Below are 114,184 nucleotides of genomic sequence, written 5' to 3'. Positions count from 1 at the left end.
TTACCGGAACGCCGAACTGACGCGCGGCGCCGTCAGCGAAGACGGCTGGCTCAAGACCGGCGATCTCGCCCGGCAAGATGCGGACGGCGCGCTGCATATCGTCGGGCGCAGCAAGGAACTGATTATCCGCTCGGGCTTCAACGTGTATCCGTCGGAAGTCGAGCATGCGCTGAACGCGCATCCGCAAGTCGTGCAGTCCGCCGTGATCGGGCGCGCGGTCGAAGGCAACGAAGAAGTGGTCGCCTTCGTCGAACTTGCAAGCGGCGCCACGGTAACGCCCGTCGAACTGATTGCCTGGTGCAGCGAGCGCCTTGCGCCCTACAAGCGCCCCGCCGAAGTGAAAGTGCTCGCGGCGCTGCCGGCGGCTTCAACCGGCAAGATTCTCAAACACCGCTTGCGAGAGTTTCTTTAACGCCCGCCGTTGCGCGCGTTCAACCTCGCGGATGATGCTGCGCGTGCAGCGACTTCAAGCGCTCGCGCGCCACGTGCGTATAGATTTGCGTGGTCGAGATATCGGTGTGGCCGAGCAGCAATTGCACCACGCGCAAATCGGCACCGTGGTTCAGCAGATGCGTGGCGAACGCATGCCGCAGCGTGTGCGGCGAAAGCGGCGCATGCACGCCGGCCGCCAGCGCGTGCCGCTTGATGATGTTCCAGAACTGCTGACGCGTCATGCCCTCGGCGCGCGAGGTCACGAACAGCGCGTCGCTCGCGCGTGCGCCGAGCAGCGCCGGGCGCGCCTCACGCAGATAACGCTCGATCCAGCCATGGGCTTCCTCGCCGAACGGAATCAGGCGCTCTTTCGAGCCCTTGCCCATGACGCGCACCACGCCTTCGTTCAAGCCCACTTCCACGGTTTTCAGCGTCACGAGTTCGGTCACACGAAGGCCGCTTGCGTACATCAACTCCAGCATCGTGCGGTCGCGCAGACCGAGCGGGGTGGCAACGTCCGGCGCGCCGAGCAGCGCTTCGACCTGCGCTTCGCTGAGCGTGGACGGAAAGCGCGGCGGCTGTTTGGCCGAGCGGATACGCACGGTCGGATCGACCTGCGCGCGATGCTCGCGCACGGCCCAGCCGTAGTAGCGGCGAAACACCGAAAGACGCCGGTTCGCCGACGTGGATTTGTCTTTCTGACGCGCCGCGCTGTAGGCGTTGAGATCGGCCTCCGAAGCGGTGTCGAGCGACACGTTGCGTAGCGCGAGCCACTCGCAGAACAATCGCAGATCGCGCCGGTAGGCGTCGAGTGTATTGCGCGACAAACCGTGTTCGAGCCAGAGCGCGTCGCAGAATGCGTCGATCGAGGCGGAGCTTGCCAGAAACAGGGGTGACGCGACGGGCGCGTCGTCAGCGAGGGTGTCGCTCATGCGTACGGAATGCCTTCATGCGCCAGCAGCCAGCGCTTCACGTTGAGAAAGAAACCATCTTCGGCGTGATGCGCGAAGCCGCCGAGCCCGCTCGAACTCACCACGCGATGACACGGAATCACGATCGGAAAATAATTCGAGCCGCACGCCTGGCCCACCGCACGCGGCACACTGCCGATCTGTTTTGCCAACTGCCCATAAGTGAGGACGGTGCCGGCCGGAATGTCGCTGATGGCCTGCCAGACGCGCCGCTGGAATGCAGTGCCGACCGGCGCCAGCGGCAACTCGAAATGCGCCGACGCATGCTCGAAATAACGTTCGATCTGTTCGACGGCTTGCCGCGCGAGCGGCGTATCGGGCTCGATGTTGCGCGTCGACGCCGGCAAATAGACGATCTCGCGCACGGCTTCGCCATCGAGTCGAATGCCGACCTTGCCGAAAGGCGCATCGATCACTGCGTTGAACATCCTTGCATGCTCCGTGACTGGCGGCGTGGCGTCGCGTAAAGAAGCGCGTGCCGCCGACCGCAATGCCACTACTTTACGCTGCTTCCAATGCCCATTCCACATGCTCGCGCACCACGTCGGACGGGTCCTCAGCGCGTTGCCGCAGCGCCTCGACGATCGCCTCGCGCGCTTCTGCACCGAGACTTTCCGGCGCGACTCGCAGCGCGTTGCCCATGCCCACGGCGAGATTGCGCAGCCAGCTTTCGTAACCGATGCGACGAATCGCGCTGCCCTGCATGCGCGTGTCGAAGTCGTCGGCGCTCCACGCGAACAGCTCCACCAGCGACGCACGATCGAGTCCGTGCCGCACGTCGAAATCGGCGACCGGCGCGGCCTGCGCGAACTTGTTCCATGGACACACCAGCTGGCAGTCGTCGCAGCCATACACGCGATTGCCGATCAACGGCCGCAACTCCAGCGGAATGCTGCCCTTCAGTTCGATCGTCAGATAGGAGATGCACAGCCGCGCGTCGACCTTGTAAGGCGCGACGATCGCGCCGGTCGGACACGCGCCGATGCAGCGCGTGCAACTGCCGCAATGCGAGCCCGGCGTTTCGGGCGCGAGTTCGGGCGACGTCTCCGCATCGGTCGGCAGCGGCACGTCCACGTAGATTTCGCCGAGAAAGAACAGCGAGCCGGCGTCGCGCTGCAACAGCAACGTGTGCTTGCCGCGCCAGCCGATCCCCGACTTCTGCGCAAGTTCTACCTCGAGCACGGGCGCCGAATCGGTAAATACACGGAAACCGAATGCGCCGATCTCGGCTTCGATCTTTTCGGCGAGATGCTGCAGACGGTTGCGCATCACCTTGTGATAGTCGCGGCCACGCGCATAAACCGACACCACCGCCGCCGCCGGATCACGCAGACGCGCCTGTTCGAGCGCGCGCCAGTCACGCGTCACGCCCATTGCAGCGGACGCATCGGACGCCAACGGCGGCTCCTGCAAGCTGCTGCCGGCCGCCTCGCCATGCAGGGTTTGCGCCGGCAAGTAAGCGATGCGCGCGGTAATCACACGTCGCGTGCCGGCCACAAGCTCGGCAGGCCGCGCGCGTTTCATACCGTGTTTCGCCATATAATCCATCTCGCCGTGGCACCCCGCTTCCAGCCAGGCTGCAAGCGGCGCTTCGGCCGCGGAGAGATCGGTGTCGCTAATGCCGACTGCTCCGAAACCCAGTTCACGGCCCCACGTTTTGATGTTCAGCGCGAGCGTCTTCAACGCCGCTTCATCGAAACGACGCTCTCCGCGCGCATCGTCGTCGAATGCGGGCGCGTGGGGTACAGGGGACTCCGGACTTCGGTTCATCACGCCATTTTACGAGAATGCCCGTCAATCCCGATCACGCGATCCCACCTCTCGCACCTGTCCTGCTCGAACGCACTGTCGCGCTCGCGGACGAAGCCGCGACGAATGCCTTCGGCGAACGCTTCGCGCAGGCAATCGAAAGCGTGCGCGAAGCGCAACTGAAAGCGCAGCAGGGTTCGCAGAACGGCGCGGCATTCCACGGCTTGCAGGTGCAGCTCGTCGGCGATCTCGGCGCCGGCAAAACCACGCTCGTGCGCGCTACGTTGCGCGGCCTCGGTCACACAGGCCGGGTGCGCAGTCCCACTTACACGCTCGTCGAACCGTACGTGCTCGAATTGCGCAACGGAGAACGCGGGGAACTCGCGCTCTATCACTTCGATCTGTACAGATTCACCGATCCGGCCGAATGGGCCGACGCAGGCTTTCGCGAGTACTTCGACAGCGGCGCGGTCTGCCTCGTCGAATGGCCGCAACGCGCCGGGCGTCTGTTAGGCGTGCCGGATCTCGTTTTCTCGCTCGAACTGGATAGCCGGAACGAGGGAGACGGCCGGGTGCTCGTCGCGCGGGCATACAGCGAATCAGGAAAGGCATGTCTCGAAAGATGTTGATCAAACCGTTCCGCTCGATCGAATCGGCGGCTACCGCAACGCATAACTGGCGGCGCCGGCAGATTCTGCGCGCGGGCGCGTCGACGCTGGTGCTCGGCCTCGTGGCACCGCGTCTGGCGATGGCCAGTTCGGTGCTCGGCGTGCGGGTCTGGCCAGCGCGCGACTACACCCGCGTCACGATCGAATCCGATCAACCTCTGCAAAACGCGCAGCAGTTGCTGCAAGGTCCCGACCGGCTGGTGGTGGACCTGAGCGGTCTCGATCTCGATCAGGCGCTCAAGGACCTCGTCTCGAAGATCACGCCGAACGATCCGCAGATCCAGTCGGTGCGTGTCGGGCAATATCAGCCGCACGTGGTGCGCATGGTGTTCGACCTGAAGGGATCGGTGAAGCCGCAGGTGTTCACGTTGCCGCCGGTCGGCGCGTACAAATACCGGCTGGTGTTCGACCTTTACCCGGCCGTCGCGCCCGACCCGCTGATGGATCTGCTCGCGCAGACCGAACGCAAGCAGCAGAGTCTCGACGAAAACAGCGCGCCGCCCGCGACGCTGAGCGGCCCCGGCACCACGCCGCCCACCGCCGACAACAGCGAAGCCTTCTTCGAACGTTACGCACAGAACGGCGGCGCCGGCAGCGGTTCGTCGACCGTGCCGCATCCGCCGAGCCACGTCGTACCCACGCCGGCGCCGCCGATTCTCGGCAGGCCCACGGCACCCGTCGCGCCACCCGTCATCGCGCGTAATAACGGCGCGAACGGCAACGCCAAGGGCAGCGCGAACAGCAGCACGCTCGGCGACAGCGACGACAGCACTGACAACTACGCCTTCACCAATCCGAAGACCGGCAAGAGCAACACGGTGCGTCTGTTGACCGTCGCGATCGATCCGGGTCACGGCGGCGAAGACCCTGGCGCGATCGGCGGCTCGGGGACCTACGAGAAACACGTCGCGCTCGACATCGCCAAGAAGCTGCGCGCGAAGATCGACGGCCAGCCGAACATGCGCGCCATGATGACCCGCGACGCCGACTTCTTCGTGCCGCTGAACGTGCGCGTGCAGAAGGCGCGGCGCGTCGGCGCGGATCTGTTCGTGTCGATCCACGCCGACGCGTTCACCACGCCGGACGCCAAGGGCTCGTCGGTTTTCGCGTTGTCCGAGCATGGCGCTTCGAGCGCGGCCGCGCGCTGGATGGCGAACAAGGAAAACTCGTCGGATCAGATCGGCGGCATCAACATCAAGTCCGCGGACGCCACCGTCAACCGCGCGTTGTTCGATATGTCGACCACGGCGCAGATCCGCGACTCGATGCGCTACGGCAACTTCGTGCTGAAGGAAATCGGCGGCATCAACAAGCTGCACAAGGGCTCGGTCGAGCAGGCCGGCTTCGCCGTGCTGAAGGCGCCGGATATTCCGTCGATCCTCGTCGAGACGGCCTTCATCAGCAACCCGGACGAAGAGCGCCGCCTGAACGACGACGCTTATCGCGAGAAGATGGCCGACGCGATCATGACCGGCATCAAGCGCTATTTCGCGGCGAATCCGCCGCTGGCGAAAAACCGCATGACGTGACGCGTGGATCGAGCGCTCAACTGAGCGCCCGACTGGGCAAACAAAAACGGCCGCCTGCTGACGCAGCGGCCGTTTTTTATATCGCACGGTTTTTTGCGCCGTGCGTGACGTTCAGCAACGCCGGTTCAACGCGCCGGCGACAGGCGCTGCATGACCCAGCCGCCGAACACGTTCACCGCCAGTCCCGCCATCACGAGCAACGCGCCCACCACCTGCGGCATGGTCAACTGCTCGTCGAGGAACAGCGAAGCGGACGCCAGCCCGACGATCGGCACCAGCAGCGAGAACGGCGCAACCTGGCTCGCCGGATAGCGCGACAACAAGCGGCTCCACAAACCGTAACCGATCAGCGTGGCAATGAACGCCAGATACACGATGGCGAAGATCGACGTCGCGCTGATGCCCGCAAGCGCGGCGCCGATCCGCTGCGGCCCTTCGAACACGTAAGACAACGCGAAGAACGGCAGCGGCGGAATCAGACTGCCCCACACCACCAGTCCCACCAGATCGACCTGACCCACCCGCTTCGTGACGATGTTGCCGAGCGCCCACGAGCAGGCCGCGCACAAGGTCAGCACGAAACCGGCGAGCGTCATGGCATGACCGCCTTGCAGACCGATCACGGCGAGGCCGCCCGCGGCGATCAGCAAACCGACCACGTTAGGCAGGCGAAACCGCTCGTGCAGGAAGAGTGCCGCGAAAATCAGCGTGAAAAACGCCTGCGCCTGCAAGACCAGCGAAGCGAGTCCGGCCGGCATGCCGACATACATGGCGGAGAACAGGAAGGCGAACTGGCCGAACGAAATGGTCAGGCCGTAGGCGAAAAGCCAGCGCACGGGCATCTTCGGACGCTTGACGAAAAACACCGCCGGCACCGCGGCCAGCGTGAAGCGCAGCGCGCCGAGCAGCATCGGCGGCACACCATGCAAGCCCACTTTGATGACGACGAAGTTGACGCCCCACGCGACCACGACGATTAGCGCGAGCAACAAATCCCTGGGCGACATCCGGCTCTCCATTCGATGGTTCGATCCGCCAGTTTAGCGGAGCCGGCAGCGCCCGGCGACGCCGTCCGCTACGGATTCCCGGACGGCCGCGATGGCGGCGCGACGTCGATATTCCGGCCGCCGCAGTAGAATCGACAATCGAGCAAAAAATCCAACCCCAACTCAAGCCGAGCCGCCCATGTCTTCCTCGATCAAAGCCGTCCTCAAACCGCACCTGCGCGACGTCGGCAGTCTCACCGTGCGGCGCGTGCTGCCTGCCATGGCCGCCCGGCTGGTCGGCCCGTTCATCTTCTTCGACCACATGGGACCGGCCACGCTCGAACCGGGCGTCGGGCTCGACGTGCGTCCGCATCCGCATATCGGCCTCGCCACCGTCACGTATCTGTTCGAAGGCTCGATCATGCATCGCGACAGCCTCGGCTCCGAGCAGAAAATCGTCCCCGGCGACGTCAACTGGATGACGGCCGGGCGCGGCATCGTGCATTCGGAGCGCACTCCGGCCGAAGACCGCGCGAGCGGGCTGACCATGCACGGCATCCAGACGTGGGTTGCCCTGCCGCTCGACGACGAAGAAGTCGAACCGTCGTTCGCGCATCACGCTGCGGACACGTTGCCGGTGGTCGAACGTAACGGCGTGCGCCTGCACGTTATCGCGGGCACCGCGTTCGGCGCGACCTCGCCGGTCACGACCTTTTCCGGCACGCTCTACGTCTGCGCGCATTTCGCGGCAGGCGGCGCTTTCGCGCTGGAACCGGAGCACGAGGAACGCGGCGTCTATTTGGTGGACGGCGATCTGGAAATCGACGGCACGCCGCTCGAAGTCGGGCAAATGGCGGTACTGGCGCTCGACGAAACCGTGACGCTCGCCAGCACGAACGGCGCGCGCGTGATGCTGCTGGGCGGCGAGAAGCTGGACGGCGAGCGCTTCATCGAATGGAATTTCGTGGCCAGTTCGCGCGAGAAAATCGAGGCCGCCAAGCTGGCATGGACGCAACAGGAAATGGGCAAGGTGCCGGGCGAAACCGAATGGATTCCCCTGCCCGAGCGCAAGGCGCATTGACATTCGCGCATTCGGCCCCAACTAGGACAACATCCGCTTTATCGACGAGGACGCAATGGACACCACTCTGGCCACTTTCGAACAGGACGTCATCACCGCGTCGACACTGGCTCCCGTGCTGGTCGACTTCTGGGCGCCATGGTGCGGCCCGTGCAAAACGCTCGGCCCGATGCTCGAGAAGCTCGAAGCCGAAGCAGCCGGCAAGTGGAAGCTGGTGAAGGTGAATGTCGACGAGAATCAGGAACTGGCCGCGCACTTTCAGGTGCGCAGCATTCCGCACGTCATGGCTTTCGCAGACGGCCGCCCGGTCGATCAGTTCGTCGGCGTGCTGCCGGAAGGCCAGTTGCGCGAGTTTCTCGACCGCCTCGTGCCGCAAGGCGCGGACGCAGCGCGTCTCGAAGCGCACACCGCCCTCGCCGAAGGTCGTCGTGAAGATGCGTACGACGCGCTGCAAGCCGCGCTCGCCTACGACCCCGGCTTCGACGACGCCCGCATGGACCGCATCGAACTGCTGCTCGAAGACAATCGTATCGACGAAGCGCGCAATGAAGTCGATCTGCTGTCGCCGAAAACCACGCAAGGCATCGACGCGCGCTTCAACGCCATCAAGACGCGTCTGGACGCCGTGGACGCCGCCGCCGATCTGCCGCCCACCGACGCGCTCGAAGCCAAAGTCGCCGCCGACCCGGCCGATCTCGAAGCCCGTTTCGACCTGGCCAGCGCGCTGATTGCGCGCCGCAAATACGAAGGCGCGCTGGAACATCTGCTCGCCATCGTGCAGCGCGACCGCACCTTCCGCGACGACATCGGCCGCAAGACGATGCTCTCGGTGTTCGATCTCGCCGCGCATCAGCCGGAGCTGGTCTCGCAATGGCGCCGCAAGCTGAGCGCGCTGCTGTACTAAACGCGCGTTAGAGGTCTCTCAACCCGCCGCCTGTTTCGCCAAGGCCCGCAGCACATGCGCGGCCGCGGCGAAACCGAAACTCGCGGTCACGCACACACTCGATCCAAACCCCGCGCAGTTCAAACCCACCGGTCCCGTTTGACTGGGCAAGCTGTCCGCTTGTCCGGTTTCCTCGTCGATATCGCCAACGGCGGCTTCCGGGTAGATCAGCGGTTCGTCCGAATACACCGCGCTCACCTTGAATTTTGCCTTCGGGCCGCGCGGGAAACCGTGCAGCTTGCGCAACTGTCCGCGCACCTTCGAGAGCAGCGGGTCCTGAATGGTCAGCGCGAGATCGTCGATGCGGATACGCGTGGGGTCCAGTTGGCCGCCCGCGCCGCCCACCGTGATGAGCGGCTGCTTGCGCTCCACGCACCAGGCGATCAATGCCGTCTTGGTGCGAACGCTGTCGATCGCGTCGATCACGTAATCGAAGCCGCCGCCGAGCGTGGCGTCGAAATTATCCGGCTCTACGAAGTCTTCGATCAGCCGCACGTCGCACGCCGGGTTGATCGCCGCGATGCGCTCGGCCATCGCCTCGACCTTCGGCTTGCCGTAGTTGCCGTCCAGCGCGTGAATCTGCCGGTTGGTGTTGCTCTCGGCCACGTTGTCCAGATCGATCAGGGTAAGCGTGCCGACCGCGCTGCGCGCCAACGCTTCGGCCACCCACGACCCCACCCCGCCGATGCCGATCACCGCGACGTGCGCACCTTCGAATGCGGCAAGCGCGGGCGCACCATACAGCCGGGCGATGCCGCCGAAGCGCCGGGCATGATCGGCTGTATGACTCCCGTCGATGCTGGTAGTAAGATCGGATTGCGCGGCAATGCTGGACATGATGGCGGACTCGGTGGAAAACAAACAAACTACGGAGAAGCGTCTGGCAGACTAAAAAACGGCAGGCAAGGCGACAGGACGTAGCACGTCAAAATGCCTGCAGACCGTATTTTGCCTGATCGAATTCATTTGCATGGTCGCACGCCTTGCATCACGCGTCGGTCTGGAACGCGCAAGCTTGGACACGTAGAAGGCCTGGGTGCAGGCCTGTTGTTGATCTGGTTGCGGGCAAAAAATTTGCTCCTTGGATATACTGGACTGACTGTAAGCGTTCGCATAAGAACATGACCTCACTCGCCGAACTTCGGAAAAACTATTCGCTGGGTTCTCTGGACGTCGCCGACATCGACCGCGATCCGTTCTGTCAGTTCGACAAATGGTTTGAGCAGGCCGTCGCAGCGCAATTGCCCGAGCCGAATACGATGACGCTCGCCACTGTCGATTCTCGCGGCAGGCCATCGGCGCGCATCGTTCTGATCAAGGGCGTGGACGAACGGGGCTTCGTGTTCTTCACCAATTACGAAAGCCGCAAAGGCTGCGAGCTCGCTGCCAATCCCTTTGCGAGCCTGCTGTTTTACTGGATCGAACTCGAACGCCAGGTGCGTATCGAGGGCCGCGTCGTCAAGACGAGCGCGGAAGAAAGCGATACCTACTTCGCCTCGCGTCCGCTCGGGTCGCGCATCGGCGCATGGGCATCCAATCAGAGTCAGGTAATTGAAAGCCGTTCGCAGCTCGAAACACGCGAACGCGAAATCAGTCTGCAGTACGGCGACCAACCACCGCGCCCGCCACATTGGGGCGGCTTTCGTTTGGTGCCCGAAGCAATCGAATTCTGGCAGGGCCGACCGTCGCGTCTGCACGACCGTCTGCTCTATACGCGTTCAGGCGAAACCAGCGACTGGCAAATCTCCCGCCTCTCGCCCTGAAACCGAATTGATCGCCGTACGCGCGCAGCCGATGCAGCAGCGCGCGCCGGCCGGATTGCGCCCATGGCATGGGAGTTGGGCCGTGGCGTGCGCGATCCACACAGGCTTTGCTTTAGTTCAACGGACACGGAGAAATCACATGTTCTGGGAGAAGAAGCTGGCGCAGTGGGTGGAAGACGTAAAAACCAGGGCTAACCTGCCAGCACGGCTCGTGCTGTGGGATGGCCAGCAACATGACTTCGGGCAGTTTGCCGCGCCCCAGGTCACGCTACACGTGAAGAGCGCCACGGCGCTGCCTTATCTGCTCGAACCGAGCCTCGACAATCTCGGCGAGGCGTACGTGAAGGGCAAGATCGACATCGAAGGCAAGCTGTCGGACATCATCAATATCGGCTACTCGCTCGCCCGCAGCACGGTCACGAGTGCGAGCAAGCTGGCGCGCGTGCGACGCTACTTCAATCACTCGAAGTCGTCGGACAAAAAGGCCATCCAGTATCACTACGACGTCTCGAACGAGTTCTACAAGCTCTGGCTCGACGAGAACATGGTGTACTCGTGCGCCTACTTCGAGAACGGCGACGAAGATCTCGCCACCGCGCAGATCAAGAAGATCGACCACATCCTGACCAAGATCCAGTTGCAACCCGGTCAGCGTCTGCTCGACATCGGCTGCGGCTGGGGCGCACTGGTCTTGCGCGCGGCGCAGAAATTCGGCGCGCAATGCGTGGGCGTGACGCTCTCGCAAAACCAGTTCGATCTCGCCACCGCGCGCGTCAAAGCCGCGGGCCTCGAAGACAGGATCGAAATTCGTCTGCAGGATTACCGCGACGTGGACGGCCAGTTCGACCGGATCACTAGTGTGGGGATGTTCGAACACGTCGGCCGCAAAAACCTGCCGGGCTATTTCCAGAAGATCCACGATCTGCTGGCGGACGACGGCGTCGCGATGAACCACGGCATTACATCGAGCGACTCGGACAGCGGCGAGACCGCGCTGGGCGGCGGCGAATTCATCGACCGTTACGTGTTCCCCGACGGCGAACTGCCGCACATCAGCCTCGCGCTCGAATCGATGCAGCGCGGCGGGCTGGAAGCGGTTGACGTCGAAAGCCTGCGCCGTCACTATGCGCACACGCTGGACATCTGGGCGGAAAACTTCGAGGCTCATGCCGACGAAGCCCGCAAGCTGGTCGACGACGAAAAATTCCGTATCTGGCGCGTGTATCTCGCCGGTTGCGCGTACGCGTTCGAAAACGACGACGTCTCGATCTACCAGGTGGTGTGCCGCAAAGCCGGCCGCAGCGCGAAAACCCTGCCGTGGTCGCGCCGCTATATGTACGACAAAAAGCCGTGATGTGTCATGCCGCGGCGGCGTGCTGAAGCGGTTGCCGCGGCGTGAACCTCGATGAGCGAGTCGGATAGAGATGGGCCAGAGCGGTACAAACGAAGTGGCAGATGCGGCGAGCGGCGAACACGACGCGCAGCCCGACGCGGTGCAGTTCGACCTGTTCGGTATGCCGGTAAAAGCCGCGCCGGCGGTTTCCAAAGCTTCCGCCCAACCCGGCGTGAGCGGTGGTGAGAGCACCGAAAGCGCGACGTGCGTCGACGAAGCCGCAGCGCCGCCCGCCGACTCGCCCAAAAAACGCCGCGCCCGCGACGTCGTTGCCGCCCCGCCCTCGCCCGATCTGCTCGCGCTTGCCGCCGGACTGCCGCCGCAGATTCATCTCGGCACCTCCACGTGGTCGTTTCCCGGCTGGAACGGCATCGTCTACGGCGACGAATACAGCAACACCAAGCTCTCGCGCGAAGGTCTCGGCGCGTACAGCGCGCATCCGTTGCTGAAGACTGTCAGCATCGACCGGTCGTTCTACCAGGCACTCACCGTCACGGAATACCTGCGCTACGCCCAGCAGGTACCGGAGCATTTCCGCTTCATCGTCAAGGCGCCGATGACAATCACCGACGCCACCGTGCGCGCCGAACGAGGCGAGCCGGTGTCGATGAATCCGTGTTTTCTGAATGCGCAGATGGCGATCGACGACTTCGTCACGCCCTGCCTCGAAGGTCTCGGCGCCAAGGCCGGCGCGCTGGTGTTCCAGCTTTCGCCGTTGCCCGATCAGATGCTGGCGCAACCGGCGGCGTTCATCGAACGGCTAGGCGAGTTTCTGCATGCGCTGCCGGCGTTGCCCGACGGCACCCACTACGCGATCGAAATCCGCGACGGCAGTCTGCTGACGCCGCGCTTCATCCGCACGCTCAAAGCGGCCGGCGTGCGCTATTGCGTGGGGATTCATGCGCGGATGCCCGATCCGCTGCGTCAGGCCGCGGCGCTGGCGCTACTCGACGGCGACGCGCCCACGGGTCCGCTGATCGTGCGCTGGAGTCTGCATGGCGGCTTCAAGTACGAGCAGGCGAAGGCGAAGTACGAGCCGTTCAACCAGCTGATCGACCCGGACCCGTCCACGCGCGCCGCGCTCGCCGAACTGGCCGCGCGCTATGCGCTGGCCGGCCAACCGGTCGTGATCGCGATCAACAACAAGGCGGAAGGGTCGGCGCCGCTCAGTTGCCTGGAACTGGCGCGCGCGATCATCGAGGCGTACACGCGCCAGGCTCATGAGCATGAAGATGCCCATGAGCCGCCCGCCGCCGACCCGGATTGACGCCGCTCAGCCTGCCTTGATGCGGTGCGCGAACTTCTGACGAAACTTCGCGACCTTCGGCGCCACCACGAACGAGCAGTACCCTTGATCCGGATGCTGTGCGAAGTAGTTCTGGTGATACGCCTCGGCCGGCCAGTAGTTGCCGTCGAGCGGCAGCACCTGAGTGACGATCTGGCCGTCGTAAATCTTCTGCTCCGTGATCTCGCGGATCGCCTGCAGCGCCGTTTCGCGCTGCGCGTCGGAGTGCGTGAAGATCACCGAACGATACTGCGTGCCGACGTCGTTGCCCTGACGGTTCAACTGGGTCGGATCGTGAATCGCGAAGAAGATGTCCAGAATCTCGCGATAGCTGATTCTGGCCGGATCGAAGTCGACGTTCACGACTTCCGCATGGCCGGTCGCGCCGTCGCAGACCTGTTCGTAGGTCGGCTGCCGGGTCTGGCCGCCCGCATAGCCCGACTGCACGGAGTTGACGCCATCGACGGCCAGATAGACCGCTTCGAGACACCAGAAACACCCGCCACCCAGCGTGGCGATTTCACCTGTCTGACTCATGCTGCTCGCTCCTTGAAACTCGAAATTGGCCAATGCCTCGTCACGTAAAGGCAGCGCCGATCGCACATCCTGGACTTTCCAGCTTAGCGGGTTTTACGCCAGCCGGCAGACTCGCGGCCTCGTCGCCGCGATTGCAGTTAAAATTGGGACAAATCGACGATTTTCACTATGACTTTCGAATCATTTGTTTCCAGCCGTACGCGCAAAGACTCCAGGCCGGCACCTAGCCGGTTTGCGGCGAAGGCTCACGCCCGATGAAGCGCGCCAGTCCGCCCAACTTCGACCAGCCCGCTTTCAAGCAGGCGCTCGCGCAATTCGCCACCGGCGTGACCGTCATCACCACGCGCGCCGAGTCGGGCCAGTTGATTGGCATCACGGCCAGTTCGTTCAATTCGGTGTCGCTCAATCCGCCGCTCGTGTTGTGGAGTCTCGCCACGCGCTCGGCGTCGATGCCCGTGTTCCGGGCGAATAGTCATTACGTGGTGAACGTGCTGGCCGCGTCGCAACTCGATTTGTGCAAACGCTTTGCCACTGTGAAGGGCGACCGCTTCGAAGGCGTCTCGCATGCGGAAGGCGATACCGGCATGCCGGTGCTCGACGGCGCGCTCGCGTGGTTCGAGTGCCATAACCGCAGCCGTTACGAGGAAGGCGACCACGTGATCTTCGTGGGTGAAGTGGAGCGTTGCGGCGTGCATCCGGACGCCGCGAGCATCGCGCCGCTGGTGTTCCAGAACGGTCTGTTCCACGGACTCGCGCCGCTGTGAGCGGTGCGCCGCCGCGTCATGGGCGCGGCGGCTCGTGCGTTTGGCGATCCGTCAGCGGTCGTTATGCGTGGCGCTGTGTCCACCGGTCTTCGTCACCAGAGAGACCGGCACACCCGAATCTTCCTTCAACGTCTGCAGCACGATATTCGAACGGATATCCATCACGCCCGGTGCCTTGTACAGACGTTGCAGCACGAAATCCGAATAGTGTTTGAGATTGTGCGCGAGTACCCGCAGCAGGTAATGGGTCTCGCCGGTCACGACGAACGCGCCGACCACTTCCGGCCAGTCGCGCACGGCCTCCGCGAAGCGCTCATGCCAGTTTTCCTGGTCGTTGCGCATCGACACCTGCACGAACGCCTCCAGTTCAAAACCGAGCACCTCGCGATTCAGACACGCGCGGTAATGCTCGATCACACCCTGCTCTTCCAGCAGACGCAGCCGTCGTAGACAGGCCGAGGGCGAGAGCGAGATTCGCTCCGCGAGGTCGAGATTGCTGATCCGTCCTTCTTGCTGAAGCACCGTCAAGATACGGCAATCGGTGGCGTCGAGCGAGATCGCGTTCATATTCGGTCTCCCTTTCCCATTTGAATCAAATTATGTTCCAAGACCAGCGGTAGAAGGAGATTTTTTCGCAATCACATTTCGTGGCAGGCCACCTATCATTCACCGATAGACCTAATCCACTGACCGCAGACATGGACACACTCTGGGACATCACGCCCGCCGTCGACACGGCGACCCCCGTCTGGCCGGGCGATACGCCAGTCGGGATCGAGCGCGTATGGCGCATGGAGGCGGGCTCGCCGGTCAACGTGGCGCGGCTCACGCTCTCGCCGCACACCGGCGCGCACACCGATGCCCCGCTCCATTACGACGCCGAAGGCGCCGCCATCGGCCAGGTTGCGCTGGATGCCTACCTCGGTTTATGCCGGGTGATTCATTGCATCGGCGCCTCACCTGTTGTCACGCCACAACACCTCGCCGGCTCGCTCGACGACCTGCCGCCGCGAGTCTTACTGCGCACTTACAAAACCGCCCCAACGACGGCCTGGGATAGCGCGTTCTGCGCGGTCGCACCAGAGACCATCGACCTGCTCGCGAGCAGAGGCGTCAAGCTGATCGGCATCGACACGCCTTCGCTCGATCCGCAGGAATCGAAGACGATGGACGCCCATCACCGCATCCGCGAGCACCGCATGGCGATTCTCGAAGGCATCGTGCTGGACGCCGTCGTGCCCGGCGACTACGAGCTGATCGCGTTGCCGTTGAAACTCACCACGCTCGACGCGAGTCCCGTGCGCGCCGTGCTGCGCGCCCTCGGCTCACGGCGAACCTGACGCGCCGCGTTGCGCGGCTCGGGCCTTTTCCGAACCGCGCCGTCGCCTGCACCCATACCTCGATCTGACTGACTGGACCACCATGAACCACCGTGACGAAGCATTGGCGCTCGACAGCGCCGACCCGCTGGCAACGCTGCGCGACCAGTTCGCGTTGTCGCCAACCCTCATCTACCTCGACGGCAATTCGCTGGGCGTGCCGCCCGCCGCCGCCGCGCAACGCGCGCAAACCGTGATCGGTGCGGAATGGGGCGAAGGCCTGATCCGCAGCTGGAATAGCGCGGGCTGGTTCGAGCTGCCGCGCCGCCTCGGCAACAAGCTCGCGCCGCTGATCGGCGCGGCCGACAACGAAGTGGTCGTCACCGATACGATTTCGATCAATCTGTTCAAGCTGCTTTCCGCCGCCGTGCGACTCGCGAATGCACGCGACCCGAAGCGTCGCGTGATCGTGTCCGAGCGCTCGAATTTCCCGAGCGATCTGTACATCGCGCAAGGCCTCATCGAACAGCTCGACCGCGGCTATGAACTGCGTCTCGTCGATGATCCGTCCGAGCTGCCGGCCGCCATCGGCGACGACACCGCGATCGCGATGATCACGCACGTGAACTACCGCACCGGCTACATGCACGACATGGCCGCGCTGACGCAGATGATCCACGACAAAGGCGCGCTCGCGCTGTGGGATCTCGCGCATTCGGCGGGCGCCGTGCCGGTGGATCTGAACGGCGTCGGTGCCGACTATGCCGTGGGCTGCACGTACAAGTATCTGAACGGCGGCCCCGGTTCGCCGGCTTTCGTGTGGGTGCCGAAGCGCCATCAGAACGACTTCTCGCAGCCGCTCTCCGGCTGGTGGGGTCACCGCGCGCCGTTCAAAATGGAGCCCGCGTACCAGCCGGACGACGGCATCGGCCGGTTTTTGTGCGGCACGCAGCCGATGGTGTCGATGGCGCTGGTGGAATGCGGCCTCGACGTTTTCCTGCAAACCGATATGCAGACGATCCGCACGAAGTCGCTCGCGTTGACCGATCTGTTCATCGAACTCGTCGAAGCGCGTTGCGGCGAATTCCCGCTTAAGCTCGTGACGCCGCGCGACCACGCGCAACGCGGCTCGCACGCGAGCTTCGAGCATCCGCACGGTTACGAGGTGATGCAAGCGCTGATCGCGCGCGGCGTGATCGGAGATTATCGCGAGCCGCATGTGTTGCGCTTCGGCTTCACGCCGCTATACACGCGCTTCGTCGATGTATGGGACGCGGTCGAAACGCTCCGCGAAGTGCTGGTCAACGAGACCTGGCGAGCACCCGAATTCGCCGCCCGCGGCGCGGTGACCTGAGGAGCGCACGATGAACGACCACATGCAAACGCCGGGCTTGCCCGAAGAAAAGCCCGCGCAGGGTTGCCCGTTCGGACACGGCAGCGTTGCCGCGCCAACCGGTACACCGGCCGACGCCTCGGCGTCCGGCACGGCCGATGGCTGGCACGACGCGCAACTCGATTTTTCGGAGTCGATGAGTTACGGAGATTATCTGTCGCTCGGCACCGTGCTCGATGCGCAGCATCCGCTCTCGCCGGATCACAACGAGATGCTGTTCATCATTCAGCATCAGACCAGCGAGTTATGGATGAAGCTCGCGCTGTACGAATTGCAGGCGGCCTTGAAAGCGGTGCATCGCGACGAGTTGCCGCCCGCGTTCAAGATGCTCGCGCGCGTCTCGCGGATCATGGAGCAACTCGTGCAGGCATGGAGCGTTCTCGCCACCATGACACCTTCCGAATACACCGCGATGCGGCCGTATCTCGGCAGTTCCTCCGGCTTCCAGTCGTATCAGTACCGGCAGATCGAGTTTTTGCTGGGCAACAAGAACGAGCAGATGCTGAAGCCGCACGCGCATCGCGCCGATGTGCTGGCGCAGGTCACGGCTTCATTGAACGCGCCGTCTTTCTACGACGAAGTGGTGCGTCTGCTGTCGCGTCGCGGGTTTGCGATTTCACCGTCGCGGCTCGAGCGGGACTGGACTCAGCCTACCGTGCATGACACGTCGGTCGAGGCCGCCTGGCTTGAGGTCTATCGGAATCCTTCGCAACACTGGGAGTTGTACGAGATGGCCGAAGAACTCGTCGATCTCGAAGATGCCTTCCGGCAGTGGCGGTTCCGGCATGTGACCACCGTTGAGCGGATTATCGGTTTCAAACAGGGGACTGGGGGGACGAGTGGCGCGACTTATTTGCGGAAGATGCTGGATGTGGTTTTGTTTCCTGAGCTTTGGCATGTGAGGACTATGTTGTAGTTGGGGTTTGGCTTTGGCGGGTTTTTTTTGTTTGCCTTGCGGTGGCGGTGTTTTTGTTCTTAGTGGTTTATTAGTGTTGCCCCTGTGCGGGGCGGCACTTACTTTCTTTGCCGCGGCAAAGAAAGCTAAGCAAAGAAAGCCGCTCAAACCGCTAACCCTAAGCGGGCATCTCTCATAACCACACGGAGTGGCAGCCGATAGGGCCGACCGTGGATCGTCATTGCCAGTGGTACAGCAGTCATCCGTTCCGGCGGCGCTGCGCGCGCCGGAGCGGTACTTCATTCAACCAATCACTTCGTTTTTTGCTTTACCAGCCGTCGGCTTCGCCTCGGCGAAACGCTCAACGGAAACCTTCGGTTTCCCTTAATGTGCCGCTCGGCGCGCGAAGCGCCGCCGGAACTGATGACGGCCTTGTCACTCACGCGGAGTGCGCGACGCGCCGGACGCTCCGGGGCCACTGCGGTAGAGAAGTGCCACTGATAACGAATAGCATTGGCGGTTCAAAGCGGCTTTCTTTGCTTAGCTTTCTTTGCCGCGGCAAAGAAAGTAAGTGCCGCCCCGCACAGGGGCAACACTAATAAACCACAAAGAAAAATAAGCACCCACCGCCGCAGGCAAAAAACATCACCTCGCCGTATACCCCCCATCAATCGGCAAACAAACCCCACTAATCATAGAAGCCGCATCACTCAGCAAAAACAGAATCGGCGCCGCCACTTCCATCGGTTCAGCGAATCGCCTGAGCGGAATCCCCTGCAAGGCGGGATCTCGCTTGACCGGATCGCTCCAGGCCATGACGGCCATCGGCGTCAGCGTGACGGTGGGGTTCACGCTATTCACCCGAATGCCGGAAGGACCGAGTTCGAGGCACAACGCGCGCGTCACGGCATCCATCGCGGCTTTCGAGGCGGAATAACTCAGGTGGTCGTCGAGCGCCACGAGGCCGGCCTGACTCGATACGTTGACGATACTGCCCGCGCGATTCGTCGCGATCATCGCGCGTGCGACGTGCTTGGCGACCAGCACCGCGCCGCGCGTATTCACCGCCATCACGCGATCGAAGCTCGCGGCGGTCGTGTCCACCGCGCGTTCGAGCAAGGCAATGCCCGCGCAATTCACCAGTCCGTCGAAGGCGTCGAGCGATGCAAGCGCCTCGTCGATCGCAGCTTCGTCGCTGACGTCGAGCACCAGCGGCTCGCAGCCCGTCTCTTCGGCGAGCCGCGCAAGTTCGGCGACGTTGCGCGCGGCAGCGACCACGTTCGCACCGGACGCGCGCAACGCTTCGACCGTCGCCCATCCAATGCCGCTCGACGCACCCGTGACCAGAATGGATTTGCCAGAAAAATCAAAAGTAGCATTCATGATGATTGCAACCGGTGCATGACCGGCTTCAAGGCCGGATACAAGTCTCTATAGACGCCGAAACGTTGCTCGTACAACGCCATGCGCACAGCATCCGGCTGCGCGCGCTCGATCAACGTCACCCAACCGCCCTGTGCTTCCTCACGCGAAACGAGTCCGACACCGACACCCGCGAGCAGAGCGGCGCCCATCGCCGCTTCGACATCCTGCTCGATCGTGTAGACCGGATAGCCGGTGATGTCCGCGATGATCTGCATCCACAAGTCGGAATGCGCGGCGCCACCGACGACGATCAGCTTGTCGTCGAGCGCCTGCGCGCCCTTTCGTCCCGCTTCGATGTTGTGCTGGAGCGCAAAGGACACGCCTTCCAGCACGGCCCGATACAGATGCGCGCGAGTATGGAACAGGTTCAGGCCGACGAACGCGCCGCTCGCCTTCGCGTCCCACACGGGGCTGCGCTCGCCCATCAGATACGGCAAAAACATCACGCCATCGGAACCGGCCGGGATCTGCGAAGCGCGTTCTTCCAGCAGACGATGCGGGTCGCCATGCGAGGTGGCGCGCGCCGCCTCGATCTCGGCCTGACAGAACTGCTCGCGATACCAGGTGACCGACGCGCCGGCCGTAATCGCGCCGCCGAACACGTAGATGTCGTGCTGACCGTTGAACACGTGCGGCATGCTGATCAACCCGTGCCGCGCGTCGACGGTCTGGTTGATGTAGCCCCAGCACATGCTGGTGCCGATCATCGCGACGTGTTGCCCGGCGCGCGTCACGCCGGCAGCGAATGTCGCCATGGCTGCGTCCACGCCGCCCGCGACGATCGCGGTGCCGGCTTCCAGGCCGAGTTGTCCGGTCCATTGCGAAAGCAGCGCACCCACCACGTCCGACGATTCCACGAGACGCTCGGGCATCATGGTGGCGGGAATGCCGAGCATGTCGAGCGCTTCGTCGGACCAGTCGCGCCGCGCAATATCGTAGACGCCGCCGATATTGCCCGCCGAACTGTGATCCACCGCGATCTCGCCGGTCAGCATGTAGATGACGTAGGCATTCGGCGGCAAAAAGTAGCGCGTGCGAGCCCACACGTCCGGCTCGTTCTCGCGTAGCCAGAGCATCTTGGTGTAGCCGTAGTAGCTGTCCACGCCGTTGCCGGTGATCGCGTAAAGCCGGTCGAGATCGACGTTTTCGCGCACCCAGTCCACCTGTTTCGTGGCGCGGCGGTCCATCCAGATCAGGCACGGATAGAGCGGCTTGATCTCGCTGTCGACGGGAATACCCGAGCCGCCGTACAGGCTGCTCACGCACACCGCCTTGATCGATTTCGCCGCGACGCCGGCCTCCTTGCCTTTGGCGACGCATGCCGCGATGCACTCCACCACCGCCTTGAACCACACGGCCGGCCACTGTTCGGCCCACAGCGGCCTGGGCGTGTCCGGCTGATAACTCGACGCATGCTGCGCGACGATCGCGCCGTGCCGGTCGACCAGCAGCGCCTTCGTGCTCTGCGTGCCGATATCGACGCCGATGACGTAATCCATACTGTCTCCGTTTATATGCCGCCCATTCGCGGCCGACGTTGCGTCGGCTCAGGCACGCGGTTTCAGCAGTACCTTGATCGAATCGAGCGAGTTCGCGATCCTGATTGCTTCGTCCCATTCTTCGAGCGAGAAGCCGTGCGTGACGATGCCTTTCGACGTCACGAGACCTCGCGCCAGCAGGTCGATCGCAATCGGATAACAGTATGGGCCGAGATGGGCGCCGCGTACATCCAGTTCCTTGCGGTCGCCGATCACGGACCAGTCGAGCGTCGTATCCGCGCCGAACACGGAGAATTCGACGAAGCGTCCCAGCTTGCGGATCAGGTCCATGCCCTGATTGACGCCGATCGGCGCGCCGGTCGTTTCGATGTAGACGTCGCAACCGTAGTTGTCCGTGAGAGAACGAACGATAGCCAGGGCGTCGTCCGTTTTCGGATTGATGGTGACGTCCGCGCCGTATTCGCGGGCGAGCGCGAGACGCTCTTCCACCAGATCGATCACGACGAGTTTCTTCGGTGTCTTGAGATGCGCGACCTGCGTCATCATCAGACCGAGCGGACCCGCGCCCGCAATCACCACGACGTCGTCGAGTTGCAGGTCGCCACGATTGACGGTGTGAATCGCGCAGGCCAGCGGCTCGATGATCGCGGCGTCTTCGAGCGAAATGCCGTCGGGAATCTTGTGGACGATCGCGGTGGGCGGAATGCGCATGTATTCGGCCATGCCGCCGTCCGCGACTTCACGCTGGAAGCCGAAGATGTTGTGCACTTCGCACATCCAGTACTGGCCGGATTTGCAATAGCGGCACTTGCCGCACGGCACGATCTGTTCGGCGATCACGCGGTCGCCCATCTTCACGCCGAAATGTTCCGCCGCGCCCTCGCCGATTTCCTCGACGAAGCCGAAGAATTCGTGGCCCGGAATGACGGGCGCCTTCACCCAAGGGCTCGGTCCGCCCCAGAACATTTTCGCGCCCGAATGGCATTTGCAGTCGCTCGCGCAGATGCCGCACGCGGCGATGCGAATCACCAGTTCGTGCGCGCCGGCCTTCGGCTTCGAGACCTTCTCCACGCGATAATCTTTCGGTGCGTGGCAGACGATCGCCGTCATGTCCTGCCCGTCCGTTCTCGCCGTTTGAGTAACCTGAGTCGTCTGAGTAGATTGAGTCATTGCACGGTCCTACTGAAAAGGGGAAGTCGGTGGAAAATTATTTTCTGCGGTCACGGCTGATATAAATCGCGAGCAGGATGATTCCGCCCTTGATGACGTTCTGCACGTAGGGATTCACGCCGACCATGTTCAGCCCGTTGTTCAGCACGCCGAGAAGCAGCGCGCCGATCAATGTGCCGATGATCGAACCACGGCCGCCCGAGATCGACGTGCCACCCATCACCACGGCGGCGATCGCATCGAGTTCGAAGCCGACGCCCGCGTTCGGCTGGCCGCTCATCAGGCGTGCGGTGAGCACGATGGCGGCGAACGCGGACGTCATCCCGGCGATCGTGTAGACGATCAGCTTCACGCGCGCCACGCGCACGCCGGACAATCGCGTGGCCTGCTCGTTGCCGCCAATCGCATAGACGTAACGGCCGAACGGCATGCGTTCGAGCAGCACCCAGGCAATCACGTAGATCACCGCCATGATCACGACCGGTGCCTGAATGCCGAGAATCTTGCCGCTGCCGAAGAAGCTCACCCAGTCGGGCAGGCCGTCGATCGGATAACCGCCGGTGTAGATCAGCGCAAGACCGCGCGCGATGCCCATGGTGGCAAGCGTGACGATGATCGGCGGCATGCCCGCGAAGGCGACGAAGAATCCGTTGGCCGCGCCGAAGCCGAGACCAACCGCGATACCGACCGCCAATGCGGCCACCGCGTTCATGCCGGCCACCATCAGGCCGGCGGCGAGCGTGCCCGCCAAGGCCATCACGGAACCCACCGAGAGGTCGATGCCGCCGGTCAGAATCACGCAGGTCATGCCCACCGCAATGATCGCGTTGATCGATACCTGGCGCAGCACGTTCTCGATGTTCGCGCCCGACAGAAAGCTGTCGCTCGCGAAGACCATCACGATGCACACCACCAGCAATCCGATGAACGGATAGAACAGCGTGGAGCGCTTCAAGGCGGCCCACGTGAAGCGAACCGGCGCGCCCGGCGTGTCGGAACTGACCGTCGAGGTTTTCGGCGACGGCGATGAAGAAGGGTTAGGCGTGTTCATGGCTTGCTCCACGGGTGCCGGCAGTTGCATAGGTCATCACGGCGTTCGAGTCGATCCCGTCGCCTTCGAGCATCGCTTCGATGCGTCCTTGCCGGAACACGGCAACGCGGTCGCACATGCCGACGATCTCCGGCAATTCGGACGAGATCATGATGATCGAGTAGCCGCGCGCGGTGAGTTCGCGCATCAGCAGATAGATTTCCGCCTTGGCGCCGACGTCGATGCCGCGCGTCGGTTCGTCGAAGATGAGGATGTTGGTGTGGTGATTCAGCCAGCGCGCAATCACCACCTTCTGCTGATTGCCACCTGAAAGCGTGGCGACCTCGGTGTGCATGGTGGGCGCTTTCACGCCCACACGCTTCATGATGTCGGCGGTGGCGCGCGCTTCGCTGCGCTGGTCGATGAAGAAACGCAGCGACCGGTATTTGCCGAGGTTGTTGATCGAGATGTTCTGCTTGATCGAGAAGTCGGTAATCAGACCCTCGGTCTTGCGGCTTTCCGGCAGGATGCCGACACCGGCGCGCAACGCGTCGGCGGGATCGGAAAGTTTCGCGGCCTCGCCGTTGATGCGAATCTCCTTGACGTAAGCCGGGTCTGCGCCGATCACGGCGAGCGCCGTTTCCGTACGGCCCGAACCGACCAGTCCCGCAAAGCCGAGAATTTCGCCTTCGCGCAGATTGAAGCTCAGCACGGGGCTGTCCTTGAGCAATTGCAGTTTCGCGACTTCGAGCACGTTCTTCGCGTCGGCGCGAAACGGCGGCTTCGGCGGGAAGCTGTTTTCGATGCGACGTCCCACCATCATCTCCACGAGACGGCTTACGTCCGATTGCGCAACCTCGGTCATGCCGACGTACTGGCCGTCGCGCAACACGGTGATGCGGTCGCACACCTCGAAAATTTCTTCCAGGTGATGCGAGATGAAAATCATCGCGACACCTTGCTGCTTCAGATCGCGCATGATGGCGAACAGATGCTCGGCCTCGGCAGGCGTGAGCGTTGCCGTGGGCTCGTCGAGAATCAGAATGCGTGCCTCCAGCGACAACGCCTTGCCGATCTCGACGAACTGCTGCTGCGCCACCGACAGTTCGCGAATCGGCACGGCGAGGTCGATCGCCACACCGAGCCGCTGAAAAATAGCGGCCGCCGCGCGGCGCATCTTGCCGCGTTCGAGCAGGCCCAACCCGTTCTTCATCTCGCGGCCGAGAAACATGTTCTCCACGGCATTCAGATACGGAATCAGGCTGAATTCCTGAAACACGATGCCGACGCCCGCCGTCACCGCGTCGTGATAGTTCGCGAAGTGGCGCGCTTCGCCGGCAATCGTGATGGTGCCCTTGTCCGGCTGATAAATGCCGCACAGGATTTTCATCAGCGTGGATTTGCCCGCGCCGTTTTCGCCGAGCAGCGCATGAATCTCACCGCGCGCGATTTCCAGATGAATGCCTTGCAGGGCCTTCACGCCGGGAAAACTTTTGGTGATGTTGTCGAGCTTGAGTATCGTGTCCATCGGGTCCTCCTCTGCTGCCCGCTGCCGCACATCGACGACGTGCGGCAGCGGCCATTCGGCTTACCAGCTGAAACCCTTGGCGTTGCTCTTGTCGATCATCTTCACGTCGACGGGAATCGCCTTCGGCACATTGGCGCCCCACTTCTTCGCCAGTGCGATACCGAGCGCGATACGCACCTGGTCGGCCGGGAATTGCGCGGACGTCTCGACGAATTTCGAATTCGGCTTCTGGATCGCGGCGATCGCTTCCGGCGCGCCGTCCACGCTGGTCAGCTTGATGTCCTTGCCCGACGATTCGATTGCCGAGAGCGCGCCCATCGAGCCGCCGTCGTTCACGCTGAACAGGCCCTTGAGGTTCGGATGCGCCTGAATCATGTTCTCGGTGACGGAGAGCGCGGTGGCGCGTTCCTGCTTGCCGTTCTGCGTGTCCACGAGTTTGATGCCGGGCACTTTCGCGAGCGCCGCCTTGCAACCGCGCACGCGTTCGAGAATCGGCACGACCGGAATGCCGTCGAGAATCGCCACTTCACCGCTGCCGCCAATCGATTTCGCCAGGTATTCGCACGCCATCTCGCCCGCGTCGTAGTTCTTCGAGCCGACGAACGAATCGACCGGACCGTTCGCGTTCGCGTCCACTGCCACGACCACCACGCCCGCCTTTTTCGCCGACGTCACCGCCGACTGGATGCCGGTCGAATCGGTCGGATTCACGAGCAGGATGTCGATCTTCTTCTGCAGCATGTCTTCGACGTCGCTCACCTGTTTGCTCACGTCGTGATGCGCGTCGGTGACGACCACGGTCGCGCCGATCGAAGCCGCCGCATCGTTCAGCGCCTTTTGCATCGTCACGAAATACGGGTTGTTCAGTTCCTGGAAGGTCATGCCGATCTTCAGCGGCGCGGCCTGCGCGGCCGGCGCGGCGATGAACGACAGGCCGAAGGCGAGCGTCGCGAACGTCGCGGCACTGCGCGCAATGGTTTTCAACGAGCCCTGCTTCGAATGGGATTGCGTCATGGTTTGTCTCCGTTATTGAAACCGTTCGATGAGATGAGCACGTCCCTCACGCTGCTGGTCGCAGCGCGATACGTGTAAAACCGCGGGTGAAAAAGTGCTTCGGTGTGAAGCGGCCTGGTCGCCTAAGCCGGCATCAGGTTGGCGGATAGGCCGCCGCGACGTTGCGCGGCAAACCCGGCGCGAGCACGATCGCGGGCGCATCGACGATGCCCGCGCCGCGCGCGGCCGCTTCTTCCGAAGCGTCGCGGCTCGCGTCGTTCAACTGCTGGTAGCGGCGAAACCGCGAGGGCGCCATGCCCTTCACCGCGAGAAACTGACGGTTGAAATTCGACAGGTTGTTGAAGCCCGCCTTGAAACAGATATCGGTGACGCTGAGGTCTTCGTCCATCAGCAACTGGCACGCGAGATTGATCCGCATGCGGTTCACGTACTGCACGAACGGCAACCCGGTGTGACGGCGGAAGTAACGTGAAAAAGCACTCACGCTCTGGCCGGCCAGTTGCGCGAGGTCCGACTCGCGCAATTCGTTCGCGAGGTTCTTGCCGATATACGACAGCACGTGATTGATGCGGGTTGCGGCGAAGCCGGTCGGGTCGGCTTGATACGCGGGACTCGCGAGCGTTTCGCGCTCGTCGGTGGCCATCAGGATTTCGAGCATCGACATGAACAGCACGAGCCGGCGCAGTCCGCGCGCCGCCAGCAGTTCCATGAAGAGCGGCTGGATCGCGGCGCTGGTCTGCGGGCCGAACGCAATGCCGCGGCGCGAATCGGCCAGCAAGGCCTCCACCTGACGCCACTCCGGAAAACTCTCGAAACAGCTGGACACGAACTCCTGACCGAACTGCACGACCAGGTTGCGCTGCGCGATCGTTTCGCCTTCCGGCACGTCGCTCACCCAGTTGTGCGGCAGGTTCGGTCCCATCAGCACGAGATTGCCGGGTACGAAGTTGCTGATGTGATCGCCGACGAACATCTTGCCGCTGGTCGCCACGATCAGGTGGATTTCGTATTCCGGATGAAAGTGCCAGCGCACCGTGCGATACGGATAGCCGTGCGACCACACTTTGAACGATTCGTCACGGCGTACGGCCACGAGTTCGAGATCGGGTTGCACTGTTCGTCTCCATGAAGCGGCTCGCACTCCGGCGTCCGCTGACCTTTATCTTGTATAGCGAAAAGTAGCGCTCATCCGCCCGCGCCACCACTAAAAATGAGACCGCGGACCGATACTTTTTTGCATTCGGGTTAGTCCTGGCGCATTCGAAGTCAAATTTGATGCAATGCAATAGACGCGCGAAGACGCGTCCGACAGTGCTCCGCGCGTTGGCGTGCGCCGCTGCAAGGCCCGCCACGCCGCGCTGCGCCACGAAAAGCCGCGCGCGTCGCCTTGACTTTCGTTTCGCCGGGTACGATCATTCGCTCACAGACAGAGCAAATGCTCCATCCAAGAAAAAACGCCCGCTCCGAGCGGTGCGAGCAAGGACATTCAGGAGACGCACATGAATAGCGGGCAAGGCGGCGGCGCGGCCGCACACGTGATCCTCCACATCGGCGCGGGATCGTTTCACCGCGCGCACCAGGCGTGGTATCTGCACCGGTTGAACGAGGCCAAAGTACCCGGCGAGCCGCACTGGTCGCTCACGGTCGGCAATATCCGCAGCGACATGAACGCCGTGCTCGACGCACTCGCCGCGCAGAACGGCGTCTACACGCTGGAAACTGTTACGCCGCAAGGCGAGCGCGCGTACGAGACGATCCGCTCGATCGAACGCGTCGTGCCGTGGACCGAAAGCCTCGACGCGCTGATCGAAGCGGGCGCCGATCCGGCGTGCAAGATCATCTCGTTCACCGTCACGGAAGGCGGCTACTACCTCGACGAAGAAGACGAACTCGACACGGCGAACCCCGACCTCGCCGCCGATCTGGCCGGCGCTCACACCACGATTTACGGCGCGCTCGCGGCCATTCTCGACGCGCGCATGAAGCGCGGCGCGGGTCCCGTCACGCTGCAAACCTGCGACAACCTGCGCAGCAACGGCGAGCGTTTTCACGCCGGCATGAGCGAGTTTCTGGAGCGGCGCGGCGCCAACGATCTGGCGCAGTGGTTCGACGACAACACGGCGTGCCCGAGTTCGATGGTCGATCGCATTACGCCGCGTCCTACGCCCGATGTGCGTGAACGCGTGAAGGCCGAAACCGGCGTCGACGATGCCTGTCCGGTGATGGGCGAGGCTTTCATCCAGTGGGTGATCGAAGACCGTTTCATCGCGGGACGCCCGGCGTGGGAGAAGGTCGGCGCGGAACTGGTCGATTCGGTGATGCCGTACGAGGAAGCGAAAATCCGCATTCTCAACGCCACGCATAGCTGCATTGCCTGGGCCGGCACGCTGGTCGGGCTGAACTACATCCACGAAGGCACGCTCGATCGCGACATCAACAAATTCGCTTTCGACTACGTGACCGAAGACGTGATTCCCTGCCTCACGCCGAGCCCGCTCGATCTCGAACGTTATCGCGACGTGGTGCTGGAACGCTTCAGCAATCCCTACATCCAGGACACCAATCAGCGCGTAGCCGCCGACGGTTTTTCGAAGCTGCCCGGCTTCATCGCGCCGACGCTCTCCGAATGCTTCGAGCGCGGCGTCACGCCGAACGCCACGGCGATGCTGCCCGCGCTGTTCTTCCGTTTTCTCGAACGCTGGCACACCGGCAAGCTGCCGTACGCCTATCAGGACGGCGTGATGGACGAGCGCGTGGCGCACGGTTTCTTCGAAGCCGCCGAACCCTTGCAGGCCTTCACCGCCGACCGTCTTCTGTGGGGCAGCATGGCGCAGACGCCGGAGCTGGAATCGGCGCTGGCGGGCGCGCTCGCGCGCGTCGACGTGTGGCTCGCCAAACGCGGTGCGGCCTGAATCCGCGTGGCGCGCGACGAGCGTCGTCGCGCGCCATTGCGTCTGAACTCGCCGCGGTGCCAGGCTTAATGCGCATGGCACCGCGCCTCATGTGCGGCTAAAGTAGCGCATCCCTAACGACGAAGGTTTCGCGCCCATGTATCTCGGCATCGACCTCGGCACGTCCGAAGTGAAAGTCCTGCTGCTCGCCTCCGATGGACGCGTGATCGGCACTGCAGGCTCACCCTTTACCGTTTCGCGCCCGCATCAACGCTGGGCCGAACAGAATCCCGAAGACTGGTGGGCCGGCACGCGCACGGCGCTCGCCGCGTTGCGCGCCAAGCATCCCGACGAGTTCGCGCAGATTCGCGGCATCGGCCTGTCGGGCCAGATGCACGGCGCAGTGCTGCTCGACGCGCAGGATCGCGTGCTGCGGCCCGCGATCCTGTGGAACGACATGCGCAGCGACAAGGAATGCGCCGAGCTGACCGAACGCGCGCCCGACCTGCACACGGTCGCGGGCAATCTGGCCATGCCGGGTTTCACCGCGCCGAAGCTGCTGTGGGTCGCGCGCCACGAGCCTGAAATTTTTGCGCAAACGGCCTGCGTGCTGCTGCCGAAAGATTATCTGCGTCTGCAACTGACCGGCGGCAAGGTCTCCGATCCGTCGGACGCGGCCGGCACGCTCTGGCTCGACGTCGCCAAACGCGACTGGTCCGATTCGCTGCTGGCCGCCTGCAACATGACGCGCGCGCAGATGCCTTCGCTGTGCGAAGGCAGCGAGCCGTCCGGCACGCTGCTGCCGGCCGTGGCGCGCGAGTTCGGTCTGAGCGACGGTGTGATCGTCGCGGCCGGCGGCGGCGACAACGCCACCAGCGCGATCGGCATCGGCGCGGTGCAGCCGGGCGACGGCTTCGTTTCGCTCGGCACGTCGGGCGTACTGTGCGTGATCGGCGACAGCTTCCGGCCCAATCCGGCTTCCGCTGTGCACGCGTTCTGCCACGCCATTCCGGACCGCTGGCATCAGATGAGCGTGGTGTTGTCGGCGGCAAGCTGCCTGCGCTGGGTGTGCAAGCTCACCTCCACCGACGAACCGACCTTGCTGGCGGAAGTCGAGGCGCTCGAACCCGAAGCGCTGACCACCGCGCCGCTGTTCCTGCCGTATCTGTCCGGCGAACGCACGCCGCACAACGACCCGTACGCACAGGGCGTGTTCTTCGGCATGAATCACGCCACCGACCGCGCCCTGCTCGGCTACGCCGTGCTCGAAGGCGTGACGCTCGCCCTCACCGACGGCCTCGACGCCCTGCGCGCGGCCGGCACGGAAGCGAAGGCGCTGTCGCTGCTGGGCGGCGGCGCACGCAGCGACTACTGGGGCCAGCTGCTCGCCGACGCGCTCGACACCACCACCTGCAAGCACGGCGGCGGCGAAACCGGCGCGGCACTGGGCGCGGCCCGCCTCGGCTGGCTGGCGGCGGGCGGCGACCCCGCCACGGTGCTCGCCAAGGCGCCGGTCGTCAAAGCCTTTACGCCGAACCCGCAACGGCATGCCGAGCTGCGCAAACGTCTCGAAGCGTATCGCGCACTCTATCGCCACGTGCGGCCGCTGTTCGACCCCGCGCGCGCGCCGCTCGCCTGAGCGGCAACGCGCAGCCGGCCGCGTCGAGACGCGCGGGCCGGCTGCTATCATCGGCGCCTCTTCAGCGAACCGTCACCGTGCCCAAGTCCACAGAAAAATTAGACCTCGCTACGCGCGCCGCGTGGCTCTACTACGTTGCCGGCAATACCCAGAACGAGATCGCCGAAAAGCTGCAGGTGTCGCGTCCCGTCGCCCAACGACTGGTGGCGTTCGCTGTCGAAAAAAATCTGATCCGCGTGCGGGTCGATCACAAACTGGCCGACTGTCTCGCGCTGGCAGATCGTCTCTCGAAACGCTACGGCCTCGCGATGTGCGAAGTGGTGCCGATCGACGGCGACAGCGCCGACGAAGTGGATCGCAAGCTGGCGGTCGCGGGCGCGCAAGTGATGGAGCGCTATCTCGGCGAAGAAAAGCCGATGGTGGTCGCGGTCAGCAGCGGCCGCACGCTGAAGGCGGCGGTCGATCAGATCGCGCAGCTGGAGCGTCCGCAACACCGGTTGGTGTCGATGGTCGGGGCGATCGCTCAGGACGGCTCCTCGAACCGCTACGACGTCGCGCTGCACATTTCCGAAAAGACCGGCGGCAAGTATTTTCTGCTGCCCGCGCCCCTGCTCGCCGATAACGAGGCGGAACGCGCACAGTGGTGCAATCACCGTCTCTACCGGATCGTCGAATCGCTCTCCGCGCAAGCGGACGTGGCGTTCGTCGGCATCGGCAATATCGGACCGAAATGTCCGTTGCACGAAGACGGCTTCATTACGTCGGGCGAAGTGAAGGAATTGATGCACAACGGCGCGGTGGCCGAAATGCTCGGCTTGCCGATCGACGCCGCCGGCGCGCATGTCGAATCGCCGACAGGACGCCGCGTCACGAGCATTGCGCTCGACTCTCCGCCGCGCCGCCCGACCATCGGCTTTGCCGGCGGCGAGCGCAAACGCGAAGCGCTGATCGCCGTGCTCAAAGGCGGCTGGCTGTCCGGACTCGTCACCGACGAACTGTGCGCGCGCGCGGCGCTGGACGCCTGACGGCGCGGTAAAACGCCGGGTGCGCCGCGAAGCGCCTCACATCACCGGCAAACCTTCCGTGATGATGATGCGATATTCGCCGCCCTGCAGCCGCGTCTCGCTCAGCGCCTGATACGCCGGGCTGCGATACCACGTGATGGCTTCGTCGTAGCCGGGAAATTCGAGGATCAGGATTTCGTCGATCGGCGGGCCTTCCACCACTTCCTTCTGCCCGTGACTCGCCAGCACCATCACGGCATGCTTTTCGAAGACGGCGGGCGCGCTCTGTTTGTATTCGTCGAGCTTGGCGGGGTCGAGTGTTTTCTCGCGCGTGATGACGACATAGGCGGGCATGGCATTTCCTGGAGCGTGAACCAGCGTGACGGATGCGGAAAGCGGCGCGTGCGCCGCCTTCCCGATCACCTGCTCACGCGGCCAGCACTTCGACGATCTTACGCTGGAATGCCTTGCCTTCGCTGTCGAATAAATGACAGTGCTCGGGCGTCGCGCCCAGCTTCTGCGTGTCGCCCTTGGCGTGGCGTTCGAGCGGCGGAATGCGGGCGATCAGACCATCCGGCGCGACGGACGATTCCGCGTACAGATACGCGGCGTCGCCGAGCGATTCGACCGCCATGGTGCGCGCCGACACACCGTCGTCCGTGGTGCCGACGTGCAGATGCTCCGGACGAATCCCAACCGTCACCTTGTCGCCCTGCTTCACCGCGCCGGGCTCCACTGCCACGCGCTGCGTCTCGCCGGTTTCGTAGCGCACCGTCACGCCGTCGTGCGTGACCGACTGCACCACGCCTTCCATGAAATTCATTTTCGGCGAGCCGATGAAGCCCGCGACGAAGCGGTTGGCCGGCGCGTGATAAAGCATGGTCGGGCTGCCCACCTGTTCGACGTTGCCCGCCGACAGCACCACGATCTTGTCCGCGAGCGTCATGGCTTCGACCTGATCGTGCGTCACGTAGATCATCGTGGTCTTGAGTTCGTCGTGCAGACGCGCGAATTCGAGGCGCATCTTCACGCGCAGCGCAGCGTCGAGGTTCGACAGCGGTTCGTCGAACAGGAACACCTTCGGCTTGCGCGTGATGGCGCGGCCGATCGCCACGCGTTGACGCTGACCGCCCGACAGTTGCTTGGGCTTGCGATCCAGCAGATGGTCGATGTGCAGGATCTTCGCCGCGTTGCGCACGGCGGCGTCGATTTCCGGCTTCTTGGTGCCGGCGAGTTTCAGGCCGAACGCCATGTTGTCGTACAGGGTCATGTGCGGATACAGCGCGTACGACTGGAACACCATCGCGATGCCGCGCCTGGCGGGCGGCACGTCGTTCACGCGCGTGCCGTCGATGGTCAGATCGCCGCCGCTGATGTCTTCGAGGCCGGCAATCATCCGCATGAGGGTCGATTTACCGCAACCGCTGGGGCCCACGAACACCACGAACTCGCCATCCAGGATGTCGAGGTTGATGTCGCGCATCACTTCGTTGTCGTCGTAGGCCTTTCGGATGTTGCGCAAAGTTACGCTTGCCATGATGTGTCTCCGTGTAATGCTATGTGTCGCTGTACGTTGTTCCAGCTTGCTCTGGTTTGCCGCGTGCCGCCGGGCGGCTTCAGGGTGCGGCCGCCGTCGCGCTGAGCGTCCATTGCGCGACGAGTTCGGGCAACTGCTCCATGTCGTCGAATACGTGGCGCGCGCCGACTGCGTGCAATTTGTCGATCTGCGCGTCGCTCGCATGACCGCCGCCGATGAAACCGAGCACCGTCATGCCGGCAGCGGTCGCGGCTGTGACACCGGTCACGCTGTCTTCCACCACGAGGCAGGCCGACGGCGCGAGTCCGAGGCCTTTCGCCGCGGCCAGATAAACATCGGGCGCGGGCTTCGGGTTCGCCACCGAGTCGGCGCAAAAAAGGCGGTCGCCGAAAAACCTGACCAGCCCCGTGCGCGCGAGCACCGTTTCCACGTAAGGGCGGAAACTGTTGCTCGCACAAGCCTTGACCAGCGGCACCTGCGCGAGCGCGATCTCGATACCCTGAACCGCGGGCGCCTGCATGGCCGCCGCTTCCACCGCGTGACGGATCGCTTCGATGTCTTCGGTGGACAGACTCTTGCCGAGGCGCGACGCCGTGCCCTGCAACACCATCTCGATGCGCAGGCCGAGCAGCGGCAGCACCACCGGCTCGACATCGGTGCCGGGCCAGCGCGCTTCGAGTTCGTGCACCAGCATGCGGGCCGCCACGGCTTCGCTGTCGATCAGCACGCCGTCGCAGTCGCAGATCAGCGCGAAATTGCCGACGCTCGTCCCTGCTGTCTGACTTGCCGTCATTTGACCGCCCCGAACGTAAGGCCGCGCACCAGTTGCTTCTGCGACAGCCAGCCGACGATGAGAATCGGCGCGACCGCGAGCAGCGAGGCCGCGGAGAGCTTCGCCCAGAACAGCCCTTCCGGACTCGAATACGACGCGATGAACACCGTGAGCGGCGCCGCGTTCGAACTCGACAGGTTGATGCTCCAGAACGCCTCGTTCCACGACAGAATCACCAGCAGCAACGCCGTGGACGCGAGACCCGGCAAGGACATCGGCATCAGCAGATAGACGATTTCCTGCCACGTCACGGCGCCGTCGATGCGCCCGGCTTCGAGAATGTCGCGCGGAATTTCGGCGAAGTACGTGAACGACATCCACACTGCAATGGGCAGATTGATGAGCGTGTAGACGATCACCAGACCCGACACCGAGTCGAGCAGACCCGAGTTCTTCCACAGCAGATAGATCGGCACCAGCACGCCGACCGACGGCATCATCTTGGTGGACAGCATCCACAGCAGCACTTTCTGCGTGCGGCGAGTCGGGAAGAACGCCATCGCATAGGCAGCCGGCACGGCGAGCAGCAGACACAGAATCGTGACGCCCGCTGAGATCAGCACCGAGTTCCACGCGAACGAAAAGTAGTTACTGCGCGCAAACACCTCGCGGAAACTGTCGAGCGTCGGCACGAAGAACAGCGATGACGAATAGGCCTGCTGCTCGGTCTTGAATGCGGTGATCGTCATCCAGAAGATCGGGAAAAACAGCAGCAGGGCGACCAGCCAGGCGATCACGCCGGGAATGCCGCGGCGAATCGCGGCGAACGGCGACTTGGCCGGCACGGTCATCGGCGTGCTGGACGCCGGGGTAGAGGCAACATGGCTCATTTTTCGTACTCCCCTTTCAGGTTCTTCGCGAGCATCCGCACGAGGAAGAACGACACGACGTTGGCCAGCACGACAGCGAGAATGCCGCCGGCGGACGCCAGACCCACGTCGAACTGTTGCAGACCCAGCGAGTAGATCAGGTACGACAGGTTGGTGGTCGCGGTGCCCGGACCGCCGCCCGTGGTCGTATAGATTTCGGCGAAGATCGACAGCAGGAAAATCGTCTCCATCATCACCACCACGGCGATGGCCCGCTTCAGGTGAGGCAGCGTGATGTAGAAGAACATCGAGAACGGACCCGCGCCGTCGATACGCGCCGCTTCCTTCTGCTCCTGATCGAGCGACTGGATCGCGGTGAACAGGATCAGGAACGCGAACGGCAGCCATTGCCACGAGACGATCATGATCACCGCAGTGAGCGGATAGTCGGCGAACCAGTCGATCGGCTGCATGCCGAGCGAGCGCATGCCCTGCGCGATCAGGCCATACACCGGATGCAGGATCATGTTCTTCCAGATCAGCGCGCTCACCGTCGGCATCACGAAGAACGGCGCGATGGCGAGCAGCCGCGCGACGCCTTGTCCGTAAAATTTTCGGTCGAACAGAATCGACATCAGCACACCGCCGACCACCGTGATCACGAGCACCGAAATGATCAGTTCGAGCGTGTGTCCGATGGAGGGGCCGAACGACGGATCGCTGGCAAGGTACTTGTAGTTGTCTAATCCGGCGAAACCTTTGAGGTCCGGATTCAGCAGGTTGTAGCGCGAGAACGAAAACCAGATCGTCATCGCGAGCGGAATCGCCATCCACAGCACCAGCACGGCGACCGACGGCGTGACTAGCCAGCGGGCCGAATTGGCTTTGCGGATTTCGCGTTCTTTCTCTGTCTGGGGATGGGCATGCATGAGGGGCAGGCGTAGAGGACGCATGATTGACCACCTGTTCGTAATGCGCGGGCCGGGGCGCGGACGGCTGTCGCCGCCCCCGCCGCATGAGCGCTTGCGCGGCTCACGCTGGAACGGCCCGCTGTGCTGCGTGAGCCGGTCGACGGGCGTCGGCCGGCGCGTTTCACGTTACGTCACAGAACTTGCAGTACGGCTGATCTGCCTGGCCGATGGACCAGGCAGACGCCCAAGGCTTACTTCTGATAGCCGGCCTGTTGCACGGCGCGGTTCGCCGTTGCCTGACCTGCCGCCAGTGCCTGGTCGACCGTCATCTGGCCGGCGATCGCGCCGGAGATGCTCTGACCGACCACCGTTCCGAACGACTGGAACTCGGGAATGCCGACGAACTGCACACCGGTGTACGGCACCGGCTTGAGCGTCGGGTGATCCGGGTCCGCCGTTTCGATCGCCTTCAGCACGAAGTCGCCGAACGGTGCGGCCTGCTTGTATTCAGGACGTGCGTACGTCGACTGACGGGTTCCCGGCGGCACCGAGGCCCAACCTTCGTCCTTCGCCACGAGTTCGATGTACTGCTTCGACGTCGCCCACGTGATGAACTTCTTGGCCGAGTCAGTCTGCCTGGACGACTTCGGAATGGCCAGCGCCCATGCCCACAGCCAGTGCGAACCCTTCGGCGTGACCGCCACCGGCGCGGCCGCGAAGCCGACCTTGTCCGCGATCTGCGATTGCTGCTTGTTGTAGAGCATGCCGGCCGCAACCGTCGCGTCGATCCACATCGCGCATTTGCCCGACGACATCAGCGTGAGGTTTTCGTTGAAGCCGTTCGAGCTCGCTCCCGGAGGGCCGTCTTTCTTCAGCAGATCGACGTAGAACGAGATCGCCTTTTTCCATTCCGGCGAGGTGAGTTGCGCCTGCCACTTTTCGTCGAACCAGCGGCCGCCGAAGGTGTTCACCACCGTCGTGCCGTAAGCCATGTTCTCGCCCCAGCCCGCCTTGCCGCGCAGACAGATGCCGTAGATGCCGTTGGCCTTGTCGGTGAGTTTGTCGGCGAATTGCGCGATCTGGTCGTAGGTCGGCTGATCGGGCATTTTCAGGCCCTTCGCCGCGAACAGATCCTTGCGGTAATACGTCATCGAGCTTTCGACGTAGAACGGCAGCGCGTACAACTGGCCGCCGCTGGAGAGGCCGTCGCGGGCCGTCTTCACCACGTCGTTCAGGTCGTAATCGGCGGGCAGATTGGTCAGCGGCGTGAGCCAGCCGCGCTTGCCCCATTGCGGCGTTTCGTACGCGCCGATCGTCATCACGTCGAACTGGCCGCTACCCGTCGTGATGTCGGTCGTGGCGCGCTGACGCAGCACGTTTTCTTCGAGAATCACCCAGTTCAGCTTGATGTCCGGATTCGCTTTTTCGAACTCGGGCGACAGCTTCTTCAGCTCGATCATGTCCGGGTTGTTCAACGTCGCGATCGTCACCGTGGCTGCCGACGCGTGCAACGCGAAGCAGGCGACTGCGCCGGCGCTGACCGCCTTCAACGCGGATTTGAGGACTGGTTTCATGTGTGCGTCTCCTTTCTCGTACGTTATGTAGTACTGCGTTTGTTCTACCGTTGGTCCAGGTTGAATCGATGACATGGGCTCAGTGAGTCCACTCAGCTCATCCAGTTGCCGCCGTCCACGTTCAGGGTTTGCGCGGTGATGTAGTCGGCATCCGCCGACGCGAGAAACAGCGCGGCGCCGGTCAGGTCGTCCGGCACGCCCATGCGGCCGAGCGGCACGGCCTCGCCCACCAGACGCTTCTTCTCGCCGAGCGGGCGGTTTTCGTAGCGCGCGAACAGCGCGTCGACCTCTTTCCACATCGGCGTATCGACGACACCCGGCGCGATGCCGTTCACGTTGATTCTGTTCGGCGCGAGCGCCAGTGCCGCCGACTGCGTATAGCTCAGCACGGCGGCCTTGGTCGCGCAATAGTGCGACACCAGCGCCTCGCCGCGCCGTCCGGCTTGCGACGACATATTGATGATCTTGCCGCCGTGACCCTGCTCGACCATCTGTCGCGCCACGGCTTGCATCAGGAAGAACATGCCCTTCACGTTGACGGCGAAGAGACGGTCGAACACGTCCCAGGATTCGTCGAGGATCGGGCGCATATCGAACAGCGCGGCGTTGTTGAACAGGATGTCGATGCGGCCGAAGCGCTCCACCGTAACGGCGACGATGCGTTCGATGTCGTCGCGGCGCGTGACGTCGGCGCTGATGGTCAGCACGCGATCGCTGTATTCCGCGAGCAGGGCGGCACCGAAACTGTCGGCCGGTTTCACGTCGACCAGTGCCACGCGCGCACCTTCTTGCAGATAGCGCAGCGCCACGGCTTCACCGATACCGCTTGCCGCGCCGGTGAGAATCGCCACCTTGTCTTGCAATCGTCCCGCCACTGCTGTCTCCGGTTCGTTTCGCTTCTTGTGGCGCAGTGAGCGAACGCCCATCGCGCGAACAATTGCTCTGTTGGTGATCGAATGATCGGATACGCACCGGGCCATGTCAAGGCGCACGACCAGATTTCGATGGTGCAGCGCGGCAGGAGCCAGGCTGGGCGTGGCGGGCTCCGGGTCAACACTAATACAGGATACGAGTGTCGGTCGATCGGCTTTTCACACGGGGTGGCGGCAAAAATTTGAGATACGTTATATCATTGCGACCGCGTCGAGACCGGACACCCGACCGACGACCCTGCGCCGTCGCGCCGGTCCGTCTCGCCCCCGTTCAGGACGGCTGCGCGCCGATGCGTTGGCGCGCAGCAAATCTTTATCCGCCGTTCCGTCATCGCTCCGGAGAACCGCCCATGGCCGTTTCGCACGCAGATCACCAAGCCACGCGCCTCGCGCGTGCCGAGGCGCATGCCGCGCTGCACGGGCTTGCGCTGACGCCGCTGCGCCGTCAGGTGTACGCCGCGATTCTCGCCAGCGAGCGCGCGGTCGGCGCTTACGAACTGCTGGATGCGCTCGAACCGCAGCGCGGCCGCGTGCCGCCCACCACGGTTTATCGCACGCTGGATTTTCTGCTCGCGAATGGCTTCGTGCATCGGATCGAGTCGAAGAATGCGTTCGTGGCCTGCTGCGAGATCGGCGTGCCGCATCGCGGCCAGTTTCTGATCTGCGACCGTTGCAGCACGACCGTCGAAATTCCCGGCGACGAACTCGCCGACCAGCTTTCGCACACCGCGCCGGCACAAGGCTTCGTGGTGCATCGTCAGGTGGTCGAACTCAGCGGACTGTGCGCGCCGTGTGCGCACGCCGCGCGGCTCGACACCGCCCTTCCCTAACGTTTGTGGTTCTTTCAACTTTCACGCAGCAGGAAAAAAGATGAAGAAAATCGGCTCGATGTTGAACGGGGCGCGCCTCGCGCAGAGACTCTCGAAGTACGCCGCAGCGGGCGCGACGGTATTCGCCTTCGCGCACGGCGCGTTTGCCGCGGACACAAAAATTCCCGTCGTGGCAGCGGAAAACTTCTACGGCGACGTGGTGCAGCAACTCGGCGGCGACCGTGTCGACGTGACCAGCATTCTCAGCAATCCCGACCAGGACCCGCATCTGTTCGAAGCCAGCCCGAAGACGGCGCGCGCCTTGCAGCACGCGAGCCTTGTCGTCTATAACGGGGCCGACTACGATCCGTGGATGAGCAAACTGCTCGCCGCTTCGAAGGGCTCGAATCGCGCTATCGTCGTGGCGGCCGAGCTGACCGGCAAGAAAAGCGGCGACAATCCGCATCTCTGGTACGACCCGGCCACCATGCCGAAAGTGGCACGCGCCGTGAGCGCCGCACTCGTGGCGGCTGACCCGGCGCACAAGTCGGCGTACGATGCGAACCTCGCGAAGTTTCTCGACTCGCTCAAGCCGATCGACGCCCGCGTCGCCGCCTTGCATGGCCGCTACGCCGGCGCGCCGGTCACGGCGACCGAGCCGGTGTTCGGCTATATGTCGGATGCAGTGGGCCTCTCGATGCGCAATCTGCGCTTCCAGATGGCGACCATGAACGATACGGAAGCGAGCCCGGCGGATATCGCCGCGTTCGAACGCGATCTGCGCGACCGGCAGGTGCGCGTTCTGATCTATAACAGCCAGGCAACCGAGGCCCTGACCAAACGCATGTTGAAGCTCGCGCAGCAATCGAAGGTGCCGACCATGAGCGTCACCGAAACCGAACCGGCCGGCAAGACCTATCAGACGTGGATGCTGACGCAGCTCGACGCGCTGGATAAGGCGCTGGCAGCAAGCGACGCGGCCGTCAAAGGAAAAACCCCATGAATGAGACTGGCCGCGGCACGCCAGCCAATCCGCCCGCCAACGGGCGCAACAACACGCCCGTGCTCGAACTCGAGCGCGTGACGCTCGAACTCGGCGGTCGCGCGATTCTGCGCGACGCCGGCTTCGTCGTGAATCAGGGCGAATTCATCGGCGTGCTCGGACCGAACGGCGCGGGCAAGACCACCTTGATGCGCGCCGTGCTCGGCCTCGTGCCGGCGACGAGCGGCGCGATCCGCGTACTCGGACAACCGGTGGAACGCGGTCACGCGTCGATCGGCTATATGCCGCAGACGCGCAGCGCGCTCGCGGGACGTCGTGTGCGTGGCCGCGATTTCGTCGCGATGGCCGCCGACGGTCATCGCTGGGGCCTGCCGCACGCCGACCGCGAAACGCGCGCCGATGTCGAGCGCGTGCTGGATCTGGTCGGCGGACGCAAACTCGCGGAACGGCCCTTGTCGGAACTGTCGGGCGGCGAGCGTCAGCGCCTGCTGCTCGCGCAATGTCTGCTCGGCAATCCCAAACTGCTGCTGCTCGACGAACCGCTGATCAGCCTCGATCCGCATCATCAGAAAAGCGTGGTGGAGCTGGTGCGGCGCGTGCAGCAGGAACTCGGCATCGCCGTGCTGTTCTCGGCGCACGAATTGAATCCGCTGCTGAACTCGCTCGATCGCGTGCTCTATCTGGGCAGCGGCGTGGCCGCGCTCGGCACCGTCGACGAAGTCATCACGCGGCCGGTCCTCTCGCGCCTCTATGGCTCGCCGATCGACGTGATGCGCGTGAACGGCCGCATCTTCGTGATGTCGGGTGACGTGGAAGTGGAAAAGCACGACCACGAGCACGAACACGACGAAGGCGGCGGTCACTCGCATTCGCATGGTCACTCGCACGGCCATTCGCACTCGCACGATCACGGCCACGCGCCGTCTCACACTCACGACTCACGCGACGGACACAGTCACGATGTTTGAATACGATTTCATGGTGAATGCGTTCGCGGCGTCGGGGATCGTCGCGGTGCTGGCAGGCGTGGTGGGTTACTTCCTGGTGATGCGCGGACAAACCTTCGCCGGCCACGCGCTCTCGCACGTCGGCTTCACCGGCGCGACCGGCGCGGTGCTGATCGGCATCTCGCCGATCTGGGGGATGATCGGCTTCACGCTCGCGGCGGGTGTCGGGATGGGCGCGCTCGGCGAGCGGCTCGCCGGACGCGACGTGGCGATCGGCGTGATCCTGTCGCTCTCGCTCGGCTTCGGCCTGCTGTTCCTGCACTTCTTCACGGCCTACGCCACCCAGGTCACCGCGCTGCTGTTCGGCAACGTGCTGGGCGTGAACGCCTCGACGCTCGGCGTGCTGGCGGTGCTGGGTATCGTGAGTCTCGGGGCGCTGGCGGCGATCATGCGGCCGCTGCTGTTCGCGTCGCTGCAACCGGAACTCGCGGAAGCCAAAGGCGTGTCGCTGCGGCTGGTGTCGGTGCTGTTTCTGGCGATTGCCGCGCTGGCGGTGGCGGCCTGCACGCAGATCGTCGGCGTGCTGCTGGTGTTCACGCTGATGGTCGGACCGGCCGCGGCCGCGCAGAACGTCACCACGCGTTTATCCACCGGACTCGTGCTGGCCGCGGTATTTGCACTGGCCCAGGCATGGCTCGGACTGACGCTCGCCTTCTACACCGACTGGCCGACGAGTTTCTGGATTACCATCCTGTCGGCGCTGGTGTATGGCGGGAGTTTGCTGAAACGGCGGTAGATTGGCAGTGAAGCGGCGGCAACGAAGCGGCAGCAACGGAATGACCCGCGCTGCCGGTTTCGCCACCGCCGTTCGCTTCAGCCGAGCAGCACCTTCGCGTGATGTGCGAGGTGGTCTTCGATGAAGGTCGAGATGAAGTAATAGCCGTGATCGTAGCCATCATGACGGCGCAAGGTGAGCGGCTGGCCCGCCGCCTTGCACGCGGCTTCGAACACGTCGGGATTCAACTGCTCGGCGAGGAACTGGTCTGCCAGACCCTGATCGACCAGAATGCCTTCGGCGAACCGGCGCGACGCAATGGCCACCAGTTCGCTCGCGTCGTACTGCTTCCACGCTTCGCGGTCTTCGCCAAGATAGCCGCTGAACGCTTTCACGCCCCACGGGCATTGCGACGGCGCGGCGATCGGCGCGAACGCCGACACCGAGCGGTAAATCTCCGGATTGCGCAGCGCCAGCATCAACGCGCCATGTCCACCCATCGAATGCCCAAAAATGCCGAGACGCGCGCCGTCCACGGGCAAATGCGCCAGCACCGTTTCGCGTAGCTCGTCGCGCACGTACGAATACATGCGATAGTGCTGCGCCCACGGCTGCTGCGTGGCGTCGACGTAAAAGCCCGCGCCCACGCCGAAGTCCCACGCCGCGCTTTCGCCCGGCACGCCCGCGCCACGCGGACTGGTGTCCGGCGACACCAGCGCGATGCCGTGCTGCGCGGCGAAGCGCTGCGTGCCCGCCTTGATCGGAAACGTTTCTTCCGTGCAGGTCAGGCCCGCGAGATAGAACAGCGCGGGCACGTTCGCGTTCGCCTCGAGCGCCTGCGGCGGCAGGTACACCGAGAAGCGCATCGACAGACCGATGGTTTGCGAATCGTGCCGGTAGATGCGCTGCTCGCCGCCATGGCAGGCATGCGACGACAGAAGTTCGAGCATCGCGACGCTCCCTTAGTACAGCACGACGGAGCGGATCGACTCGCCCTTCTTCATCAGATCGAAGCCTTCGTTGATGCGTTCGAGCGGCAGACGGTGCGTGATGAGATCGTCGATATTGATCTTGCCTTCCATGTACCAGTCGACGATCTTCGGCACGTCGGTACGGCCGCGCGCGCCACCGAACGCCGAGCCCTTCCACTCGCGGCCGGTCACCAGCTGGAACGGACGCGTGCTGATTTCCTCGCCCGCCGCCGCCACGCCGATGATGAACGACTGGCCCCAGCCCTTGTGCGTGCACTCCAGCGCCTGACGCATCACCTTGGTATTGCCGATGCATTCGAACGAGTAGTCGGCACCGCCGTCGGTGAGCTGAACGATGTGATCGACCACGTTCTCGACTTCGTTCGGGTTGATGAAGTGCGTCATGCCGAACTTCTTCGCGAGTTCGACGCGGCCCGGATTGATGTCCACGCCGATGATCTTGTCCGCGCCGACCATCTTTGCGCCCTGGATCACGTTCAGGCCGATGCCGCCCAGACCGAACACCACCACGTTCGCGCCCGCCTCGACCTTCGCCGAGTACACGACCGCGCCAACACCCGTCGTCACGCCGCAGCCGATGTAGCAGATCTTGTCGAACGGCGCATCTTCACGCACCTTCGCCACCGCGATTTCCGGCACGACGATGTAGTTTGAAAACGTGGACGTGCCCATGTAGTGAAACAGCGGCTTGCCGTCGAGCGAAAATCGCGACGTCGCGTCGGGCATCAGACCCTTGCCTTGCGTCGAACGGATGGCCTGGCAAAGATTCGTTTTGCGCGACAGGCAGAACTTGCACTGACGGCACTCCGGCGTGTAAAGCGGAATGACGTGATCGCCCTTCTTCAGGGTGCCGACGCCCGGGCCGGTATCCACGATCACGCCCGCGCCTTCGTGGCCGAGAATCGCCGGGAAGATGCCTTCCGGGTCCGCGCCCGAGAGCGTGTAGTAGTCGGTGTGGCAAATACCGGTTGCCTTCACTTCGATCAGGACTTCACCGGCGCGCGGGCCTTCGAGATCCACTTCCTCGATCGTCAACGGGGCGCCGGCTTTCCAGGCGATAGCTGCTTTGGTTTTCATCGTGAATGCTCCTGTGTGTCTGTGAATGCGAAGCGCGAGGCAGGCCATGCATGCGCCGCCGTCGCGTGCCGGCATCTAACTTAGCGCGCAAAAAACGTAATGGTATTGCAAAGAGCGTCGCGGCATTGTCCGAAGCGGACATGACAGGCGTTATCGAGCCGAGGCATCGTCGAACCAGCTCTCGACGCGGCCATACAGATCGAGAAAACGCGCATAGCGCGCGGCGAGCGCGGTGTCGCCTCGCGGACCCGCCACCCGCGTCGTGCCGGGCGCGAGTCGGGCGAGGTCGCCTGCGTGCCAGTGGCCGCTCGCCAGTCCGCCGAGGATGGCGGCGCCGCGCGGCGCCGCGTTCGGACAATCCACCGCATGCAACTCGACGTCGAGCGCATCGGCAAGCAATTGCCGCCAGCGCGCATCGACGGAACCGCCGCCCGCCAGCTTCAGCGCGCTCACGCTCGCGCCGCTTGCACGAATCGCGTCGAGCCCGGCGCGCAGCGAAAACGCGACGCCTTCGAAAGCGGCCCGCATGATCGCGCCGCGCGAGTGATCGAGCGCCAGCCCGAGCCAGCCGCCACGCGCGGACGGATTGAGCCAGGGCGTGCGCTCGCCGGTGAGATAAGGCAAAAACGTCAGGCCTGGCGCTGCGCTCGAAGCGGTGGAAGTGCTGGCGGCGGCCGTGTCGCCGAACGCGTCGTGATAGGCATCGGCCCATTCGTAGCCGAGCCAGCCGCGCACGCGCTCCAGTGCGACGCCCACGTTCTGCATGGCGGCCATGCGATACCAATGATCGCTCGCCGCGCGATAGCGATGCAGCCCGCGCGCCGCTGCCGGCGTCTGTTCGGCGAGCACGACGATCTGTCCGCCGGTGCCGGTGGTGAGCAGCGCGTCACCGTCATGCGCGAGGCCGCTGCCGAGCGCGGCGCAAGGTGTGTCGGCGGCACCCGTGGCGAGCACGATGCCGGCGCGCAGACCCAGCGCCTGCGCAGCTTTCGTCGACAGCGTGCCGCCCGCCGCATACGACGGCGCCAGCGGCGCGAACCAGTCGCGCGGCAATTGCAGACGCTCGAGCAGCGCGGCGTCCCACGCGCCCGCGGGATCGGCAAGCGCGGTCGCGCAGGCGTCGGACGGATCGGTTGCGATTGCGCCGCCGAGCGCCATGCGCAGCCAGTCTTTCGGTTGCAACGCCCAGCGCGTCCGGCTCGCCGAGGCGGGCTCGTTGCGCACGATCCAGCTCAGCAGCGGACCGGCCATGCCGGGCGCAACCGGATTCGGCTGCGGCTCGGGCCACTCGCCGAGCAGAAGTTGCGCGCGCGTGTCGGGCCATAGCATGGCCGGCCGCACGGCTTCGCCGGCGGCGTCGACCAGCACGACGCCGTGCATCTGTCCGGAGAAGCCGATGGCCTGCACGTCGCGCCTGAGTTCCGCGGGCAAACGAACGGCTGCGTCGAGCAAGGCCTGCCACCAGGTTTGCACCGATGTTTCCGCCCAGCCTGGATGCGGCGTGTCGAGCGCATAGGCGACGCTCGCCGCCGCCAGTTCGCGCCCGTTTTCGTCGACGATGACAGCTTTGAGGGAACCTGTGCCGAGGTCGATGCCGAGAAAACTCATGAGCAATTCAAAGGAAAAAGAAGCCTGAAAAGTGACCCCGAAGCGGGCCCATGACAACCCACGCAAACGCGCGGGAAAAATGCCGGATTGCGGGTTAACCCACCCGCGCGGCGGAGCGCCTGAAAACAGCACTATGCGCTCAGCGAGATACACCTCATCGATTCTCACACATATCGGCCCGGCCGACGGCCGCCGTCGCGCAATCGCGCTTCGCCGCTGCAAAGGGCTTTGCGGCCTTTTATGCAACAGACTGATTTCTTTTGGCTTTCAAATCGCCCTCATGCATATCGTGAGCGGGAATGCGGGAATAGGCCCCAGTGGTCTTGTTGCACTTTTTCGTCCCCGATACCTTGGAGTCATCCCAAAACTAGATGGTGGAGACAGACGATATGCAATCGAACACGGTTCATCCGTGCGACGAGCGACTGCCCGCAGGCCAGTTGCTCACGCTAGGCATTCAGCACGTTCTGGTGATGTACGCAGGCGCGGTCGCGGTACCGCTCATCATCGGCGCGGCGCTGAAACTGCCGAAAGACCAGATCGCGTTTCTCATCAGCGCCGACCTGTTTTCGTGCGGCATCGCCACGCTGATTCAGACGCTCGGTCTGTGGATCTTCGGCATTCGTCTGCCGGTCATCATGGGTTGCACGTTCGCGGCGGTCGGTCCGATGGTGGCGATCGGCACCAACCCGTCGCTCGGCATTCTCGACATCTTCGGCTCGACCATCGCGGCCGGCGTGATCGGCATCCTGCTCGCGCCCGCCGTCGGCAAACTGCTGCGCTTTTTCCCGCCGGTGGTGATCGGCGTGGTGATCTCGGTGATCGGCCTTTCGCTGATGGAAGTCGGCATCAACTGGGCGGCCGGCGGCGTGGGCAATCCCGATTACGGCAATCCGATCTATCTTGGGCTGTCGCTGGTCGTGCTGATGCTGATCCTGCTGATCAACAAGTTCGCCAAAGGCTTTCTCGCCAACATCTCTGTGTTGCTCGGCATCGTCGCCGGCTTCGTGGTCGCGCTGGCGCTCGGCCGCGTGAACATGGACGGCGTGACGCACGCACCGTGGGTCGGTTTCGTGATGCCGTTCCACTTCGGCCTGCCGCACTTCGATCCGCTGTCGATCGCGACGATGGTCACGGTCATGTTCGTCACCTTCATCGAATCGACCGGCATGTTCCTCGCGGTCGGCGACATGGTGGATCGTCCGGTCGATCAGAAAGCGCTGGTGCGCGGACTGCGCGTGGACGGACTCGGCACGCTCGTCGGCGGCATCTTCAATTCGTTCCCGCATACCTCGTTTTCGCAGAACGTCGGTCTGATCGGCGTGACGGGTGTGAAAAGCCGCTTCGTCTGCGCGATGGGCGGCGTGATCCTGGTGCTGCTCGGCCTCTTCCCGAAGATGGCGCAAGTGGTGGCGTCGGTGCCCGCCTTCGTGCTCGGCGGCGCCGGCATCGTGATGTTCGGCATGGTCGCGGCGAACGGCATCAAGGTGCTCTCGAAAGTGGACTTCGTGAAGAACCATCACAACCTGTTCATCGTCGCAGTGAGTATCGGCCTCGGCCTCGTACCGGTGGTCTCGCCGCACTTCTTCTCGAAGCTGCCGCCCGCGTTGTCGCCGCTGCTGCATAGCGGGATTCTGCTGGCGTCGGTGTCGGCCGTCGTACTGAATCTGATCTTCAACGGCGTGAAGAGCGAGAAGAAGGCGCAGTGCGAAATTCGCCGCACCGGTCATGATTTCGACGGACGCGGCGGCAACGAATCGCAAGGCGACGAGATGCTGCGCGCCGCCGACCTGCATTGAATTGAACTGAACTGAGCGGCGCGACGGAACACGATGCGCCGCTGACAACCGCGCGACGCGACCGAGGCCAACGGGCTTCACGCGAAGCGCGGTGAATAAAAAAAGCCACGGCATGCCGTGGCTTTTTGCTTTGCGGTGAGGTGACTCAGCCGGCGGTGGCCGCCGAAGCCGCAGCCGGGGCGCTGGCCGCGCCGTAGTCGACCGGTGCGTCCGCCGGACGCGGCTGGTCGCCGTTGTGCTCGATCCAGCCGCCGCCGAGTGCCTGGTACAAGGTGACCAGGTTTTGCAGACGCTCCATGCGCGCCGTGATCAGCGATTGCTGCGACGAGTACAGATCGGTCTGCGCGGTCAGCACCGAGAGGTAGCTGTCCACGCCGTTCGTGTAACGCAGATTCGACAGATCGAGGCGACGCTGTTCCGCAAACGTATTGCGCTCCAGCGACTGGATCTGCTGATCGTACGTACCACGCGCGGCGAGTCCGTCCGCCACTTCGCGGAAGGCCGTCTGGATCGCTTTTTCGTACGTGGCGATCTGGACTTTCTTCTGGATGTTCGCGAGGTCGAGGTTAGCCAGATTCTGGCCGCCTTCGAAGATCGGCAGCGTGATCGACGGCGCAAAACTCCACGCCGCCGAACCCGGCTTGAACAGACCGCCGAGCGACGGGCTGAGCGTGCCGAAACTGCCGGTCAGCGAAACCTTCGGGAAGAACGCTGCGCGCGCCGCGCCGATATTCGCGTTGGCCGCGAGCAGATTCTGCTCGGCTTCCATGATGTCGGGACGACGCGTGAGCAGATCGGACGGCAGACCAGCCGGAATATCCGTGAGGAGATTCTGGTCGTTCAGCGTCAGACCCGGCGGCAGGTCGGCCGGCAAAGGCTCGCCCACCAGCAGCACCAGCGCGTTTTCAGCCTGCGCCCGCAGACGCGCCTGCGCCTGCAGATTCGCGCCGGCCTGTTCCACCACCGTTTGCGACTGGCGAAGATCGAGCTCGGAGCCGGTGCCGTTGTCGAACTGCAGCTTGGCGATGCGGTACGACTCCTGCGAGGTCTTCAGCGTGTTCTGCGTGACCGTGAGCAGGTCGTCGAGTTCGAGCACCGTCAGATACTGGTTCGCGACCTGCGAGACCAGCGAGATTTCCGCTGCCTTGCGCGCCTGGGTCGTGGCGAGATACTGCGCCAACGCCTGGTCCTTCAGGCTCTGGATACGGCCGAAGAAGTCGATTTCCCACGAGGCGTTCAGGCCCACCGAATAGGTGTTCGAGATCGTCTGGTTGAAGAACGACAGGTCTTTCGGCGTGCGCTGTTTGGTCTGCGACGCGGCGGCGTCGAGCGTCGGCAACAGCCCGGCGCGAACGATACGGAACTGCGCCGCCGACGCCTGCATGTTCAGCACCGACACACGCAGGTCGCGGTTGTTTTTCAGCGCGATTTCGATGACCCGCTGCATGCGTGGATCGACGAAGAAATCACGCCAGCCGATGTCGGCCGCAGCCTGACCATTCGCGCTGCGCGCCGCGCCCTTCGCCTGACCCTGCCCCTGGTCCGGCTGGGTCGCGCCCGGCTGCGTTTCGTACACGCCGCCGGTCGGGAAGGTGTCCGTCACGGGCGGCGTCGGACGCTCGTACTTCGGCGCCATCGTGCAACCCGCGGCGAACAGCGCGACCGCCACTGCTATCAGAGAGTGTTTTTGCATCTCAATGTCCGTCCTTGCCCGAGCCGTTATCGCCCGATGCACCACCTTGCGGATCGTGCGGATGAAGCTTGTTGGAGAGTTCGAACGCCGCATCCGGGTCTTCCTTCTCGCCGCCGAACTTCGCGCGAATCACCACGAAGAACATCGGGATCATGAAAATCGCGAGGAAGGTCGCCGTCAGCATCCCGCCGATCACGCCCGTACCGATGGCGTGCTGGCTCGCCGAACCCGCGCCGTTACTGATCGCGAGCGGCATCACGCCGAGAATGAACGCGAGCGAGGTCATCAGAATCGGACGCAACCGCAGACGTGCCGCTTCCAGCGCCGCCTCGACCGGTCCCATGCCTTCACCCTGCTGCAGTTCGCGGGCGAATTCCACGATCAGAATCGCGTTCTTCGCCGACAACCCCACCGTGGTCAGCAGACCCACCTGGAAGAACACGTCGTTCTCGAGTCCGCGCAGCGTAGCGGCCAGCAGTGCGCCGATCACGCCGAGCGGCACCACCATGATCACCGAGAACGGGATCGACCAGCTTTCATACAGCGCCGCGAGACACAGGAACACGACGAGGATCGAGATGCCGTACAGAATCGGCGCCTGCGAACCCGACTGACGTTCCTGCAGCGACAGACCCGTCCATTCGTAGCCGACACCCGCCGGCAACTTCGTCACGAGCGCTTCCATGGCCGTCATGGCCTGACCGGTCGACTTGCCCGGTGCCGCCGCGCCCTGGATTTCCACCGCGGAAATACCGTTGTAGCGCTCCAGCTTCGGCGAACCGTAGGTCCACGAGCCGCTGGCGAACGCCGAGAACGGCACCATGCCACCCGCGGTGTTGCGCACGTACCAGTCGTTCAGATCTTCAGGCTTCATGCGGAACGGTGCATCGCCCTGCACGTAGACCTTCTTGATCCGGCCGTCGGTATCGAGGAAGTTGTTCACGTACTGCGACGCCCATGCGATCGAGAACGTCTGGTCGATCGCCGACAGCGACACGCCGAGCGCGGATGCCTTCTCGTGGTCGATATCCACCTTGAACTGCGGCGTATCGTTCAGGCCGTTCGGACGCACCTGCGCGAGAGTCGGGTCTTTCGCAGCCATGCCCAACAGCATGTTGCGCGCTTCCATCAGCTTCTCGTGACCCACGCCCGCACGATCCTGCAATTCGAAGTCGAAGCCCGCGGCCGTACCGAGTTCGGGAATCGACGGCGGATTGACCGGATACACCAGCGCGTTCTTGTAGCTGCCGAAGTGCATGAACAGACGGCCCACCAGCGCCTGAACCTTTTGGTCCGAATGCTGACGCACCGAGTAGTCTTTCATGCGCACGAACACGAGACCCGCGTTCTGACCGCGACCGGCAAAGCTGAAGCCGTTCACGGTGAAGGTCGATTCGACGATGCTCTTTTCCGAATTGAGCAGGTAGTCGGACACGTCCTTCAGCGCGCGCGCCGTGGTTTCCTGGGTCGAGCCGGACGGTGTCTGCACCAGCACGAACATCGTGCCCTGGTCTTCGTCAGGCAGGAACGACTTCGGCAACTTCACGAACAGCAGACCCACCGCGAAGATCACCACCATATAGATGATGAGCCAGCGGCCCGAGCGCTTGATCACGTGGTGAACGCCCGAGTGATACTTGTCGCGGCTCTTGTTGAAGGTGCGGTTGAACCAGCCGAAGAAACCGGTGGTTTTCTCTTCGTGACCTTTCTCGACCGGCTTGAGAATGGTCGCGCACAGTGCCGGCGTCAGAATCAACGCGACCAGCACGGAGAGCACCATGGCCGCGACGATCGTGAGCGAGAACTGCCGGTAAATTGCGCCGACCGAACCGCCGGAGAAGGCCACCGGCACGAACACCGCCGACAGCACCAGCGCCACGCCGACCAGCGCGCCCGTAATCTGGTCCATTGCCTTGCGGGTGGCGTCTCGAGGCGATAAGCCCTCCTCCTGCATCACCCGCTCGACGTTTTCCACCACCACGATCGCATCGTCCACCAGCAGGCCGATTGCCAGCACGAGCCCGAACATGGAGAGCGTGTTGATCGAGAAGCCCACCAGACCCATGATCGCGAACGTGCCCAACAGCACCACCGGCACCGCGATCGTCGGGATCAGGGTAGCCCGCAGGTTCTGCAGGAACAGGTACATGACCAGGAACACCAGCACGATACCTTCGAGCAGTGTCTTGACCACTTCTTCGATCGACAGACGCACGAACGGCGTGGTGTCGTACGGATACTGGACGACGAGGCCGTGCGGGAAGTACTTGGACAGTTCCGCGACCTTGGCGCGCACGGCCTTCGCCGTTGCCAGCGCGTTGGCGCCGGTTGCGAGCTGAATACCGAAGCCGGCCGTAGGCTGACCGTTGTACTTGGTGTCGAAGTTGTAGTTTTCGCCACCGAGCTCGATGCGGCCGACGTCCTTGATGCGCACGCGCGAACCGTCCTGATTCACCTTCAGCAGAACGTTGCCGAACTGCTCGGGCGTATTGAGCAGCGTGGCTTCCGTGATCGTGGCCTGCAGCACCTGACCCGGCACGGAAGGCGTACCGCCGAGCGAACCGCCCGCAACCTGAACGTTCTGCGCCTGCAACGCGGTCTGCACGTCGACCGGTGTCAGACCGAAGTTGGTCAGCTTGTTGGCGTCGAGCCAGATCCGCATGGCGTACTGCGAGCCGAACAGCGTGACCGTGCCCACACCGTCGATACGGCTGACCGGATCCTGAATGTTCGACGCGACGTAGTTCGCCAGGTCGTACTTGTTCATGCTGCCGTCTTCGGACACGAACGCCATGACCAGCAGGAAGCTGCTGCTCGACTTCGTGACCTTGGTACCCAGCTGCTGCACGGCTTGCGGCAGCAGCGGCGTGGCGAGCTGCAGCTTGTTCTGCACCTGAACCTGCGCGATGTCAGGGTTGGTGCCGGCCGCGAACGTCAGCGTGATGGTTGCCGTACCCGAGTCGTCCGACGTGGACGACAGGTACAGCAAGTGGTCGAGACCACTCATCTGCTGCTCGATCACCTGCGTGACGGTGTTTTCCACCGTCTTCGCCGATGCGCCCGGGTACGTTGCGCTGATCTGCACGGCCGGCGGTGCGATCGTCGGGTATTGCGCGATCGGCAGCGTGAAGACCGACGCGATACCCGCGAGCATCAGAATAATGGCGATCACCCACGCAAAAATCGGGCGATCAATGAAGAACTTTGCCATGAGGCGGGCTCCCAGTTATTACGCGCCCGATGCAGCGGAGGCAGGTTGTGCCGTCTGCGCAGCACCGCTGGCGGCCGGCGCACCCTGAGCGGCTGCGTCGGAAGCGGGTGTGGCGGGAAGTTGCGCGGCGACTGCCTTGACCTGCATGCCGGGTTTCGCCTTGTCGGTGCCCTGCACGATCACGCGGTCGCCGGCCTTCAGGCCGCTCTCGACCACCCAGTACGAACCGTACGTACCGGACGTGACCAGCTGATGCAGCGTGACCTTGTCGTCGCTGCCGACGACCAGCGCCGTAGGCTGACCCTTCTGGTCATGCGTAATGCCGATCTGCGGCACCACCAGCGCGTTCTCGTTCACGCCTTCTTCGATGCGCGCGCGCACGAACATGCCCGGCAGCAGCACCTTGTCGGCGTTCTTGAAGACCGCGCGAACCGTGACCGAACCCGTGCCCTGGTCGACCGTGACGTCGGTGAACTGCAGCTTGCCCTTCTCCGAATAGGTACGGCCGTCTTCGAGGATCAGCGACACCTTGGCGGCGTCCGGACCGCTCGTCTTCAGACGCCCTTCCTGCATGTCGCGGCGCAGCTTCAGGCCGTCGAGGCTCGATTGCGTCAGGTCGACGTAGACCGGGTCGAGTTGCTGGACCGTCGCCATCAGCGTGGCGGCGCTAGCCTGCACGTAGGCACCCGGCGTGACCTGCGAAATACCGATCTGGCCGGTGACCGGCGAGACGACATCCGTATAGCCCAGGTTGATCTGCGCGGTATCGACCGCTGCCTTGCCGGCGGCGACGTCGGCCACGGCCTGACCTTGCGAGGCCACTGCGTTGTCGTAGTCCTGCTTGCTGACTGCGTTCGCCGCGACCAGCACCTTGTAGCGGTTCGCTTGCGCGGTGACCGACGCGAGGTTGGCCTGCGCCTTCGCAAGCGTCGCCTTCGCGTTGTTCAAGGTGGCGATGTACGGCGCCGGATCGATCTTGTACAGACGCTGACCGGCCTTGACCTGACCGCCTTCAGTGAATTCGCGGCGCAGCACGATGCCGTCGACCCGCGCGCGTACTTGCGCGACGAGGAAGGCACTGGTGCGGCCCGGCAATTCGGTGACAACGGGAACAGCCTGCGGCTGGAGAGTGACGACGCCGACTTCGGGCGTCTGTTGCGGCGGGGCCGATTGTTTTGGTCCGCATGCTGCCAGCAAAATGGCAGCCGTCGCGGCACTGATTAAGCGGAATGGAACCCGTTCGACGCGCATGGAGCGACCTCTGTCAAAGACTGAGAATGAAAAAGTGCGCGCATCCCTACCCCGGGGACGACAGCGCACACATGCGTCTTGCGACGCCAGACCGGAAGCCCGGATGCAAACCGCACCTGCAGGGGCATCCTGAGCGAAATGCGCCATACCGGGGAAATGCCGCACGGCGCCGCCATCGTGGCACGGCGCAAGAGCGTTTTGAAAGGCAACAGTGACGGATATTAACCGGTCGTCACGGCTTGGGCTATCCGATCGTGGGATGCTATTATATATACATCCACGAATGCATGTAAAAGTGCGTTTACTTCTCTTGCAGGCTGGGGGGCCGCAAGATTGGTTCGTAAATTGCTTAACAGTAGACAGATTGTCATCGGGCTTACTTAAAAGTGCCCGGGAAAACCCCCACAATCCAAGCAGGTCACATCCGCATGGTCAGAAGAACGAAAGAAGAAGCGCAGGAGACGCGCAACAGCATTCTCGACGCGGCCGAACGGGTTTTCTACGAGAAGGGGGTGTCACGCACCTCGCTCGCCGACATCGCGCAGGCCGCCGGCGTCACGCGCGGCGCGATTTACTGGCACTTCGCGCACAAGAGCGACCTGTTCACCGAGATGTTCGATCGCGTGCTGTTGCCGCTCGACGAACTCAAAGCCGCTTCACAAGACCCCAACGAACCCGACCCACTCGGACGTCTGCGCGAAATCTGCATCGTTTGCCTGCGCGACACCGCCAACGACCCGCGTCGCCGGCGCGTCTTCGACATCCTGTTCCTGAAGTGCGAGCTGGTCGAAGAGATGGGGCCGGTCATGGTCCGCTATCAAACTAACATGCGCGAAGGTCTCGCCAAAATCGAAGGCGGCCTGCGCAATGCCATTTCCAAAGGGCAATTGCCCGCCGATCTCGACACGAAGATGGCCGCGGCGATGGTGCACGCCTTCGTCAGCGGATCGCTGCGCGACATGCTGTTCCTGCCCGACGCAACCGACTTCGGCGCGCACGCCGAACAGATGGTGGCCGGCATGTTCGACGCCCTGCTGCTGAGTCCGGCGCTGCGCACCACGCACCGGCCAGCGGGATAACGGTTCGCCGCGCAGAAAAAAACGGGCGGGTTGCACAGTTGCGCAACCCGCCCGTTTTCGCTTCTTCAGCCACGCCGCCCGCCGTGGCGGCGCCGCTCGTTTCATGGCAAGGCTCTCAGCCGCCGGCTCAACCCGTCGTGCGCGCCGCCCGCGCCTGCTGGTTCGACACATAAATATTGCTGCGTTCGAGCGGCGCACCGCCCTTTAGCGCTTCGATCCACTGCCCGGTGCTCGCCACCGCCGCGAAGCGCGACTGCAGGACCACACTGAAAACGCGATGGATCTCTTCCGCGCTCGCCGCGCCCGCGCTGTTGGTGTAGGGCACCGAGCCGGTTGCGTCGTCGAGGAATTCGACCGCGAGCCCGTCGTGGACCGCGTGGAAGATGGTCGACGCGTCGCAGTTGTGCGTCATGTAGCCGATCACCGTCAGCGTATCGATCTCGCGGGCGGCCAGCCATGCGCCGAGATCCGTGTTGGCGTAAGCGCTCGGCAGCGACTTCTCGACGTGGTGATCGTAGGCACGCGAACTCACGACCGGATGCAACTCCGCCATCGCCCCGCCGCGCGCGAACAACGGCGACGTAGACGGCGCGATGTTCTGCACCACCACGATCGGCACGCCCGCTTCGCGCGCCGCATCCATGGCGCGTCCGATGTTGGCCAGCGAGGTTTCGACCGGCGGATACTCGATCGGCAGATCGCCGGTCACGTATTCGTTCTGCACGTCAATGACGATGAGCGCGCGGCGCGGTGTGGTCATGGCAAGGCTCCTTATCGAATAGGGTTCGCGCTGTACGGCCCGGTTGGGCCTCGAACACAGCGGCGAGGAATGCATTGTTGCTGCACGCAGCTCCGACCGACAGCGGCCCGAACGACAAGATTCGCTAGAATCGGGCCATCGTCGATTCCAGGACACGCCCATGGCAACACCCGCGTCTTCACCCGCCGTCAACGCGACCGGCCGTCACGTGGTTGCGGTCGTCGCCTTCGACCAGATCAGCCCGTTCCATCTGGCCGTGCCCTGCGCCGTCTTCGGCGAAGACCGCCGCGCCGACGGCCTGCCCGACTTCGACTTCCGCGTGTGCGCTGCCCAACCCGGCGCGCTGGCCACGACCGCCGGCTTTTCCATCGGCGTCACGCACGGCTTCGAAGCGCTCGCCGACGCCCACACCATCATCGTGCCGAGCTGGCGCGATCCGGACGAAACCCCGCCCGCCGCGCTGCTCGACGCGTTGCGCGCGGCTCACGCGCGCGGCGCGCAGCTGGTCGGTCTATGCCTCGGCGCGTTTGTGCTCGCGGCCGCCGGCATTCTCGACGGACGCCCCGCCTCGACGCACTGGGCGTGGGCCAGTGAATTCGTGCGCCGTTACCCGCTCGTCCGGCTCGACCCCGACGTGCTCTACGTGGACGACGGTAACGTAATGACGTCGGCCGGCACCGCCGCCGGTCTCGACTGCTGCCTGCACGTGCTGCGCAAGATGTGCGGCGCGCGCGCCGCCAACCATCTGGCGCGCAGGCTGGTCGTGCCGCCGCACCGGCAAGGCGGACAAGCGCAGTTCATCGAGCAGCCGGTCGCGCCGAACGTGCGCGGCGACCGTCTGTCGTGCCTGCTCGAATGGGTGGGCGGCAATCTCGACGCGCCGCATACGCTCGACACCCTCGCCGAACGCGCCCTGATGAGCCGCCGCACTTTCACGCGACGCTTCCGGCTCGCCACGGGCACCACCGTCGGCGCATGGCTGCTGACACAGCGGCTCGCTCGCGCTCAACAATTGCTCGAAACCACCGACGACTCGGTCGAATCGATCGCCGGCATGGCGGGCTTCGGCTCGACGGCTTCGTTGCGGCAGCATTTCACGGAGGCGTTCCGCACCTCGCCGTCCGCATGGCGACGCGAGTTCCGCGGCGTGTGACGGCAGGTGACGCGACCACCGCCCTTTCGTAGTGAATCGACGTGATTTCGTAGTCGCGTGAATGCGACGCCCCGCAGCGTGCAGTCAGTGTTCGCTGATCCAGCGCGCCACGTAGAGCAGCAGCGCGACCACGAAGATCATCGCGGCCCAGCCCCAATACGGCACCGCATGCTGACTCGACTCGCGATGCGATACGCCGTGCGACGCACTCGCGGTGCGTGCGCCCAGTGCGCTGCCCTGATCCGGGCGCGTGCGCCGGGCAATGCCGCCGAGCGTGATCGGCCGCAGAAACACGTGCTGACGACGCGCCCCGCCGCTATGCGCGCGATTCGGCCCCTGACCGTGCTTGGCACGCACCACGGCGTCGAACTCGTTGAAGAAGTCGTCGGCGATCTGGCGCAACGCGTTTTCCAGCTGACGCGTCGGCAACTCCGCGAGCGGACCGGACGATGTCGCCCAGATGGTGTATTCGATGCGAGTGCCGCGCGCCTTGCCGGCGGCGTGAGCGTGCGTGTCGTGATCGGCGCGCAGCTTGATTTCGATCTGGCCGCGCAAAGCGCCGATGCCTTCGGCGCGCGCCTTGAAGTTGATAGTGCGGCGCTCGGCGTCCGCCGGACCGGAATCCTGACCGGCCACATGCGCGCGCGCTTCGTAGCGTGCGCGCAATGGCCCGAGCGGCACGGTCATGGTCAACGCGTATTCGCCGTGCGCAAGACGCGTGAACGACTCGCAGTTGTCGAGGCTGGCGCGCAACAGGGCGAGGTCCTGCAGCGCGTCCCAAACGTCGGACGGCGCGAGCGGAATCCGTAACGCGTCGTTCAGTTCCATGCAGCCTCTCCCTTAGACTCGCGAGCGCGGATCAGGACGTCTGATCGATGCGGTCGACGCGCGATGGGTAAAACGCGAGATACCCCGCTATCTGTTTAGCCTGATCGAGCGGCGTCTCGTAACTCCACACCGCGTTCTCGATCAGACCGTCTTCGGTGCGCAGGTGAAAATACGACGCTTCACCCTTGAACGGACAATGCGACGTGTGCGTGGACCGCTCGAGCCGCGCCATGTTCACGTGTTCGCGCGGAAAGTAAAAGACGTCGGGTAATCCGGTTTCGGACAACGTCAGCCCCGCCTGCGTGTCGGCCATGGTCACGCCGCCGTGGATCACGCGCACGCGATGGTTGTTGCCGGAAATCGTCACGACATGGCCGCCCGAGCCGGGCTTTCCGTGAGGTGTCAAGGCATCGCTCATGTCTCGGCTCCGTAATACTGCAATCGCTGCAATCGACGTTGGGGCGGCCTTGGCGGCCAATGCATACAGCAAAGCCACGGGCATGCCCGTGGCTTTATTATCGGCCAAACTTGCGCCGCTTGCGCAGCCTTACTGCGCGGCTGCAAGTGCGGCGGCCAGCGCGTATTCCGCGTCCGGCCGGCCGCACCCGAGAGCCTTACGCGCTTATTGCGTGTTCCAGTAGAACGCGGCCTTGGCCGTGCCCTTGGCCGGCACCGTCACCGCCTTCGACTGATCGCGATCCTTGTACTGCGCATGCACGGTGTAGCGGCCCGGACGCAGCTTGACCAGCATGTACGGACCACGCGAGGTCGTACTCAGCACTTCGCCGTTGTGCGCGTCGACCACCTTCACGTGCACGTCGGCGAGAAAGTCGGAACCGGGTCCGGTGAAGCGCAGCGACAGCGGCCACTGGCTCTGCGCGTGCTGCAATGCCTTCGATTCGTCCTGGCCGACGCCGCCCGATACGAACGACACATCGCCCTGCTGCTGAACTTGCGGCAGACCGTTGCCGTTGGCATTGCCCGCGCTGCTGTCGTCGGTGGTGGTGCCGCCCGTTACTTCGCTTGCCTGCTGCGCATACGCGCCGCCCGCCAGCCCGAGCGTGAGCGCTGCGCAAAGCGCAGCGGCTACGATCCTTCGCTGATTGCGTTGGGTTTTCATCGGTTCGCTCCTTGTTAGTGTCCTCGTTGCCTTCGTCCTTCGTCCACGTGTTGCCCGCGCTTCGGTTCGACGCGCATTTCGTCCCTTGCCGGGCTCCTCGGCGAGTCCGGATCTAGCGAGACGCAACCTGCATGCCAGACAAGCGGCCGGCGCTGCGGCAGGCCGCCGGTTCGCAGACTGCACGCGGCCCATCGCGGACATCGGCCAAAGTCGACCGTCAAAAAAAACCGGCCCATCTGCAGTAAGTGCAAATGGGCCGGCATGTCTTACCTGATCGTCATGGCGGTGAACCGCGCCGACGCCGCGCTGCGCCTAGCCGAGATCGACCGGCACGAAGATCTGCGCATTGTCGCGCTGGATCAGCAACGCGATGCTGTTACCCGCGCTGGTGATCATCTGCTTCAACTGGTCGACGCTCGTCACCGGCCGGCCGTTGACCGCCAGAATCACGTCGCCCGGCTGGATGCCGGCATTCTCGGCGGCACCGCCCGATTGCTGGACCAGCAGACCGTGCGAGACCGACGCGCCGCTCTTCTCTTCCGGCGTCAGCGGCCGCACCGCGACGCCGAGCCGGCCTTGCAGTTGCGTAGGCTGATCGGCTTTATCGGTCGAGGCCGTTTTCGCGTCCGACAGCGAACCGATCGTCACCTTCAGATCTTTCGTGGCCTTGTCGCGCCACACCTGCACCGTCGCCGAACTGCCCGGCGCGAGCCCGGCCACCTGCGACGGCAGGCTCGACGAGTCGCCCACGGGTTCGCCGTTCACCGAGAGGATCACGTCGCCCGGCTGCAGACCGGCCTTGGCCGCCGGGCCGCCCGGATCGACCGAGCTGACCAGCGCGCCTTGCGGCTTCTGCATGCCGAACGAATCGGCGAGCGTCTGGTTCAGACCCTGCACGGCCACACCGAGACGGCCGCGGCTCACGTGACCGGTCTTGACGATATCGTCCTTGACCTTGATCGCCTCGTTGATCGGGATCGCGAACGAGAGACCCTGGAAGCCGCCCGTCTGCGAGTAGATCATCGAGTTGATGCCGATCACTTCGCCTTGCAGATTGAACAGCGGACCGCCCGAGTTACCCGGATTCACCGGCACGTCGGTCTGGATGAACGGCGTGTAGTTTTCGTTCGGCAGCGAGCGCGATTTCGCGCTGATGATGCCCGAGGTCACGGTATTGTCGAAGCCATACGGCGAGCCGATCGCCACCACCCACTGACCGACCTTGCTCTGACGCGGATCGCCGATCTTCACGGTCGGCAGGTTGCTCGCGTCGATCTTCAGCACGGCAACGTCGGACTGCTTGTCGGCGCCGACCACTTTCGCCTTGAATTCGCGCTTGTCGGTCAGCTTGACGGTGACGACGTTGGCGCCGTCCACCACGTGAGCGTTGGTCAGGATATAGCCGTCATTGCTGACGATGAATCCCGAACCCAGGCTCGCGCTCGGCTGATCGGGCGCATCGCCACCGTCACCGCCGCCTTGCATGCCCGGCATGCCGCCGAAGAAGTGCTTGTAGAACTGGTAGAACGGATCGCTCGGGTCGATCGGCAACTGACCGTTACCGCCGCCGTTGCCATTGCCGTTGCCGTTACTGCGCAGCGCGGTCTGCTTGACCACGTGCTTCGCGCTGATGTTCACGACGGCCGGACCGTAGGTTTCGACGAGACCGGAGAAGTCGGGGATGCCGGTTTTGGCGGCGGCTTCGGCCGGCATCATCGCGGCTTGCGCCGGCGCGATGACCTGCGGCGCGGGCACGTCGCGATGTCCCGCCACATAGCCGGCGGAAAGCGCGACGGCGACGGCGACGGCAACTGCGCTGCGAGACAAGGTTTTCGCGTTCATCGTGTACTCCTGACTGGGAGAAAGAGGCTTCTGGGATGACGTGAAGAGTACGTGCCGTCTCTTAAATGAGTCTTAAGCAGCGACAGATCGTTTTAGCCGTATTTTCAGTCGTTTGAGCCTGCTTTTAAGGCTGTTTTAAGCCTCGTTCCCAACAGAACCGATTTGATGCGCAGCGAATTTTTTTAGAAGCGCACCGTGACCTGCAAACCGCCCGCGGGCGATTCGTCGAGCGCGACGGTGGCGTGATGCTGGGTGGCGATGCGGCGCACGATGGCGAGACCCAAACCGGTGCCGGCTACATCAGTGCGCACGCGATTTTCGCCCGACCCGGCGCGATAGAAACGGTCGAACACACGATCGCGTTCGGCCGGCGCAATGCCCGGCCCGCTATCGGCAATCCGCACGACCGGATGCCCTTCTTCGACATGCAGACTCACGTCCACACGACCGCCATGCGGCGTGTACTTGGCCGCGTTGTCGACGAGATTGTTGAACATCACGCGCAGCGCTTCGGCGTCGCCGATCACGGTCGCCGCCTCGCTCGCCTCGATGCCCAGATCGACGCCGCGATTCAACGCGAGCGGCGCGTACGTGCCGACGCAATCCTGTAGCAGCGCGCGCAGATCGATTGCCTCGGTGGCGGCGAGCCCGTCGGGTTCCGAGCGGGCGAGCGCCAGCAGTTGTTCGGCAAGCCGTGTCGCGCGCGTGACGCCCGCCTGGAGGTCGGCCAGCGCTTCGCTGCGCGTGACGTCGTCTTTCGCGCGCGCCACCAGTTGCGACTGAATCTGCACGGCAGCGAGCGGCGTACGCAGTTCGTGCGCGGCGTCGGCGACGAACGCTTTCTGGATATCGAGCGCGGTCGCGAGACGTTGCAGCAGACCGTTCAGCGCACGCACCAGCGGCTGGACTTCGAGCGGCAGGCGCTGGTCGGGCAGAGAATCGAGCGCCTCGGGATGCCGCGCGTCGAGCGCCGTGGCCACGCGACGCAACGGCCTCAGACCACGCCCGACGATGATCCACACGGCCGCGCCCATCAGCGGCAGCAGCACGATGAGCGGCCACAAGGTCCGCAATGCGACGTTGGCCGCGAGCTTGTTACGCACCGACAACGGCTGCGCGAGTTGCACGACGTTATCGCCGACGATCGCGCCGTAGACGCGCCAGTCGCCGCGTTCGGTGTGTTCGGTCGAGAAGCCGAGTTCGGCGCGCGGCGCGAGCGGCGCACGCGGCCGCGAGTAATACATCAGCACGCCATTGCGATTCCAGATCTGCAGGACGATGCCCTCGTCGCCGGTATCGCGCGAACCGAGTACCTGCGAGAACGGCTCGGACGGCAGCGCGGCGGCGATCTGCTCCAGCTGGTAATCGAACAGTTCGTTGGCTTCGGCAAGCGCCTGCCGGTAAATCAGCCAACCCGCAATGCCGACGCCGAGCAACACCAGCGCGAGCAGCCACACGAGCAATTGACGGCGAATCGAACGCATCGGCTCAGGCGTCCTTCGCGATCATGTAGCCGAGGCCGCGTACGTTGCGAATCAGTTCGGCGCCGAGTTTCTTGCGCAGCGCGTGAATGTAGACCTCGACCGTATTGCTGCCGATTTCCTCGCCCCAGCCGTACATTTTTTCTTCGAGCTGGCTCTTCGACAGCACGGCGCCAGGCCGCGCGATCAGCGCTTCCAGCAACGCGAATTCGCGCGCCGACAACGCGACCGGCGCGCCGTCGAGCGTGACCTGATGCGAGGCCGGATCGAGCGTGAGATTGCCGTGACGTATCGTCGAATCGCTGCGGCCCGACTGACGGCGAATCAGCGCGCGCATACGGGCGCCCAGTTCGTCGAGGTCGAAGGGTTTGACGAGGTAGTCGTCGGCGCCGGCGTCGAGACCTTTGACGCGATCGGCCACCGCGTCGCGCGCCGTGACGATCAGCACCGGCAGCGCGTGACCTCGCGCGCGCAGCGTGCGCAACACGTCGAGACCGTCGCGTTTGGGCAGACCTAGATCGAGCAGCACGAGATCGTAAGGTTGGCTCGACGCCGCGCTGAGCGCCGACTCGCCGTCTTCCACCCAGTCCACCGCGAAGCCTTCGCCGCGCAACGCCTTGCGCACGCCTTCGGCGATCATCCGGTCGTCTTCGACTAGCAATATGCGCATGACATCACAATCCTGATTCATTCATCGATGCCGCATTCTAGCGCCCAGCAACAGCGTACGCGCCGCGCGACGCTTTTTCACCGCAGCGCGGCGGCATGTCACTACAATGGGCGCTTTGCTTCGCGGCGTCCGGCGAACCACGCGCCCGACGCCTCGCAACTTTGCCCGACCGCCCGTCCATGACGCACGCTTTTCTGTCTTCCGCCGTTCCCTTCGTTCGCCGTCTGGCGCTTCGCCGCGGTTTTTCCGCTTTCGCTTCCTCTGCGTTCCCCGCTGACGATTTACCGGTTCGCGCCAGGACCCGCGCCGCGGCGCCGCGCGCGCTGGCCTTGCTGCTGGCCTGCGCCACGCTCGGCAGTGCCGCGCTGCTGCCGGTTAGCGCGCAAGCGCGCGTCAAGGCTGCGCATCCGAGCGTCAACGTCACGACCGTTCTGCCCGCGCCGGTGATGCTGGGTCTGCAACGCGCACACGTGCCTTTGTCGTCGATCAGCGTGGTGGTGGAGAAAGTGGGTGATCGCACGCCGATCGTCGCACTGAACGCCGGCAAGCCGATGATGCCGGCGTCCACCATGAAGCTCGTCACCACCTATTCCGGCCTGTCGATTCTCGGCCCGGACTATCGCTGGCGCACGAGTGCATACGCGGACGGCACGGTAGACGGCAACGGCGTGCTGCACGGCAATCTGTACATTCAGGGCACCGGCGACCCGAAGCTCGTGCCGGAAGAACTGATCGACCTGGTGCAGAAGATCCACAAGGCGGGCATCAACGGCATCGACGGCGCACTGGTGCTCGACAAGCGTTTCTTCGATGCGTCCACGCGCGACCTGCCGCCCTTCGACGACGACGCCAGCGCGCCGTACAACGTCGGCCCCGATCCGCTGCTGTACGCGTTCAAGTCGCTGTCGTTCACGCTCACGCCGTCGCCCGACGGCAGCGTTGCGATCGACGTGCTGCCCGCGCTCGCGCAATTGCAGATCGACAACCAGATGCGCGCGGTCAACGGCCCCTGCCGCGGCGACGCCGCGTCCGTTTCGCCCACCGTCACGCCGCAGCCGAACGGCACCGTGGTCGCCTCGTTTGCCGGCGACTACTCGGTGCGCTGCGGCCCGCGCACGATCAACGTCGCCGTGCTCGACCACTCGGCGTTTTTCGCGGGCGGCTTCCTCGCGCTCTGGCAGCAAAGCGGCGGCACATTCAACGGCGCGACGCACGACGGCCCGGTGCCGGTCGGCGCAAAACTGATCGCCACGCATCAGGGCCCGGTGTTGTCGGATATCGTTCGCGACATCAACAAGTTCAGCAACAACACGATGGCGCGCAACCTGTTTCTGACCATCGGCGCAGCGGAAGAAAAGCCGCCCGCCACGCCGGCGAAATCGGCGCGCGCGATCGAGGCGTTCCTGCGCCGCGACAGCATCAACATGGAATACCTGTCGCTCGACAACGGCTCGGGTCTGTCGCGCGACGAACATGTCACCGCGCTCGCGCTCGCCGATCTGCTGCAGCGGGCCAACGCGAGTCCGGTCGCCCAGGTGTTCGTCGAGTCGCTGCCGATTGCCGGCGTGGACGGCACGATGCGCAACCGCCTGACCAACCAGGGCGCGTTCGGCAATGCGCACATCAAGACCGGCACGTTGCGCGACGTGCGCGCGATCGCCGGCTATGTCGCTTCGGCGGACGGTAACAGTTACGTCGTGGTGAGCATGATCAACGACCCGCATTCGGAAGCCGCGCGGGCCGCACACGACGCGCTGCTGGAGTGGGTCTATCAGGGACCGTCGCAGGGCTTCACGAAGGTTGCCAGCCCGGTTGCCGGCACGGTTGCCGATTCCGCAGCCGATCCCGTCGCGAAGCCGCGTGTGAAGCCCAGGAAAAACCCGCACAAGGCCGCGGGCCATTGAATATTCCTTCTATAGAAGCCGCGCGCCGCGACGCGCCCAAGCGTGTACGCTGTCGGCAGTGTTTGAGGCGCGCGTGAAACGCGTTGCGTGGCGCGCAAGCCGCGCATCCGTTACTTCGTCGCGGCCCAATCAAACAATAACGACAATGTCCGCGGCGGCGACCGGCAAACGGCGAACGCAGCGGGCCAGGGACCACGGAGGAAGACACCATGCAATTCGACGCCGAATTGCTGCTGCTCGCCATGGCGCCAGTCTTTCTCGCATGTATCGGCTGGGAGGCGTGGCACCTGCGGCGTACACGCCCGGCCGCACAAATCTATAGCTGGTGCGACACGCTCTGCAATGCCGCGCTCGCGTTAATGCAGCAGGCCGCGGACAAGCTCGCGTGGCTCGCCATCATCCCCGTCTACGCGTTTTTCTACGATCACTACCGCGTCACCACGTGGCAGGCGAACTGGGTGTCGTTCGTGGTGCTGTTCGTCGTGCAGGATCTGCTCTACTACGTGTTTCACCGGTGCAGCCATCGGGTTCGATGGCTGTGGGCCGCGCATGTCGTCCACCACTCCTCGGAGCGGATGAATTTCTCCACCGCGTTCCGTCAGAGCCTCATGTATCCGGTTGCGGGCATGTGGCTGTTCTGGGTTCCGCTCGCGGTGCTCGGCTTTCCGCCGAAGCAGATCGTCGCAATCGTGCTCATCAATCTCGGCTTCCAGTTCTTCGTGCACACGCAGGCCATCGGCAAGCTCGGCTGGCTCGAATACGTGTTCAACACACCGTCGATCCATCGGGTGCACCACGCGCGCAACGACCGCTACATCGATCGCAACTACGCTGGCGTGCTGGTGATCTGGGACCGTCTGTTCGGCAGCTACGTCGATGAAGATCCGCACGACGCGCCGGTGTACGGCATCGTCGAGCCGCTTCATACGTACAACCCGCTGAAGGCGACGTTCCACGAATGGGCGTCGATGGCCGACGATTTTTCCCGCGTGCGCGGCTGGCGCAACAAATGGCGTGCGCTGTTCGCACCACCGGCATGGGCCGCCCAGTATCACGCGAGTCGCCGCGAGAGCGGCTGCCAGCGCAATCCGGCTGCGCCGATTGACAATATGAGTCGCGAAGAAAATCATACGACCGCGTTTCAAACGACGCGCAGGCCGTAGAAGATTCTGTAAGCTGTCGCCACGCCGCCGACGCGGCGGGCGCTGCCTGCACATATGGCATCAGGGCCACACATACGAGGAGATGTAGTCAACATGAAGCAATCAGCATTGAAGAACCGCCCATTCATTCGCGCCACGCAAATCGCTCTGGCGAGCGCCGCGTTTGCCCTGCTCGCAGCGTGCGGCGGCGGCAGCGATAACAACAACAATGCGAGCAGCACGCCGGCGGGCGGGGTGAAGTTGCAGGTGGTGTCGTTCGGCGACAGCCTCTCGGACGTCGGCACGTATGCGCCGGTGATCCAGTCGAGCTTCGGCGGCGGCCGCTTCACGACCAATCCGGGCGAAGTCTGGACGCAGAAAGTTGCCGAATACTACGGCGGCACGTTGACCGCGGCTTACCTCGGCGGCTTCGGCCAGCCGCTCGTCGCGACCGGCGGCCTCGGCTACGCGCAGGGCGGCTCGGACGTCGTCAACGCGCAAGGCCAGGGCTGGGCGCCGAACAACATGGCGGCGACCACGGTGCCGGTGGTGACGCAGGTCTCTCAATACCTCGCCGCGCACACCAGCTTCAACGCCGGCCAGCTCGTGCTGGTCAACGGCGGTGCCAACGACATCTTCCAGTTCGCCGGCACGACCTCCAACCTGACCGCACTCGGCGCGGCACTGCAGACGGATTACGTCACGCAGGTCATGGCAGGCAAGTACCCGAACACGCAGGCAGGTCAGGTGGCGTACATCGTCAACTATCTGTCGACCCTGTCGAATCCGCAGATCGCAACGGCAGCCGTGCAGCTCGCCGCGCAGGTTCAGACCATCGTCAATTCGGGCGCAACGCACGTGGTCGTGTCGACGGTGCCGGACATCGGCAATACGCCGCTCGGCGTCGCGGCCAACCTCAAGACGCCGGGCAGCGCCGCCTTGCTGACGGGTATCACCGCTGCTTTCAACGCGATTCTCGTGCAGAAGATGACTGCCCTCGGCCTGCTCGGTTCGGGCAAGGTGATCGTGGCCGACGCATTCACGTGGCTGGATCAGCAGTTGCCGAACTATCAGGCGCTGGGCTTCACGGTGTCGAATACGGATACGGCGTGTAACCTGGCCGCGATGCAAAAGAACGCCACGGCTTACGCCACCGCCAACCCGAGCGCCACGAACGGCCTGAGCCCGGCCGATTACGGCGCGCAGTTCGGTTCGTCGCTGTTCTGCTCGCCGCAGACGTACACCGTGGCCGGCGCCGACCAGACCTACATGTTCGCGGACACAGTTCACCCGAGCACGCACACGCACGCCCTGTTCGCGCAATTCGTCCAGCAACAGATCGCGGCGACGGGTTTGGGGAAGTAAGCTGACGCTTGCCGGCTAGAGGATCGGCCGGCATCGGACAGAAGTGATACGAACGCCCGGCTCGTAGATTGAGCCGGGCGTTGCTGTTTGTGCGGGTGTTGCCGATTTGCGCTACGTAGCGGACAGGTTGTGACGCCTTAACCCTGCGCTTCGAAAGCCGCCGCGGCGCGGCCCAACCGATCGTTGACCGCGATCCATTCGATCGTATCGGGCAGCTTCTCGATCAGAATACGCGAGACGTTCGCGCGGTCGAGTGCCCGCAACAGGCTGTACAAGTCACGCGCGTAGGCGTGCGGATCTTCAGGCGCGGCGATGAAATGCACGCCTTCGGCGTCGGCCCACTGTCCCGCGCGCGAAACGCGCGCCACCAGCGCCACCCGCTCGCCCGCTTCGCGCGACGCCAGCAAAGGCTCCAGCGCGCCGAACGGCAGCAAGGCCAGCGGCGTGCGCGGCGCGTAGTGCGCCTTCAGGGTTCCAGAAGCGCGCGGCGCGGTTGCGTCGGAGCCGTCGGGCAGACGCGGTGCCTCGCCGAGCACGTCGGCGATATCTTGCGGCGTCACGCGACCCGGCCTGAGCAGAGCCGGAAAACCACGCGACAGATCCAGGATCGTGGATTCGATGCCGACATCCGACGCGCCGCCGTCCAGCACGTGAATCGCGCTGCCGAACTCGTCTCGCACATGCTGCGCGGTGGTCGGGCTGACGTGCCCGAAACGGTTCGCCGACGGCGCCGCTACGCCGCCATGGCCGCCGCGCAACGCGCTGAACGCCGTGAGCAAGGCCTGCGCAACCGGATGCGACGGGCAGCGCAAACCCACCGAATCCTGCCCGCCGCTCACCGCGGCGGGAATGCGCGCGGCACGCTTCAGGATCAAGGTCAGCGGCCCCGGCCAGAATGCGTCGATCAGACGCTGCGCCTCGGCCGGCAATTGCTCGACCCAGTAGTTCGGGTCACCGTGCGGCGCCAGATGCACGATCACCGGATGATTCGCCGGCCTGCCCTTCGCCGCGTAGATGCGTGCAACCGCATCCGGACTCTCGGCATCGCCGCCGAGGCCGTACACGGTTTCGGTCGGAAACGCGACGAGACCGCCCGCGTCGAGCAGCGCGGCCGCATGCGCGATCTGCTCCGCGCTCACGGGCAGCGGATTCGCGGCGTTACCTTCGGCAGGTGTGATTGGCTCGGACATGACGCGCGTATCAGCTCGTGACGATATGCAGCAGCCGCGCGCAATCGCGACCGGCCGTACGCGCTTCGTCGAGCGTGGCCGCCGTGAAGTTGACGTGGCCCATCTTGCGGCCGCAACGCGCCTCTTCCTTACCGTACAGATGCAGACGCGCCGCCGGCATCGCGGCGACTTCCTGCCACGGCGGCGTGACCGCCGCGCCCTTCGGACCGTCCGGGAACCAGACGTCGCCGAGGATGTTCAGCATGACCGCGGGCGAATGCTGACGCGTGTCGCCGAGCGGCATGCCCGTCATGGCGCGCACCTGCTGTTCGAACTGGCTGGTAGCGCAGGCATCCACGGTGTAGTGGCCGGAGTTGTGCGGACGCGGCGCCATTTCGTTGGCGACCAGCGAGCCGTCTTCGAGAATGAAGAATTCGACGCACAGCACGCCCACGTAGCCGAGCTTCTCGGCAATCTGCAAGGCGGCCTGTTGAGCCTGCTGGACCAGCGTGGGCGTTGCATCCGGCGCCGGCACGATGGTGTGCGAGAGCACGCCGTCGCGGTGCGTATTCTGCGCGAGCGGGTACACCACCGACGCGCCGCTGGCCGCGCGCGCGATCAGCGCCGACACCTCGAACTTCAGCGGCAGACGCTTTTCCAGTACGCACGGCACGCCGGCGAGCGACGCATGCGCCTCGCGCACTTCTTCGGCGTTACGCACGCGAATCTGGCCTTTGCCGTCGTAGCCCATGCGCGCGGTCTTGAGAATGCCGGGGAGCACGGCGTCGAGTTGTGCGTCTTTGAGCGCGGCGAGCGCGTCGGACGACTCGATCACCACGTGCGGCGCCACCGTCACGCCCGACGAAGCAATGAAACGCTTCTCGGCGATCCGGTCTTGCGCCACGGCCACGCAGCGGCCCGCCGGGCTCACGAAGGTCGTCTTCGCGAGGAAATCGAGACTCGCAGCCGGCACGTTCTCGAATTCGGTCGACACCGCGGCGCACAGGCGCGCGAGTTCGGTCAGCGAGGCTTCGTCGTCGTAGGCGGCGCGAATATGGCGGTCGGCCACGGTGCCTGCCGGACTGGTTTCGTCCGGGTCGAGCACGGCGACGCGATAGCCCATGGCCTGAGCGGCAAAGCAGAACATGCGGCCGAGCTGGCCGCCACCGACCATGCCAAGCCATGCGCCGGGCAGAATCGGTGAAACCGGTGTGTTGTCTGGGTTCATCTTAGTGGTCGGTCGCGGCCGGGCGTTTTGCAGACGGTCATGCATTCGTGCGAAACACCCGGCCGGGGGTCAGACAGGGGACATCTTCGATTGTCCGCGCTTACAGCGCGGGCAGCACCATCGCGTGGGCCGCTTCGTTCTGGCGCACACGGAACGCGGCCAGTTTCTCCGCGAAACCGGTGTTGGTACCGCTCAGGATCGACACCGCGAACAGCGCCGCATTGGCCGCGCCCGCTTCGCCGATCGCAAACGTCGCAACCGGCACGCCCTTGGGCATCTGCACGATCGAGTGCAGCGAATCCACGCCCTTCAGGTACTTGCTCGCCACCGGCACGCCGAGCACCGGCACCGTGGTCTTGGCGGCCAGCATGCCCGGCAGATGCGCCGCGCCGCCCGCTCCGGCAATGATGGCGCGAATGCCGCGGTCGCGCGCGCCTTCGGCGTACGCAAACATTTCGTCGGGCATGCGATGCGCGGATACGACCTTCGCCTCGTACGGCACGCCGAATTCCTGCAGGATCGCGACGGCATTCTTCATGACGTCCCAATCGGAACTGGACCCCATGAGCACGCCGACGACCGGCGCGTCGTGCGTGTGGGCGGTTTGAGCTTCACTCATGTTACGGCTTCCTTGTTCTTCAGAGCGTGCTCAGGCGAGCTTGTGGCCGGTCAGACGTTCGAGCGCTTCCTGATACTTCTCGCCCGTTTTCGTGACCACGTCGTCCGGCAGCTTCGGCGCCGGCGGCTCTTTCTTCCACGGCTGGGTTTCGAGCCAGTCGCGCACGAACTGCTTGTCGAACGACGGCGGATTGGTGCCGACCTGATACTGGTCGGCCGGCCAGAAGCGCGAGGAATCGGCGGTCAGCGCTTCATCCATGAGGTAGAGCTTGCCGTGATTGTCCAGACCGAATTCGAATTTCGTGTCCGCGATGATGATGCCGCGCGTGGCGGCATAGTCTGCGGCTTCCTTGTACAGCTTGATGGAGATGTCGCGGATCGTGGCCGACAGTTCGGTGCCGATGCGGCGTTCCATTTCGTTGTAGGTGATGTTTTCGTCGTGGTGACCCATTTCGGCCTTGGCCGCCGGCGTGAAGATCGGCTCGGGCAGCTTTTGCGCGTTCTGCAGACCCGGCGGCAGTTCCACGCCGCACACCGAACCGGTGGCCTGGTAGTCTTTCCAGCCGCTGCCGGCCAGATAGCCGCGCACCACGGCTTCGACCAGAATCGGTTCGAGACGCTTGACCACGACCGCGCGGCCCTTCACCTGCTCGACTTCGTCCGCCGCCACCACGGATTCGGGCGCCACGCCCGTCAGATGGTTCGGCACCACGTGCTTGAGCTTCTCGAACCAGAAGTTCGCCATTTCGTTGAGCACACGGCCCTTATTCGGAATCGGCTCGCCCATGATGACGTCGAACGCCGACAGACGGTCGGTCGTGACGATCAGCAACTGGTCGTTGCCCACCGCATAGTTGTCGCGGACTTTACCGCGGCCGAGCAGCGGCAGCGAGTGGAGCGTGGATTCGTAAAGGGTAGACATCGTCGTGGCTTCGCTAAAAATAGGACAAAAAGTATGACCGGAACAAAAGGGAAACGCCGTTCCCCGGATGATGCGGGAACGGCGATCTAACGACAACCTGGCCTTTCGGCCAGGCCTAGAGCTTGGTTATAGCCTAGCGGACGACTTGCGCAAGCTCGCCCGACTTGTATTTCTCCGCGATTTTATCAAGCGAGACCGCCTTGATCTTGCCAGCCTGACCTTCGCAGCCGAATTGCATGTAGCGCTCGATGCAGATTTTCATCGCGGCTTCACGCGCCGGCTTCAGGTAATCGCGCGGATCGAACTTGCCCGGATTGGTCGCCATGTAGCGGCGGATCGCACCCGTGATTGCCAGACGCAGGTCGGTGTCGATGTTGACCTTGCGCACGCCGTGCTTGATGCCTTCCTGGATTTCCTCGACCGGCACGCCGTAGGTTTCCTTCATGTCGCCGCCGAATTCGCGGATTTCAGCGAGCAGTTCCTGCGGCACCGACGACGAACCGTGCATCACCAGGTGCGTGTTCGGAATGCGCTGGTGAATTTCCTTGATGCGCTGGATCGACAGGATATCGCCCGTCGGCTTCTTGCTGAACTTGTACGCGCCGTGCGAAGTGCCGATTGCGATGGCGAGCGCGTCGCACTGGGTCTGCTTGACGAAATCGGCGGCCTGTTCCGGGTCGGTCAGCAGTTGCTCGCGCGTCATGGTGCCTTCCGCGCCGTGACCGTCTTCCTTGTCGCCCTTCATGGTTTCCAGCGAACCGAGCACGCCCAGTTCGGCTTCCACCGTGATGCCGATCGAATGCGCCGCTTCCACCACTTTACGCGACACCTCGACGTTGTACTCGTACGACGCCACGGTCTTGCCGTCCGCTTCCAGCGAGCCGTCCATCATCACGCTGGTGAAACCGCTGCGGATGGCCGCCATGCACACTGCCGGCGACTGCCCGTGATCCTGGTGCATCACGACCGGAATATGCGGATACGACTCGACCGCCGCTTCGATCAGATGACGCAGGAACGGCTCGCCCGCGTACTTCCGCGCGCCGGCCGACGCCTGCATGATGACCGGGGCGTTGACCTTGTCGGCCGCGGCCATGATGGCCTGAACCTGCTCCAGATTGTTCACGTTGAATGCCGGAATGCCATAGCCGTGTTCGGCGGCATGGTCCAGCAGTTGACGCATTGATACGAGAGGCATGCTTTACTCCATAGATTGAAACGAAATCTTTTGCCGTTGGCATCTTTTTTTGGGCGATCGCATCGCGGATGCAAACCGCATACCCGTTTGCGCACATTCCCTAAAGCGCAGTGTCCTTCGATGCGCGATTGAAGTCTGTGCGCCGCCTCTCGCGGGGCATGACGACCTGCTCCACCCGATCCACAACCCGTGCCAATCTTTTCCGACACGGGCAAGCGCTTCGCTCACCCGCGTCTCAGACAATGCTGCCGGCCCGGGTTCGCGCCTGAACGCTCACCCGAGCCCAACTACGACTCTCACCAGCCAATCAATACGGCTCGCCCACGCGCACGATCTTCAGCGTGTTGGTGCCGCCGGCCTGACCCATCGGCTCGCCGACGGTCAGCACCACCATGTCGCCGCGCGACGCGTAACCCTTGCTGACCACGGTTTCCAGCGCCTGCTGCAAGGCCGTGTCGCGGTCGGTGTTGGTGTCGAGATGCAGCGACGTGACGTTGCGGTAGAGCGCCATGGCCCGCTCGCTGCCGACGCGCGGCGTGAGCGCGAAAATCGGCACATGGGTCCAGTGACGCGACATCCACAGCGCCGTCGAGCCGGATTCGGTGAGCGCGACGATCGCCTTGGCACCGAGGTGGAACGCCGTGAACAGCGCGCCCATCGCGATGGACTGGTCGATGCGGGTGAACGTGCGGTCGAGGAAATCCTTGTCGAGTTCCGACTGCTCGGACTTCTCGGCTTCGATACAGATGGCTGCCATCGTTTCGATGGTTTGCACCGGATACTTGCCGGCCGCCGATTCCGCCGACAACATGACCGCGTCCGTGCCGTCCAGCACCGCGTTGGCGACGTCCGACACTTCGGCGCGCGTCGGCACCGGCGCGTAGATCATCGATTCCATCATCTGCGTGGCGGTGATCACGAACTTGTTCGATTCACGCGCCATGCGGATCATGCGCTTTTGCAGCGCCGGCACGGCGGCATTGCCGACTTCCACCGCCAGATCGCCGCGCGCGACCATGATGCCGTCCGACGCGTCGAGAATGCCTTGCAGCGCCGGAATCGCTTCCGCGCGCTCGATCTTGGCGATCATCTTCGGCTTGATGCCATACGGCGCGCCGGCGATATTCGCCAGTTGGCGGGCCATTTCCATGTCGGTGGCGTTCTTCGGGAACGACACGGCCACGAAGTCCACGCCGAGCGACATCGCCGTACGGATGTCTTCCATGTCTTTGGCTGTCAGCGCCGGCGCCGACAAACCGCCGCCCTGGCGATTGATGCCCTTGTTGTTCGAGAGTTCGCCGCCGATCTTCACGATCGTGTGAATCTCGTTGCCGATCACGCGGGCCACGTTCAGCACGATCAGGCCGTCGTTGAGCAGCAGCACGTCGCCGCCCTTCAGGTCGCGCGGCAGATCCTTGTAGTCGAGACCAGCGCGTTGTTCGTTACCGAGTTCGCAGTCGGCGTCGAGAATGAACGGCTCGCCGGCCACCAGCGTGACCTTGCCGTTTTCGAACTTGCCGACCCGAATCTTCGGGCCTTGCAGATCAGCCATGATGGCGACTTCGCGACCGGCCTGGCGAGCCGCCTCGCGCACGAATTCGGCGCGCTGGCGGTGGTCGTCGGCAGTGCCGTGCGAAAAATTGAGTCGCACCACATCGAGTCCTGCCTGAATCATTTGCAGCAGGATTTCCGGCGTGCTGGATGCCGGTCCGATGGTTGCGACAATCTTGGTGGCGCGATGCATGAGTCTCCTCGTCTGGGTGAGATCGCTGGAAAGAGCGCTGCGAGTCGGATGCGGAGGCTGCGCACCGAAAGATGCTGCCGGGGGCGCGCCGGTTGAAACCAGCGTCGCTTTATGGTGTGAAGCGGTGTTCGATACCGGCACGCGAAGTACCGGCGGAGGGGCGAGCGCGACTTCGCCGTCGAGGAGTTCTGCCTGCGCTTCGGCGGTATGTCCCTGGTGGGACGATTCCGCCGGGTCGCTGGCAGTGGTCAACTCCGCGACAGCGGGAGACGAGCCGTTTTCAAGCTGTTGCTGATCGGCCGCCGTTTCGGGCGCGGCCGCTGCGGCGGTGGAGCGTACTGCGCGCTCCCCTGCCGTCGTTGCTGCGGTGCTGCGCGGCTTGTTGCCACGGGCCTTTGCAGACTTTGCCGTTGGGGAGCGCGTCGCCACGTTAAGCCCGCGATTCCAGGACTTCGACGGCGGGCAGCTTCTTGCCTTCGAGGAACTCGAGGAAGGCGCCGCCGCCCGTCGAGATGTAGCTGATCTTGTCGTGGATGCCGTACTTGGCGATGGCCGCGAGCGTGTCGCCGCCGCCTGCGATCGAAAACGCCGACGACTTGGCGATCGCGTCCGCCAATGTCTTCGTGCCGTTGCCGAACTGGTCGAATTCGAACACGCCGACCGGGCCGTTCCATACGATCGTGCCGGCCTTTTCCAGTTGCGAGGCGAGTGTCTTCGCGGTTTCCGGTCCGATGTCGAGGATCATGTCGTCGTCTTGAACGTCGGCCACTGCCTTGATTTCCGCCTTGGCGGTCGGCGAAAATTCTTTGGCCGTGACCACGTCGACGGGAATCGGCACCGACGCGCCGCGCGCCTTGGCGGCTTCGATGATCGCCTTGGCTTCGTCGAGCAGATCGGCTTCGGCCAGCGACTTGCCGATTTTCAGACCGGCGGCCAGCATGAACGTATTGGCGATGCCGCCGCCGACAATCAATTGATCGACCTTGTCGGCCAGCGATTTCAGAATGGTCAGCTTGGTGGACACCTTCGAGCCGGCGACGATCGCCACCAGCGGACGCTTCGGCGCGCCCAGCGCCTTGCCGAGCGCTTCGAGTTCGGCGGCCAGCAGCGGGCCGGCGCAGGCAACGGCCGCGTACTTCGCGATGCCGTGGGTGGTGGCTTCGGCGCGGTGCGCCGTGCCGAATGCGTCGTTCACGTAGATGTCGCAGAGCTTCGCCATTTTCTGCGCGAGCTCGTCGGAATCTTTCTTTTCGCCCTTGTTGACGCGGCAGTTTTCCAGCAGCACGACCTGGCCCGGCGCCACGTTCACGCCGTTTTCGACCCAGTTCGCGACCAGCGGCACGTCGCGGCCGAGCAGGTCGGCGAGGCGCTTCGCGACTGGCGCGAGCGAATCTTCGGGCTTGAACGCGCCTTCGGTGGGACGGCCTAGGTGCGACGTGACCATCACGGCGGCGCCGGCGTCGAGCGCGGCCTTGATGGCCGGCACGGAGGCGCGGATACGGGTGTCTTCGGTGATGTTACCTTGGTCGTCCTGCGGCACGTTCAGATCGGCGCGGATGAACACGCGTTTGCCGGATAGTTTGCCTTCGGCGATCAGATCGGAGAGACGCAATACCTTGTTCATGGGCGTTTGTGTGCGAGTTGATGAGAAGGCGGTGGCGGACGACGCGCTACCAGCCAGCGCAATGAACTCCAGCGCTTCGACATAGCAGCGGCTCCACTGAATCGGGTGCCGGCGGCGAGAGCCGCGGCGGTCGCGCCGTGCACTTGCGCGCTTATCCCGGAAACAGGCATTTTAACTGATCCGCACTGCCTTCTGACCCGCGCCCCGGCGAATGTCCCGTATTTGATGGGCGGACAAGACATGTCGCACTGCAACATTTCCAGCCTGCTCAATCAGACGAAGAGCCGCATCAGCGTGAAGACGATCATTCCGACGACGATCGTGCCTAGCATGGTGCGGCGCCACAAAAACCACGCCAGACCGGCGAGCGTTGCGTAGAACTCGTGGTTGGACGGCGCGAACGACAGGCCGTCGGGCGTTGCCAGCACGTCGGGCAGAACCACGGCAGCCAGCGCCGCGGCCGGTGCGTAGCGCAGCATGCGCTGCACGCGCGCCGGCAGCACGGTGCGTTCGCCACCGATTAGAAACATGGCGCGTGTCACGGTGGTGACGATGGTCATGCCGAAAATGGCGAGCCAGATTTGCGTGGATGTCATCGGGATTCTCCGGCGCGGTTGCGGATACGCCGCAGATCGGCGCGCTCGACCATCAGGTCGGCGGCGCTGCCGGCGAGGATCGCGGCGATGACCGCCAGCGGCAGGCCGAGCCGGTAAGGCAGATCGAAGGCCAGCAGCGCAACGATCCCGGCGATGCTGACCGCCACCAGCGTGGAGCGCGTGGCGATGGCCGACACCATGATGGGCAGCAGGGCGAGCGTGCCCGCGAGCGCGAGCCCCCAGTTGTCGGGGATCAGGCTCGCCAGCAGGATGCCGATGATGGACGACACCTGCCACGAGAGCCAGCTGAACAGCGCCATGCCCCAGTAATACGCTTCCTTGCCCGGCTGATAGCCGGTCGGGAAGCTTTTCTTCAGGAACAGCAGGTAGATCACGTCGCCGTTGAAGTAGCCGAGCAGGATGCGCCGCCACATCGGCAGATACGAAAAATGCGGCGCGAGGCCGACGCTGAAAATGACGAAACGCGTATTGACCATGGCGGCCGTGAGCAGCACCGTCCAGATCGGCAGTTTGGCCGCGAGCAGCGGCAGCACGGCCAGTTGCGACGACCCGGCGTAGCAGAGCAGCGACATGGTGAGCGCCTGCGGCAGCGTGAGCACCGACTTGCTCATGGCGACGCCGGTCACGAGCCCCCACGAGAAGATCGCCATCAGGGTGGGCGAATAGGCACGCGCACCTTCGAGGAAGGCGCGGCGATCGGTATCTGACAGGCGAGCGAGCATGAGACGAAGCGCATGGGCGCATTGCGGCGCCACGACGATGGGAAGTCGGCGCCAGGTCTTCAAGCACCCGCTGGCGCATCCGGATATGAATTATGTGTGCGCCGAATTATAGCGCCGGGCATGCGGCCAAATGCCCGTTTCGTGTGCAAAAGACGCTAAAATAACGGACTTCAACCTACACCTCAAAAGAAAACGCCGGGCTGTCCCAGGTTTTCTTTCCCGTCGGGAGCCTGGCGCGTAGCGGCAGGTTTGAGGGCATTCACACATTCCCGCTGGAGAATCGTATGTCAATGGCCGACCGCGACGGCAAGATCTGGATGGATGGCAAGCTCATCGACTGGCGCGACGCCAAGATCCATGTGCTCACCCATACCCTGCACTACGGCATGGGCGTTTTCGAAGGCGTGCGCGCCTACAAGACGGCCGACGGCGGCACCGCGATCTTCCGTCTGCAGGAGCACACCAAGCGTCTGCTGAACTCGGCCAAGATCTTCCAGATGGACGTGCCGTTCGACCATGAAACGCTCGCCGCCGCGCAATGCGAAGTGGTCCGCGAAAACAAGCTCGAATCGTGCTATCTGCGCCCGATCATCTGGGTCGGTTCGGAAAAGCTCGGCGTGTCGGCCAAGGGCAACACCATCCACGTGGCGATCGCGGCATGGCCGTGGGGCGCCTACCTCGGCGAAGACGGCCTCGCCAAGGGCATCCGCGTGAAAACCTCGTCGTTCACGCGCCATCACGTGAACGTGTCCATGGTCCGCGCCAAGGCGTCGGGCTGGTACGTCAACTCGATCCTCGCGAACCAGGAAGCCATCGCCGACGGTTACGACGAAGCGCTGCTGCTCGACGTCGACGGCTACGTATCCGAAGGTTCGGGCGAAAACTTCTTCCTCGTGAACAACGGCAAGCTGTACACGCCGGATCTGTCCTCGTGCCTCGACGGCATCACGCGCGACACGGTCATCACGCTGGCGCGCGACGCGGGCATCCAGGTCATCGAAAAGCGCATCACGCGCGACGAGGTCTACACCTGCGACGAAGCCTTCTTCACCGGCACCGCCGCTGAAGTGACGCCCATCCGCGAACTCGACAACCGCACGATCGGCTCGGGCGCTCGCGGCCCGATCACGGAAAAGCTGCAAGCCGGCTTCTTCGACATCGTGAACGGCAAGAGCGAAAAATACGCGCACTGGCTCACCAAGATCTAACGCACGCTGCGCCGTCCGGTGCCGATGGCATCGAGCGGCGTAACGCACGCACCCTGCATACAACGAGAACGTCCCATGAGCGAAATCAAGGAAATGCCGCTGGTCGAACTGTCGGCAAAAGACCTGCCGGCGTACTGCCCGAACCCGGCCATGGCGCGCTGGAGCGCGCATCCGCGCGTCTTTATCGACGTCACGCACGGCGAAGCGCGCTGCCCGTATTGCGGCACGCGTTACAAGTTGCGCGACGGCGAAGTCGTTCGCGGTCATTGAGCGCACACGTTGGGTCACTAACTGAGCGCTGATCGCTTGCAGCGCACTGCCGCGATTCGCCGGCTGCCCGGTTCGCCCTTGCTGGGCGCGCCGGCCCGCAGCCCGTTCCCTTTTACCTATCCGAACGTCACGCCCATAAATGGCGCGGCGTTTCGTTTCGACACCGGACACTCACTCTGATGCGTCGCGCGTTGGTTATCGCACCGAACTGGATCGGTGACGCATTGATGGCGCAGCCGCTTTTTGCGCGCCTCGTGAAATTGCATCCGCGCATCGTGATCGACGCGGTCGCGCCCTCGTGGGTTGCGCCCGTGCTCGAACGCATGCCTGAAATCCGCGACGTCTACGCGACCGATCTGGCGCACGGCAAGCTGCAGATGCTGCGCCGCTGGCAACTGTCGAGCGACTTGCGCGACGTCGGCTACGACGCGGCCTACGTGCTGCCGAATTCGCTCAAATCGGCGCTGATTCCGTGGATGGCCGGCATCCGGCTGCGCATCGGCTATACCGGCGAGAGCCGCTACGGCCTGCTGAACGTGCGGCATGCGAATCCGCGCAAGGACGAGCGTCCGCCGATGGTCGGCCATTACGCCGCCCTCGCCTACGCGCCCGGCGCCAAGGTTCCCGACGACCTGCCCATGCCGCGCCTCGACGCCGACCTGAACGAAGCGTCGCGCGTCTCGGCGCGCTTCAATCTCGATACGCGCGTGCCGCTGCTGGTGTTCTGCCCCGGCGCCGAATACGGCCCGGCCAAGCGTTGGCCGCCGGAGCATTTCGCCGCGCTGGCGCAAATGGTCGGACAGTCGTTCCCGTACACGCAGATCGTCGCGCTCGGTTCGCCCAAAGACGCGCCGCTCGCGCAGGCCATCGCCGAAAAGGCGCCGAACGTGCGCAACCTGTGCGGTCAGACCGCGCTGGGCGAAGCCTGCGCGCTGATCTCGCGAGCCAACGCGGTCGTCACCAACGACTCCGGCCTGATGCACGTGGCCGCGGCGCTGCGCCGGCCGCTGGTGGCGGTGTACGGTTCGACCGATCCGCGCCACACGCCGCCCTTGTCGGAGCTTGCGAAGGTACAATGGCTTCATCTCGAATGTAGCCCCTGTTTCGAGCGCGAGTGTCCGCTCGGGCATCTGAACTGCCTGAAGCAACTGAGCGCCGAGCAGGTGTTCGGCGATCTGCGCGGCATGCTGCTGGCGCAACGCTGACCGGCTCACATTCGCGCGCAACACCTAGCACGCAACACCGCACGCTTCTGAGCGCGTCGCGTCATGTTTGCGCCTCGCGGCGCGGGCATGCTCGCGTTCAGAAGCGATCGTCCGGTGCGCCGGACTGTCACCCTGACCGCTGCCCCGCAACCGCGCGCCGCGCACAAGAGACCGACGAGCCATGCCACGTTTTGCCCATATCTTCGAAGCCGCCGCCGACACGCTGAACGCCTATTACCAGGCGGTCGCCGAAGTGAATATCGACAGCTTGATGGGCCTGTGGATCGACGAAGAATTCGTCAGCTGCATTTGCGCCGACGGCTCGCACCTGCACGGCCTGGACAGCATTCGCGCCGGCTTGCAGATCCAGCTCGAAGCCGCGCCCGTCTCGATCGAACCGCTCGATATCCGTGTCTACGACAGCCTCGGCACAGTCGTCTACGCAATCGCCGAAGCGCACCGCCCAGCCGACCCGAAGGCCGCGCCGAACATGGTCTTCACCACGTACGTCATGGTCCACGAGCGCGGCGAATGGCGTATCGCGCACATTCACGCTAGCCCGATGCCGAACGAAACCGCCAGCCAGTTCGCCACCAAGATGCGGCACGGCCAGGGCTCGCTGCACTGACACGCGCTTGTCGTATCGGGTTTTCTGTCCGTTTTAATTTTTGCGTAGATGCAGCATGAGCACGCCCCGCAGGCACGATGAATCCGCTTCCTCCGGCGCGGCGCGCGCGGCCGCCGCCGTCGAGGCGGCTGTCGATCTACTCTATCGCGCGCCGCTCTGGTTGCCGAACCGTCACGTGCAGACCATCGTGCCGTCGCTGTTCGCGCGGCGTCCGGCCGTGAGTTTCCAGCGCGAGCGCTGGAACACGCCCGACGGCGACTTCATCGATCTCGACTGGGTCGTGCACGACGGCCAGACCGTCGGCCCGTCCGCCTCGCCTGCCTCGCCGCCACAACTTCCCGCGCCCGACGCGCCGCTGTTCGTGCTGTTTCACGGTCTCGAAGGAAGCTCGGGCTCGCACTACGCGGCCACGCTGATGTCCGCCGCGCGCGAGTATGGCTGGCATGGCGTGGTCCCGCACTTTCGCAGCTGCAGCGGCGAGCTGAATCTGCTGCCGCGCTTCTATCATCTGGCCGACAGCAACGAAGTCGACTGGGTGTTGCGGCGCCTGCGCGCCGCGCATCGCGGTCCGATCGTGGCGGCCGGCGTTTCGCTCGGCGGCAACGTGCTGCTGCGCTGGCTCGGCGAGCGGCGCGAAGACGCGGCGTCGGTCATCTCGGCGGCCGCGGCGGTGTCGACGCCGATCGACGTGCACGCCGGCGGTCGCGCGCTGTCGCAAGGTTTCGGCATGGTCTATACGCGCAGCTTCCTCAAAACGCTGAAGCAGAAGGCCGACCAGAAGCTGGTGCAGTTTCCCGGCCTGTTCGATCGCAACGCCATGCTCGCGAGCCGCACGATGTACGAGTTCGACAACGTGGTCACCGCGCCGCTGCACGGCTTCCGCAATACCGACGACTACTGGAGCAGCGCGACCACGCGGCCTCTGCTGCCGGGCATCGCCGTGCCGACGCTGGTGCTGAACGCCCGCAACGACCCGTTTCTGCCCGCCGAAGTGTTGCCGTCCCGGCACGAGGTGTCGGCTGCGGTGGAACTCGATCAACCCAAACACGGCGGTCACGCCGGTTTTATGACCGGACCGTTCCCCGGCCGCATCGACTGGCTGTCGCGGCGCGTATTCGGCTATCTGGAGCGACACGTCGATCATGGATGACATCGTCAGGCAGGCGCTGGCCAAGTGGCCCAACGTGCCGAGTTGCACCGGCTGGCTGCTGCTCGACCGGCGCGGCAACTGGCGCATGCGCGACGAAGCGGCACAGGCGAGCGGCGCGCTCGGCGAACCGATCCGGCACGAAGCCTTGCTCGGCTTCATCAACCGCAATTACGACGCCGACGAACTCGGCCAGTGGTTCTTTCAGAACGGCCCGCAGCGGGTGTACGTCGAACTCGCTTATACGCCGTGGGTGGTGCGCCTGTCCGCCGATTCGCAGGCCGCGCTTTCGCTGACCGATCAGGCCGGCGGCGCGTTCGAGCCCTCGGCCGTCTTTATCGACGACGAAGGCGGCATTCTGTTCGCCGACCGCGCCACGCCCCCGCGAATCGCGGTGCTGCACGATCACGATCTCGACGTGTTTTCCGAGCACGCCGAGATTGCCGACGACAGCGCGGCGAGCGGCACGTTTTCATGGCACGGCCAGGTGCTGCCGCTCCGGGCCGTACGGCGCGCGGACGTGGCTGAACGCTTCGGCTTCGTGGCAAGTCCGGCTGCTAAAGCCGCCGGCAATCCCGCCGGGTGATTCCGTCGGCGCCGATCCGGCGCTAGCTTTTCTCTTCCTGCCGCTCTTCCTGGTAGCGGTTTTCCATCTCGTGCAGCCTGGCGTCGACCGTCGCCAGATCGTAATAGCCGATCGTCTTGAGGTCGCGGGCTTCCTTCAGTTGCCGGATCGCGGAAGGCCACGCGCCTTCGAGCGCGAACTTCTCCGCCAGCGCGCGATGTTGCGTCAGGGCGTCGCCGCTGCCCGCGCTGGCCTGCGCGAGATAGAGCCACCAGTCGGGCTGATCGGGATGCGTTTGCGTCTCTTTCCTGGCCAGCTTCTGTGCTTCGCTGAACCGGCGCAGCGTCAGCAGGGTTCGAATGTGCATGTCGATGGCCGCGTTTGACTGCGGCCAGCGGCGTTGCGCCAGATCGGCGAGACGCGCCGCTTCGTCGTCGCGTCCGGCGCGGCGCGCGATGTCGGCGGCCAGCACGTCGAGGCTCGGCGAACTGGTGGTGGCGTCGCCTTCGCTGCGCTCGGCGGAGGCGAACGCGTTACGCGCGGACGCCAGCGTGGCCGCCGCGTCGTCGTAACGTTCGAGCAGCATCTGCCCGAACGCGATGCCGTACCAGTTGGCCGCCACGTTCACCGCCGTGCGATCTTCGATTTCCGAGCGCAGCCGGGAAATCTCGTCCGCGTATTCGCTGCGCGAGCGATCCTGCAACAGGCGCGCCCTCGCCCGCACAAAGCCATATTCCGACGACTGTCGCGGCTGCCGGTAAGGCGAACGACGCGCGCGATCTTCCATATCGGCGATACGCTCGCCGGTCAGCGGGTGCGTGCGCGCATAGGCCGGGATGCCGGCATCGCTCATCGCCGCGCGGTCGAGACGGCCGAAGAACGTCGCCATGGCATACGGGTCGTAGCCGGCGCCGGCGAGCAGCAGAAAGCCGACGCGGTCCGCTTCGTGTTCCGCCGAACGGGAAAAGCGTAGCTGGTTATCCACGGCGTACGCCTGACCGCCGATCGCAATCGCGCTGCCGAGGTCGCCGCTATGCGCGAGCACACCCGCCAGCACGCCGAACAGCAACGCGGCGATCGCGGCGTAACCACTGTGCTCGCCCGTCGTGATCATGCGCGAGATGTGTCGCTGCAAGACGTGTCCCATCTCGTGCGCCAGCACCGACGCCAGTTCGGATTCGGTCTGCGTCGTGACGATCAAACCCGTATTCACGCCGATGAAACCGCCCGGCAACGAGAACGCGTTGATCTGCGCATCGCGCACGGCAAACAGGTCGAAATCGGGACGATATCCGCCGATGTACTGGGCGCTCGCCGCCGCCGAGAGTTTGGCGGCAATCGAGTTGAGGTAGTCGCGTACCAGCCAGTCGTCGAGATAGTCGGGATCGCGGCGCAACTCGCGCATGACGCGCTCGCCGAGTTTGCGCTCGGCTTGCGGCGTCAGCGAACTGGAGCCGCCGTTGCCGAGATCGGGCAACTGCTGCGTGACGATCGGCGCCCGCCAACCCGTATTCGCGCCCGACTGACCGGAAAAGCGGCTCTGCGCGCCGCCGTACACGCCGAACACACCTTGCGCGATGTCAGGCGGGACGAGCGGATCGGCGTAAGGCTCGGTGGGACCACTTTGCAGCGGCAAGTCGGACTGTGGGAGATTGAGCGCGAGGCTGGTGCCGGGGCTGGTCGCTGAGTTGGCCGAGGAGCCGGCCCGCGATTGCGCGAACGCGCCGGGCGGCGCCATCAGCGCGACGGAGAGCAACGCAGCGAGGATCCGTTTTGAACGCATCGCGAAGTCGGCGAGATCGATAGTGCGAAGTAGTGCAAAGTCGAAAAGCGACACCCGCCGCTCGGACTAAGATAGCGGGCATGGGGCAATTGTAATCATCCCGGCCCGCCCTGCCACGCTGCTATGATAAGCGCCCCCTGAAGGAGCCCAACCATGCCCGAACTCACTCATTTCGACGCGGCCGGCCAGGCGCATATGGTCGACGTCGGCGGCAAGCAGGAAACCCAGCGCGTGGCTATCGCGCGCGGTTCGATCCGCATGCTGCCGGACACCTTCGCGCTGATTCGCGACGGCAACGCAAAAAAGGGCGACGTGATCGGCATCGCGCGCATCGCCGCGATCCAGGGCGCGAAGCGCACCGCCGATCTGATCCCGCTTTGCCATCCGCTGGCGCTGACGCGCGTCAAGGTGGACTTCGAACTCGACGAAACGCTGCCCGGCGTGCACTGCACGGTTCAGGTGGAAACGTTCGGCCGGACCGGTGTCGAGATGGAAGCGCTGACCGCCGTGCAGGTGGGTCTGCTGACGGTGTACGACATGTGCAAGGCGGTGGATCGCGGCATGACCATCACCGATGTGCGCGTGCTGGAGAAGCACGGCGGGAAGTCGGGGGATTGGGTGGCGAGCTAATAGCCCACCACCTCATGTTCAGGCAGACGGCACACGAAGCGCGTCAATCTTCGTCGCTGTCGTCGTCCTGATTGACATCGCCGGGCACCGCGCCGTAACGCTTCACCAGTTCGGCCTTGAAGCCGGCAAGCGTCTTCTGCTCGTCGCACAACTCGTACAGATAGCTCAGCTGCGAGGGCCAGTCGTTCAACTCCAGCGCGAAGATTTTCAGGCGCTCGACGGTATCGAATGCACCCGCCGTGTCGCCGCCCAAAGCCTGCAAGACGGCATAGCGGCGCAGCACGGTTTCACCCGGCAACAGGGCCATCGCCTGCTTGTGCATGTCGAGCTTGTGCTGAAGATCGGTCGAACTCATCGGCAGCAGCGTCGCAAGACCGTACTCGCCCCACGCCTGGAAGAGGAACGAAGGATCGGCGCGATACTGCTCGGCGGGACGCGAGCCGTAGTACAGCACTTCGGCGCGCGCATAATCGCGATACACCGGATACAGCGCAGCGATACCGCCGAACACCACCACCGCAAACACGCCGAACGACAGACGCGCCGGCACGAGACGCAACGGCCGCGTTTCGAGCAGACCGAATATGAACATGGCCGGCAGCAGGAAGAACATGTACTGCTGCGGATATTCCACCAATGCGTGCATCACCAGCACGCCGATCAGCGCAATCCCGAACACACGTGCCGCGCTCTGCGGCGCACGCACCACGCGCACCAGCCACGCGATCAATCCGAGCAGCACGATGGCGAGACCGATCAACCCGGTCTTGGCCAGCAGGTCGATGAAGATGTCGTGCGAGTTGTTGGCGATTTCCACGCCACCGAGCGTCTTCGCATACGCGTACTGGTAGCTCGGGAATTCGCCCCAACCCACGCCGAGCAGCGGATGCGTCCTGAACATCGTCCAACCGTACTTCCACAGCGCGAGGCGCGGCGCAATCTGACCGGCGTCCTTGAAACGCTCGGCGGCCGACTGACCGAGTTCGAGGTGATAGCGCACGTTGGCCCAGCGGATCAGCGCATTGACCACGACGAACAGAATCGCCACGGCGATCGGAATCAGCCATTCGCGATTGCTTCGACGCAGAAGCGGCTGGCTGCGCGTCTGTGCGAACGCCATCCAGAAGCCCGCGACGACGATCACGCCCATCTGCAACCACGGTCCGCGTGACACGGTCAACGCGAGGCCGATCGCGAAGATGGTCGACACGAGCAGCCAGACGGCCACGGCGATCTTGCGCGTCTGCACGAGGAACATGGCACCGGCCATCGCGAACGCAATGTAGGTCGCCAGGTGATTGGCCTGCGCCATATTGCCGAACGGCCGGCGCTCGACGGTCACGTTGTACGCCACCACCAGCGGCGACACACGCGTTTCGAGGTGAAACAACTGGATGACCTGGCAGAACACGGCAAACAGTCCGCCCACGATCAACGCACCCGCGGCCCAGCGCAGCGCGGTCTCGTTGAGCTTGGCGCGCGTGAATCCATAACCGGCGTGCGTCGCCATGAAGGCGGCCAGCAGATAGCCACCGCCGAGCCAGTTCATCGACGGCTGCGTGACCGGCAGCAATACCGACTGCGCGATCAGAACGAGACCGAACAGCAAGGGCACCAGCGCTACCAGCGGCGACGCGAACGTCATCCGCGGCTTTGCGCTGACAAACAGGAACACGACACCCGCACCCGTCAGCAGATGAAGCGCGAGCGCTGTGAATTCAGCGTAGAAAGTCGGAATCGGATACGTGTGGTTGACGACTGCATAAGGCAGCACCAACGCGAGAACCAGCAGAATGAGTGAAAGGTAGCGCGCGAATGGGGTGGGCATCGAGTAACCGGTGGGCGTCAGCAACCGGCGCACTATACAAAAAAATCCTTCTGCTGTGCGCCGGCTGGGCCGAAATATCCCAAAAATCAGCGTTTTACGCGCGCTTGGCGCCGCTCATGCTCACGCAAGCTCTACCCTCAGGCGCGGCATTCCGGCGGCGCGAGATTGGACGGTAAGGTGGGTGCGTCTGCCGGTGCGGGTCCCGCGCCCGGCGCCGGCAGGGACGACGATGCCTTGCCGCCCGCGAAGCATTCCCACGTCACCGCACCGGGCAGCGCCGCGCCCTTGCTCAAGGCGATCCGTGCGGTGGGTGCGTCGACGTTGTCGGGCACCGAGGGCACCAAAGTCAGCGTGTTCGAACCCGCCGGCGCTACGCGCGTGGAAAAGGCAACGATGATCTGGCCGGTGTCGTCGTCGACGTGAATCGAATCGACGTTGCGCGTTGCGGGCGGCGATGCATAGCCGCCGCTAAATGCGTTGCCGCTCGCGGCGTTTTCCGCCACCGCAAGCCGCGCGGACGAGGCCAGCGACAGCCCCTCTCCCACGCGACTGCGCGCCAGATAATCCTGGTACGCGGGAATCGCGTAGGCCGCAATCACACCGACAATTGCGAGCACGATCATCAATTCGATCAGGGTGAAACCGCGCCCGAATTTTCGGCAGAAGGACGCAAGCCGTCGAGGCCAACGCGCGCGTCCGAACGCAATGTGTCTCGACGGCGTGGAATGTGAGTACGGGGAATAAGGCAGGGTAAGGTTCATCGACAGGCTCCTGAAACGAAAACGCCTGCCCCACGGTGAGGGACAGGCGCGTTCATCGTAGCCAGCGGTGCGCGTGGCGGGCAGTCGGCCGAATGGCTAACGTCGCGGCTTCGGCGCGTTTTGCGTCCGCCTGCGTTGCGGTGTCAGACGGCGGCGCGATGCGCCTTACGACGCCTCAGCGCGTAACCGAGCAGCACGACGAACAACGCGCCGGCCAGGCTCATGCCGTACTCGGCCACGGGAGAATCGAGAATTGGCCAGCGGTCGCCGGCGGGGTCGTTGATGATCAGGCCGCCCGCGATCCAGCCGAGCAGCGCTGCGCCCAGCGTAATGATGACCGGAAAGCGATCGAGCAGTTTGAGCACGAGTTGGCTGCCCCACACGATCAGCGGAATGCTCACCACCAGGCCGAAGATGACGAGCGCGAGACGATGATCGGGGTCGGCGGCTTCCGCAGCGCCCGCGATCGCGACGACGTTGTCGAGACTCATCACGGCATCGGCGACGATGATGGTGCGGATCGCGGAGATCAGTTTGTCGGCCGGTTTGACGTGCTCATGCGCGTCGTGCGCGGGCGCCATCAGACGCACACCGATCCACAGCAACAACAGGCCGCCCGCGAATTTGAGCAGCGGCACGTCCAGCAAGGCCACCGCGAACGCGATCAGCGCGATGCGCAGCACGATCGCACCGGCCGTGCCCCACAGCACGCCCTTCGTGCGTTGCGACGCCGGCAGGTTACGGCAGGCCAGCGCAATCACGACTGCGTTGTCGCCGCCCAGCAGGATGTCGATCACGATGATCTGGATGACTGCGCCCCAGTGGAGCGTGGCGAGAAAGTCGAACATGGCTGAAGAATAAGAAGAATTCCGGCGCACAGCCATAAAAAAAGCGGAGGAGTCTGAACTCCCCCGCTTTTTGAACTGCCCGCTTACGAAAGGGATCCGTAAGCGTATCAAAAACGCGCCACGACCGCGCGCGAATTTCGATTTACAGCATCGCCTTCAGAAGACGCGCCATTTCCGACGGGTTCTTCGTGACCTTGATACCGCACGCTTCCATGATTTCCAGCTTCGCTTCGGCCGTATCCGCACCGCCCGAGATCAGCGCGCCGGCGTGGCCCATGCGCTTGCCCGGAGGCGCCGTGACGCCAGCGATGAAGCCAACCACCGGCTTCTTCATGTTGTCCTTGATCCACTCAGCAGCATTCGCTTCGTCCGGACCACCGATCTCGCCGATCATGATGACGGCGTCCGTTTCCGGATCGTCGTTGAACATCTTCATCACGTCGATGTGCTTCAGACCGTTGATCGGGTCGCCGCCGATACCGACTGCCGACGATTGGCCGAGGCCGATTGCCGTCAATTGACCGACTGCTTCGTACGTCAGCGTGCCCGAACGCGACACGACGCCGATGCGGCCCTTGCGGTGGATGTGACCCGGCATGATGCCGATCTTCAGCTCGTCCGGCGTGATCGTGCCGGGGCAGTTCGGGCCGAGCAGCAGCGTCTTGCGGTTCTCTGCGCGCATACGAGCCTTGAGCTCGATCATGTCGCGCACGGGAATGCCTTCCGTGATGCAGATGGCGAGATCCAGGTCGGCTTCGACCGCTTCCCAGATTGCCGCAGCAGCGCCTGCCGGCGGAACGTAAATCACCGACACGGTCGCGCCCGTTTCAGCCTTGGCTTCAGCGACGCTAGCGTAGATAGGAATGCCTTCGAAGTCTTCGCCCGCGCGCTTCGGGTTCACGCCCGCAACGTACGCTTCACGACCGTTTGCATATTCACGGCAAGCACGCGTGTGGAACTGACCGGTCTTGCCGGTGATGCCCTGCGTGATGACCTTGGTGTCTTTGTTAATCAGAATCGACATGTATTGACCTCTGTTCGTTTGGCGCCGCGCCCTCGCGACGCGCGGTGCGGATGTTCTCCGCCCGCGTCGCTCGCGCGCCGCCATTCGTAATCCTGGTTATCCTGGCTGAGCGCTCTTACTTGCCTTGAGCGGCCGCGACGACCTTCTGGGCCGCTTCTTCCATGCTGTCCGCCGCAATGATCGGCAGACCGGATTCAGCGAGCATCTTCTTGCCCAGGTCTTCGTTCGTGCCCTTCATGCGGACCACGAGCGGCACCTTCAGCGACACGGCCTTCGACGCCGCGATCACGCCTTCCGCGATCACGTCGCAGCGCATGATGCCGCCGAAAATGTTGACCAGGATCGCGGTCAGGTTCGGGTTCTTCAGCATGATCTTGAACGCTTCCGTGACCTTCTCGGTCGTGGCGCCACCGCCCACGTCCAGGAAGTTCGCCGGTTCGCCGCCGAACAGCTTGATGGTGTCCATCGTTGCCATTGCGAGGCCTGCGCCGTTCACGAGGCAGCCGATGTTGCCGTCGAGCGAGATGTACGCGAGGTCGAACTTCGACGCTTCGACTTCAGCCGGATCTTCTTCGTCCAGATCGCGATACGCGACGATTTCCGGGTGACGGAACAGTGCGTTCGAATCGAAGTTGAACTTGGCGTCGAGTGCGATGACCTTGCCGTCGCCCGTCAGGATCAGCGGGTTGATTTCGGCCAGCGATGCGTCCGTTTCCCAGAATGCCTTGTACAGGCCTTGCAGGATCGCGCGTGCTTGCGGCAGCGAAGCGGCGGGCACGCCGATCTTCGTGGCCAGCTCGTCGGCTTCTGCGTCTTTCAGACCGGTTGCCGGGTCGACAGCGATCTTGTGGATCAGCTCGGGCGTCTTTTCCGCGACTTCTTCGACGTCCATGCCGCCTTCGCTCGATGCCATCACGACGATCTTCTGCGAAACGCGATCGATCACGAGGCCGACATACAGTTCCTTCTTGATGTCAGCGCCTTCTTCGATCAGCAGACGATTCACCTTCTGGCCTTCCGGACCGGTCTGGTGCGTGACGAGCTGCATGCCGAGGATCTGTTCCGAATACTCGCGAACCTGATCCAGCGACTTGGCGACCTTCACGCCGCCGCCCTTGCCACGGCCACCCGCGTGGATCTGAGCCTTCACGACCCATACCGGGCCGCCGAGCTCTTCCGCGGCCTTGACCGCATCATCCACCGAGAAGACCGGCTTGCCGCGCGGTACCGCGACGCCGAATTTCCGCAGGATTTCCTTACCCTGGTACTCGTGAATCTTCATGCGTGATTCCCTTCAGTCTGAGAGTTGGATTGAACTTCGTTTCCGCCGCCGTTCATGCCGGACGCGTCGCCGCCTTCGCTTCTCTGGCTTGACACCCCGTCGCCTGACGATGCCGCGCGATCCGCTGTATACGGAGCGCGGCCATACCAGCGCGGATAAAACTGCTGCACCGCCTCGCCGTCGAAACGCAGCGCGTGGCAGCGTCCCAGCTGGAATGGCGGTTTGTCGTTGGAATGCTCGCCTGTGCTGTTAGACGATTCGTCTCCTGAACCTCCGCTCGCGCCCGGCGTGCCGTCATTGGTGTTCCATACGTCGCCGGCGAACGCCTGAATGGCAGCGGTCGGCAGGATCGCGCACAACTCGGTGAGATGCGTGCAACCGGCCGTGCCGGCCAGCAAACGGGCAGCATCGCGACGGAAGTTGTGGAACAGATTGAGCCCGATGAGGGCACGGTAGGCGGGATTGCTGGCCTGGCATAACCCTGGATAGGGCACCCAGTCGGACGACGCTTCGGCGTCGACGACGTTGAGCTTGCGATCGATGGTGATGCGAAGCCAGAGTTCATGGATCGGCTGACCATTGGGCCGGACGCCCGACGCAAGGACCACATCGCGCGGTTTTTCGTCGGTCAAGCACGCTTCCACATCCCACAGGCCATCGGCTCTCTCATAGGCTTCCGCTCTGATTGCGCGACGATGGCGCAACTGACGGGACACTGGCGAGGAGAGCGGCATGCGGAAAGGAAAGGCCGGATTGGAAAACCCATGAATTTTAGCATACTGGGTATTTGAGACAGGTCGGAATGCGCAGTGCCGCCAGCCGCGCCGCTTTGCGGGACGGGCCTTATCTCGAAGTTGGCGGATGAAGTCCTGCCGCAGTGCGTGCGCTGGGGACACGCTTAGCTCGTGAACGGTGGCTTACGGCGGCACATGACCATGCCATTGGCCGCGCAAATGCGAGCAGTTCCTGCCGCGTGGTCACGCGGCTATTCGCCGGCCCAATCCTCGTCCAGACCTTTGAGAATTTTGCCGATGGTGGCGCCCGAAAAGCCACGCGATGCCAGAAACCTCGCCTGCTTGGCGCGGTCGGCGGGCGTTTCCGGCAGCTTGCCGAATTTCCTGTTCCACACGGCGTGCGCACGTGCAAGCTCGGTCTCGCGCAATTGCGCGCTGGCTTCTTCGACGAGACTCGGGTCGACGGCGTGCTGTTTCAATTCGCCGACGATACGGCTAGCGCCGAGCCGCGACGAACGCCGATGAAGCAGACTTTCCGTGAAACGCGAATCGGACAGCCAGTTTTCGGCCTGCAATGTCTCGAGCAAGGTATCTAGTGAATCGTTTTCTTCGACGAACGGCTTTAGCTTGCGCGCCAGTTCGGAGCGGCTGTATTCACGCCGGGAGAGATAGCCGAGCGCGCGTCCTTTTAGCGAACGGGCTGGGCGTTGAGATTTTTTCTGCTCGTCCTGGCCGGACCTGGCTTCGCCGGGCGTGCGACGGGAACGGCTGTAAGTTGTTTCGGACGGGTCGAAATCCGAGTCGGCGTTCGAATCGGCGTTCGTGCCGGAATCGGCTGCAGAGGACGCTTTGGAAAACGCGGGCGACAGGTTTCGACCTGCGGCCCGGTCATGCGCATCGAACGATTCGAACGGATCAGCTGAATCCGCCGAATCGTCGTGCTGTGCCGAGTTACGCGGGCCGTCCGCATAGCGTCCAGTACGGCTAGTGTTGGACAGCGACCGGCCCTTGCGTATCACGTGACGGTTACTCTTCTTCGTCCGCGACTTCAGCGCCTGCGCCGGCGCCGGTCACCGCTTCCGCCATGGCATTGACGCCCAGCGATTCGCGGATACGGTTCTCGATTTCACGCGCGATGTCGGCATTCTCACGCAGGAATTCGCGCGCGTTGTCTTTACCTTGACCAATCCGCTCGCCGTTGTAGCTGTACCATGCGCCCGCCTTGTCGACGATCTTGGCTTGCACGCCCAGATCGATGATTTCGCCCTGACGCGAGATACCTTCGCCGTACAGAATGTCGAAAATCGCTTCGCGGAACGGTGGCGACACCTTGTTCTTGACGACCTTCACGCGCGTTTCGTTGCCGATGACTTCGTCGTTCTTCTTGATCGAACCGATACGGCGAATGTCCAGACGCACCGACGCGTAGAACTTCAGCGCGTTACCGCCCGTGGTAGTTTCCGGGTTGCCGAACATCACGCCGATCTTCATGCGAATCTGGTTAATGAAGATGACGAGGCAGTTCGTGCGCTTGATCGTGCCGGTGAGCTTGCGCAGCGCTTGCGACATCAGACGCGCTTGCAGACCCGGCAGCGAGTCGCCCATTTCGCCTTCGATTTCAGCCTTCGGCACCAGTGCCGCGACCGAGTCGATCACGATCATGTCGATCGAGCCCGAACGCACCAGCGCGTCGGCGATTTCCAGCGCCTGTTCGCCCGTGTCCGGCTGCGAAACCAGCAGTTCGTTGACGTTCACGCCGAGCTTGCCCGCGTACTGGATATCCAGCGCGTGTTCTGCGTCGATAAACGCTGCCGTGCCGCCGATTTTCTGCATTTCGGCAATGACTTGCAGCGTCAGCGTGGTTTTACCGGACGATTCCGGGCCATAAATTTCGACCACACGACCACGCGGCAAACCGCCGACGCCGAGCGCGATGTCGAGACCGAGCGAACCGGTCGACACGACCTGGATGTCTTCGACTACCTCACCCGCGCCGAGCCGCATGACCGACCCTTTGCCGAACTGCTTTTCGATCTGCGCGAGGGCGGCAGCGAGTGCCTTGCTCTTTTCAGCAGTCAGTCCAGCCGAGCCTTTCTTGCTTTCTTCCATGAATCGTCCTTTGCTATGATGAACGGCGTCTGAGGCAGATGTGCGGCCCGTTCTGAAAGGACAGCACACGAAACCCAGACACTGTATAAAAAAACAGTAGTTTTGGCAAGCGCGATTCTCATGCGAACGCGCATTTTTACTGTCGCGCCGCCCAACTACCCACAATTGATTTCGGAGACCGCTGTGCGCCGGGGGCAACCCGCGGTGCCGGCAAGGCCAGGCTGCGCACCATGCGAATTCTGATTGCCGAAGACGACAGCATACTCGCGGACGGTCTGGTTCGATCACTCCGCCAATCGGCCTATGCCGTCGACCACGTGAAGAACGGCGTCGAGGCGGATACCGCGCTGTCGATGCAAACTTTCGACCTGCTGATTCTCGATCTCGGCCTGCCGCGCATGTCCGGGCTCGAGGTGCTGCGCCGTCTGCGCGCGCGCAATTCGGCCGTGCCGGTGCTGATCCTCACCGCCGCCGACAGCGTCGACGAACGCGTCAAGGGACTCGACCTCGGCGCCGACGACTACATGGCCAAGCCCTTCGCGCTGAACGAACTCGAAGCTCGCGTGCGGGCGCTGACCCGGCGCGGCGCCGGCGGCGGCCCGACCGTAGTGCGGCATGGCTCGCTGTCGTTCGATCAGGTGGGGCGAATCGCCTACGTCAACGAACAGGTGATCGATCTGTCGGCGCGTGAACTCGGCTTGCTGGAAGTGCTGCTGCAACGGATCGGCCGGCTGGTGTCGAAGGAACAACTCGTCGACCATCTTTGCGGCTGGGGCGAGGAAGTGAGCAACAACGCCATCGAGGTCTACGTGCACCGGCTGCGCAAGAAAATCGAGCCGAGCGGCGTGCGCATCATCACTGTGCGCGGACTGGGCTACTGCCTGGAGAAAGCCGCAGCGGCGGCCACGAGCGCCGAAGCAGCCGCACCGCCGCCTGCCTCGCCCGAGCCGCCGACCGGCGCGATGCCGGCAAGCCATCACTACAAGTAAGAAGGCAGCCATGTCCGCACGCGCAGACCGCGCTCCGGCGCACGCTGCGGATCTCGACGAGGTGCGCGACGAGCGCTACGCCAACCCGTTCGCCCCGCCGGACGAAACCGAAACCGCCATAGAAGCGCGCCCGCGCTCGCTGTTCGGCGAGATTCTCGACTGGATGCTGGCGCCGCTGCTGCTGCTGTGGCCCATGAGCCTGGCCATCACGTATCTGGTCGCGAAGTCGATTGCCAACGGTCCGTTCGACCGCGCGCTCGAAACCGATGCCTATGTGCTCGCGCGCCAGATTCATCCGGTGAACGGTGTGGCCGAGCTGTCGCTGCCCGATTCCACCCGCGACTTTTTACGCACCGACAACGTGGACAGCGTGTTCTATCAGGTGCTCGGCACGCGCGGCGAACTGGTGGGCGGCGAACGCGACATGCCCTTGCCGCACGAGGACGACCGGCCGCAGCCCGGTCAGGTCGAGTTCCGCGACGACGTGCTGCGCGGCAACGATATCCGGGTCGCTTACACGACCGTCGAATTTCCGCATACGCCCGGCGCACAACCCGTGCTGGTGCAGGTTGCCGAGACGCTCGACAAACGCAGCCAGCTCGCCAACGACATCATCAAGGGCGTGATCCTGCCGCAGTTCGTGATCCTGCCGCTGGCCATCCTGCTGGTGTGGTTCGGTCTGTCGCGCGGTCTCGCGCCCCTGCATGCGCTGCAGGCGCACATTCGCGCGCGGCGTCCGGACGACCTTTCGCCGCTGGAAGCACGCCGCGCACCGCCGGAAATCGAGCCGCTGGTCACGTCGTTCAACGATCTGCTGACGCGCCTCGAACAGAACATGGAACTGCAAAAGCGTTTTATCGCCGACGCCGCGCATCAGATGAAAACGCCGCTTGCCGGCTTGCGTACGCAGGCGGAACTCGCGCTGCGCCAGGACGCTTCCGCCGAAGTGCACCGCTCCCTCGAACAGATCGCGACCAGTTCCGAGCACGCGGCGCGGCTCGTCACCCAACTGCTCGCGCTCGCCCGCGCCGAAAACCGTATGTCGGGGCAGGTCTTCTCGCCGGTCCGCGTGACGGAAGTGGCACGCAACGCCGTGCGCGACTGGGTTCAGGCCGCGCTCGCCAAACAGATGGACCTCGGCTACGAAGCGGACGAGTCGGGCGAGCAGGTCGAAGTGGACGGCAACCCGGTCATGCTGCGCGAAATGCTGTCGAACCTGATCGACAACGCCATCCGCTACACACCGGCCGGCGGGCGCATCACCGTGCGCGTGCGACACGACGCGGCCGCGCGGCTCGTGCATCTGGAAGTGGAAGACACCGGACTCGGCATTCCAGTCGCCGAACGCTCGCGGGTCGTCGAGCGCTTTTACCGGATTCTCGGCCGCGAAGGCGACGGCAGCGGGCTGGGCCTCGCGATCGTCCGCGAGATCGCGACCATGCACGGCGGCGACCTGACCATCGACGACAACGTTTATCAGGACGCGCCACGTCTTGCCGGAACGCTGGTGCGTGTCAGTTTGCACGAGCTGAAACGGGGGCGGGACTTACCCTAAGGCCACGCGTCGCCACGAATTTAATTACGCGCGATAACAGCACGATGAAGATTAAAAACGTGCATTTGGTTAATCTTTGACTGACGTTAAGAGAAATTCTCAGCCACACCAAGTTCCTGTAGTTTGCTCCGCCGCGTCAGTACGCCGTAAGTTTCCACTCCAATAATCGGTTGCACGGGAACGCCTTTGCCGGCGAACCGCGTGTACATATCAATATTGGAGACGACATATGGCTACCGTTGGCGGGCAAATCTCGCACGTGCCGATGACGGGCGAAGAGAAACGGGTGATCTTCGCATCGTCGCTGGGTACGATTTTCGAATGGTACGACTTCTTCCTGGCCGGCTCGCTCGCGGCCTTCATCAGTAAGAGCTTCTTCTCAGGCGTCAATCCGACGGCCGCCTTCATCTTTACGCTGCTCAGCTTCGCGGCGGGCTTCGCGGTGCGTCCGTTCGGCGCGATCGTGTTCGGCCGCCTGGGCGATCTGGTCGGACGCAAGTACACATTTCTCGTCACGATTCTGATCATGGGCTTCTCGACCTTCCTGGTGGGCTTTCTGCCGGGCTATGCGTCGATCGGCATTGCTTCGCCGGTGATCTTCATCGCGATGCGCATGCTGCAAGGCCTCGCGCTCGGCGGCGAATACGGTGGCGCCGCGACCTACGTGGCCGAACACGCGCCTGCCGGACGCCGCGGCTTCTACACCTCGTGGATCCAGGCAACCGCCACGCTTGGTCTGTTCCTGTCGCTGCTCGTGATTCTCGGCGTGCGCAAGACGATGGGCGAAGACGCGTTCGGCGACTGGGGCTGGCGCATTCCGTTCGTCGCGTCGATCATCCTGCTGGCCGTGTCCGTGTGGATTCGCATGCAACTGCATGAGTCGCCGGTGTTCGAGCGCATCAAGTCCGAAGGCAAGACGTCCAAGCGACCGCTGACGGAAGCGTTCGGCGAATGGAAAAACCTGAAGATCGTGATTCTGGCGCTGGTCGGCCTGACCGCCGGTCAAGCCGTGGTCTGGTACACGGGTCAGTTCTACACGCTGTTCTTCCTGACGCAAACGCTGAAAGTGGACGGCAGCAGCGCCAACATCATGATCGCGATCGCGCTGCTGATCGGCACGCCGTTCTTCCTGTTCTTCGGCTCGCTGTCGGACCGAATCGGCCGCAAGCCGATCATCATGGCGGGTCTGCTGATCGCTGCCTGCACGTACTTCCCGCTGTTCAAGGCGCTGACGCACTACGCCAACCCGGCACTGGAAGCGGCTAGCGCGAAAGCACCGATCGTCGTGATCGCCAATCCGGACGAATGCTCGTTCCAGTTCAACCCGGTGGGCACCTCGAAGTTCACGAGTTCGTGCGACATTGCCAAGGGCGCGCTCTCGAAGGCTGGCCTGAACTACGAGAACGTCGCGGCACCGGCCGGCACGCTGGCCGAGATCAAGATCGGCGACACGGTGATCAACACCTATGACGGCAAGGCCGCCGACGCCAAGGATCAAGGCAAGGCATTCGACAAGACGCTGGCCACGACGCTGAAGACCGCCGGCTATCCGCCGAAGGCCGATCCCTCGCAGATCAACTGGCCGATGTGCGTGGTGATCCTGACGATCATGATGCTTTACGTGACGATGGTGTACGGCCCGATCGCGGCGATGCTGGTCGAAATGTTCCCGACGCGCATTCGCTATACGTCGATGTCGCTGCCGTATCACATCGGCAACGGCTGGTTCGGCGGCTTCCTGCCGGCCACGGCGTTCGCGATCGTCGCAGCCAAGGGCAACATCTTCTCGGGTCTGTGGTATCCGATCGTGATTGCGGTCGCAACGTTCGTGATCGGCATGCTGTTCGTCAAGGAAACCAAGGACTCGGATATCTACGCGCAGGACTGAAACACCGGACGCACGGGCCATCTTGAAAAAGTTGGGTCTCAGGGGTTGACAGCCTTCTGGTCCGTGCGCATAATCTCGCTTCTTTCGGCGAATTAGCTCAGTTGGTTAGAGCGACGGAATCATAATCCGCAGGTCCGGGGTTCGAGTCCCTGATTCGCCACCAGTATCAAGAAAAAGCCGCTACTTCTCACGAAGTAGCGGCTTTTTTGTTTCTGGCTTTCCGAACCGCAACTTCAAGGGAGTATCTTGATGACGTTCCGCACCACCCTGCTCGCCGCTTCGGCTTTCGTCGCCCTGTTCGGCGCTGCGCACGCGTCGATTGCCGACGCGCAGACTCCGCCCGATAGCCAGTGGCGCACCAGTCCGCTGACCTTGTCCAATCTGCTGCAGGACGGCTACAAGATCGCCGCGGTCGTGAACGGCGCGCGTGGCAATGCGGGCGTCGCCGACACGATTTTCGTGCAGCGCGATCAGAGCGCGTTCAAGTGCATCGATCCGCAGCAATCGGATGCAAAGACCAAAGCGGCGTGCTTCGAACTGGTTCAGCCGTCCGGCCCGGCGCCCGAGGCGAAGTAAGTCTGCGCGCTGCCTCGGCACCAGCGTCAAAGTCTCAGCCATAAAAAAGGGAGTCGGCGCGCAGCCCGACTCCCCGAAGTGCCACTCCTCGCGCCATGAGCGCGACCCTGCTGCTACCTCAACTCGTGCCCATCGCCGGATCGCTGACGCTGTCCTTGCCGGTCTCGACGCGTCCAGCGAAGCGTCGCGTCAAACCATTTTCGGCCGCCAGCGTGAAGTCGTACCAACCGCCCGAAGCGCCGACCGACCAGTACGGCTCGACCTGCATGCCGGCCGGCACGGCGTAGCTCCACGGACCGTCGCTGCGATACGCGTTGGAGGTCACCGTCACGTTAGTGGTGGCGTTGCCCGTGTTCATGATCGTCAGATAGACGGCGCTATTGACGACGTCGTAGCAGACGCGCACCTCCGGGTTCGGTCCGCTCGCCGCCGCTGCCACGTTGCCCTGAAACGCGCGATGAAAACCGTTCGGCCCGAGCACCCACAAACTGTAGTGGCCCGTGTCGTCGGCGAGCGCCGCCCACGAATCCGACAACTCCTTGCCTGCCTCGACCGTATAACGGCGCGGCGGACGGTCGAGGTGCAACTGGTCGTAGACGTGGAACACCGCGCCGGCCGTCCCCGTATTGCTGAGGATCAGCCATAGCAGGCCACCTTGCACGTCGGCGTTCGCGCTCACGTGCAACAGATAGGGCAACGCACGCGACGGCCGCGACATCAGTGCCTGCTGCGGCATCTGCTGACTGGCCGCCGACGGCACCGGCACCGCACCCAGCGCGCTCTGCTGCGTATTCTGCGCGTCGGCCTGAGCTTTGGTCGGCGCGGGCAGCGAGGCGACCGGCGCATCGTTCGGATTGCGAAAGTTGAACGCCGACGTGAGATCGCCGCACACCGCGCGCCGCCACGGACTGATATTGGTTTCGACCACGCCGAAACGCTGCTCCAGAAAGCGCAGCACCGACGTGTGGTCGAACACTTGCGAGTTGACCCAGCCACCCGTACTCCACGGCGACACGACGAACATCGGCACGCGCGGTCCCGGTCCGAAGCACTGACCGTCCGGCACGATCGGCGACGAATCGCCCGGCGGGTTGGCCTTGGTGAAGTACTCGTACTGCGTGTCCACGGTCGACTTGCCGGCGAAGCTGCCGTCCGCGTTCTTGCTCGGCGCGTCGGGCGGCGGCATGTGATCGAAGAAGCAATCGTTCTCGTCGTAATTGACGAACAGCACGGTCTTGCTCCACACGTCCGGATTGGCGGTCAGCGTGTCGAGCAGCAATTGCAGGTAGTAGCCACCCTGCCCCGGCGTCGATGCGCCCGGATGCTCGCAATAAGCCTGCGGCGAAACGATCCAGCTTACCTGCGGCATCTGGCCGGCGGCGATATCGTCTTTGAGCGCCTGCAGAAACCCGCCGTCCGGCATGGTGTTGCCGATGCCCTTGTAAAGCGGCGCCACGGCTTCGAGCGTCTGTGTGTACGGCAGCAAGGGCGAGCCCGGCAAGGTCTCGTTGACTTTGCGGAAAGTCGCGAAGCCGGCGAGCGAGTTGTCAGTGTAGTTGTCCGGCATGTTCTGGTAGACCTTCCAGCTCACGCCCGCTGCCTGCAACCGCTCCGGGTAGGTGGTCCACGTCAAGCCTGTGGCGGACGCACCGAGGCCGTCCCAGCCGTCGTTGTTGACGACCGGATTGGCGCCGGCGCTGGCGCCGTTCGTGCCGGTCCAGAGGAAGATCCGGTTCGAGTTGGTGCCGCCGTGCAGCGAGCAGTGATACGCGTCGCAAATCGTGAAAGCGTTGGCGAGCGCAACGTGGAACGGCAGGTCGGCCTGCTTCAGATAACCCATCGACACATCGCCTTTGGCTTTCGGCCATTGCGTCATGCGACCGTTGTCCCACGCCTGATGCGCGTCGCTCCACGAATGCGGGCCGCCGGCGAGCAGCGCGTTGCCTTTGGTGCTGTCGAGATAGAACGGCAACACGGTACGGCTGCCGTCGTTCTGCTGGAACACGGTGGTGCCGCCCGGCTGCGGAATCGTGAAGCGGTCGGCGAAACCGCGCACGCCGGGCAGCGTGCCGAAGTAATGATCGAACGAGCGGTTCTCCTGCATGAAGATCACCACGTGCTGCACGTCGTTGATGGTGCCGGTCGCGTTGTTGGCGGGAATGGCGAGCGCGCGACGGATCGCGGGCGGAAACAGGCCGAGCGCGGCGGCGCCCGCGGCGCTGCGCAGGAAAGTACGGCGGTCCAGTGAAGTCATGTTTGGCGTGTTGTGAGCGTCGATATCTGTGCGCTTGCCGGAGCCGTCGTCGTCGACGAATGGACGAACGGCTCGGCGAAGCGCACGCGGCGAACGTGCGTCAGGGCACGTCGTGGCGCATCAGGGAGCGCAGACCAGCTGCGTGTTCTGCAACGGCTGCGCGGCGCTCGCGCCCGAGGCGGCGCATGCGCCGGACGCGGGCGCGGACACGATCGCAACCGGCGCGCTCGCGCCGCCCGCGCCTGCCGGCGAGTTGTTCGCCGCGGCCGAGGTGCCGCTGCCGCTGGCGGCGCCGTTGTTGCTGGAACTGCCGTCGCAGGCAGCCAGCGCGACGCACAGCGCGCACAGAACAGCCGCCGCCAGCGGACGATACGGACGGTGCAGACGGTACGAACGCGCCCGGCCGGCGCACACCGCCTGCACGCCGGGCTTCACGAAAGACGTCGAGATGTTCATCGCGAAACTCCGTTCAATGGATGAGCGTGGAAAGCGGCTGTCCCGACCCGAACACCGACTGCAACTCGGTCTCGGTGACGATCCGGGTCCACAGCGCGAGGTCGCCGAATGCCTGCACGTCGGGCGGCGTCGCGGCGCACTGGCCGACGGTGTACGGCGGCGTGTCGTTACAGGCGTTCATGTAGTAGTGACCCGTGCCGTCCTCGTTCAGACCGAAGATGCCGAGGCCCGGCAGCTTCGCGATGTTCACGCTCAGCGTCTGACCCAGCACCTTCTGCTCGCCGAGCACCGGATCGAAGATGTACGCGTTGATCTTCTTCGCGGTGGTGTCGATGGCGAGCGCGAGATAGGTCCATTTATTCGCGCTGACGTTCAGGCTGTTGATGTCGTTGCGCGTGCTGCCGTCGCCGAGATTGAAGCGGATATTGCAGCTCGTGCTCGAACCCGGAAACAGACCGATCGCAATGCCGGCGTTGCCGCCCGAGTAGTAGTTCTTGTTCGAGAACACCGGCGTGCCGTTGCCCGTGAGGTTGGCGCACGAGGTGTAGAACCAGAAGCCGATCGTGAACTGCGCGTGCGTCGTGACGTCGTTGGTCTGCGTGAGCTTGTAGCCGTCGAAACCGTTGCTATCGACGGTATGCGTGTCGATCTGCAAACCCTTGCCGCCGAATACGTCGGCCACCAGCGTGCCGCTGTCCGCATCCGACGCCCACGGCGCCATCGTGCTGGCGGCGAGCCGGTCCACCGGCGGCAACGCGCCGAACGGGTAATAGCTGGAGAGTCCGGTGGTCAAGGTGCTCGCGAGCGGCGGCGGCGGCGGGGGCGGAGGCGGCGGCTGCACGTACACCACCTGCGTGATGGTCGCGAGCGGCGCATTGCCCGCCACCACCGTGTAGTTGAACGGATAGACACCGGTCGCCGTCAGGCCGAGCTGGTTGTCCGTGTAGGTGGCGGTGCCCGCCGGCAGACTGGCGATCAGCGTGCCGTTGCGCAGTACGCTGATCGCGCCGGTAGTCGGCGCATTCCATGTCAACACGAGGCTGGCGTTGTCGCTGCCGGTCGTGCCGAGCAGGTGCGAGACCGGCGTAGCGCCGAGCAGTTGGCCGCCGTCGAGTGCATACGTCGTCGCGTCCGGCAATGCGCCTTGATAGGCGAGCAGCGTCGGCGTGATGTCGGCGATGCTGGCGCGCGCGTAGAGCGCGGCCATCGTCGTCGGTGCGGCGGTGTTGCCGAGGCGCGCATTCGGCGCCTGGTTGATGGCGATGAAGCTCGTCGATTCCGCCGGCAGCGGCAGGCCGTCGGTGCCGCCCGCCGCGTTCAAGCCGTGACTCGCGGTCACGACCACCAGCCAGTTCTCGTTGCTGCGCTTCGCGGTTGCGGCGACCAGCGTGCCGAGCGCGGCGTCGAGCTGCGTCAGCGTGCTCGCATAATTCGCCGACGACAACCCGGCGTTCAGCGCCGCGTCCTGTGCGGAATGGTATTGCGCAACGACGAGCGAATAACCGTTGCCGATCATGCTCACGCCGTTCTGCGTCACGCAGGCATCCACCGACGCGCAGTTCACGAGCGTGTCGAGATTGCCCGCGTTCTGATCGGGCGTCAGCAGCGCCGCAAGACCGCTCGAACCGACTGCCGCGCCCATGCTGCCCGCGGCGGCACTCCTGAGCATTTGAAACACCGTGCTGCTATGCGACGCCTGATTCGGCGCATCCGAATTCACCTGATGGCGATCCGCCCACGTGCCGGTCAGCACCGTCGCCCAACCGGGCGTGTCGAGATTCGGCTGCTGCGCGAGCGTGCCGTTGACGCCGCCGCTGTAGGCGGGCGCAACCGACAGCTTGCCGAGGTTCGGGAGTTTGCCGGCGGCAATGCCTGCGCTCAGCGCGCTGTAGGTCACGCCGTCGAGTTCGACCAGCAGCATTTTTTTGGCGGCGGGTGCGCCGGCTGCGCCCGGCGTGCTCGCCGGCGTCGAACCCTGATCGTTGGAAGCCCCTGCATTTGCGCCGGCCGCTGACGATGCGCCGCCGCAGCCGCTCAACGCGGCCGTTGCGGTCAGCGCGCCGAGCAAGGCCAGGCCGCATGCGAATTGCACGACGGTATGCCGTCTCATGATGTCCCCTCTTCGATGCCGATATGCGCCGAACCTTCCGGCGAGTCGTTGCAACGATAGGGATCGAGGGCGACGCGGCTATGTCGATCTGCGCAAGCTGACCGATACCGGCATCAGCATTTTTTAGTGGACGCGCGGCGTGGCGTCGACGTTGGCGATGAACGCCGTGATGAGGCGTGAGCCGGTGCGCGCCTGCAAGTGGTAGAGATATTCCTGCAGAACGGGCGCATCCGCATTAAGGGGAATTTGCCGCAGATCGGGATGTGCGGGCGCTTCGCCGAGTGGCATCAAGGTGCAGCCCATGTTGTGGCGGATCGCTTCGTAGATCGCTTCGCGGCTACCGATTTCGATCAGCATGGACGGCCCCGCGCCGATGCGCTTGAGCGCCGTTTCGGTGGCCTCGCGCGTACGCGAGCCGGGCTCGCGCAACAGCAGCGTATGAGCCGCCACATCGGCCAGTCCGACGGCTTCACGCGCGGCGAGCGGATGCGAGCAATGCGCGACCACGACGAGCGGATCGTCGGCGATCGTGCGGCGGGCGAAACGCGGATCGTCCACGCGTTGCGACGACACCGCCAGATCGACCCTGAAGTCGAGCAGCGCGTCGAGCATCTGCTGCGAGTTGCCGATCTCCACGCAGATCTTGACGGCCGGATACTCGCGATGAAACGCCGCGATAGCGGGCAGGATGTAGTAAGGCCCGGTGGCCCCCACGCGCAGATTGCCCGCGGCAAGCACACGTTCGTTGCGCAACGTGAAGTCGATGTCGCTTTCGGTCTGCTGCATGCGGTCGATCAGCGGCATGAGCGCGGCGCCGGCGTCGGTCAGATCGAAACGGCTGCCGCGCCGGTGGAACAGTTCGACGCCGTACTGCTTTTCGAGTTGCTGGATGCGCGCCGTGATGGTCGGCTGACTGACTTCGAGCCGCCGCGCGGCAGCGGTGACACTGCCTTGCCGGACGGTTTCATAAAAGGCGACCAGAAGCGGAGCGAGCATGGAAGGCCAAAGGCAAAACTTCCAATTTATTACCGCTAGAAGGCAATTTCGTTACGAAACGCTTTTGCTTCTGTAAGGCAGCCGGCTGGGCCACCGCGAAATCAGCGGTCGACGAGACGGCTCAGATTGCCGCGCACGCGTTGCAGCAACGCGATCAGTTGCTTCGCCTCAGCGTCGGTGAAGCCGTCGAGTGCTTCGAGCGCGACTTCGTCGCCCACGATGCGCGCCTTGCCGAGCGTGCGTTCCGCTTTCGGCGTCATGTGAACCTGGCGCTCGCGGCGATCCTGCGGATTGACGGTGCGCTCGATCCAGCCGCCCTCCTCCATGCGGTCGAGCAGGCGGCCCGCCGAAATCGGCGCCACTTCCAGCAGATCGGCCAGCCGCGCCTGATTGGTGTCGCCGTAATGCGCGAGGTAGGCCAGCACGCGGCACTGCGCGCGCGTCAGATCGACCGACGACCTGGCGAGGTCGTCGAAACGCTTGCCGGTCAGCCGGCCGACGTCGGAGATCAGAAAGCCGAAGCGCTCTTCGAGTTGGGTTTTCATGGGCGGATTATACGAAGACTCGATTTTTTTCGAGGCGAACACGCCACGAAAACCACTTAATTCAGACTCCGCATAAAACCTGGTGGGCGGCCGCCTTCTGGCTGGATATACTAAGCATGCTTACTATATTCACGGCCCCCGCTCTCCATGCCTTCCGACTCCGCGCCGCCAGGCGCTGCCGCCCCGCTCAACCGGCCGATGATCACCGTCTCGATCATGCTCGCGACGCTGATTCAAACCCTCGACAGCACGATCGCCAACGTCGCGCTGCCGCATATGCAGGGCACGTTGTCGGCGTCGCAGGATGAGATCACGTGGGTGCTGACGTCGTACATCGTCGCGGCCGCGATTGCCACGCCGCTCACCGGCTGGCTGTCGGACCGGCTGAGCGTGAAGCGTCTGTTGATCGTGGCGATCGGCGGATTCACCGTGGCGTCGGCGTTGTGCGGACTGTCGGAGACGCTCGCGCAGATCGTCGCGTCGCGGCTGCTGCAAGGTATTTTCGGCGCCTCGCTGGTGCCGCTCTCGCAGTCGATCCTGCTCGACATCAATCCACGCGAAAAGCAGGGCCAGGCGATGGCCGTATGGGGCATGGGCGTGATGGTCGGGCCGATTCTCGGACCGACGCTCGGCGGCTGGCTCACCGACAGCTACAACTGGCGCTGGGTGTTCTTCATCAACGTGCCGATCGGCGCGTTCGCGCTGTTCGGCGTGGCGACGTTCCTGCCCTCGCGCGAACCGAAGCACGACGTGAAATTCGACGCGTTCGGCTTCGCCACCCTGGGTCTTTCGATCGGCGCGTTGCAGGCCATGCTCGATCGCGGCGAGCAACTCGACTGGTTCGGTTCGCATGAGATCGTGATCGAGGCGCTGCTCGCCGCAATCAGCTTCGCGTTTTTCCTCGTGCACACGGCAACCGTCGGCAAGAAATCGTTTTTCAAATACGAGTTGCTGCGGGACCCGAACTTCGCCACCGGCACGTTTTTCATCTTCGTGATCGGCGCCGTGATGTACGCGACCCGCGCGTTGCTGCCGCCAATGTTGCAGAACCTGATGAACTATCCCGTCGCCACCACGGGCCTGGTCACGGCGCCGAGCGGCGCGGGCACCATGCTCGCCATGCTGATTGCAGGCCGGCTATTGAAACGGATCGACGCGCGGCTTCTGCTGCTGTCTGGCTTCCTGATATCGGCCTTCGCACTCTGGCAGATGATGCACTACACCATGGTGCTCTCGGAGTCGGACATTGTCTGGCCGGGCGTGATTCAGGGCTTCGGTCTCGGCCTCGTGTTCGTGCCGCTAAGCGCGCTGACCTTCTCGACGTTGCAGCCCGAATTGCGCGCGGACGGCACGGCCACTTACAGCCTGATGCGCAACATCGGCAGCAGTATTGGCATCTCGATCGTGCAGACGCTGATGACGCGCAACACGCAGGTGTCGCATGCGGACCTCGCCGCCAACATCTCCGTCTTCAATCCGGCGATCCAGCCGATGCTCGACAGCGGTTCGAACTACGACATGGCGGCACTCAACGTGTCGATCACGCAGCAGGCTTCGATGATCGCGTATCTGAACGACTTCAAGCTCATGTTCATGGCAACCCTGCTGGTGATCCCGCTTCTGCTGCTGATACGCCCGTCGCACAAGGCACCGGACGCGTCCGTCGCGCACGCGGCGATGGACTGAGCCGCACGGCCGAACCGCGAGGCGCGCCACACGCAAAGCACGCTCAGCCTTCGATCCGCCCGCGCGTCACGCCGAGCAGGCTGGCCATCGCGTCGCGTGCCGCCGCGGCGTTGCGCGCACGGATCGCTTCGAACACCGCCGTATGTTCGGCCAGCGACGCATTGAACACCTCGGCGCGTTTCGCGTTCAGCCGCAGCTGTGCTTCGAGCGTTCGCTCGATCAGCGTGCCGAGCGGAATCAGCAGTTCGTTGCTGCACGCCGTCAGCACGCTCAGGTGAAACTGCAGATCGGCGCGGACCCATTCGTCGACGTTGCGCGCCGCCACCATCGCGGCATGCGACGCGGCGAGCGCGTCGAAGGTCTCCGTGCTGTGCGAGGTCGCGGCGAGACTGGCCGCATACGGCTCGATCATTTCGCGCATTTCCTGCAACTTGAGCGCAAAAGCCATCGGCTCGGCAACGCGCGAGTACCAGTCGAGCACGTCCACATCCAGCAGATTCCACGCAATCTTCGGCCGCACGCGCGTGCCGACGCGCGGACGCGATTCGATCAGCCCTTTCGACGTCAGCGTGCGCAATGCCTCGCGCAACACCGTGCGGCTCACGCCGAAGGTGTCCATCAACTCGGCCTCGCGAGGCAGGATCGAGTCGGGCGCGTAGTCGCCGCGCAGAATCGCGGTCGCCAGCAGATGGGCGACGCGCCCATGCAGATCGTGCTGTATAGCTTTCTCCCGAGCAGCCTTGCGGCATGAATGGATGTCCGTTCCGAAGCGGGAACGGCCGCGATTATCCGTTATCTCCCGCACTTGACCAGCCGTTGGCCGATTCCTTCTGCGAGAGGTCGCCGTCCAGTATCTGGCCAATAGTACTATTAATAGTACTTAAACGCGATTTTGTTGTAGCATGTGAATCCTCGAATATTTCGCAGGCGCCCGGCCGCCAGGAGACGTACAGCATGAAAATCACCAAACTCGAAACCTTCATCGTTCCGCCGCGCTGGTGCTTTCTCAAGATCGAGACGGACGAGGGCATTGTCGGCTGGGGCGAGCCGGTGGTCGAAGGCCGCGCGCATACGGTCGCAGCGGCTGTCGAAGAACTGTCGGACTACCTGATCGGCAAAGATCCGCTGATGATCGAAGACCACTGGCAGGTGATGTACCGCGCCGGCTTCTATCGCGGCGGCCCGATCACCATGAGCGCGATCGCCGGTGTCGACCAGGCGCTGTGGGACATCAAGGGCAAGCACCACGGCGTGCCGGTCCATGCGCTGCTGGGCGGCCAGGTGCGCGACAAGATCAAGGTCTATTCGTGGATCGGCGGCGACCGTCCGAGCGACGTCGCCAACAATGCGCGCGCCGTGGTGGAGCGCGGCTTCAAGGCGGTCAAGATGAACGGTTCGGAAGAACTGCAGATCATCGACACCTTCGACAAAGTGCAGGGCGTGATCAACAACGTCGCGGCGGTGCGCGAAGCCGTCGGCCCGAACATCGGCATCGGCGTGGACTTCCATGGCCGCGTGCACAAGCCGATGGCCAAGGTGCTGGCGAAGGAACTCGACCCGTACAAGCTGCTCTTCATCGAAGAGCCGGTGCTGTCGGAAAACGCGGAAGCGCTGCGCGATATCGTCAATCAGACCAACACGCCGATCGCGCTGGGCGAGCGCCTGTATTCGCGCTGGGACTTCAAGCACATCCTGTCGGGCGGCTACGTGGACATCATCCAGCCGGACGCGTCGCACGCCGGCGGCATCACGGAATGCCGCAAGATCGCCTCGATGGCGGAAGCCTACGACGTGGCGCTGGCGCTGCACTGCCCGCTCGGCCCGATCGCGCTGGCCACCTGCCTGCAGATCGACGCGGTCAGCTACAACGCGTTCATCCAGGAACAGAGCCTGGGTATTCACTACAACCAGGGCAACGACCTGCTCGACTACATCAAGAACCCGGAAGTCTTCAAATACGAAGACGGCTTCGTCTCGATTCCGCAAGGTCCCGGCCTCGGTATCGAAGTCAACGAGGAGAAGGTGCGCGAGATGGCGAAGGTCGGCCACCGCTGGCGCAACCCGGTGTGGCGCCACGAAGACGGCAGCGTCGCCGAATGGTAATCGCCTCGCCGCACGCTTGATCGTCGAGTGCTTGAACGCCGCCTCCGGGCGGCGTTTCTGTTTGCGGCGAACACGTTACGGCAGCCCGTAGCGCGTCCCGTCTCAGTTACGTAACACAACGGACCAAAACCCCTCGAACAGGCGTTTCGAGGCCACTTTCCGGTCTGCGCCGTCATCGCGCAAAGCCTTATCCAGAAAGGCTTTCACGACTTTTGTTCGGCATCAGACATACGCTTGGCCCACTCCTTGCTCAAATGCAATGAAACGACATTGCAAACGGGGTGCATCATGGGCGAATTCCTTCCTGACTATCTGATCCGCGAACAGGCCGCCGTCGGCGCGCTCGTGGTGTTTGGCGTACTGCGCATCGTCGGCGCGATGCTCGCTTACGAGCGCGGCTGGCGTATTTCGGTCGTCGAAAAATGTTTTATCGGCGCAGCGGTGCTGTACTGCATGCCGCAACTGTTCGATCTGCTGACCCACATGTATGGCGCCCGCTCGGCCGGTGCCGAACTCGAAGGCAAAGCGGCCGGCTGCGCGATCGCGCTGTTCTGCGCGCCGATTCTCGGCCACCGGCTCGGCTTCGAATAATCGCCGTTCCGACCGAACCAGGACCGACCCCATCATGCGACTGACAAGGCGAACCACCCGACCCGCGTACCACGCGGGCGACGTGCTGACGCTCAAATCCGGCGGACGTCCGATGACGGCGACGTGGAGTGGACCGGTGGTGTTCGCGCCGGGCAACTGGCTGATCTGCCAGTGGTTCAGCGGCGATGGAGAATTACAGCAGGAGATGTTTCCGGAGGAGACGCTGGAGCGCGTGGACAACGCGCTCGCAGCCTGAAGAGCAGTAGCGGATCAGCCGGCCACCGCCGGGCGACCGTGTGTATTGCGCCGCACGCTCCTGCAGTGCGGCGCTTTTTTGTGGCTCAGCCCAACGCGGCGAAAGCCGGCACGCTATGCGACAGCGCGGCCGCCGCGACGAACACGCCGATCATCGCCAGCGCTTCCAGATACAGCACGTTGACGAAGGTATGCGCGTCCATCGTGGACGCCGTACGGCGCAAGCGCGGCAACGCCGACAGGCGGTTCAGTCCGCCCAGCACGAGCGCCAGCGCGACCAGCGCCAGCTTGAGCGTCAGCACGTGGCCCCAGGTACTCATTTCGATGGCCTCGAACGAGCCGCCCGAGCCGCGCACGGCATTGAAGATGCCCGACAGCAGCACCAGCCCGACCGCCACCACCGACACATTCGACACCTGAGTCGCGGTGCGGATCAGCATACCGCGCGCGGTGGACGTGCCGAGCGCCGGCAGCACCGACAGCCCGGCCGCCATGGCGAGACCACCCCAGACGCTCGTGACGAGCACGTGCAGGGTTTGCATGGCGATGGCCGCCGATGTCGGACCTGCATCGGCCGCGTGACCGAGCGACGCCTTGCCGGCCGCGACCGCGATGACCGCGAGCCACAGCAAGGCATTGCGCAGCATGCCGGTATGGCTCGCCATCGCCGTGCCGAGCAGCACCAGCGCGCCGGCGAACGCCACGCTCCAGCCGTAGCCGACATGGGTTTGCGCGAGGACGGTCGGCACCACGCCGATCGCCGCGGGCAAGGCCACGCCGCTCATCGAGGCCGCCTGATACAGCAGCCAGCCGAGGTCGGCGAGCACCAGCACCACGGTGGCCGTCAGCATCGACCGTTGCGCCCGCAACCACGCGGGCCGCGCCGGGGAAATCTTCGACTGGCCGTCTTTGGCGAGCCACGCGCCGAGCAGCGCCGAACCGACGGCAAACGCAAACGCGACGTTCATGAGCGCGGCCATGGCGACCTGCCCGATCCAGAGTCCGTCGATGCTCATTTGACGTCGAAGCTGAAGTTGCCCTGGGTGCGATGGCCGTCGGTGGCGACCGCCGTCCAATGCACCGCGTAATGCCCCGCGCTCAGCGGCGAGAGCGCGAGATGCATCACTTTTGCGTCGCTTTGGTCGACTTGCGACGCGTTTTGCGTAGCAGGTTTGCCGTTGGCATCGCTCAGATCGATCTTGCTGAAGGCCGGTTCCAGCGTTTCGGTGAAATGGATCGTCACTTCGGCGGGAGCGGCGACCGCAGCGTTCGCCGCCGGTTCGCTGGACACCAGATGGGCATGCGCGAACGCCGTGGAAGACAGGGCTAGCGCGGCCGCGCCGAACGCTGCAGCGCGCAGCGCGGAGGACCGGAAATTGAGTAGCGTCATGTAAGGCCGATGGCTGAAAAAAGGAAAACGGTGGACGCTGGAGCGGCTCGCATCCATGCCGGACGTCGCCGGCGCGCCCGGAAGTGTACGCTTCGATGGCGAGCGCGCCAGTCGGTTCAACCGGGTTTGTCGAGCGACGCACGGCAGCGGCGCTTAAGCCTTGATTCCACACACCAATTCACCATGCATCACTTCTTTGCAAGAACATTCCGCGGCAAACTGTCGCATAGGTGTCACGCATGGAACCATCCACCCTGTGTCAAATAGTCACCATCACCCCTTGATGATAGAATTCCGCGTCGTCGCAGCGCCGGCTGCCCTCCACATCGAGCCGCTCGAAGCTCGGTCAGGTCCCCGATATTGATGGAGTTACGCGTGTCTTCAAGACGCATTTTCCGCCCGTTGCTCGCTCTTCTGCTGATCGGCTCCGCGGGTGTCTATAGCGCTGCGAAAGCGCAGACTCAACCGAAGGCTCCTGACACGATGGAAGCGCGCGTGCAGGGCTGTACGGCCTGTCACGGCTCCAAGGGCCAAGGTACCGACAACGACTACTTCCCGCGCCTCGCGGGCAAGCCGGCCGACTACCTGTACAACCAGCTCCAGAATTTCCGCGAAGGGCGCCGCAAGTACCCGCCCATGAACTACCTCGTCACGTATCTCTCCGACGACTACCTTCATCAGATCGCCACTTATTTCTCCCAGCAACGCCCGCCCTATCCGCCGCCGGCCAAGCCGACGGTGTCGTCGAGCACGCTGGCGCGCGGTCAGCAGATCGTGCTGAACGGCGACGCATCCAAGCAGATTCCGGCTTGCGCGGCCTGTCACGGCAAGGGCCTGACGGGTATGGAACCGGCCATTCCGGGTCTGGTGGGTCTGCACTCCGACTACATCAGCGCGCAGCTCGGCGCCTGGCGTTCGGGTTCGCGTCACGCCATCGCGCCTGACTGCATGCACACCATCGCCACCCGTCTGACCGACGACGACGTCAATGCCGTCGCTTCGTGGCTTTCCACGCAACAGGCGCCGCAAAATCCTGTGCCGGCTCCGGCCCGCTCGATGAAGACTCCGCTTGCCTGCGGCAGCGAACCGCAATAAGGCACCGGGAGAGACACTCAAATGAAACGCAAGTCTTTGTTCGCCCTCTCGGCAGTCGTCGTCGTTGCGGCAGCCGCACTCGTTCCCGTCCTGTGGTCGGGCGGCGACAACCTGCACAACGGTTCGGCCATGGCGGCAACGCCCGCCGACCAGGCCGCGCTGATCAAGAAGGGCGAGTACCTCGCCCGCGCCGGCGACTGTATCGCCTGCCACACGGTGCGCGGCGGCAAGCAGTTCGCCGGCGGCCTGCCGATGGCCACGCCGTTCGGCACGATGTTCACGCCGAATATCACGCCGGACGACCAGTACGGTATCGGCAAGTGGACGCAGGACGACTTCTATCGCGCCATGCACACGGGCCGCTCGAAAGACGGCAGCCTGCTGTATCCGGGCTTCCCGTTCACGAGCTACACGAAGGTCACGCGCGCCGACTCGGACGCGATCTACGCGTATCTGCGCTCGGTCACGCCGGTCAATGTGGCGAGCCGTCCGCACGAACTCAAATTCCCGTTCAACCAGCGCAACATGCTGATCGGCTGGCGTACGCTGTTCTTCCGTGAAGGCGAGTACAAGGCCGATCCGACCAAGTCGGTGGAATGGAATCGCGGCGCCTACCTGATCGAAGGCCTCGGCCACTGCGGCATGTGCCACACGTCGATCAACGCCATGGGCGGTCCGGTTAGCTCGGCGGCATTCGCCGGCGGCCTGATCCCGCTGCAGAACTGGTATGCGCCTTCGCTCACGTCGAACAAGGAAGCCGGCCTCGGCGACTGGGAAACCAAAGACATCGCCGATCTGCTGAAGAACGGCGTGTCGAACCGCGGCGCGGTGTTCGGTCCGATGGCCGAGGTGGTCCACAACAGCCTGCAATACATGTCGGATGCCGACATCAATGCCATGGCCACGTACCTCAAGACTATCCCGCAAAAGAGCGAAGCGCCGGAATCGCTGCAACTGGAAACCTCCGAAAAGTTCGGCGGCGAACTGTTGAAGCAAGGTCAGAAGATCTACGCTGACAACTGTGCGAAGTGCCACGCGGAAAACGGTCTCGGTATGCCGCCGGCCTTCCCGCCGCTCGCGAACAACCAGTCGATCCAGATGCCGTCGGCGGTCAATCCGATCCGTATGGTGCTGAACGGCGGTTATCCGCCGAGCACGGATGGCAATCCGCATCCGTACGGCATGCCGCCGTTTGCTCAGGCGCTGTCGAACACGGAAGTGGCAGCGGTTGTCACGTACATCCGGATGTCGTGGGGCAACCACGGTACGGCTGTTTCGCCGCAGCAAGTGTCCGATCTGCGTTCCGCGCCGCTCGACTAAGCAGCGCAAGATGCACCAGGGCGCGGCCGCGACACAGCGCGGCCGCGCCCTTCGTTTTTTCAGGACCGGTATCATGTAGGGCTAAACCCTTATGAAACCGCGCAGGAGGAAAGAGCCGTGCATGTCGGTGAGCGTTTCAACAGCATTACCCACCTCGTCGGAGCCGTACTGTCGGTGGCGGGTCTTGCAACGCTCGTCACCATGGGCGCACTCGACGGCGACGCGTACAAAGTGGTCAGCTTCAGCGTGTACGGTGCGATGCTGATCGTGCTGTATGCTATCTCGACGCTTTACCACAGCGTGCGCAGCCCTCGCCTGAAGGCCGTTCTGCAGAAGTGCGACCATTCAGCCATCTATCTGCTGATCGCCGGCAGTTACACTCCGTTCACACTTGTTACGTTGCGCGGACCGTGGGGCTGGTCGCTTTTCGGCGTAAGCTGGGGGCTTGCTGTACTCGGCATCGTGCAGGAACTGACGCTGGGGCGGCGCACCCGCAGCGTTTCGATGGTGTTGTACGTATTGATGGGATGGCTCGCGCTCGTTGCCGTCCGCCCGCTGGTGCAAGCTTTACCAGCAGCGGGAACCGCCTGGCTCGTGGCCGGCGGGATCATCTACAGCGCCGGCATCTACTTCTTTATCAACGACGAGCGCATCCGGCACGGACATGGTATCTGGCACCTGTTCGTACTGGCGGGCAGTCTGTGTCAATTCGTCAGTGTTGCGCGCTATGTCGCGTGACATCCCACGGCGGCGAAATGCAACTTAAGGCCAGTCAACGTGTCTGCATAGCGCGTTGAAGCATTCGGCACGCATTCCCGCGTGCCGCCGATTTCTCTGCGACCGGAACCGGGCTTCGGCCTCGAACGCGCCATGCGGGCGTGTTCATGCCGTGCTTGTGCCTGTTTTAGCCCGCCCGGGCTGGATCAGTCCCCTGTGTGACGTTCGCGAAACTGCATTGCAAAGAGCATTTATGTCTTTTGATTCCCTCGGCTTGTCCGAACCGTTGGTCCGCGCTGTACACGAACTCGGCTACACCACTCCGACTCCGATCCAGACGCAAGCGATTCCCGCCGTACTCAACGGCGGCGACCTGCTGGCCGGCGCGCAGACCGGCACGGGCAAGACCGCCGGCTTCACGCTGCCGATCCTGCAGCGTCTGAACAGCATGCCGGCCGTCGCCACGGCGTCGGGCAAGCGCGCCGTCCGCGCGCTGATTCTCACGCCGACGCGCGAGCTGGCCGCACAGGTCGAAGAAAGCGTGCGCGCTTACGGCAAGTACCTGAAGCTGAAGTCGACCGTGATGTTCGGCGGCGTCGGCATCAATCCGCAGATCGGCGCATTGCGCAGCGGCGTGGACATCGTCGTCGCAACGCCGGGCCGTCTGCTCGACCACATGCAGCAGAAGACCATCGACCTGTCGCATCTCGAGATCCTCGTGCTCGACGAAGCCGACCGGATGCTCGACATGGGCTTCATCCACGACATCAAGCGCGTGCTGGCCAAGCTGCCGCCGAAGCGCCAGAACCTGCTGTTCTCGGCCACGTTCTCGGACGAGATCAAGACCCTCGCCGACAACCTGCTCGACTCGCCGGCGCTGATCGAAGTGGCACGCCGTAACACCACGGCGGAAACGGTTGCGCAAAAGATTCACCCGGTCGACCGCGACAAGAAGCGCGAACTGCTGACGCACCTGATCAAGCAGCACAACTGGTTTCAGGTGCTGGTGTTCACGCGCACCAAGCACGGCGCGAATCGTCTCGCCGAACAGTTGAGCAAGGACGGCATCAGCGCGCTGGCCATTCACGGCAACAAGAGCCAGTCGGCCCGCACCCGCGCGCTCGCCGAATTCAAGGACGGCACCTTGCAGGTGCTGGTCGCAACCGACATCGCCGCGCGCGGCATCGACATCGACCAGTTGCCGCATGTGGTCAACTACGACCTGCCGAACGTGCCGGAAGACTACGTTCACCGTATCGGCCGCACGGGTCGCGCCGGTGCGACGGGCGAGGCGATTTCGCTCGTCTGCGTCGACGAACTGCAGTTGCTGAAGGACATCGAGAAGCTGATCAAGCGTCCGGTGCCGCAGGAAGTGATCGCCGGTTTCGAGCCGGACCCGACCGCCAAGCCCGAGCCGATTCTGCGTCGCGGTCAGGGCGGCGGTGGTGGTGGCGGCCGTTCGCCGCGTCAAGGTCAAGGTCAGGGCCAGGGAAAGAGCCAGGGCGGCCCGAAGCGCGATGGTGCTTCCGCTGCGAAGCCGTCCCAGCCGCGCGCCGGTGGACAGCGTCCCTCGAACGGTCAGCCGAAGCCGCAAGGCGCGAAGCCGGCCGGCAATGGCAATGGCAATGGCGGTCAGGCACGCCGCGACGGTCAGCGTCACGATGACAAACCGCGCGCAGTCGCGCACGAAGGCAGCGGCGCGCAGCACGCACCGCGCAAACCGCAAGGCAACCGGCCGCAAGGCGGCAATCCCGGCGCGTTGCTGGGCGGCGCCAAGCCGCG

Annotated in this window: 104 protein-coding genes and 1 tRNA gene (2 of these 105 only partly in view); 45 read left to right on the top strand and 60 right to left on the bottom strand. The window is 64.0% G+C overall.

Annotation, left to right across the window (positions count from 1 at the left end; translation table 11 throughout):
- Positions 1 to 412, top strand: partial view of a class I adenylate-forming enzyme family protein gene (locus P3T18_RS28180; RefSeq protein WP_429303240.1) — the end only. The gene continues 1,163 nt to the left of window position 1, outside the view; only the last 412 of its 1,575 coding nucleotides appear in the window; its start codon lies off the left edge, out of view; its stop codon occupies positions 410 to 412.
- 19 nt (positions 413 to 431) lie between these two features.
- On the opposite strand, the gene xerD is transcribed toward P3T18_RS28180, so the two are convergent.
- From xerD to queG, 3 genes are all read right to left on the bottom strand, one after another.
- The gene (xerD, locus tag P3T18_RS28175) at positions 432 to 1,364 is read right to left on the bottom strand and encodes a site-specific tyrosine recombinase XerD (protein WP_429303239.1); all 933 of its coding nucleotides are present in this window, start codon (positions 1,362 to 1,364) and stop codon (positions 432 to 434) included.
- The gene (locus P3T18_RS28170; RefSeq protein WP_429303238.1) at positions 1,361 to 1,831 is read right to left on the bottom strand and encodes a methylated-DNA--[protein]-cysteine S-methyltransferase; all 471 of its coding nucleotides are present in this window, start codon (positions 1,829 to 1,831) and stop codon (positions 1,361 to 1,363) included. The genes xerD and P3T18_RS28170 overlap by 4 nt, the downstream gene beginning before the upstream one ends.
- Positions 1,832 to 1,904: 73 nt before the next feature.
- Entirely contained in the window at positions 1,905 to 3,173 is a 1,269-nt protein-coding gene (gene queG / locus P3T18_RS28165; RefSeq protein WP_429303237.1) for a tRNA epoxyqueuosine(34) reductase QueG, read from the bottom strand.
- Positions 3,174 to 3,190: 17 nt separating this feature from the next.
- On the opposite strand from queG, the gene tsaE reads away from it, so the two are divergent.
- Positions 3,191 to 3,781, top strand: coding sequence for a tRNA (adenosine(37)-N6)-threonylcarbamoyltransferase complex ATPase subunit type 1 TsaE (gene tsaE, locus P3T18_RS28160; protein WP_429303236.1), 591 nt, complete (start codon positions 3,191 to 3,193; stop codon positions 3,779 to 3,781).
- Positions 3,763 to 5,349 (top strand): N-acetylmuramoyl-L-alanine amidase, encoded by a 1,587-nt coding sequence (locus P3T18_RS28155; RefSeq protein WP_429303235.1) that lies wholly within the window; start codon positions 3,763 to 3,765, stop codon positions 5,347 to 5,349. Before tsaE ends, P3T18_RS28155 begins: the two co-directional genes overlap by 19 nt.
- Positions 5,350 to 5,474: 125 nt before the next feature.
- Here the strand turns inward: P3T18_RS28155 and P3T18_RS28150 are convergent, their stop codons facing one another.
- On the bottom strand, positions 5,475 to 6,356 hold the full coding sequence (locus P3T18_RS28150; RefSeq protein WP_429303234.1) for an EamA family transporter: 882 nt from the start codon (positions 6,354 to 6,356) through the stop codon (positions 5,475 to 5,477).
- Between the two features lie 178 nt (positions 6,357 to 6,534).
- Between P3T18_RS28150 and P3T18_RS28145 the strand changes: the two genes are divergently transcribed.
- Both P3T18_RS28145 and trxA read left to right on the top strand, forming a co-directional pair.
- Positions 6,535 to 7,416 carry a pirin family protein gene (locus P3T18_RS28145; protein ID WP_429303233.1) on the top strand — a complete coding sequence of 294 codons (882 nt, stop codon included), beginning with the start codon at positions 6,535 to 6,537 and terminating at the stop codon, positions 7,414 to 7,416.
- A gap of 55 nt (positions 7,417 to 7,471) precedes the next feature.
- Positions 7,472 to 8,320 carry a thioredoxin gene (gene trxA, locus P3T18_RS28140; protein WP_429303232.1) on the top strand — a complete coding sequence of 283 codons (849 nt, stop codon included), beginning with the start codon at positions 7,472 to 7,474 and terminating at the stop codon, positions 8,318 to 8,320.
- A gap of 18 nt (positions 8,321 to 8,338) precedes the next feature.
- Here trxA and tcdA read toward each other — a convergent pair whose 3' ends face one another.
- On the bottom strand, positions 8,339 to 9,196 hold the full coding sequence (tcdA, locus tag P3T18_RS28135; RefSeq protein WP_429303231.1) for a tRNA cyclic N6-threonylcarbamoyladenosine(37) synthase TcdA: 858 nt from the start codon (positions 9,194 to 9,196) through the stop codon (positions 8,339 to 8,341).
- A 284-nt stretch (positions 9,197 to 9,480) separates the two neighbouring features.
- Here tcdA and pdxH point away from each other — a divergent pair, with 284 nt between their 5' ends.
- From pdxH to P3T18_RS28120, 3 genes are all read left to right on the top strand, one after another.
- On the top strand, positions 9,481 to 10,122 hold the full coding sequence (gene pdxH, locus P3T18_RS28130) for a pyridoxamine 5'-phosphate oxidase (RefSeq protein ID WP_429303417.1): 642 nt from the start codon (positions 9,481 to 9,483) through the stop codon (positions 10,120 to 10,122).
- Positions 10,123 to 10,261: 139 nt separating this feature from the next.
- Positions 10,262 to 11,476: a class I SAM-dependent methyltransferase gene (locus tag P3T18_RS28125; protein WP_429303230.1), complete on the top strand. Its 1,215-nt coding sequence runs from the start codon at positions 10,262 to 10,264 to the stop codon at positions 11,474 to 11,476.
- Between the two features lie 70 nt (positions 11,477 to 11,546).
- Positions 11,547 to 12,782, top strand: coding sequence for a DUF72 domain-containing protein (locus tag P3T18_RS28120; protein WP_429303229.1), 1,236 nt, complete (start codon positions 11,547 to 11,549; stop codon positions 12,780 to 12,782).
- 6 nt (positions 12,783 to 12,788) lie between these two features.
- On the opposite strand, the gene msrA is transcribed toward P3T18_RS28120, so the two are convergent.
- Positions 12,789 to 13,337, bottom strand: a complete 549-nt coding sequence (gene msrA / locus P3T18_RS28115) for a peptide-methionine (S)-S-oxide reductase MsrA (RefSeq protein WP_429303228.1) — start codon at positions 13,335 to 13,337, stop codon at positions 12,789 to 12,791.
- Between the two features lie 254 nt (positions 13,338 to 13,591).
- Here msrA and P3T18_RS28110 point away from each other — a divergent pair, with 254 nt between their 5' ends.
- Entirely contained in the window at positions 13,592 to 14,101 is a 510-nt protein-coding gene (locus tag P3T18_RS28110) for a flavin reductase family protein (RefSeq protein WP_429303227.1), read from the top strand.
- Between the two features lie 51 nt (positions 14,102 to 14,152).
- Here P3T18_RS28110 and P3T18_RS28105 read toward each other — a convergent pair whose 3' ends face one another.
- Positions 14,153 to 14,668 carry an Lrp/AsnC family transcriptional regulator gene (locus P3T18_RS28105; protein ID WP_429303226.1) on the bottom strand — a complete coding sequence of 172 codons (516 nt, stop codon included), beginning with the start codon at positions 14,666 to 14,668 and terminating at the stop codon, positions 14,153 to 14,155.
- 131 nt (positions 14,669 to 14,799) lie between these two features.
- Here P3T18_RS28105 and kynB point away from each other — a divergent pair, with 131 nt between their 5' ends.
- The 3 genes from kynB to kynA all read left to right on the top strand — a co-directional run bounded on the left by kynB (position 14,800) and on the right by kynA (position 17,729).
- A complete protein-coding gene (kynB, locus tag P3T18_RS28100) occupies positions 14,800 to 15,441 on the top strand; it encodes an arylformamidase (protein WP_429303225.1) in 642 nt (213 codons plus the stop codon).
- Between the two features lie 82 nt (positions 15,442 to 15,523).
- On the top strand, positions 15,524 to 16,774 hold the full coding sequence (gene kynU / locus P3T18_RS28095) for a kynureninase (protein WP_429303224.1): 1,251 nt from the start codon (positions 15,524 to 15,526) through the stop codon (positions 16,772 to 16,774).
- 10 nt (positions 16,775 to 16,784) lie between these two features.
- Entirely contained in the window at positions 16,785 to 17,729 is a 945-nt protein-coding gene (gene kynA, locus P3T18_RS28090; RefSeq protein ID WP_429303223.1) for a tryptophan 2,3-dioxygenase, read from the top strand.
- A gap of 624 nt (positions 17,730 to 18,353) precedes the next feature.
- On the opposite strand, the gene P3T18_RS28085 is transcribed toward kynA, so the two are convergent.
- The 7 genes from P3T18_RS28085 to P3T18_RS28055 all read right to left on the bottom strand — a co-directional run bounded on the left by P3T18_RS28085 (position 18,354) and on the right by P3T18_RS28055 (position 26,488).
- Positions 18,354 to 19,091, bottom strand: a complete 738-nt coding sequence (locus P3T18_RS28085; protein ID WP_429303222.1) for an SDR family oxidoreductase — start codon at positions 19,089 to 19,091, stop codon at positions 18,354 to 18,356.
- Positions 19,088 to 20,632, bottom strand: a complete 1,545-nt coding sequence (locus tag P3T18_RS28080; RefSeq protein WP_429303221.1) for an FGGY-family carbohydrate kinase — start codon at positions 20,630 to 20,632, stop codon at positions 19,088 to 19,090. The genes P3T18_RS28085 and P3T18_RS28080 overlap by 4 nt, the downstream gene beginning before the upstream one ends.
- 48 nt (positions 20,633 to 20,680) lie before the next feature.
- The gene (locus tag P3T18_RS28075) at positions 20,681 to 21,802 is read right to left on the bottom strand and encodes an alcohol dehydrogenase catalytic domain-containing protein (protein WP_429303220.1); all 1,122 of its coding nucleotides are present in this window, start codon (positions 21,800 to 21,802) and stop codon (positions 20,681 to 20,683) included.
- Between the two features lie 37 nt (positions 21,803 to 21,839).
- On the bottom strand, positions 21,840 to 22,853 hold the full coding sequence (locus tag P3T18_RS28070; RefSeq protein ID WP_429303219.1) for an ABC transporter permease: 1,014 nt from the start codon (positions 22,851 to 22,853) through the stop codon (positions 21,840 to 21,842).
- A complete protein-coding gene (locus P3T18_RS28065) occupies positions 22,840 to 24,360 on the bottom strand; it encodes a sugar ABC transporter ATP-binding protein (protein ID WP_429303218.1) in 1,521 nt (506 codons plus the stop codon). The genes P3T18_RS28070 and P3T18_RS28065 overlap by 14 nt, the downstream gene beginning before the upstream one ends.
- 60 nt (positions 24,361 to 24,420) lie before the next feature.
- Positions 24,421 to 25,374, bottom strand: a complete 954-nt coding sequence (locus tag P3T18_RS28060) for an ABC transporter substrate-binding protein (protein ID WP_429303217.1) — start codon at positions 25,372 to 25,374, stop codon at positions 24,421 to 24,423.
- A 133-nt stretch (positions 25,375 to 25,507) separates the two neighbouring features.
- Positions 25,508 to 26,488: an AraC family transcriptional regulator gene (locus tag P3T18_RS28055; RefSeq protein WP_429303216.1), complete on the bottom strand. Its 981-nt coding sequence runs from the start codon at positions 26,486 to 26,488 to the stop codon at positions 25,508 to 25,510.
- Between the two features lie 385 nt (positions 26,489 to 26,873).
- On the opposite strand from P3T18_RS28055, the gene dalD reads away from it, so the two are divergent.
- From dalD to P3T18_RS28040, 3 genes are all read left to right on the top strand, one after another.
- Complete coding sequence (dalD, locus tag P3T18_RS28050) at positions 26,874 to 28,286, top strand: D-arabinitol 4-dehydrogenase (protein ID WP_429303215.1); 1,413 nt, start codon at positions 26,874 to 26,876, stop codon at positions 28,284 to 28,286.
- 136 nt (positions 28,287 to 28,422) lie between these two features.
- Positions 28,423 to 29,904 (top strand): xylulokinase, encoded by a 1,482-nt coding sequence (xylB, locus tag P3T18_RS28045; protein ID WP_429303214.1) that lies wholly within the window; start codon positions 28,423 to 28,425, stop codon positions 29,902 to 29,904.
- A gap of 77 nt (positions 29,905 to 29,981) precedes the next feature.
- Entirely contained in the window at positions 29,982 to 30,929 is a 948-nt protein-coding gene (locus P3T18_RS28040; RefSeq protein WP_429303213.1) for a sugar-binding transcriptional regulator, read from the top strand.
- 36 nt (positions 30,930 to 30,965) lie between these two features.
- On the opposite strand, the gene P3T18_RS28035 is transcribed toward P3T18_RS28040, so the two are convergent.
- From P3T18_RS28035 to P3T18_RS28005, 7 genes are all read right to left on the bottom strand, one after another.
- Positions 30,966 to 31,262, bottom strand: a complete 297-nt coding sequence (locus tag P3T18_RS28035) for a DUF1330 domain-containing protein (RefSeq protein WP_429303212.1) — start codon at positions 31,260 to 31,262, stop codon at positions 30,966 to 30,968.
- A gap of 73 nt (positions 31,263 to 31,335) precedes the next feature.
- A complete protein-coding gene (locus P3T18_RS28030) occupies positions 31,336 to 32,445 on the bottom strand; it encodes an ABC transporter ATP-binding protein (RefSeq protein WP_429303211.1) in 1,110 nt (369 codons plus the stop codon).
- Positions 32,446 to 32,524: 79 nt separating this feature from the next.
- Positions 32,525 to 33,238 (bottom strand): HAD family hydrolase, encoded by a 714-nt coding sequence (locus P3T18_RS28025; protein WP_429303210.1) that lies wholly within the window; start codon positions 33,236 to 33,238, stop codon positions 32,525 to 32,527.
- On the bottom strand, positions 33,235 to 34,068 hold the full coding sequence (locus P3T18_RS28020; RefSeq protein ID WP_429303416.1) for a carbohydrate ABC transporter permease: 834 nt from the start codon (positions 34,066 to 34,068) through the stop codon (positions 33,235 to 33,237). Before P3T18_RS28020 ends, P3T18_RS28025 begins: the two co-directional genes overlap by 4 nt.
- Before the next feature lie 35 nt (positions 34,069 to 34,103).
- Positions 34,104 to 35,039: a carbohydrate ABC transporter permease gene (locus P3T18_RS28015; RefSeq protein WP_429303209.1), complete on the bottom strand. Its 936-nt coding sequence runs from the start codon at positions 35,037 to 35,039 to the stop codon at positions 34,104 to 34,106.
- A gap of 209 nt (positions 35,040 to 35,248) precedes the next feature.
- Positions 35,249 to 36,571 (bottom strand): ABC transporter substrate-binding protein, encoded by a 1,323-nt coding sequence (locus tag P3T18_RS28010; RefSeq protein ID WP_429303208.1) that lies wholly within the window; start codon positions 36,569 to 36,571, stop codon positions 35,249 to 35,251.
- Positions 36,572 to 36,663: 92 nt separating this feature from the next.
- Entirely contained in the window at positions 36,664 to 37,497 is an 834-nt protein-coding gene (locus P3T18_RS28005; RefSeq protein WP_429303207.1) for an L-iditol 2-dehydrogenase, read from the bottom strand.
- Positions 37,498 to 37,853: 356 nt separating this feature from the next.
- Between P3T18_RS28005 and P3T18_RS28000 the strand changes: the two genes are divergently transcribed.
- The 4 genes from P3T18_RS28000 to P3T18_RS27985 are packed head-to-tail and all read left to right on the top strand — an operon-like array spanning position 37,854 to position 41,058.
- Positions 37,854 to 38,333, top strand: coding sequence for a Fur family transcriptional regulator (locus P3T18_RS28000; protein WP_429303206.1), 480 nt, complete (start codon positions 37,854 to 37,856; stop codon positions 38,331 to 38,333).
- 40 nt (positions 38,334 to 38,373) lie between these two features.
- The gene (locus tag P3T18_RS27995) at positions 38,374 to 39,315 is read left to right on the top strand and encodes a metal ABC transporter solute-binding protein (protein ID WP_429303205.1); all 942 of its coding nucleotides are present in this window, start codon (positions 38,374 to 38,376) and stop codon (positions 39,313 to 39,315) included.
- The gene (locus P3T18_RS27990; RefSeq protein ID WP_429303204.1) at positions 39,312 to 40,283 is read left to right on the top strand and encodes an ABC transporter ATP-binding protein; all 972 of its coding nucleotides are present in this window, start codon (positions 39,312 to 39,314) and stop codon (positions 40,281 to 40,283) included. Before P3T18_RS27995 ends, P3T18_RS27990 begins: the two co-directional genes overlap by 4 nt.
- Positions 40,276 to 41,058, top strand: coding sequence for a metal ABC transporter permease (locus P3T18_RS27985; RefSeq protein WP_429303203.1), 783 nt, complete (start codon positions 40,276 to 40,278; stop codon positions 41,056 to 41,058). Before P3T18_RS27990 ends, P3T18_RS27985 begins: the two co-directional genes overlap by 8 nt.
- A 77-nt stretch (positions 41,059 to 41,135) precedes the next feature.
- On the opposite strand, the gene fghA is transcribed toward P3T18_RS27985, so the two are convergent.
- The 3 genes from fghA to P3T18_RS27970 all read right to left on the bottom strand — a co-directional run bounded on the left by fghA (position 41,136) and on the right by P3T18_RS27970 (position 44,714).
- On the bottom strand, positions 41,136 to 41,987 hold the full coding sequence (fghA, locus tag P3T18_RS27980; RefSeq protein ID WP_429303202.1) for an S-formylglutathione hydrolase: 852 nt from the start codon (positions 41,985 to 41,987) through the stop codon (positions 41,136 to 41,138).
- A gap of 12 nt (positions 41,988 to 41,999) precedes the next feature.
- The gene (locus tag P3T18_RS27975; RefSeq protein ID WP_020069206.1) at positions 42,000 to 43,106 is read right to left on the bottom strand and encodes an S-(hydroxymethyl)glutathione dehydrogenase/class III alcohol dehydrogenase; all 1,107 of its coding nucleotides are present in this window, start codon (positions 43,104 to 43,106) and stop codon (positions 42,000 to 42,002) included.
- A 150-nt stretch (positions 43,107 to 43,256) separates the two neighbouring features.
- Positions 43,257 to 44,714, bottom strand: coding sequence for a xylulokinase (locus P3T18_RS27970; protein ID WP_429303201.1), 1,458 nt, complete (start codon positions 44,712 to 44,714; stop codon positions 43,257 to 43,259).
- A gap of 389 nt (positions 44,715 to 45,103) precedes the next feature.
- On the opposite strand from P3T18_RS27970, the gene P3T18_RS27965 reads away from it, so the two are divergent.
- Entirely contained in the window at positions 45,104 to 46,513 is a 1,410-nt protein-coding gene (locus P3T18_RS27965; protein ID WP_429303200.1) for a nucleobase:cation symporter-2 family protein, read from the top strand.
- Positions 46,514 to 46,658: 145 nt separating this feature from the next.
- On the opposite strand, the gene P3T18_RS27960 is transcribed toward P3T18_RS27965, so the two are convergent.
- From P3T18_RS27960 to P3T18_RS27950, 3 genes are read right to left on the bottom strand one after another with little or no spacing between them, the layout of a single operon-like run.
- Entirely contained in the window at positions 46,659 to 48,206 is a 1,548-nt protein-coding gene (locus tag P3T18_RS27960; protein ID WP_429303199.1) for an efflux transporter outer membrane subunit, read from the bottom strand.
- 1 nt (position 48,207) lies between these two features.
- The gene (locus tag P3T18_RS27955; protein WP_429303198.1) at positions 48,208 to 51,417 is read right to left on the bottom strand and encodes an efflux RND transporter permease subunit; all 3,210 of its coding nucleotides are present in this window, start codon (positions 51,415 to 51,417) and stop codon (positions 48,208 to 48,210) included.
- Between the two features lie 18 nt (positions 51,418 to 51,435).
- Positions 51,436 to 52,668 carry an efflux RND transporter periplasmic adaptor subunit gene (locus tag P3T18_RS27950; RefSeq protein ID WP_429303197.1) on the bottom strand — a complete coding sequence of 411 codons (1,233 nt, stop codon included), beginning with the start codon at positions 52,666 to 52,668 and terminating at the stop codon, positions 51,436 to 51,438.
- A 428-nt stretch (positions 52,669 to 53,096) separates the two neighbouring features.
- Here P3T18_RS27950 and P3T18_RS27945 point away from each other — a divergent pair, with 428 nt between their 5' ends.
- Positions 53,097 to 53,747, top strand: a complete 651-nt coding sequence (locus tag P3T18_RS27945; protein WP_429303196.1) for a TetR family transcriptional regulator — start codon at positions 53,097 to 53,099, stop codon at positions 53,745 to 53,747.
- 127 nt (positions 53,748 to 53,874) lie between these two features.
- Here the strand turns inward: P3T18_RS27945 and P3T18_RS27940 are convergent, their stop codons facing one another.
- A complete protein-coding gene (locus P3T18_RS27940) occupies positions 53,875 to 54,507 on the bottom strand; it encodes a cysteine hydrolase family protein (RefSeq protein ID WP_429303195.1) in 633 nt (210 codons plus the stop codon).
- Between the two features lie 160 nt (positions 54,508 to 54,667).
- Here P3T18_RS27940 and P3T18_RS27935 point away from each other — a divergent pair, with 160 nt between their 5' ends.
- Complete coding sequence (locus P3T18_RS27935) at positions 54,668 to 55,660, top strand: helix-turn-helix domain-containing protein (RefSeq protein ID WP_429303194.1); 993 nt, start codon at positions 54,668 to 54,670, stop codon at positions 55,658 to 55,660.
- An 84-nt stretch (positions 55,661 to 55,744) separates the two neighbouring features.
- Here P3T18_RS27935 and P3T18_RS27930 read toward each other — a convergent pair whose 3' ends face one another.
- The 6 genes from P3T18_RS27930 to P3T18_RS27905 all read right to left on the bottom strand — a co-directional run bounded on the left by P3T18_RS27930 (position 55,745) and on the right by P3T18_RS27905 (position 61,601).
- On the bottom strand, positions 55,745 to 56,488 hold the full coding sequence (locus P3T18_RS27930; protein ID WP_429303193.1) for a CoxG family protein: 744 nt from the start codon (positions 56,486 to 56,488) through the stop codon (positions 55,745 to 55,747).
- A gap of 31 nt (positions 56,489 to 56,519) precedes the next feature.
- Positions 56,520 to 56,906 (bottom strand): DUF427 domain-containing protein, encoded by a 387-nt coding sequence (locus P3T18_RS27925; RefSeq protein ID WP_429303192.1) that lies wholly within the window; start codon positions 56,904 to 56,906, stop codon positions 56,520 to 56,522.
- A 204-nt stretch (positions 56,907 to 57,110) separates the two neighbouring features.
- Positions 57,111 to 57,608 (bottom strand): carboxypeptidase regulatory-like domain-containing protein, encoded by a 498-nt coding sequence (locus tag P3T18_RS27920; protein ID WP_429303191.1) that lies wholly within the window; start codon positions 57,606 to 57,608, stop codon positions 57,111 to 57,113.
- Between the two features lie 312 nt (positions 57,609 to 57,920).
- Positions 57,921 to 59,450, bottom strand: coding sequence for a DegQ family serine endoprotease (locus P3T18_RS27915; RefSeq protein ID WP_429303190.1), 1,530 nt, complete (start codon positions 59,448 to 59,450; stop codon positions 57,921 to 57,923).
- 182 nt (positions 59,451 to 59,632) lie between these two features.
- The gene (locus tag P3T18_RS27910) at positions 59,633 to 60,934 is read right to left on the bottom strand and encodes an ATP-binding protein (protein WP_429303189.1); all 1,302 of its coding nucleotides are present in this window, start codon (positions 60,932 to 60,934) and stop codon (positions 59,633 to 59,635) included.
- Between the two features lie 4 nt (positions 60,935 to 60,938).
- Positions 60,939 to 61,601: a response regulator gene (locus P3T18_RS27905; protein ID WP_429303188.1), complete on the bottom strand. Its 663-nt coding sequence runs from the start codon at positions 61,599 to 61,601 to the stop codon at positions 60,939 to 60,941.
- A 179-nt stretch (positions 61,602 to 61,780) separates the two neighbouring features.
- Between P3T18_RS27905 and dacB the strand changes: the two genes are divergently transcribed.
- The 3 genes from dacB (at position 61,781) to P3T18_RS27890 (ending at position 66,012) form a co-directional block, all read left to right on the top strand.
- A complete protein-coding gene (dacB, locus tag P3T18_RS27900) occupies positions 61,781 to 63,505 on the top strand; it encodes a D-alanyl-D-alanine carboxypeptidase/D-alanyl-D-alanine endopeptidase (protein WP_429303187.1) in 1,725 nt (574 codons plus the stop codon).
- A gap of 209 nt (positions 63,506 to 63,714) precedes the next feature.
- Entirely contained in the window at positions 63,715 to 64,668 is a 954-nt protein-coding gene (locus tag P3T18_RS27895) for a sterol desaturase family protein (protein ID WP_429303186.1), read from the top strand.
- A gap of 93 nt (positions 64,669 to 64,761) precedes the next feature.
- Complete coding sequence (locus tag P3T18_RS27890; protein WP_429303185.1) at positions 64,762 to 66,012, top strand: SGNH/GDSL hydrolase family protein; 1,251 nt, start codon at positions 64,762 to 64,764, stop codon at positions 66,010 to 66,012.
- A 137-nt stretch (positions 66,013 to 66,149) separates the two neighbouring features.
- On the opposite strand, the gene P3T18_RS27885 is transcribed toward P3T18_RS27890, so the two are convergent.
- The 9 genes from P3T18_RS27885 to P3T18_RS27845 form a co-directional block, all read right to left on the bottom strand.
- Entirely contained in the window at positions 66,150 to 67,202 is a 1,053-nt protein-coding gene (locus P3T18_RS27885; protein WP_429303184.1) for an L-threonylcarbamoyladenylate synthase, read from the bottom strand.
- A 10-nt stretch (positions 67,203 to 67,212) separates the two neighbouring features.
- Positions 67,213 to 68,409 (bottom strand): 5-(carboxyamino)imidazole ribonucleotide synthase, encoded by a 1,197-nt coding sequence (locus P3T18_RS27880; protein ID WP_429303183.1) that lies wholly within the window; start codon positions 68,407 to 68,409, stop codon positions 67,213 to 67,215.
- A 100-nt stretch (positions 68,410 to 68,509) separates the two neighbouring features.
- Positions 68,510 to 69,028, bottom strand: a complete 519-nt coding sequence (gene purE / locus P3T18_RS27875) for a 5-(carboxyamino)imidazole ribonucleotide mutase (RefSeq protein WP_429303182.1) — start codon at positions 69,026 to 69,028, stop codon at positions 68,510 to 68,512.
- Between the two features lie 30 nt (positions 69,029 to 69,058).
- The gene (locus P3T18_RS27870; RefSeq protein ID WP_429303181.1) at positions 69,059 to 69,949 is read right to left on the bottom strand and encodes a phosphoribosylaminoimidazolesuccinocarboxamide synthase; all 891 of its coding nucleotides are present in this window, start codon (positions 69,947 to 69,949) and stop codon (positions 69,059 to 69,061) included.
- A 133-nt stretch (positions 69,950 to 70,082) separates the two neighbouring features.
- Positions 70,083 to 71,147, bottom strand: coding sequence for a class II fructose-bisphosphate aldolase (gene fba / locus P3T18_RS27865; RefSeq protein WP_429303180.1), 1,065 nt, complete (start codon positions 71,145 to 71,147; stop codon positions 70,083 to 70,085).
- A gap of 307 nt (positions 71,148 to 71,454) precedes the next feature.
- On the bottom strand, positions 71,455 to 72,891 hold the full coding sequence (pyk, locus tag P3T18_RS27860) for a pyruvate kinase (RefSeq protein WP_429303179.1): 1,437 nt from the start codon (positions 72,889 to 72,891) through the stop codon (positions 71,455 to 71,457).
- Between the two features lie 430 nt (positions 72,892 to 73,321).
- Entirely contained in the window at positions 73,322 to 74,515 is a 1,194-nt protein-coding gene (locus P3T18_RS27855) for a phosphoglycerate kinase (RefSeq protein WP_429303178.1), read from the bottom strand.
- A gap of 272 nt (positions 74,516 to 74,787) precedes the next feature.
- On the bottom strand, positions 74,788 to 75,111 hold the full coding sequence (locus P3T18_RS27850) for an AzlD domain-containing protein (RefSeq protein WP_429303177.1): 324 nt from the start codon (positions 75,109 to 75,111) through the stop codon (positions 74,788 to 74,790).
- Entirely contained in the window at positions 75,108 to 75,854 is a 747-nt protein-coding gene (locus P3T18_RS27845; protein ID WP_429303176.1) for an AzlC family ABC transporter permease, read from the bottom strand. The genes P3T18_RS27850 and P3T18_RS27845 overlap by 4 nt, the downstream gene beginning before the upstream one ends.
- 284 nt (positions 75,855 to 76,138) lie before the next feature.
- On the opposite strand from P3T18_RS27845, the gene P3T18_RS27840 reads away from it, so the two are divergent.
- From P3T18_RS27840 to P3T18_RS27815, 6 genes are all read left to right on the top strand, one after another.
- Positions 76,139 to 77,062 (top strand): branched-chain amino acid transaminase, encoded by a 924-nt coding sequence (locus P3T18_RS27840; RefSeq protein WP_429303175.1) that lies wholly within the window; start codon positions 76,139 to 76,141, stop codon positions 77,060 to 77,062.
- Positions 77,063 to 77,137: 75 nt separating this feature from the next.
- On the top strand, positions 77,138 to 77,332 hold the full coding sequence (locus P3T18_RS27835; RefSeq protein ID WP_408494021.1) for a zinc-finger domain-containing protein: 195 nt from the start codon (positions 77,138 to 77,140) through the stop codon (positions 77,330 to 77,332).
- A gap of 179 nt (positions 77,333 to 77,511) precedes the next feature.
- A complete protein-coding gene (waaF, locus tag P3T18_RS27830; protein ID WP_429303174.1) occupies positions 77,512 to 78,537 on the top strand; it encodes a lipopolysaccharide heptosyltransferase II in 1,026 nt (341 codons plus the stop codon).
- Between the two features lie 181 nt (positions 78,538 to 78,718).
- On the top strand, positions 78,719 to 79,165 hold the full coding sequence (locus tag P3T18_RS27825) for a nuclear transport factor 2 family protein (protein WP_429303173.1): 447 nt from the start codon (positions 78,719 to 78,721) through the stop codon (positions 79,163 to 79,165).
- Between the two features lie 55 nt (positions 79,166 to 79,220).
- The gene (locus P3T18_RS27820; RefSeq protein WP_429303172.1) at positions 79,221 to 80,315 is read left to right on the top strand and encodes a YheT family hydrolase; all 1,095 of its coding nucleotides are present in this window, start codon (positions 79,221 to 79,223) and stop codon (positions 80,313 to 80,315) included.
- A complete protein-coding gene (locus P3T18_RS27815) occupies positions 80,308 to 80,898 on the top strand; it encodes a DUF2946 family protein (protein ID WP_429303171.1) in 591 nt (196 codons plus the stop codon). The genes P3T18_RS27820 and P3T18_RS27815 overlap by 8 nt, the downstream gene beginning before the upstream one ends.
- A gap of 22 nt (positions 80,899 to 80,920) precedes the next feature.
- Here P3T18_RS27815 and P3T18_RS27810 read toward each other — a convergent pair whose 3' ends face one another.
- A complete protein-coding gene (locus P3T18_RS27810; protein WP_429303170.1) occupies positions 80,921 to 82,660 on the bottom strand; it encodes a M48 family metalloprotease in 1,740 nt (579 codons plus the stop codon).
- A 153-nt stretch (positions 82,661 to 82,813) separates the two neighbouring features.
- Here P3T18_RS27810 and moaC point away from each other — a divergent pair, with 153 nt between their 5' ends.
- Positions 82,814 to 83,290: a cyclic pyranopterin monophosphate synthase MoaC gene (moaC, locus tag P3T18_RS27805; protein WP_429303169.1), complete on the top strand. Its 477-nt coding sequence runs from the start codon at positions 82,814 to 82,816 to the stop codon at positions 83,288 to 83,290.
- Positions 83,291 to 83,333: 43 nt separating this feature from the next.
- Here the strand turns inward: moaC and P3T18_RS27800 are convergent, their stop codons facing one another.
- The 8 genes from P3T18_RS27800 to recA form a co-directional block, all read right to left on the bottom strand.
- Positions 83,334 to 85,118 carry a PglL family O-oligosaccharyltransferase gene (locus tag P3T18_RS27800; RefSeq protein ID WP_429303168.1) on the bottom strand — a complete coding sequence of 595 codons (1,785 nt, stop codon included), beginning with the start codon at positions 85,116 to 85,118 and terminating at the stop codon, positions 83,334 to 83,336.
- Between the two features lie 137 nt (positions 85,119 to 85,255).
- Entirely contained in the window at positions 85,256 to 85,879 is a 624-nt protein-coding gene (locus tag P3T18_RS27795; RefSeq protein ID WP_429303167.1) for a pilin, read from the bottom strand.
- Between the two features lie 143 nt (positions 85,880 to 86,022).
- Positions 86,023 to 86,727, bottom strand: coding sequence for a TerC family protein (locus tag P3T18_RS27790; protein WP_429303166.1), 705 nt, complete (start codon positions 86,725 to 86,727; stop codon positions 86,023 to 86,025).
- 142 nt (positions 86,728 to 86,869) lie between these two features.
- Entirely contained in the window at positions 86,870 to 87,751 is an 882-nt protein-coding gene (gene sucD, locus P3T18_RS27785) for a succinate--CoA ligase subunit alpha (protein WP_179734193.1), read from the bottom strand.
- A 115-nt stretch (positions 87,752 to 87,866) separates the two neighbouring features.
- A complete protein-coding gene (gene sucC / locus P3T18_RS27780) occupies positions 87,867 to 89,033 on the bottom strand; it encodes an ADP-forming succinate--CoA ligase subunit beta (protein ID WP_429303165.1) in 1,167 nt (388 codons plus the stop codon).
- Complete coding sequence (locus tag P3T18_RS27775) at positions 89,030 to 89,767, bottom strand: DUF2889 domain-containing protein (RefSeq protein WP_429303415.1); 738 nt, start codon at positions 89,765 to 89,767, stop codon at positions 89,030 to 89,032. Before P3T18_RS27775 ends, sucC begins: the two co-directional genes overlap by 4 nt.
- A gap of 251 nt (positions 89,768 to 90,018) precedes the next feature.
- Positions 90,019 to 90,786 carry a recombination regulator RecX gene (gene recX / locus P3T18_RS27770; RefSeq protein ID WP_429303164.1) on the bottom strand — a complete coding sequence of 256 codons (768 nt, stop codon included), beginning with the start codon at positions 90,784 to 90,786 and terminating at the stop codon, positions 90,019 to 90,021.
- 7 nt (positions 90,787 to 90,793) lie between these two features.
- Positions 90,794 to 91,876, bottom strand: a complete 1,083-nt coding sequence (gene recA / locus P3T18_RS27765; RefSeq protein WP_429303163.1) for a recombinase RecA — start codon at positions 91,874 to 91,876, stop codon at positions 90,794 to 90,796.
- Between the two features lie 230 nt (positions 91,877 to 92,106).
- Between recA and P3T18_RS27760 the strand changes: the two genes are divergently transcribed.
- From P3T18_RS27760 to P3T18_RS27740, 5 genes are all read left to right on the top strand, one after another.
- Entirely contained in the window at positions 92,107 to 92,865 is a 759-nt protein-coding gene (locus P3T18_RS27760) for a response regulator (protein ID WP_429303162.1), read from the top strand.
- A gap of 10 nt (positions 92,866 to 92,875) precedes the next feature.
- On the top strand, positions 92,876 to 94,420 hold the full coding sequence (locus tag P3T18_RS27755; RefSeq protein WP_429303161.1) for a sensor histidine kinase N-terminal domain-containing protein: 1,545 nt from the start codon (positions 92,876 to 92,878) through the stop codon (positions 94,418 to 94,420).
- 229 nt (positions 94,421 to 94,649) lie between these two features.
- Positions 94,650 to 96,308 carry an MFS transporter gene (locus tag P3T18_RS27750; protein WP_429303160.1) on the top strand — a complete coding sequence of 553 codons (1,659 nt, stop codon included), beginning with the start codon at positions 94,650 to 94,652 and terminating at the stop codon, positions 96,306 to 96,308.
- Between the two features lie 86 nt (positions 96,309 to 96,394).
- A tRNA-Met gene (locus P3T18_RS27745) sits at positions 96,395 to 96,471 on the top strand.
- A gap of 86 nt (positions 96,472 to 96,557) precedes the next feature.
- A complete protein-coding gene (locus P3T18_RS27740) occupies positions 96,558 to 96,884 on the top strand; it encodes a hypothetical protein (protein ID WP_429303159.1) in 327 nt (108 codons plus the stop codon).
- 118 nt (positions 96,885 to 97,002) lie between these two features.
- Here P3T18_RS27740 and P3T18_RS27735 read toward each other — a convergent pair whose 3' ends face one another.
- From P3T18_RS27735 to P3T18_RS27715, 5 genes are all read right to left on the bottom strand, one after another.
- The gene (locus P3T18_RS27735) at positions 97,003 to 99,138 is read right to left on the bottom strand and encodes a phosphocholine-specific phospholipase C (protein WP_429303158.1); all 2,136 of its coding nucleotides are present in this window, start codon (positions 99,136 to 99,138) and stop codon (positions 97,003 to 97,005) included.
- Positions 99,139 to 99,258: 120 nt separating this feature from the next.
- Positions 99,259 to 99,594: a hypothetical protein gene (locus P3T18_RS27730; protein WP_429303157.1), complete on the bottom strand. Its 336-nt coding sequence runs from the start codon at positions 99,592 to 99,594 to the stop codon at positions 99,259 to 99,261.
- Between the two features lie 13 nt (positions 99,595 to 99,607).
- Positions 99,608 to 101,704, bottom strand: a complete 2,097-nt coding sequence (locus tag P3T18_RS27725) for a LamG-like jellyroll fold domain-containing protein (protein ID WP_429303156.1) — start codon at positions 101,702 to 101,704, stop codon at positions 99,608 to 99,610.
- A 123-nt stretch (positions 101,705 to 101,827) separates the two neighbouring features.
- Positions 101,828 to 102,700, bottom strand: coding sequence for a LysR substrate-binding domain-containing protein (locus tag P3T18_RS27720; RefSeq protein WP_429303155.1), 873 nt, complete (start codon positions 102,698 to 102,700; stop codon positions 101,828 to 101,830).
- A gap of 101 nt (positions 102,701 to 102,801) precedes the next feature.
- A complete protein-coding gene (locus P3T18_RS27715; protein WP_429303154.1) occupies positions 102,802 to 103,245 on the bottom strand; it encodes a MarR family winged helix-turn-helix transcriptional regulator in 444 nt (147 codons plus the stop codon).
- A 147-nt stretch (positions 103,246 to 103,392) separates the two neighbouring features.
- Here P3T18_RS27715 and P3T18_RS27710 point away from each other — a divergent pair, with 147 nt between their 5' ends.
- Positions 103,393 to 104,931 (top strand): DHA2 family efflux MFS transporter permease subunit, encoded by a 1,539-nt coding sequence (locus P3T18_RS27710; protein WP_429303153.1) that lies wholly within the window; start codon positions 103,393 to 103,395, stop codon positions 104,929 to 104,931.
- A gap of 43 nt (positions 104,932 to 104,974) precedes the next feature.
- Here the strand turns inward: P3T18_RS27710 and P3T18_RS27705 are convergent, their stop codons facing one another.
- Complete coding sequence (locus P3T18_RS27705) at positions 104,975 to 105,688, bottom strand: FadR/GntR family transcriptional regulator (RefSeq protein ID WP_429303414.1); 714 nt, start codon at positions 105,686 to 105,688, stop codon at positions 104,975 to 104,977.
- Between the two features lie 197 nt (positions 105,689 to 105,885).
- Here P3T18_RS27705 and dgoD point away from each other — a divergent pair, with 197 nt between their 5' ends.
- The 3 genes from dgoD to P3T18_RS27690 all read left to right on the top strand — a co-directional run bounded on the left by dgoD (position 105,886) and on the right by P3T18_RS27690 (position 107,881).
- A complete protein-coding gene (gene dgoD / locus P3T18_RS27700; RefSeq protein WP_429303152.1) occupies positions 105,886 to 107,034 on the top strand; it encodes a galactonate dehydratase in 1,149 nt (382 codons plus the stop codon).
- Positions 107,035 to 107,322: 288 nt separating this feature from the next.
- A complete protein-coding gene (locus P3T18_RS27695) occupies positions 107,323 to 107,625 on the top strand; it encodes a hypothetical protein (protein ID WP_429303151.1) in 303 nt (100 codons plus the stop codon).
- A 34-nt stretch (positions 107,626 to 107,659) separates the two neighbouring features.
- Positions 107,660 to 107,881, top strand: a complete 222-nt coding sequence (locus P3T18_RS27690) for a YodC family protein (RefSeq protein WP_429303150.1) — start codon at positions 107,660 to 107,662, stop codon at positions 107,879 to 107,881.
- Positions 107,882 to 107,966: 85 nt separating this feature from the next.
- Here the strand turns inward: P3T18_RS27690 and P3T18_RS27685 are convergent, their stop codons facing one another.
- Both P3T18_RS27685 and copC read right to left on the bottom strand, forming a co-directional pair.
- Entirely contained in the window at positions 107,967 to 108,896 is a 930-nt protein-coding gene (locus P3T18_RS27685) for a CopD family protein (RefSeq protein WP_429303149.1), read from the bottom strand.
- Complete coding sequence (copC, locus tag P3T18_RS27680) at positions 108,893 to 109,270, bottom strand: copper homeostasis periplasmic binding protein CopC (RefSeq protein ID WP_429303148.1); 378 nt, start codon at positions 109,268 to 109,270, stop codon at positions 108,893 to 108,895. The genes P3T18_RS27685 and copC overlap by 4 nt, the downstream gene beginning before the upstream one ends.
- A 363-nt stretch (positions 109,271 to 109,633) precedes the next feature.
- Here copC and P3T18_RS27675 point away from each other — a divergent pair, with 363 nt between their 5' ends.
- From P3T18_RS27675 to P3T18_RS27660, 4 genes are all read left to right on the top strand, one after another.
- The gene (locus tag P3T18_RS27675; RefSeq protein WP_429303147.1) at positions 109,634 to 110,365 is read left to right on the top strand and encodes a c-type cytochrome; all 732 of its coding nucleotides are present in this window, start codon (positions 109,634 to 109,636) and stop codon (positions 110,363 to 110,365) included.
- A 21-nt stretch (positions 110,366 to 110,386) separates the two neighbouring features.
- On the top strand, positions 110,387 to 111,685 hold the full coding sequence (locus P3T18_RS27670; protein WP_429303146.1) for a c-type cytochrome: 1,299 nt from the start codon (positions 110,387 to 110,389) through the stop codon (positions 111,683 to 111,685).
- Positions 111,686 to 111,802: 117 nt separating this feature from the next.
- A complete protein-coding gene (gene trhA / locus P3T18_RS27665; RefSeq protein WP_429303145.1) occupies positions 111,803 to 112,423 on the top strand; it encodes a PAQR family membrane homeostasis protein TrhA in 621 nt (206 codons plus the stop codon).
- 232 nt (positions 112,424 to 112,655) lie between these two features.
- Positions 112,656 to 114,184, top strand: partial view of a DEAD/DEAH box helicase gene (locus P3T18_RS27660; protein WP_429303144.1) — the 5' portion only. Its footprint extends 55 nt past the window's final position; the window shows 1,529 of its 1,584 coding nt (coding positions 1-1,529); its start codon is at positions 112,656 to 112,658; its stop codon lies beyond the right edge, outside the window.

Source organism: Paraburkholderia sp. GAS199 (assembly GCF_050436585.1).
Lineage (GTDB): Bacteria > Pseudomonadota > Gammaproteobacteria > Burkholderiales > Burkholderiaceae > Paraburkholderia.
Note: the sequence above shows the minus strand (reverse complement) of the source record. Positions and strands in the feature narration are given on the sequence as shown.

Bases quoted from the DNA above. Each gene is read 5' to 3' on its own strand.
- P3T18_RS27960 (WP_429303199.1), bottom strand. From the start codon at position 48,206: ATGCAAAAACACTCTCTGATAGCAGTGGCGGTCGCGCTGTTCGCCGCG.
- P3T18_RS27825 (WP_429303173.1), top strand. From the start codon at position 78,719: ATGCCACGTTTTGCCCATATCTTCGAAGCCGCCGCCGACACGCTGAAC.
- copC (WP_429303148.1), bottom strand. From the start codon at position 109,270: ATGACGCTACTCAATTTCCGGTCCTCCGCGCTGCGCGCTGCAGCGTTC.
- P3T18_RS27740 (WP_429303159.1), top strand. From the start codon at position 96,558: ATGACGTTCCGCACCACCCTGCTCGCCGCTTCGGCTTTCGTCGCCCTG.
- P3T18_RS28170 (WP_429303238.1), bottom strand. From the start codon at position 1,831: ATGTTCAACGCAGTGATCGATGCGCCTTTCGGCAAGGTCGGCATTCGA.
- P3T18_RS27695 (WP_429303151.1), top strand. From the start codon at position 107,323: ATGGGCGAATTCCTTCCTGACTATCTGATCCGCGAACAGGCCGCCGTC.
- queG (WP_429303237.1), bottom strand. From the start codon at position 3,173: ATGAACCGAAGTCCGGAGTCCCCTGTACCCCACGCGCCCGCATTCGAC.
- P3T18_RS27725 (WP_429303156.1), bottom strand. From the start codon at position 101,704: ATGAGACGGCATACCGTCGTGCAATTCGCATGCGGCCTGGCCTTGCTC.
- P3T18_RS28035 (WP_429303212.1), bottom strand. From the start codon at position 31,262: ATGCCCGCCTATGTCGTCATCACGCGCGAGAAAACACTCGACCCCGCC.
- P3T18_RS28150 (WP_429303234.1), bottom strand. From the start codon at position 6,356: ATGTCGCCCAGGGATTTGTTGCTCGCGCTAATCGTCGTGGTCGCGTGG.
- P3T18_RS27905 (WP_429303188.1), bottom strand. From the start codon at position 61,601: ATGCGCATATTGCTAGTCGAAGACGACCGGATGATCGCCGAAGGCGTG.
- P3T18_RS27880 (WP_429303183.1), bottom strand. From the start codon at position 68,409: ATGAACCCAGACAACACACCGGTTTCACCGATTCTGCCCGGCGCATGG.
- P3T18_RS27850 (WP_429303177.1), bottom strand. From the start codon at position 75,111: ATGACATCCACGCAAATCTGGCTCGCCATTTTCGGCATGACCATCGTC.
- pyk (WP_429303179.1), bottom strand. From the start codon at position 72,891: ATGCATCGCGCCACCAAGATTGTCGCAACCATCGGACCGGCATCCAGC.
- pdxH (WP_429303417.1), top strand. From the start codon at position 9,481: ATGACCTCACTCGCCGAACTTCGGAAAAACTATTCGCTGGGTTCTCTG.
- dgoD (WP_429303152.1), top strand. From the start codon at position 105,886: ATGAAAATCACCAAACTCGAAACCTTCATCGTTCCGCCGCGCTGGTGC.
- P3T18_RS27840 (WP_429303175.1), top strand. From the start codon at position 76,139: ATGTCAATGGCCGACCGCGACGGCAAGATCTGGATGGATGGCAAGCTC.
- xerD (WP_429303239.1), bottom strand. From the start codon at position 1,364: ATGAGCGACACCCTCGCTGACGACGCGCCCGTCGCGTCACCCCTGTTT.
- P3T18_RS27670 (WP_429303146.1), top strand. From the start codon at position 110,387: ATGAAACGCAAGTCTTTGTTCGCCCTCTCGGCAGTCGTCGTCGTTGCG.
- P3T18_RS28030 (WP_429303211.1), bottom strand. From the start codon at position 32,445: ATGGCAAGCGTAACTTTGCGCAACATCCGAAAGGCCTACGACGACAAC.
- P3T18_RS27710 (WP_429303153.1), top strand. From the start codon at position 103,393: ATGCCTTCCGACTCCGCGCCGCCAGGCGCTGCCGCCCCGCTCAACCGG.
- kynB (WP_429303225.1), top strand. From the start codon at position 14,800: ATGGACACACTCTGGGACATCACGCCCGCCGTCGACACGGCGACCCCC.
- P3T18_RS27920 (WP_429303191.1), bottom strand. From the start codon at position 57,608: ATGAAAACCCAACGCAATCAGCGAAGGATCGTAGCCGCTGCGCTTTGC.
- P3T18_RS27845 (WP_429303176.1), bottom strand. From the start codon at position 75,854: ATGCTCGCTCGCCTGTCAGATACCGATCGCCGCGCCTTCCTCGAAGGT.
- P3T18_RS27985 (WP_429303203.1), top strand. From the start codon at position 40,276: ATGTTTGAATACGATTTCATGGTGAATGCGTTCGCGGCGTCGGGGATC.
- P3T18_RS28065 (WP_429303218.1), bottom strand. From the start codon at position 24,360: ATGGACACGATACTCAAGCTCGACAACATCACCAAAAGTTTTCCCGGC.
- P3T18_RS28000 (WP_429303206.1), top strand. From the start codon at position 37,854: ATGGCCGTTTCGCACGCAGATCACCAAGCCACGCGCCTCGCGCGTGCC.
- P3T18_RS27690 (WP_429303150.1), top strand. From the start codon at position 107,660: ATGCGACTGACAAGGCGAACCACCCGACCCGCGTACCACGCGGGCGAC.
- kynU (WP_429303224.1), top strand. From the start codon at position 15,524: ATGAACCACCGTGACGAAGCATTGGCGCTCGACAGCGCCGACCCGCTG.
- P3T18_RS27800 (WP_429303168.1), bottom strand. From the start codon at position 85,118: ATGCCCACCCCATTCGCGCGCTACCTTTCACTCATTCTGCTGGTTCTC.
- P3T18_RS27970 (WP_429303201.1), bottom strand. From the start codon at position 44,714: ATGAGTTTTCTCGGCATCGACCTCGGCACAGGTTCCCTCAAAGCTGTC.
- P3T18_RS27995 (WP_429303205.1), top strand. From the start codon at position 38,374: ATGAAGAAAATCGGCTCGATGTTGAACGGGGCGCGCCTCGCGCAGAGA.
- xylB (WP_429303214.1), top strand. From the start codon at position 28,423: ATGTATCTCGGCATCGACCTCGGCACGTCCGAAGTGAAAGTCCTGCTG.
- P3T18_RS27955 (WP_429303198.1), bottom strand. From the start codon at position 51,417: ATGGCAAAGTTCTTCATTGATCGCCCGATTTTTGCGTGGGTGATCGCC.
- P3T18_RS27790 (WP_429303166.1), bottom strand. From the start codon at position 86,727: ATGTTCGACTTTCTCGCCACGCTCCACTGGGGCGCAGTCATCCAGATC.
- P3T18_RS28155 (WP_429303235.1), top strand. From the start codon at position 3,763: ATGTCTCGAAAGATGTTGATCAAACCGTTCCGCTCGATCGAATCGGCG.
- recA (WP_429303163.1), bottom strand. From the start codon at position 91,876: ATGGAAGAAAGCAAGAAAGGCTCGGCTGGACTGACTGCTGAAAAGAGC.
- P3T18_RS27855 (WP_429303178.1), bottom strand. From the start codon at position 74,515: ATGAACAAGGTATTGCGTCTCTCCGATCTGATCGCCGAAGGCAAACTA.
- P3T18_RS28080 (WP_429303221.1), bottom strand. From the start codon at position 20,632: ATGGATTACGTCATCGGCGTCGATATCGGCACGCAGAGCACGAAGGCG.
- P3T18_RS27950 (WP_429303197.1), bottom strand. From the start codon at position 52,668: ATGCGCGTCGAACGGGTTCCATTCCGCTTAATCAGTGCCGCGACGGCT.
- P3T18_RS28005 (WP_429303207.1), bottom strand. From the start codon at position 37,497: ATGGGCGTTCGCTCACTGCGCCACAAGAAGCGAAACGAACCGGAGACA.
- P3T18_RS27990 (WP_429303204.1), top strand. From the start codon at position 39,312: ATGAATGAGACTGGCCGCGGCACGCCAGCCAATCCGCCCGCCAACGGG.
- P3T18_RS28120 (WP_429303229.1), top strand. From the start codon at position 11,547: ATGGGCCAGAGCGGTACAAACGAAGTGGCAGATGCGGCGAGCGGCGAA.
- tcdA (WP_429303231.1), bottom strand. From the start codon at position 9,196: ATGTCCAGCATTGCCGCGCAATCCGATCTTACTACCAGCATCGACGGG.
- P3T18_RS28125 (WP_429303230.1), top strand. From the start codon at position 10,262: ATGTTCTGGGAGAAGAAGCTGGCGCAGTGGGTGGAAGACGTAAAAACC.
- P3T18_RS28070 (WP_429303219.1), bottom strand. From the start codon at position 22,853: ATGAACACGCCTAACCCTTCTTCATCGCCGTCGCCGAAAACCTCGACG.
- P3T18_RS27820 (WP_429303172.1), top strand. From the start codon at position 79,221: ATGAGCACGCCCCGCAGGCACGATGAATCCGCTTCCTCCGGCGCGGCG.
- P3T18_RS27930 (WP_429303193.1), bottom strand. From the start codon at position 56,488: ATGGAACTGAACGACGCGTTACGGATTCCGCTCGCGCCGTCCGACGTT.
- P3T18_RS27940 (WP_429303195.1), bottom strand. From the start codon at position 54,507: ATGACCACACCGCGCCGCGCGCTCATCGTCATTGACGTGCAGAACGAA.
- P3T18_RS27910 (WP_429303189.1), bottom strand. From the start codon at position 60,934: ATGCGTTCGATTCGCCGTCAATTGCTCGTGTGGCTGCTCGCGCTGGTG.
- fba (WP_429303180.1), bottom strand. From the start codon at position 71,147: ATGCCTCTCGTATCAATGCGTCAACTGCTGGACCATGCCGCCGAACAC.
- P3T18_RS27730 (WP_429303157.1), bottom strand. From the start codon at position 99,594: ATGAACATCTCGACGTCTTTCGTGAAGCCCGGCGTGCAGGCGGTGTGC.
- P3T18_RS28010 (WP_429303208.1), bottom strand. From the start codon at position 36,571: ATGAAACCAGTCCTCAAATCCGCGTTGAAGGCGGTCAGCGCCGGCGCA.
- P3T18_RS27925 (WP_429303192.1), bottom strand. From the start codon at position 56,906: ATGAGCGATGCCTTGACACCTCACGGAAAGCCCGGCTCGGGCGGCCAT.
- sucC (WP_429303165.1), bottom strand. From the start codon at position 89,033: ATGAAGATTCACGAGTACCAGGGTAAGGAAATCCTGCGGAAATTCGGC.
- P3T18_RS27775 (WP_429303415.1), bottom strand. From the start codon at position 89,767: ATGCCGCTCTCCTCGCCAGTGTCCCGTCAGTTGCGCCATCGTCGCGCA.
- waaF (WP_429303174.1), top strand. From the start codon at position 77,512: ATGCGTCGCGCGTTGGTTATCGCACCGAACTGGATCGGTGACGCATTG.
- tsaE (WP_429303236.1), top strand. From the start codon at position 3,191: ATGCCCGTCAATCCCGATCACGCGATCCCACCTCTCGCACCTGTCCTG.
- kynA (WP_429303223.1), top strand. From the start codon at position 16,785: ATGAACGACCACATGCAAACGCCGGGCTTGCCCGAAGAAAAGCCCGCG.
- P3T18_RS27975 (WP_020069206.1), bottom strand. From the start codon at position 43,106: ATGAAAACCAAAGCAGCTATCGCCTGGAAAGCCGGCGCCCCGTTGACG.
- msrA (WP_429303228.1), bottom strand. From the start codon at position 13,337: ATGAGTCAGACAGGTGAAATCGCCACGCTGGGTGGCGGGTGTTTCTGG.
- P3T18_RS27795 (WP_429303167.1), bottom strand. From the start codon at position 85,879: ATGAACCTTACCCTGCCTTATTCCCCGTACTCACATTCCACGCCGTCG.
- P3T18_RS27735 (WP_429303158.1), bottom strand. From the start codon at position 99,138: ATGACTTCACTGGACCGCCGTACTTTCCTGCGCAGCGCCGCGGGCGCC.
- P3T18_RS27755 (WP_429303161.1), top strand. From the start codon at position 92,876: ATGTCCGCACGCGCAGACCGCGCTCCGGCGCACGCTGCGGATCTCGAC.
- P3T18_RS28015 (WP_429303209.1), bottom strand. From the start codon at position 35,039: ATGCGTCCTCTACGCCTGCCCCTCATGCATGCCCATCCCCAGACAGAG.
- P3T18_RS27750 (WP_429303160.1), top strand. From the start codon at position 94,650: ATGGCTACCGTTGGCGGGCAAATCTCGCACGTGCCGATGACGGGCGAA.
- P3T18_RS28075 (WP_429303220.1), bottom strand. From the start codon at position 21,802: ATGACTCAATCTACTCAGACGACTCAGGTTACTCAAACGGCGAGAACG.
- purE (WP_429303182.1), bottom strand. From the start codon at position 69,028: ATGAGTGAAGCTCAAACCGCCCACACGCACGACGCGCCGGTCGTCGGC.
- dacB (WP_429303187.1), top strand. From the start codon at position 61,781: ATGACGCACGCTTTTCTGTCTTCCGCCGTTCCCTTCGTTCGCCGTCTG.
- fghA (WP_429303202.1), bottom strand. From the start codon at position 41,987: ATGCTCGAACTTCTGTCGTCGCATGCCTGCCATGGCGGCGAGCAGCGC.
- P3T18_RS27890 (WP_429303185.1), top strand. From the start codon at position 64,762: ATGAAGCAATCAGCATTGAAGAACCGCCCATTCATTCGCGCCACGCAA.
- P3T18_RS27945 (WP_429303196.1), top strand. From the start codon at position 53,097: ATGGTCAGAAGAACGAAAGAAGAAGCGCAGGAGACGCGCAACAGCATT.
- dalD (WP_429303215.1), top strand. From the start codon at position 26,874: ATGAATAGCGGGCAAGGCGGCGGCGCGGCCGCACACGTGATCCTCCAC.
- moaC (WP_429303169.1), top strand. From the start codon at position 82,814: ATGCCCGAACTCACTCATTTCGACGCGGCCGGCCAGGCGCATATGGTC.
- P3T18_RS27835 (WP_408494021.1), top strand. From the start codon at position 77,138: ATGAGCGAAATCAAGGAAATGCCGCTGGTCGAACTGTCGGCAAAAGAC.
- P3T18_RS27810 (WP_429303170.1), bottom strand. From the start codon at position 82,660: ATGCGTTCAAAACGGATCCTCGCTGCGTTGCTCTCCGTCGCGCTGATG.
- P3T18_RS28145 (WP_429303233.1), top strand. From the start codon at position 6,535: ATGTCTTCCTCGATCAAAGCCGTCCTCAAACCGCACCTGCGCGACGTC.
- P3T18_RS27895 (WP_429303186.1), top strand. From the start codon at position 63,715: ATGCAATTCGACGCCGAATTGCTGCTGCTCGCCATGGCGCCAGTCTTT.
- P3T18_RS27720 (WP_429303155.1), bottom strand. From the start codon at position 102,700: ATGCTCGCTCCGCTTCTGGTCGCCTTTTATGAAACCGTCCGGCAAGGC.
- P3T18_RS27675 (WP_429303147.1), top strand. From the start codon at position 109,634: ATGGAGTTACGCGTGTCTTCAAGACGCATTTTCCGCCCGTTGCTCGCT.
- P3T18_RS28085 (WP_429303222.1), bottom strand. From the start codon at position 19,091: ATGAATGCTACTTTTGATTTTTCTGGCAAATCCATTCTGGTCACGGGT.
- sucD (WP_179734193.1), bottom strand. From the start codon at position 87,751: ATGTCGATTCTGATTAACAAAGACACCAAGGTCATCACGCAGGGCATC.
- P3T18_RS27685 (WP_429303149.1), bottom strand. From the start codon at position 108,896: ATGAGCATCGACGGACTCTGGATCGGGCAGGTCGCCATGGCCGCGCTC.
- P3T18_RS27760 (WP_429303162.1), top strand. From the start codon at position 92,107: ATGCGAATTCTGATTGCCGAAGACGACAGCATACTCGCGGACGGTCTG.
- P3T18_RS27935 (WP_429303194.1), top strand. From the start codon at position 54,668: ATGGCAACACCCGCGTCTTCACCCGCCGTCAACGCGACCGGCCGTCAC.
- P3T18_RS28025 (WP_429303210.1), bottom strand. From the start codon at position 33,238: ATGACGGCAAGTCAGACAGCAGGGACGAGCGTCGGCAATTTCGCGCTG.
- P3T18_RS28110 (WP_429303227.1), top strand. From the start codon at position 13,592: ATGAAGCGCGCCAGTCCGCCCAACTTCGACCAGCCCGCTTTCAAGCAG.
- trxA (WP_429303232.1), top strand. From the start codon at position 7,472: ATGGACACCACTCTGGCCACTTTCGAACAGGACGTCATCACCGCGTCG.
- P3T18_RS28105 (WP_429303226.1), bottom strand. From the start codon at position 14,668: ATGAACGCGATCTCGCTCGACGCCACCGATTGCCGTATCTTGACGGTG.
- P3T18_RS27715 (WP_429303154.1), bottom strand. From the start codon at position 103,245: ATGAAAACCCAACTCGAAGAGCGCTTCGGCTTTCTGATCTCCGACGTC.
- P3T18_RS28020 (WP_429303416.1), bottom strand. From the start codon at position 34,068: ATGACCGTGCCGGCCAAGTCGCCGTTCGCCGCGATTCGCCGCGGCATT.
- P3T18_RS27870 (WP_429303181.1), bottom strand. From the start codon at position 69,949: ATGTCTACCCTTTACGAATCCACGCTCCACTCGCTGCCGCTGCTCGGC.
- P3T18_RS27965 (WP_429303200.1), top strand. From the start codon at position 45,104: ATGCAATCGAACACGGTTCATCCGTGCGACGAGCGACTGCCCGCAGGC.
- P3T18_RS27815 (WP_429303171.1), top strand. From the start codon at position 80,308: ATGGATGACATCGTCAGGCAGGCGCTGGCCAAGTGGCCCAACGTGCCG.
- P3T18_RS28060 (WP_429303217.1), bottom strand. From the start codon at position 25,374: ATGACGCAATCCCATTCGAAGCAGGGCTCGTTGAAAACCATTGCGCGC.
- P3T18_RS27915 (WP_429303190.1), bottom strand. From the start codon at position 59,450: ATGAACGCGAAAACCTTGTCTCGCAGCGCAGTTGCCGTCGCCGTCGCC.
- P3T18_RS27885 (WP_429303184.1), bottom strand. From the start codon at position 67,202: ATGTCCGAGCCAATCACACCTGCCGAAGGTAACGCCGCGAATCCGCTG.